The organism is Mycobacterium sp. NGS54 (assembly GCF_059812465.1).
This window is the reverse complement of the sequence record NZ_JCALCS010000003.1, coordinates 394436-505689: the sequence shown is the minus strand read 5'-3', so window position 1 is coordinate 505689 and position 111254 is coordinate 394436. Positions and strand designations below refer to the sequence as shown.

The window sequence follows — 111254 nt, the reverse complement described above, 5'->3', positions numbered from 1 at the left end:
AAAGGCGTTGACGAGCTTATAGGTCTCGCTGTGGCAAACGATCGGGCTGCTGGGATCGTCGGAGTCGTAGGACACCATCTTGGCGACCGGGATGAAAGTCCCTTTCAGCGATTCGCTGTAGACCGACTTCCAGTAGTCCTCGATGTCGTTGATGGAGAGCAGGGACAGCTTGTCGATCGGCCCGTTGTCGGTGTTGACCACCGTGCCGGTGGGCGCGGGTGCGTTCGCGCGGATCCCGCTGGGGCCGCTGGTCGCGGGCAGGCCGCCCACCCGGAAGGGGTCGTTGAGCATGGACAGGGCGCGCCCGTCGACGAACGTGGAGCAGCCCGCCACCACGAGTACCGCCCCCGCGCAGGCGATTGCCGCCCTCAGACGTCGACTCGGCCCGCGCACATTCATGACAAACCTCATCCCGACCGGGCTGCAAGGCAGCATCAAAGGGATCCCATTCTAGATGGCCCGGCTAACTATGACAGCCCAAATTTCAACGGGCGGGCTGCCATTCACAAGGCAAACAGGCGGTGCCGGAATGCGTCGGAGGTGTGCCCGGCGAATGGCGGCTGTTCACCGTCGCCGCTTCCTAGAACGGCGGAGGGTCGTCGTCGTCACGATCGGGTGGGGCGGGCCCAAAATAACTGGGCCACTCGGCTTTTCGGGCTAGACGGGCTTGGCGGTTGTGGCGGCGTTCGGTGGCCACGCGGTAGGCGCGGTCCTGGGCGCGGGTGCGGCGGCGTTTGGGCATCATCGCGGTGCGCTCGGCGCAGTACTCGACGGGCGGGTCGGCCTCGGCGGCCGGGAAGACACCGTCGACCCCACGACACAGACTTGGGAATAGCAGCGCACTGCCCGGGGTGGTCACATAGGTGTGTCCGGACGGGGAGGTCAAGATCAGCGTCCCGTCAGCCAGTTGTTGTTCGGCCCAGCCCATAAACGTCTTGATCAAATGATGAGTTCGGCAGTAACACTTCAGGTTGGACGCATGGGTGGGTCCACCCTGGGCGTAGGGGACGGTGTGGTCGATGTCGCAGCCGATCGCCGGGGCGTCGCAGCCGGGCCAGCGGCACGTCAAATCCCGGCAGCGCACGAAATCGGCCAACGCCTTCGACGGCACATAACCGTCCTCCGGCGGCGCGTCGCCGGGGTGGATCAGCGGCGTCAACTTGGCCGACTTAGCGAGTTCGGCCAGCAGTTCGGGGGTGATCAGCCCATCGGCGCCCACCTCCGAGGCCGGCACCGAGCCGCGACCGTCCAGGGTGGCCTGCTCGGCGATCACATGAATCAGCACCGGACCCGCGGGCGGGCGTTTCCCGGCCGCACAATCAGGGCGCCCGCACCGACACCCCAGCCGGTCCGCGCCCGCGGCCAAAGCGCCCAAGGCGTCGGCGCGGCGCTGCTCCCGGGTGCGCGGATCGTGCGCACACACGGTGCCCGCCAACGCATTCAGGCGCTTGTCCAACGCATGCGCATCCGGGCTCAGCATGACCCCGCCGAACTCCGCGCGCCCATCCAAGTCCGGGCCGATCCACACCTCCCGATCCCGCTGGGCCTTGGCGCGCCGGCGCACCGCATCCACATCAGCGCGGGCCACGATCCGATCCACCTGCGCGCCCAGCCGGCCCTGGCTCATCGACGGCCAACGCGCCACATTGGCCGCCAGCTGCGCATCCACGCTCGCCAACACCTGCGCGTCCTCAATCAGATCGGTGCGATACACGATCGTCTGAAACACTCGGTAATCGATATCGCCGGCCTTAAAGACCTCCCCCACCTGCGGGAGGCGTTCGCGCATCGCCCGGGCATAGCGCACCCGGCTGGCCGCCAGCCCCTGACTGATCCGCAACGCCGCCCCCACCTCCGCGGCGACGGCCTCCATCGTGTCGATCGCCCAATCCTCGGTCTCCGAGCAGCGCGAGAGCCGATAGCCGAACAACCGCCCGATCCGGTCGAGCTGGGTAGCGGCGGCTCGGTTTTCCTCGCGCGCCGCGGCCTCAATCTCGGTGAGCAGTCCGGCCGACGTGCTGGTCTTGGACGGATAGCGCCGCTCAATCATCTCGTCGAACCGGGCAATCACCTCGGCACATGCGGCTTCGTCGAACATGTTTTCGAGTGTACCGACGGCCGCCGACAAGTCGGTCCCGACAAGTCCGAACGGCTACGGCACCCGCGTGCGATGACGCTTGTCGTGCGGCGGGACGCCGTTGACGCCGCCGATCGACTGGGCGTAGGTGCCCACCGCGAAGGCCGCGCCAGAACCCATGACCGCCAACGCGTCCCGGTTGACGGCGTCGACGGTGTCGCGCGGGCTCTGGAAGTTGGGGTCGAACGGGGCGCCGGCTTGACCGCCCCACAGCCGCGCCTGCACCGTGGTCTTGAGCTGCGTGGCGCCGGCGGTCAGTCCCCCGACCGGCACGCCCGCGACCATGAAGGGGTGGTAGTCCGTCATGGTGCCCAGCGGCATGTCGGCGGGCCGCTTGCCGGCCAGGTTGAGGTAGCCGCCCAGGGTGCGCTCGATGCCCGCCGAGCCCTCGGGCACGTCGCCGAATGCGATGCCGGGCGTGGGCGGTCCGGACTGGTCGCCGTCGTCGGTGAAGAAGCCGGCGTTCGGGGAACCGAGCATGGTGAAGTCGAGGTACATCGCGATGTCGTTGAGCTGATCGCGGTCCATCCCGAAGACGTAGTCCATCACGCCATTCAGGCCGTCCTCGTCGGCGCCCCAGAACACGAACCGCACCGCGTTGTTCACCGCCGCCAGCGGCCCCAGCTGCAGCGCCGTTTCCAGCACCGCGGCCACGCCGGTCCCGTCGTCGTTGATCCCCGGACCGTCGCGCGGCCCGTCCAGGTGCGCGCCGACCACGATCGCCTCATGCGGGGAGCCGGTTTCGGTCTGCGCCAACACGTTTCGCGACGAGATGGCGCGGTTCTCGGCGTCCAGCACCAGGCGTATCGGCGCGGTGTCGTGGGCGAGCGCAGCGGCGCCGTTGGGGCCGACGACGGCGACCGGCACGGTCAGCTGCTTGAAATAGCCGGGGCCGAACAGCGTCGGCGGGGCGCCCTGCCCATTGGGCGCGCTGAGCACGATCAGCCCCGCCGCGCCCTTGGCCACGGCGCTGTTCTGCTTGTCGACCACCGAGCAGCCGGCGTCGTCGACGACGGCGATCGCGCCGGCGGGCAGGCCGGCGGGGTAATCGCCGACGACGCAGCCCGACGGCCGCGCCGGGTGAACCGGCGGCCCGGTCAGGCCGCCAGGCGGCGTTCGGACCAGCATCGACGCCTGGTCGACCTGATAGGTGCGGCCGGCCACCGTCAGCGCGGGCTTACCCGGTGAGACGTTGTAGAGCCGGTCGAACTGCGGGGTCGCGACCTTAAAGCCCCTGTCCCGCAACGCCTTCGCCACGTAGTCGACGCTGGCGTCGAAGCCCGGGGTGCCGTCGGCGCGGCTTCCGCGGTTGGCGTTGGCGACGGCCTGCAGCGCGCGCAGGTGCGCGAACATCCGGTCCGCGGTCACCTTTACCGCCAGTCCCCGGGCCAGATCCGGGGCCGCCGCCTGCGGCGCGGGCCGCGACGGCGAGCACCCCGCCACCAAGCAGATCAGCGTCAGCGCCGCGGACAGTCGGCGGATCATGGCTTGTTGAGCGTGTGGCGGGTGCGATCGGCCAGCACCGGCACGCCATTCCGGCCGCCGAGGTCCTGCGCGTAGAAGGCCACCGCGTAGGCGACGCCGCCGCCGTTGACGCCCAGCGAGGTGCGGTCGATGTGGTCGAGGGTGTCGGTCTTCTGGTGGTAGTTGGGATCGAAGGGCTGGTCGGCGGCTCCGCCCCAGAGCTTGGCCTGATCGGCGGACATCTTGGTCTCGGCGCCCGAGAACAGGCCGCCCGACGGGATGCCCGCCAGCGTGAATCCGTCGTAGTCCGAACGCCCGTCGAACGACGTGTCCTGCGCGGTCTTGCCCGCCGACTTCAGGTAGGCGACCAGGGTGCGCTCGATTCCGGCCGAGCCTTCCGGCACCACCGGCTGGCCGCGGGCGTCCGCCGGCAGCGACTGGTCCCCGTCATAGGTGAAGTAGCCGGGATTCGGCGATGCGAGCATGTCGAAGTTCAGGTACAGGGCAATGTCTTTGAGCCCGTCGAGATTCAGCGACTCGACGTAGTTGCGCGACCCGATCAGCCCGAGTTCCTCGGCCCCCCAGAAACCGAACCGCACCGCGTTGTGCACCGGCGGTGAGTTCCCGAGCTGCACCGCGGTTTCCAGGACGGCGGCGACCCCGGACCCGTTGTCGTTGATGCCCGGGCCCTCGGGCACGCTGTCCAGGTGCGCGCCCGCCATCACCACGTCGGTGGGCGACCCGGTCTTGGTCTGGGCGATGACGTTGCGCGCCTTGAAGGTTTGGACGCTGGCGTTGAGCTTGATGGTCGTCGGCCCGGGCTGACCGCGCAGCTGCAATCCGGTGGACTTGGTGACGCTCACCACCGGGATCTTCACGTCGGTGTCCGGTCCCAGGGTGCCGCCCATCTGCTGCTCGTCGATGTTGTCGGCGACGATCATCGCGACGGCGCCGCGCTGCGCGGCGGCGTCCTCCTTCTGCGCGAACGGGCAGGTGCCGCGGTCCACCAGCACCACCGCGCCCTGCACCCGAAGCCCGTCGAAGTCGGCGGGGTTGCAGGCCGCGCTGTTCGCCGGGGGCACCGCCACCAGCGGCCCGCTCACCCCGTCGGGCGGGGTGCCGCGGCTGAAGTCCAAGGGGCGCGCCTCGACGACCACCCCGCCGACCGTCACCGTCGGCTTGTCACCGTGAAACACCCGCGCCGAGAACTCGGGCGTCTGGACGTCAAAGCCGCTCTTGCGCAACGTGTCCACCACGTAGTCGACGCTGGCTTCGTAGCCGGAAGTGCCAACCGCGCGGGTGCCGTTGTTGGCGTTGGCGATGTCCTGGAGCTTGGTCAGGTGCGCCATCATCGCGTCGGCGGTGACCTTTTTGTGCAGGGCGTCGGCGAAATCGGCCGCGGCGGGGTCGCCGGTGGCCTGCTGCGAGCTGTCGCGGTGATGATGGCAGCCGGTCAGAGAGGCGGTCAGGGCGACGAGGGCGAGCACCACCCTGAGGCTAGACATACAGCGCGGTGAATGGCGCAAACGGCAGATTGCGCACCACAAACCAGGCCGTGACCAGCGCCAGCGTCACCGCTGCCGCCCAGCGCTGGTGCTGCCAGCCCCGTGCCGGCCGGCCCGTCACCCGGCCATAGGTCCAGGCCGCATACGCCCACACCAGCAACACCAGCGCGACCAGGCCCAGCGCGTTGAACCTGGCGGCCGCCGACAAGTTGCCGTGCATAAGGGAATACAACATCCGCGCGCTGCCGCAGCCCGGGCAGTCGATGCCCAACAGGGCCTTGGTGGGGCACACCGGCAGCGGCCCGCCCGGGGTCGTCGGATCACCCACCCAGGTGGCGGCGCAGACCAGCGTGGTGGACGCCGCCACCAGGAGCGGCGCACCCAGACTGAGGCGCGCCGACCCGGGGCGGGTCACCATGATCGCAACGCCGGCTTAGAACATCGCGGCAAGCGCCGCATTGGTGTTGGTGTTCAGCGCACCAACCGCCATCAGGATGGCGTAGATGACACCGACAACCACACCGACGACCACCGACCAGATCACCCATTTCTTGGCGCTGTCGGCGGACGCCTGAGCCTCGGCGTAACGCCCCTGCGCCCACAAACCATTGACCTGGCTGGATTTGACGATCGCCACAATCCCGAAGGGCAGACAGCAGAACAGCGTCACCAGAATCGACCACACCAAGTAGTTGTTCGGCGCTTGCCCGGCAGGTTGCTGTGGCGGGTATCCGGGCGGAGGGGGCGGCTGTGTCATGGATTCTCCAGTCGGGGCGAGTTAGCTGGCGTCGAGCGGTGCTTACCATACCGGAGCGGCGCCGCGAGGGCACTATCTCCGCGAAATTCGCTATTTCCGGCGGCGCCCTGACGGATCCGCCGGCCGCGTCGGCGTTGCCACCCGCCCCGTCGATCGGCCCCGGGGGTTCGAAAGTCACGCGCTGCCAAGCATTTTCCCGATCGCATACCTTTGGCCGCCGGTGCCGACAATGATGACCAGACAGATAATTTCCAGCGGAATGTATTGCATGGACAGGACATAGCCCTACGATCCCTTTAGCGGAAGCACTATTTCCGGTGACGACGCACCGTTAGGAGCCAAAGATGTCTCATCTCAGCAAGGCGCTGCGCGCCGCGGCGGCCACCCTGGCCGCGGGCGGTTGCGCGATCGCCGGTGCCGCCACGGCGGCCGGGGACCCGACCAATACCGGTAGCTCCTCGGACATCAACACGCTGGCCGCCGTGCTGTCGAAGGGCTACGGCCTCAACAACTGCACCGCGGGAAACCTCGACGCCGGTGAACTCGCCGTGCTCACGTGCGGGCAGAGCCCCGACCCCGGCGGCCCGGTCCAGGCCAGGTACATCCTGTTCAACAACTCCGACAACCTGGCCGGCTCGTTCAAGACCAGCATCAAGGACGACGTGCTGACCGCCTGCGGGGACGCCGGCCAGTCGCCCACGACCTGGCATCAGGGCAGCAACAACGCCAACTCCGGATCGGTGGCCTGCGGGACCTATCAGAATGCCGCAGAGATCATCTGGACCACGGACGCGAAAAACGTCCTGAGCCTCATTCGTGGGTCGAACAACGATGTCCCGGCGCTTTACCAGTGGTGGCGCGCGAACGGCTGACGCCCGAAAGATGCTCGGTTGCTTGGTTTTCCAACTCAACGAAGGAGTTCAGAATGTCCCCTCTCACCAAGGCGCTGCGGGCGGCGTCGGCCGCGGCGATCATGGGCGCCTCGGTCATCGTCGGCACCGCCACCGCGACCGCGGACCCCGGCACGGGTAGCTCGGCGGACATCAACACGCTGGCCGCCAATCTGTCGAAGGGCTACGGCCTCAACAATTGCCAGCCGGCCCCGCTGTCCGGCCCGATCCTGGCCGAGCTCGACTGCGGGCAAAGCCCCGACCCCGACGGCCCGGCCGCCGGCGTCTACCAGCTTTACAGCAACGGCAGCGACCTGGCCGCCGCGTTCACCGGCGGCATCAACGGCGTGTCGCTGAGCCCGTGCGGGGACAACGGCCAATCGCCGGGCACCTGGCACACGGGCAGCACAGGCGCGACGGCGGGACAGGTGGCGTGCGGAACCTACAAGAGCGCCGCGGTCATCACCTGGACCACCGACGCCAAGAACGTGTTGAGCCACATCCGCGCGTCCAACACCGACGTCAACGCGCTCTACCAGTGGTGGCGCACCAACGGCTGACCTTTTACAGTTGCGCGGCAAGTAATTCCGCGACGGCGCGCATCCCGGCGCCGTTGGGGTGCAGCGGGGCCGGCCGGCCCGGCAGCGACACGACGTAGCGCGCCGGGGTGGTCGTCCACGGCTCGGCCGACCAGGCGTGGTGCTCACGGCTGGCCGCGGCGGCGCCGACGACCTCGCAGCCGGTCGCCGCACCCGCGTCGGCGGTGAGGCGTTCGAGGGTCGCGGCCACGTGCCGCCCGAGGTCGGCGTCCGCCTGCGACAGTGGCGGGGCCGGCGTACCGGCGGGGGGCAGGATGGTCAGGTAGTCGACGAAAACGATCCGGGCCTTCGGCGCGCGCTGCCGCAACGCCGTCCCCACGGCACACAACGAGTCGAACGCACCGGCCAGCGCCCGATCGCGCGTGTCGCGGTCCAGGAGTTCGGATATCAGCCCGCCGAGCAGCGGCAGGCGCCGCGCGGCGGGCGGCAGGGAGGCGGCCATCAACAGCGGCACGTAGCCGACGTCGTTACCGCCTATGGTCACCGTGACCAGGGCCTCGGAGCCGTCCAGCGCGGTGATCTGCGGGGGCCGGCCGTGCTGGCGCTCGGCGAGCACGTGGGCGGTGGTGGCGCCGGAAAAGGTGACGTCAACCAGTTCCAGGCTCAACCGTTCGGCGACCAGGTGCGCATAGTTGCGGGCCGATCGGCCCGAGAACCGCGGGGCGTCGGCGGCCCGGGGCCGGATGCCGGGGCCGGCGGCCATCGAACTGCCCAGCGCGACATAACGTTTCATCGTTCCGGCGAGGACGCCTGCGCCCAGAATCGCTTGGGGATCCGCCCGGCCCGCCGCGCCAGGTATCCGGCGGTGACGGCCGCGGCCATGGCGGCGGCCATCGCGGGCGGGTCGGCGGCCCGGGTCACCGCGGTGGCCAACAGCACGGCGTCGCAACCCAATTCCATCGCCACCGCGGCGTCGCTCGCCGTTCCGATACCGGCGTCCAGCACCACCGGGACGCCGGCGCGCGCGACGATCATCTCGATGTTGTGCGGGTTGGTGATGCCCAGGCCGGTGCCGATGGGGGCGCCCAGCGGCATCACGGCCGCGCAACCGGCGTCTTCGAGCCGGCGCGCCAGCGCCGGGTCGTCGTTGGTGTAGGGCAGCACGACGAACCCGTCGTCAACCAATTGTTCTGCCGCGCGGACCAATTCGACGGCGTCGGGCAGCAGCGTGCGTTCGTCGGCGATCACCTCGAGCTTGACCCAGTTGGTGTCCAGCGCCTCGCGGGCCAGCTGCGCGGTGAGCACCGCCTCGGCCGCGCCGCGGCAGCCCGCGGTGTTGGGCAGCGGCGTGATGCCCAGCCGGTTGAGCAGGTCCAGCAGTCCGGTGCCGCCCTCGGCGTCGACCCGGCGGATCGCGACGGTGGTCAGCTCGGTGCCCGACGCGATCAGCGCCTCTTGGAGCACCGCCAGGTTGGTCGCCCCGCCGGTGCCCATGATGAGCCGCGAGGCAAAGCTGCGATCCGCGATCGTGAGTTTCGAATCAGCCACCTTGCACCGCCGTCACCACCTCGAGTCTGGCACCATCGAAAAGCGTTGCGGTCCAGTTGGATCGCGGGAGCACCGCATCGTCCATCGCCACCGCGATGCCGCGGCCGGGAAAGCCCAGCGATTCCAGCAGCGCGGCGACGGTGGTCCGCTCGTCGACCTCGACCGGTTTCTCGTTGACCGTGACGATCATGACCGGGCTCCGACCGGGAGCAGCTCGGCCACAACCTGTTCGGCGGTCCACGGTGCCAGCAGGAACCCGGACCGGCCGTGGCCCGCCGCCACCAGGGTTCGCTCGTCCACGCGCGCCACGATGGGCAGGTTATCGGGTGTCATCGGGCGCAGCCCGGCCGCGCACTCGGCCAGCTCGTACTCGCCGAGTGCCGGCAATACCGCGCACGCGTCGTCGAGCAGGTCACGCACCCCCGACACCGCCGGCGCCGTGTCGCGCCCGTGCTCGTATTGGGTGGCGCCGACGACCACCCCGTCCGGACGCGGCACCAGGTACACCTGCCGGCCGTGCACGCGGGCGCGAATCACCCGCTGCGGCAACGGCATACATCCCTTTCGCCAGCGCAGCCGCAGCACCTCGCCCTTCACCGGCCGCACCGGCAGGCCCGGCAACAGCGTGGGCGCGTCGATGCCGTTGGCGACCACCACCGCGTCGGCCTCGACCCGGGCGAGGTCGCTCACCGGCCCCGCCCACCGCACCCCGAGGCGTTCGCAGTCGCGGCCCAGCGCGTCGAGGACGGCGCGGTTGTCCACCGCCAGCTCGGTGGGCGCCCGAAAGCCATGCCGGATGCCTTGGGCCAGCAGCGGTTCCACGTCGCGGGCGGCCGGCTCCCACACCACCGGATGGCCTTGCCCGGACAACCAGTCGGCGACGGTGCGCAGGTCCGCGACGTCGGCGCGGTCGACGGCCACCACCAGCGACTCGCGGGCGGTGATCACCCCCGGCGGCCAGCCGTCGGTGAAGCCGCCGTCGCGCCACAGCCGCAGCGAGTCCAGGCCCAGCCGCAGCAGCCGCTCCTCGCCGGGCCAGCCCTCGCTGTGCGGGGCGAGCATGCCGCCCGCCACCCAGGACGCGCCCGGCTCGCCGGTGTGGTGCACCACCACCGACCATCCGGCCCGCGCCGCGCGGCGCGCCACGGACAGCCCGATGACGCCGCCGCCGACAACGGCCAGTGAGTCCGGCATCCTTTGCTCCCTTCGCCGGCATGACCCGGATCAGGTGTGACGGTAAGGGCGCGCGCGCCCACTCTCAGCCCCCGGTCGCTGGGACTCCCGTGCTCTTCGGGTTCCACGCTAGCGCGCTAGCGTCGCGGTGTGCACCAACCGTCCGCTCGTCTCGCGTCGGCGAGGCTGTACCTGTGTACCGACGCGCGCCGGGAGCGCGGCGACCTGGCCGAGTTCGTCGACGCCGCCCTGGCCGGTGGGGTCGACATCGTCCAGCTGCGCGACAAGGGGTCGGCGGGTGAGCAGCGGTTCGGTCCGCTGGAGGCCCGCGACGAGCTGGCCGCGTGCGAGATCCTCGCCGAGGCGGCCCGCCGGCACGGCGCCCTGTTCGCGGTCAACGACCGCGCCGACATCGCCCGCGCGGCCGGCGCCGACGTGCTGCACCTGGGCCAGGGTGACCTGCCGCCGGCCGTGGCGCGCGACATCGTCGGGCCGGAAATGCTGATCGGCCTGTCCAGCCACGACCGGGACGAGGCCGCCGCTGCCGCCGCCGAGGGCGATTACTTCTGCGTCGGGCCCTGCTGGCCCACCCCGACCAAGCCGGGCCGACCGGCGCCCGGCCTGGACCTGGTGCGTGCCGCGGCCGAACTGCCGGGAGACACGCCGTGGTTCGCGATCGGCGGCATCGACGCGCAGCGGCTGCCCGAGGTGCTCGGCGCCGGCGCGCGCCGCGTCGTCGTGGTGCGGGCGATCACGGCCGCGCAGGATCCGCGGGCGGCGGCCGCGGCGCTCAGGTCGGCGCTTGCAGCAGCGAGCTGATCAGCCGGCTCAGCTGCGACGGCTCCTCGTCGGCCGCAGAAGGATCGCCCGGCATGCACCACACGAAGACCCCGGCCTCGACCTCGAGGGTGCGCGGCAGGTGATGGCGCCGTTCGTCGCCGTGGTCCAGCGGCAACAGCGCCGGCTCCGTGCGCAGCCGCTGCCAGCTGGCGGCGAAGCCCGGGTGCAGCGGCAGGTCGGCCACCTCGCTCTCGGCGACCCAGCGCATCTCGGCACTTTCCCGGTTGGGCACGGTGTCCAGCAGCTCGGCCGCGTCGGCGACGACGGTGGTGTAGGTCCAGGCGGAGCCGCCGAGCCCGGCCACCTCGGCGGTGACGACCGTGGCGCGCACGGCGAGCCGCTCGGCCGGCAGGCCGGCCTCCTCGTGCGCCTCGCGGACGGCGGTTTGCTCCGGCGTCTCGTGGCTGTCCCGGGCCCCGCCCGGCAGACCCCACGTCCCGCCCTGATGGCTCCACACGGCCCGGTGCTGCAGCAGCACCGCGGGCGTGCCGTCGGGCCGCGGCGCGCGCAACAGCAGGCCGGCCGCACCGAAGCGGCCCCAGTAGTGGGCGCCGCTGTCGGAGACCACCCATCCGTCACCGTCGCCGTGCACGTGATCAGGATATGCAGGCGAACCCGGCGGTCAATTGACTCGCCTCCCCCCATCCGCCGGAACATTCTCTTAGAATTCCTTTATCCGGGTTCGTGGGCCGAAAGTTATGAGGGCTGATCAGACGTGACGGTTGAGCTGGCGCATCCGTCGACCGAACCGAAGGGGTCGCGGTCGCCGGCCGAACCGGCCCATCCCCGCTGGTGGTTCATCTCCACGACGCCGGGGCGCATCCTGACGATCGGGATCGTGCTGGCGGCCCTCGGCGTCTCCAGCGCCTTCGCCACGTCGACGACGATCAACCACCGCCAGCAGGTGCTCTCGACGGTGCTCAACCACACCGAGCCGCTGTCTTTCGCCGCGGGACGGCTCTACACCACGCTGTCGGTGGCCGACGCCGCGGCGGCCACCGCGTTCATCGCGCAGGCCGAGCCGCGCCCGGTCCGGCAGCGCTACGAGCAGGCGATCACCGACGCCGCGGTGGCCGTGACGAGGGCGTCGAGCGGGCTGACCGACGAACCGCTGGTGCAGTTACTCGGCCGGATCAACGCAGAGTTGGCCGTCTATACCGGGCTGATCGAGATCGCGCGGACCAACAACCGGGAGGGCAATCCGGTCGGGTCGTCGTACCTGTCGGAGGCCTCCGGGTTGATGCAGTCGCGGATCCTGCCCGACGCGGCGCAGCTGTACCAGGCGACCACCGATCGGGTGGACAGCGAAACCACCGCGTCCACTCACTTCCCCGCCCCGGTGATCCTCGTCGTCGCCAGCACGGTGGTCTTCGGCGCGTTCTCGCATCGCTGGCTGGCGCGCCGCACCCGGCGCCGAATCAACCCGGGGCTGGTCGTCGGCGCCCTCGGTATCCTCGTCATGGTGGTATGGGTGGGAACCGCGCTGACCATCTCGACGGCCGCGAGTCGCAGCGCCAAGGACACCGCCGCGGAGTCCCTGCGGACCGTCACCAACGTCGCCATCACCGCGCAGCAGGCGCGGGCCGACGAGACGCTGTCGCTGATCCGCCGTGGCGACGAGGAGATGCGCAAGCAGTCGTTCTACCAGCGCATCGACTCCATGCACGAGCAGCTCGACCAGTACATGTCGCGCAGCGACGCCGTCGACAAGCCCGACCTGCAGGGCGCCGATCAGCTGCTGCTGCGCTGGCGGCAGGCCAATGACCGGATCAACTCCTACATCTCGGTCGGCAACTACCGCGCCGCCACCCAGGTCGCGCTGGGCAGCGGCGAGGACGACTCCACCCCGGCGTTCGACAAGCTCGAGGACCAACTCGGCAAGGCGATGGACCAGAGCCGCACCCACCTGCGCAACGACGTGCTCAACGCGCGCAGCGGGCTGTCCGGCGCCCAGGTCGGTGGCGTGGTGCTGTCCCTCGGCGCCGCCATCGCCGTGGCGCTGGGCCTGTGGCCGCGGCTCAAGGAGTACCGGTGATCCGGCGCTGCCTCGGGGCGCTCGCCGCGGTCGGCCTGCTCGCGGGCTGCGGCCACACCGAGTCGCTGACCGTGGCCTCCGCGCCGACCCTGCCGCCGCCCACGCCGGTCGGCATGCAGCAGCTGCCCCCGGAGCCGCCGCTGCCGGCGGACGACCCGAGTCAGGGCTGCGACCTGACGGCGAGCCTGCGCCCCTTCCCCAACAAGGCCGAGGCGGACGCCGCCGTCGCCGACATCCGCGCCCGCGGGAGGCTGATCGTCGGGCTCGACATCGGCAGCAACCTGTTCAGCTTCCGCGACCCGATCACCGGCGAGATCACCGGCTTCGACGTCGACATCGCCGGCGAGATCGCGCGTGACATCTTCGGCGCCCCGTCGCACGTCGAGTACCGCATCCTGTCGTCGGACGAAAGGGTCACCGCGCTGCAGCGCTCGGAGGTCGACGTCGTCGTCAAGACCATGACCATCACCTGCGAGCGACGCAAGCTGGTGAACTTCTCCACCGTCTACCTCGACGCCAACCAGCGCATCCTGGCCCCGCGCGACTCGCCGATCGTCAGGGCGGCCGACCTTTCCGGCAAGCGGGTCTGCGTGGCCCGGGGCACCACGTCGCTGCACCGGATCCAGCAGATCGACCCGGCGCCGGTCATCGTGTCGGTGGTGAACTGGGCCGACTGCCTGGTGGCCATGCAGCAGCGTGAGATCGACGCCGTCAGCACCGACGACTCGATCCTGGCCGGGCTGGTGGAGGAAGACCCGTACCTGCACATCGTCGGGCCGAACATGGCGACCCAGCCCTACGGCATCGGCGTCAACCTGAACAACCCGGGGTTGGTGCGGTTCGTCAACGGCACGCTGGAACGCATCCGCCGCGACGGGACGTGGAACACGTTGTACCGCAAGTGGTTGACGGTCTTGGGGCCAGCACCGGCCCCGCCCACGCCGAGGTACGTGGACTGATGGCCGAGCCGATGGATGCCGAAGAATCCCGGGCGCCGGACGTGCAGACGGGCGCGGCCGCGGAGTCGCGGCCGCAGGCCACCCAGGCGCTGTTCCGTCCCGACTTCGACGACGATGACGATGACGACTTCCTCATCCCCGGCATAGACACCGAGGCGCCGGAGCGGGTGACGGTGGCCACGCGGGTGCTGCCGCCGACCCGGCAGCTGGGCGGCGGGCTGGTCGAGATCCCGCGCGTGCGCGACATCGATCCGCTCGAGGCGCTGATGACCAATCCGGTGGTGCCGGAGGCCAAGCGCTTCTGCTGGAACTGCGGAAAGCCCGTCGGCCGCTCCGGCTCCGAGGGCAAAGGCGCGTCCGAGGGCTGGTGCCCCGCCTGCGGGAGCCCGTATTCGTTTCTGCCGCAGCTGAATCCGGGCGACATCGTCGCGGGCCAGTACGAGGTGAAGGGCTGCATCGCGCACGGCGGGCTGGGCTGGGTCTATCTGGCCGTCGACCACAACGTCAACGACCGCCCGGTGGTGCTCAAGGGCCTGGTGCATTCCGGCGACGCCGAGGCGCAGGCGATCGCGATGGCCGAGCGGCAGTTCCTCGCCGAGGTGGTGCACCCGCAGATCGTGCAGATCTTCAACTTCGTCGAGCACACCGACCGGCAAGGGGAGCCGGTCGGATACATCGTCATGGAGTACATCGGCGGTCAGTCGCTGCGGCGCAATCTCAAAGACGGGAAATCCGAGAAGCTTCCGGTCTCCGAGGCCATCGCCTACCTGCTCGAGATCATGCCCGCGCTGAGCTACCTGCATTCCATCGGCCTGGTCTACAACGACCTCAAGCCGGAGAACATCATGCTCACCGAGGAGCAGCTCAAGCTGATCGACCTGGGCGCGGTGTCGCGGATCAATTCGTTCGGATACCTTTACGGCACACCGGGTTTCCAGGCGCCTGAGATCGTGCGGACCGGCCCGACGGTGGCCACCGACATCTACACGGTCGGGCGCACGCTGGCGGCGCTGACGCTGAACCTGCGCACCCGCAACGGCCGCTACGTGGACGGGCTGCCGGACGACGATCCCGTGCTGAAGAACTACGACTCGTTCGGCCGGCTGCTGCGGCGCGCCACCGACCCGGATCCGCGGCGCCGGTTCTCCACCGCCGAGGAGATGTCCGCCCAGTTGATGGGCGTGCTGCGCGAGGTGGTCGCCCAGGACACCCGGATCCCGCGGCCCGGCCTGTCGACGATCTTTTCGCCCAGCCGCTCGACGTTCGGGGTCGACCTGCTGGTGGCGCACACCGACGTGTACCTGGACGGCCAGGTCCATTCGGAGAAGCTGACCGCCCGGGAGATCGTCACCGCGCTGCCGGTCCCGCTGGTGGATCCGGCCGACGTCGCCGCCCCGGTGCTGCAGGCGACGGTGCTCTCCCAGCCGGTGCAGACATTGGACTCGTTGCGCGCGGCGCGGCACGGCTCGCTGGACGCCGACGGCATCGAGGTGGCCGAGTCGATCGAGCTGCCGCTGATGGAGGTCCGCGCGCTGCTGGACCTGGGCGACGTGGCCAAGGCCACCCGCAAGCTCGACGACCTCGCCGAGCGGGTCGGCTGGCGCTGGCGGTTGGTGTGGTACCGGGCCGTCTCCGAGCTGCTGACCGGCGACTACGATTCGGCCACAAAGCATTTCACCGAGGTGCTGGACACCTTCCCCGGCGAGCTCGCGCCCAAGCTGGCACTGGCCGCCACCGCCGAGCTGGCCGGTAGCACCGATGTGCACAAGTTTTACGAGACGGTGTGGAAAACCAACGACGGCGTGATCTCGGCCGCCTTCGGGCTGGCCAGATCCCTTTCGGCCGAAGGCAATCGCGAGGACGCGGTGAACACGTTGGACGAGGTGCCGCCCACCTCAAGGCATTTCACCACCGCGCGGCTGACCAGCGCGGTGACGCTGATGTCGGGCCGCTCCGCCGCCGAGATCACCGAGGCGCAGATCCGCGACGCGGCCCGGCGCGTCGAGGCGCTACCGCCCACCGAGCCGCGGGTGCTGCAGATCCGCGCCCTGGTGCTGGGCGGAGCGATGGACTGGCTGCAGGACAACGAGGCCAGCACCAATCACATCCTCGGCTTCCCGTTCACCGAACACGGCCTGCGGCTGGGCGTCGAGGCGTCACTGCGCAGCCTGGCCCGCGTCGCCCCCACGCAGCGGCACCGCTACACGCTGGTCGACATGGCGAACAAGGTGCGTCCCACGAGCACGTTCTAGTGCTGCGTCCCGTGTGAATCCTGGGAGGCGACACGCCGGCGAACTTCGCCGTGAGCGCACGCTGAAAAGCCATGCGTTCACACCCGTTTCGCCAGCGCGGCGCGGACGCGGTGCAAGATGCTCGCGGGATGGTCCTCTGCGACGACCCGGACGATGATCCAGCCCATCCGCTCCAGCGCCTCGTGGCGCCGGATGTCTTTGACGTATTGCCTTCGGCCGCTTCGGCGTTGATCGCCGTCGTATTCGACCGCGACCAGCTGCTCCTCCCAGCCCATGTCGAGGTAGGCGAAGGGAATGCCGTCGTCGGCCAGCACCGGGATCTGCGTCTGAGGCCGGGGCAGGCCCCCGTCGATGAGCAGCAGCCGCAGGTAGCTTTCGCGCGGCGACTGCGACCCGGCATCGACGAGTGCCAGCGCCGTCTCCAGGCGCCGCAGCCCCGCCGCGTGCGGATGGCATTTCGCGATGCGCAGCACGTCGTCGGTCTTGAAACCCGTTGCCCGCGCGAGCGCGTCCAGCCGGACGACCGCCGAGCGGATGGCGCCGCGGCGGCCGATGTCGAAGGCCGTCCGCTCGGGCGTGGTCACGGCGCGCCCGTCCAGGGTTTGCGTCTCGCCGTCGAGCAGCGCGTCGCGCCGCGTCAGAACACCGCGCGGCGGACGGGTGTTGGCGTGATTGAGCTCGACCGGGACGCCGTCGGGAATCCACTTGGAGCCGTGCAGGGCCGCAGCGGCCGCGCCCACGATCGTGCCCTCGCGCCGCGACCACAGCCAGGCGGCGAAGATGCGCAGCTCGAGCGAGGGCTCGACGTCCTTGGCGAGGTAGACGTTCGGAAAGACCGCGCGGTAGCCGGTCCGCAGCTGGTACCGGCTCAGCGCCCCGGATGCCAACGCCTCGCTGCCGATGAATGGTTCGCTCATGCGCCGCAGAGTTGCACAGCGGCCGCGGATCGCGTCGACATCCATCCACAGGCGTGCCCATAGCGAAAACCCAGGTCCGTGCCGCAGAATTAACCCATGCCGGGGGAGTCGACACGGTGGATCAGCACCGCCCGCGGGCTGCGACGGGCCGGGTTCGGGGTGACCGGGCCCGAGGTCGACGCGGCCCTGGTCAGGGACTGGCCGAGCCACGTCGACGCCATGCTGGGCGCCAACCCCGCAGCGGACCCGGGCGCGATCGCCACCCCTCTGCCCGCCCTGGTGACCCCGCGCGCGCCCGGCAAGGGCGCGACACCGGCGGCCCTTAAGCGATACAGCGGTCAGGTTTTCGAGCAGCAGCGCGTGCTGTCGGACTGGTGGCTGAGCCGCATGTTCAGCGTCGTTCAGCCGATCCACGAGAAGCTGACGTTGTTGTGGCACAACCACTTCGCCACCTCGGTGGACAAGGTGGGGGTGGCCGCGTATATGGCCGCGCAAAATCAGAAGCTGCGCACCGGGGCGCTGGGCGATTTCCGCTCGCTGGCCTACGCGATGCTGACCGACGCCGCGATGTTGCGCTGGCTCGACGGGCAGGCCAGCACGGCCAAGGCGCCCAACGAAAACCTGGCCCGCGAATTCATGGAGCTGTTCGCGCTGGGCCACGGCAACGGCTACACCGAGGACGACGTGCGGGCCGGCGCGCGGGCGCTGACGGGGTGGGTGATCGGCGCCGGCGGCCAAACCGCGGTGGTGCCCAAACGCCATGACCCGACGGCCAAGACGCTGTTCGGGTCCTCCGGCAACTTCGACGCCGCCGCGTTCTGCGACGCGGTGCTGGCGCAGCCCAAGTCGGCGGAGTACGTCGCGGGGCGCCTGTGGCAGCAGCTGGCCTCTGACGACCCGCCGTCGCGCGGGGCGCTCGACCGCCTCGTCGGCGCATACGGCCCACGGCGCGACCTGCGGGCGCTGACGCGGGCGATCCTCACCGACGACGAATTCACCTCGGGGCCAGGCGCCCTGAACAGCAGAGTCAACACCCCGGTGGAATGGCTCGTCGGTGTGATGCGGGCGCTGCGCGTGCCGCCGGCGACCCCGGCGCTCCGCACGCTGGCCGATGCGACGTTGCGCGGGCTGGGGCAGCGGCCGTTCCACCCGCCGAGCGTCGGCGGGTGGCCGCGCGGCCAGGTGTGGCTGTCCACCGCCAGCGCCGCGACCAGGCTTCGCGCCGCTGGCCGGCTGGCGCAGGTGGGCGATCTGTCGGACATCGAGAGCGCCGCCCCAGGCGATCGCATCGACGCGGTCGGCTACCTTATCGGGGTGGGGTCCTGGTCGGACCGGACCGCCGACGCGCTGCAGCCGCTGGTGTGCAGACCGCCGCAGTTGGTCGCCGCCGCCGTCAATACTCCCGAGTACCTGACCTCCTGAGTGGACCGCCGATGCCCGAGATCAACCGCCGCAGATTCCTGATCGCCAGCGCGGGCATCGGCGCGGCCGGCCTGCTGTCGAAGGTGGCGGTCGAATGGCCCGACCTGATGCGCGCGGCCCGCGACCGGCCGCTGCCCGAGGGCGCCGGGGTACTGGTGCTCGTCACGATGTACGGCGGCAACGACGGCATCAACACGCTGATCCCCTACGGCGACGACGCGTATCACGACGCGCGGCCCGAGCTCGCCTACGCGCCGGGCCAGGTGATTCACCTCGACGAGCGGCTCGGGCTGAACCCGGCGATGAAGGGCCTGGCGGGGCTGTGGAACCAGCGCCGGCTCGCCATCGTGCGCGGCGTCGGCTACCCCAAGCCCGACCACAGCCACTTCCGTTCCATGGACATCTGGCAGACGGCGTCGCCCGCCGAGCCGGTCGCGACCGGCTGGATCGGCCGCTGGCTCGACGCCACCGGCGACGACCCGCTGCGCGCCGTCAACGTCGGGCCCGTCCTGCCGCCGCTGGCGGTCGGCGAAAAGTCCACCGCGGCGGCGCTTTCCCCCACGCAGGCCCCGGCCGGCGACGGCCTCGACGACACCATGGGAGCGCTCGGTGTCGACGATCCCGACGACACCCCGGCGATGGCCGCGGTGTGCAAGGCCTATCGCGCCGCACAGACCGTGAGCAAGACGTTCGATTCGGTCAAACCCGCCGGTCGCCAGGCCAATTCGCTGGCCGCGCAGCTGGGCGTGGTCGCCGGCGCGGTCAAGGCCCGCGTCCCGACGCGGGTATACACCGTGCAGCTGGGCGGTTTCGACACCCACGCCGGCGAACGCAACACGCAACAACGCCTGCTGCAGACGTTCGACCAGGCGGTCAGCGGGTTCCTGCGGCAGGTGGGTGATCCGCACGTGGTCGTGATGGCGTACTCGGAGTTCGGCCGCCGCGTCCACGCCAACGCGTCCCAGGGCACCGACCACGGCACCGCCGGCCCCGTCTTCGTCGCGGGGGCGCCCGGCGGGCCTGTTAAAGGCGGCTTCTACGGCGAGGAACCCAGCCTCACCGATCTGGACAACGGGGACCTGAAGTACACCACCGACTTTCGCGACGTCTACCACGAACTGCTGACCCGAACCGTCGGGGCCGACCCCACGCCGTCGGTCGGCCCGGGCCGCCGGGCCCTGGGCTTCCTAACCGCTTAGCGCGCGCACGCAGTCGCGGGCGATGGCCAGCTCCTCGTTGGTCGGTATCACCAGCACGGCGATCGGCGACGATTCCGCCGAGATCTGCCGCGCCCCCCGGCCGCCGCTGAGGTTGCGGCGCTCGTCGAGCACGACGCCCAGCTCCTCCAGGCCCGCCACGGCGTCGCGGCGCACCGCGGGGTCGTTCTCGCCGATCCCGGCGGTGAAGCTGATGACGTCGGTGTGCCCCAGCACCGCCAGGTAGGCGCCGATGTACTTGCGCAGCCGGTGAATGAACACGCTGTAGGCCAATTGCGCGGCGCCGTCGCCGGATTCGATCATGGCCCGCAGCCGCCGGAAGTCGCGCTCGCCGGCCAGGCCGAGCACCCCGGACCGCTCGTTGAGCATGGCCTCGACGTCGTCGACGCCCATGTTCGCCCGGTGCCACAGGTAGCTGACGATGCTGGGGTCGATGTCGCCGCTGCGGGTGCCCATCACCAGGCCCTCCAGCGGCGTCAGGCCCATCGAGGTGTCGATCGGCCGGGTGCCGGCGATCGCGGACGCCGAGGACCCGTTACCCAGATGCAGCACAATCTGTTTCAGGCCGCCGAGCGGCCGGCCCAGGAAGGCGGCGGCCTGTTCGCTGACATAGCGGTGCGACGTGCCGTGGAACCCGTAGCGGCGGATCTGCCACCGTTCGGCCACCTCGCGGTCGATCGCGTAGGTCGCCGCCGCGGGCGGCATGTCGTGGAAGAACGCCGTGTCGAACACGGCCACGTGGGGGAAGTCGGGCAGCAGCTTGCGCGCCACCTCGATTCCCTTGAGCGCGGGCGGATTGTGCAGAGGGGCCAATTCGGACAGCTTCTCCAGTGCGGCCAGCCGCGCGTCGTCCATCAGCGTCGGCCGATAGAACTCGTTGCCGCCGTGCACAACCCGGTGCCCCACCGCCATCAGCCCGCAGGTCCTCAGGTCGATGCCGTCGGATGCCAGGGTGTCGAAGGCACGCTGCAGCGCGGCCTCGTGGTCGGGAACGCCGGATCCGTCCTCACCGATCCGCTCGATGTGGCCCGACGACCGCGCCGCGCCCGAGTCCGGCTCCACCAGTTGGTACTTCAACGACGACGAGCCGGAGTTGATCACCAGCACCAGCCGGCTGCCGCTAGCCATGGGTGGCCTGCGCCTGGATCGCGGTGATCGCCACGGTGTTCACGATGTCTTCGACCAGCGCGCCGCGGGACAGGTCGTTGACCGGCTTGCGCAGCCCCTGCAGCACCGGGCCGATCGCGATGGCCCCGGCGCTGCGCTGCACCGCCTTGTAGGTGTTGTTGCCGGTGTTGAGGTCCGGAAAGATCAGCACGGTGGCGTGCCCGGCCACCGGCGAATCGCGCAGCTTGGTCGCCGCCACCGACGGCTCTATCGCGGCGTCGTATTGGATGGGCCCCTCGACCAGCAACTCGGGATCGCGCCGTCGCACCAGATCCGTTGCCGTCCTGACCTTGTCGACGTCCGCGCCGGTGCCGGAGTCGCCGGTCGAGTAGGACAGCATGGCCACCCTCGGCTCGATGCCGAACTGGGCGGCCGTGCGCGCGGAGCTGATCGCGATGTCGGCGAGCTGCTCGGACGTCGGGTTCGGGATGATCGCGCAGTCGCCGTACACCAGCACCCGGTCGGGCAGGCACATGAAGAAGACGCTGGACACGGTGGAGACGTCGGGAACGGTCTTGATGATCTCGAACGCCGGCCGGACGGTGTGCGCGGTGGTGTGGGCGGCGCCCGACACCATGCCGTCGACGGCGCCGTTATACACCAGCATGGTGCCGAAATACGTTGCGTCGCGCATGATCTCACGGGCGTGCTCGACGGTGACGCCCTTCGACTTGCGCAGCTCCGCGTACTGGTCGGCGAACTGGTCAAGCAACTCGCTCGCCAGCGGGTCGATGACGTGCGCCCCGTCGAGGTCCACACCGAGTTCGGCCGACCGCAGCCGGATTCGCGCCTCGTCGCCCAGGATGGTCAGGTCGGCGACGCCGCGCTGCAGCAGGCGGCCGGCCGAGCGCAGGATGCGGTCGTCGTCGCCCTCGGGCAGGACGATGTGCCTGCGATCCGCCCTGGCCCGCAGCCGCAGCTGGTAGGTGAACATCTGCGGGGTCACCACGGTCGGTACCGAAATGGCAAGCTGGGTAAGCAGATCCGCGATGTCGACGTGTCGGTCCATCAGCTCGAGCGCGGTGTCGATCTTGCGCTGCGACATCGCGGTGACCCGGCCGCGGGCCGAGGCGGCCGCGCTGGCGGTGTCGTAGGTGCCCAGCGCGGTGGCGATGATGGGCAAGCGCAGCCGCAGGCCGCTCACCAGCGCGGCGATCGACGGATGCAGTTCGAATCCACCGTTGAGCACCAAGCACGACAGCGACGGAAACCCTTCCGCCGCATGGGCGCTGGCGACGGCGAGCACCACGTCGGAACGGTCGCCGGGGGTGATGACCGCCATGCCGTCGCGCAACCGTTCCAGCACATGATCGGCGGTCATCCCGGCGACCAGCACGTCGGTGACCTCGCGCTCCCGCAGCGAGGCCTCGCCGCTGACCGGAGTCCCGCCCACGGCCCTTTCCAGCTCGGCCACCGTCGGCGCGCACAGCAGCGGCGCCTCGGGCAGCACATAGCTGCGCTGGGCGAAGGTCTCCAGCGCCTCGGCGACCTCGCTCAATCGCGCCGGGTCGCACCGGTTGGCCACCACCGCCGCGGTGTGGGCGTGCTGGGCGATGAGCTCGGCCAGGCACACCTCGACGACGCCGGCGACCTCCTTCGGGGTCCGGCCCTTGCCGCTGACCGTCAGCAGCACCGGCGCGCCGAGGTTGGCCGCGATGCGCGCGTTGACCGAGAGCTCGGCCGGCCGGGTGACGTCGGTGTAGTCGCTGCCGACGATCACCACCACGTCACAGGATTGCGCCATCGCGTGAAAGGCGTCGACGACGGCGGCGATCGCGGCGTCGCCGTCGGCGTGCAACTGCTGGTAGGTCACCCCGACGCACTGCTCGTAGGACAGGCCGGCGGTGGTGTGCTCCAGCAGCAGCTCGAGGATGTAGTCGCGGTCCTCGCCGAGGCGCGTGATGGGCCGGAACACGCCCACCCGGGCGACGGTCGCGGTCAGCCGGTGCAGCAGCCCCAGCGCGATCGTCGACTTGCCGGTCTCCGGCTCGGGTGCGGCGATGTATATCGCCGAACTTTCAGCCAAGTCGGCGCAGCCTGGGCGCCAGGTCCTTTTCGAAGAGCTCCAGGAACCGGCGCTGGTCGTGACCCGGCGCGTGGAACACCAGGTGGTTGAGGCCCCATTCGACGTATTGGCCGACCTTTTCGACGGCCTCGTCGGGATCCGACGCGACGATCCAGCGCTTGGTGATCTGCTCGATCGGCAGCGCGTCGGCGGCCTTCTCCATCTCGATCGGGTCGTCGATGCTGTGCTTCTGCTCGGCGGTCAGCGAGAGCGGCGCCCAGAACCGGGTGTTCTCCCGGGCCAGTTCCGGGTCGGTGTCGTAGGAGATCTTGATCTCGATCATCCGGTCGATGTCGTCGGCGTTCTTGCCCGCCGCCTCGGCGCCCTCTCGCATCGCGGGGATCAGCTTGTCCTTGTAGAGCTCTTCGCCCTTGCCGGAGGTGCAGATGAACCCGTCGCCGGCGCGCCCGGCGTACTTGGCCACCTGCGGTCCGCCCGCGGCGATGTAGATCGGGATACCGCCCTCGGGCACGTCGTAGATCGAGGCGCCCTTGGTCTTGTAGTACTCGCCCTGGAAGTCGACGCGGTCGCCGAGCCACAGTTCGCGCATCAGCCGCACCGACTCGCGCAGTCGCGCGTAGCGCTCCTTGAACTCCGGCCACTCGCCCTCGTATCCGGTCGCGATCTCGTTGAGGGCCTCGCCGGTGCCGACGCCGAGGAAGATCCGGTTCGGGTACAGGCAGCCCATGGTGGCGAAGGCCTGGGCGATGACGGCGGGGTTGTACCGGAAGGTCGGGGTGAGCACCGAGGTGCCCAGCACGATCCGCTCGGTGCGTTCGCCGACGGCGGTCATCCAGGCCAGCGAGAACGGCGCGTGCCCGCCCTTGTGCCGCCACGGTTGGAAGTGGTCACTGACGGTTGCGCTGTCCATGCCGTGCGCTTCGGCGGCGACGGCCAGTTCGACCAGCTCGCGGGGTGCGAATTGTTCGGCGGACGCCTTGTATCCGAGTTTGAGTTCAGCCACGGGTTATTTCTACTCCTACCGCGGCTCCTACACTCGCGGGCATGGCGCAGCTAGTTCAGGTCACCGACACCGTCTACCTCGCCCGGGGCCACGCCGTGAACTGGACCCTGGTCGTCGACGGCACCGGCGTGCTGCTGATCGACGCGGGTTACCCCGGGGACCGCGAGGACGTGCTGGCCTCGCTGCGCGAGCTGGGTTACGCGCCGGGCGACGTGCGCGCCATCCTGTTGACCCACGCGCACATCGACCACCTGGGCTCGGCGATCTGGTTCGCCCGCGAGCACGCCACCCCGGTGTACTGCCACGCCGACGAGGTCGGGCACGCCAAGCGGGAGTACCTGGAGCAGGTGTCCATTTTCGATGTGGCACTGCGCATTTGGCGGCCGCGGTGGGCGGTGTGGGGAGTTCATGTGGTGCGCAACGGCGGGCTGATCCGCGACGGCATCCCGTCGACGCGGCCGCTGACCGCCGAGGTGGCGGCGGGCCTGCCCGGCAACCCGACGGCCGTCGCGACGCCGGGGCACACCGGCGGGCACTGCTCGTACGTCGTCGACGGCGTGCTGGCCAGCGGCGACGCCCTGATCACCGGCCACCCGCTGCTGCGTCGCGGCGGCCCGCAGCTGCTGCCGGCGGTGTTCAGCCATGACCAGCAGAACTCCCTGCGCAGCCTGGAGGCGCTGGCCGCGCTGGACACCGAGGTGCTGCTGCCCGGTCATGGCGACGTGTGGCGCGGCCCGATCCGCGAGGCGACGGAGGCGGCGCTCAAGCGGGCGCAATGACGAACTGGTCGGCGAGCTAGCGCGCAGCGACGTACTCGGGCAAGGCGATGTCGTCGCGGAATTCACTCCTGATGAGCCGGTCGGCGACCCACGGGATGTCCAGCAATTTGGATGCCTGATTCCGGGTCCACAATCCGAGCGCCGTCTTCGGCGCGAACATCGAGGCGAACGCGCGCGCCGACCGCTGCCTGGCCTCGACGATCGGACGCAGCCGGCGTTCATAGCGCAGAAACGCCTCGCGGTGATCGGCATCGGCGCGGCTGAGTTCACCGGCCAGCACGTAGCCCTGCACCATCGCCAGACCCGTCCCCTCCCCCGCCAACAGCGAGACCGCGGCCGCGGCGTCGCCGACGAGCACCACCCGCCCCTGCGACCAGCGGTCCATGACGATTTGGCTCACACGGTCGAAGTACACGTCGGGGGCGCCGTCTAGTTCGCGCAGGATCTCGGGGCATTCCCACCCGGCATCGCCGAAGACTTGACGCAGCGTGGTCCTGACCTCCGGCAAGTCCCGCGGGTCGGGGCCGCGCATGTGCTCGGCGGTGAAAACGAAAAGAAACAAGGTCTTCTCGCCGCGCATCGCGAACCGGGCGACCATGCGCCCGGGTGTGGTGTAGGCGAGGTAGACGAGTTCGTCACGCGGCTGGTAGCCCTCGACCTCGAACGCGGCCACGCGGTAGCCGAGGTCGGTCTCGAACCGAGATTGCGGCCCGAACACCAAGCCACGCACCGGCGAATGGATGCCACCGGCGCCGACGACCAGGTCGAACCGTCGCGACTCGCCGCCCGCGAACGTGACCCGGACCCCTTCGTCGTCTTGCGCGATGGCGGAAACGCTTTCGCCGAACAGGGTTTCGACATGCGGATCCATCGAGCGGTGGATCATGGCGGCCAGATCACCGCGCGGGACGGTGGCGAAGCGGCCATCGAGGTTGCGCTGGAAAGACTCTGCCGAAAAGCCCCCCACCTTCCGCGAAGTCCGGTCCACCAGGCGTAGCTCCCGGACCACGTAACCGGCGGCGTGCAAGTCCGGGGTAAGCCCCATCCGTTCGGCGACGGAATATCCGCCACCCCAGAAATCCACCACGTAGCCGCCCGTGCGCAGCCGCGGCGCCTTTTCTATCAAGGTCGGCTCGTGGCCGTAACGCCAAAGCCAGTACGCAAGCGTCGGGCCGGCGATGCCGGCTCCGACGATGGCCACCTTCATGCGCGAACCTCCTTTGAATGCAGCCCAAAATGATTATATCATTAAGCAATAGTTGCATTAGGCAATCACGCAGGTTTCGAGCGAGGCGCCACAATGCTGAACGAACTAACGGGCATGCCCGACGGGATCCACGCCCTGGAAGCGGTCGGCACCGTGACGACTGCAGATTACGACCAGGTCTTTGCGCCGCTGGTCGCTCGGGCGCGACGAACGGGTAGTCGGCTACGGCTGCTGTACCAGTTCGGCCCGGGCTTCCGGCGCATCACACCGGCTGCGCTGTGGGCCGACGCCCGACTCGGGGCGAGTTACACGCGGCTGCTCGATGGTTGCGCGGTTGTGAGCGACATCGACTGGATTCGGGCGCCGGCCCGCAGCATCGGCGCGTGGATGCCTTGTCCCGTGCGGGTGTATGAGGACAACGAACGCGACGACGCAGTCGCGTGGCTGGCTTCGTTGCAGGCCGGCGCCGGCGCGTCCACGCGTGACATGGCCAAGGCATACGTCGGTGGAGTGGGCGCCGCGATCGTCAGCCTCGTCAAACTCGCCGGGACCAAGCTTTCCGCCCAGGTCCAACCGCGATGACACCCGGGCCAACCGGGTACCCGTGGGCATGCCAGACAACGAGAGTTTCCAGCAGGCGGCCGAACGCATTTACCACGACTGGACATGGTCCGACGCCGTGCTGGAGAGCCCGGCGGTTCCGCTGACGTTGGGCACCGAAACCGGAATAGTCCACGGGCACAGCGAATTGCGGCCGCTGCTCGAGCGGGTCGCGGCCCGCAAACCGCCGTTGCGGACCTACCACCGGACCGGCTACCTGACCGACGGCGCGCGGGAGCAGATGGATTTCGTCGAGGTCATGGAGATCGCCGACGGGCTCATCCAGCGCCATTGCGTCTACTGGGGCTGGCGCGGGGTGAAGGTCATCCAGGACGACGCGTACCACAAGTAGGGCGCGTTACAGCCCCAGGTGCTCCCGGAGCGTCTCGCCGGCGTACTCGGTGCGGAACGCGCCGCGCTCCTGCAGCACCGGCACCACCCGGTCGACGAACTCGTCCAGGCCGTGCGGCGTCAGGTGGGGCACCAGGATGAAACCGTCGCAGGCGTCGGCCTGGATGTAGGTGTCGATGGCATCGGCAATGCGGCTCGGCGTCCCGACGAACTGCTCGCGGCTGGTGACGGCGATGACTAGCTCGCGGATCGACAGGTTCTCGGCCTCGGCCCGTTCGCGGTACCGGCGCGCGACAGCGACCGGGTCGCCGTGCCGGACCCGGCCCTGGGTGATGGCGCTGTCGACGACCGGATCGAAATCGGGCAGTGGGCCGTCCGGGTCGTGGTCGGACAGCTCGCGGCCCCACACCTGTTCGAGCATCGCGATCGCCGTCGCGCCGCTGACCTGTTGGTAGCGGATGTGCCGCGCCCGGTCCTGCGCCTCGGCATCCGTGTCGCCGATGACGAACGTCGCCGCGGGAAAGACCTTGAGTTGGTTGGGATCCCGGCCGTAGGACGCGGCGCGTCCCTTGACGTCGGCGTAGTAGCGCTGACCGTCCTGAAGCGACCCGTGCAGCGTGAACAGGGCGTCGGCGTTGCGGGCGCCGAACGCGCGACCGTCGTCGGAATCGCCCGCCTGCAGCAGTATCGTGTGGCCCTGCGGCCCCGCGGGCAGCGTGGCGAACCCGCGCACGTCGAACTGGGGGCCACGGTGCGCGACGCTTCGGACCCGGTCGGGATCGACATAGACCCCGGCCCCGACGTCGGCCAGCACGGCATCGGGCGACCAGCTGTCCCAGAACTGGCGGGCCACCGACAGGAACTCCTCGGCCCTCTGGTAGCGGTCGGCGTGGTCGAGGAAGCCGCCGCGGCGGAAGTTGGCGCCGGTGAAGGCGTCCGACGAGGTCACCATGTTCCAGCCGGCCCGACCACCGGACAGATGGTCCAGCGACGCGAATTGCCTTGCCACCTCGAAGGGTTCGTTGAAGGTGGTGTTGATGGTTCCGGTCAGCCCGATCCGGTCGGTGACGCCCGCGAGCGCGGCCAGCACGGTGAAGGTGTCCGGGCGGCCCACCACGTCGAGGTCGTAGATGCGGCCGCGGTGCTCCCGCAGGCGCAGCCCCTCGGCCAGGAAGAAGAAATCGAACAATCCCCGTTCGGCGGTGCGGGCCAGGTGCACGAACGACTCGAACTCGATCTGGCTGCCCGAGCTCGGGTCGGTCCACACCGTGGTGTTGTTGACACCCGGGAAGTGGGCGGCCAGGTGAATCGGCTTGCGCTGCTTGCCCTCCCGCACGCTCATCCGGTGAGCCCCCAGCGCTTGGCGATCAGTTCGTGCGAGCGCAGCCGGTCCTCGTTCCGGTGGGTGACGGAGGTGATGACGAGCTCGTCGGCGCCGGTGGCGCGTTGCAGCGTTTCCAGCGGCTCGGCGACCTCGTCCGGGCTGCCGACGAACTGCGTTGCCGTGCGGTCGATCACGACCTCCAGCTGCTCGTCGGTCAGGGGCTCGCACTGGTCGGGGTCGGGATAGGGGATGGCGCCGCCGCCGGCGCGGATCGAATACACCCAGTGGCCGTAGCTGGACGCCAAATGCTTTGCGGTGGCGGTGTCGTCGGCGACCACGATGTCGGCCGACACCACGACGTAGGGCCGGGGCAGCCATTTCGACGGGACGAACGCGTCGCGGTAGGCGTCGATGGCCTCCAGCGCGGTCGCCGGGGTGAGGTGGTAGCTGGCCACGAACGGCAACCCCCGCGCGCCGGCGGCCTGAGCGCTGCGTCCCTTGCTGCTGCCGAAAATCCACGGCGTCAGGGCCGACCCCTCGCCGGGCACGGCGTGCACGTCGAACCCGTCGACCTCGTAGGTGCCGGCCAGCATCGCGATGATGTCCCCGAGCTGTTCTTCGAAGTCGGGCGCGACGGCGTCGGGCTGCTGCAGGATCGCCTGGGTCGCCTGCACCCGTCCGCTGCCCAGCAGCTTGCGCAGGTCGAACGGTGGCGGGATGACGACGCCGTCGACCTCGCGCCACTCCCGGGACGGTTCGGGTCGGGGTGGCTTCGGGGTTCGCGGCTTGGTGATCCGCCGCTGCGCCGAGCGGCCCAGGCCCAGGTCGATGCGCCCGGGATGGAACGCGTCGAGCATGCCGAAGCTCTCCACCACCGCGGCGGCCGTGGTGTGGCTGAGCTGCACGGCCGCCGAACCGACACGAATCGTGTTGGTGGCGGCCGCGATCTGGCCGATCAGCACGGCCGGTGCCGCGCTGGCGACGGCGACGAAGTGGTGTTCGGCGATCCAGAACCGGCGAAAGCCCCACCGCTCGGCATGCTGGGCCAGCTCGACGGTGTTGCGCAGGGCGGTCGCGGCATCGCCGCCCGAGCTGATCGGCGACAGGTCCAGGATCGACAGCGGAACCGGGGTCATCGGTGCACCGCCGCATACCGATTGGGCGCCACGGGCAGGCCCAGGCGCGCGCGCAGGGTCTCGCCCTCGCGATAGCCGGTGCGGAAGAGCCCGGCCCGTTGCAGCAGCGGTACCACCTGGTCGACGATCACCGGCAGGTCGGTGGCGTTGACGGCCGGGCGCAGGCGCGCCCCGTCGATGCCCAGCCGCCGCCAGTCCAGCAGCAAATCCACCAATTCCGTCGCGGTGCCGTCGAAGACGAGCGCATCGGAACGGAAGTCGCCCGCGCCGTCGAACGAAACCACCACGTCGGCAAGGGCTTTGAGGTGGGCGCCGCCCGCCGCGCGCACCTCGGCGAGGATGCTTTGCACCGAGTCGCCATCGGTGGGGGTGATGAAGACGACGTCGGCGCCGGCAGCGGCGAATTCGTAGGCGGGGCCGACGTGCGCCAGCGCGGCCACCACGGGCTGACCCTGGGGCGGCCGCGGCGTGATCGAGGGCCCTTTCACCGAGAAGTATTTCCCGGTGAAGTCGACGTAGTGCAGCTTGTTCACGTCGACGTAGCGCCCCGTGCTCGCGTCGCGGATGATGGCGTCGTCCTCCCAGCTGTCCCATAACCGGCGCACCACGTCGACGAACTCGACGGCCTCGTCGAACAGGGGAACCCCGGAGACGTCGCGGCGGCCGAACAGGGCCGCCTCGTGCGTGGTGGCGCTCACCCGCGGCTGCCAACCGGCCCGGCCGTGCGACACGAAGTCAAGGGTTGCAATGGATTTGGAGACGTGGAAGGGCTCGGTGTGGGTGACCGTGGCCACCGGGATCAGCCCGATGTGCCGCGTGACGGGGGCGATCCGCGCCGCGACCAGCACGGCGTCAGCGCGGCCGGTCAGCCGATCCCGATGAAGCCGCGCGCTTCGCCCGATCTGCGGCATCAGGGTGTCGTCGATGGTCAGGAAGTCCAGCAGCCCGCGTTCGGCCGTGGCCGCCAGCCCGGCCCAATACCGACCGTCCAGCACCGACCGCGCTCCGGCGGCCAGGGCCGCCCGCCACGCCTGGGGGTGCCACCCGTATCCGTCTAGCGCGACGCCCAGATGGAACTGGCCGCTCATCGAAGCCACTTTTCGAAGGCGATCGGGAGGAACGGCCCCCAGTCCGGCAGCGGATCGGGGGCGATGCGGGTATAGCCCGTCGCGTCGTAGAGCGCCGCGGCCTCGGGTTGCCGGTTGCCGGTGATCAGGTACAGCCGCCGGTACCCGCGCGCGGCGGCCTCGGCTTCCAGCGCCGCCAGCAGCGCCCGGGCATAACCGCGGCGCCGATGCGCGCTGTCGGTCCAGATCCGCTTGAGTTCGGCCGTGTCGGCGTCGTAGCGCCGAAACGCCCCGCCGGTGACGGGCGCGCCGTTCACCACCCCGATGAGCAGGCCGCCGTCGGGCGCCGCCAGCTCGTCCGCCGGCACGGGCAGCCAGGCCAGGTGCACGTCGGGTGTGCCGCCGTATCGCTGCGCGTACTCGACGGCCAGCTCGGCCAGCAGCGGCCGCGCCAACGGGTCGTCGTGCGTGGCCGCGACGAACCGGAGCTGGGCGGTGGGCGTCACGTAATCATCTAACGTTTCCGACGCCCACCCATTCCACCCAGCCCGGACGGATCCGCCTTACTGGCCGGGGGGCATCAGCACCGTGTCGATCATGTACACCGTCGCGTTGGACGTGTGCACGCCGCCGCAGACCACGCCCGCGTTGTTGACCCGCAGGTCGTTGCCCTGACCGGCCACGGTCAGCGGCGCACCCTGCAGCGTCGGGTGCACACCGCCGACCGTCCCCGGGCTCAACTGACCCTGCACCACGTGGTAGGTCAGGATGCCGGTCAGCAGCTGCGAGTCCGTCTTCAGCTTGTCGATGGTGCCCGCCGGCAGCTTGTCGAACGCCGCGTTGGTGGGCGCGAACACCGTGTACTGGCCGTTGTTGAGGGTCGAGACGAGGTTCACGTTCGGATTCAACTTCCCCGACAGCGCCGAGGTCAGCGTGGTCAACATCGGGTTGTTCGACGCCGCCGTCGCCACCGGGTCGCGCGACATTCCCAGCACGGACCCCGGACCGCTCGGATTCTGCTTGGCATAGTCCGCGCAACCCGTTCCGATCAGATCATTCGGGTTGTCGGCGGACGCCGTAACCGTCGGCATCATTGCAACGGCGATGGCCGCGAGACCCACCGCGGCAAGTGTTTTCGCACCCCTGCTCATCATTCCTCTCGACTCCTTCGTCACAGGCGGCCCTGCGCCGCCGTCTTCTGATGGAACACAGGTCATTCGGAGCGGCGGCGCCGGCGGATGGGGCGCAACGGAAAATTTCAGGAAATGAACCGTTAAGTTGGTTAACGAGTCGCGGTGACGTATCCCGGCATGAGATTCACGTCCCGGGGGCGGCCGCGCCAGGAATCGCTCAAACCGAGGCCGGCGAACAACTCGACGACGTTGCGCTGGGATGTCTCCCAGCCGTGCGCCGCCAGATACTCGGGGACGTAACGGTATTCGCCCGGGTACGTCAGGCTGGCCAGGTCGACGTCGAGGCCGTGCAGTCGCCAGCCCTCGACGAAGGCCTGCCGCGCCGCCTGCCGTTCCGGCGTCCAGGAGGCCATGTGATCGGCGGAGAAGCGGCTGCCGGGCGCGCTCGCCCCGCTGACGCCCAGCAGCAACCGGTGCTGCCCGTCCGGCGGCAGGTAGCCGACGAGCAGTTGCTCGGCGATCCAGGCCGTCGGCGTCGCGGCGTCAAAACCGGCCCGCCGCAGGGCCGCCAGCCAATCCCGACGAAGGTCGACGCCGATCCCGCGCCGGTGCGCGGCCGGCCGCGCCTGCAGTCCCCGCAGCACCTCGGCCTTGAAATCGAGGACCTCCGGCCGATCGATCTCGTACACCGTCGTCCCCGGTGGCCACCACAGCCGATAGGGCCGGGTGTCGAGGCCGGACCCCAGGATCACCACCTGGCGAATGCCGGAGCGGCCCGCGTCGGCGAGAAACTCGTCCAGGAACCTGCCATAGGCCGCCTGGACGTTGATGAGCCCCGTCGTGATCGGGTGGCCGCCGTCGTCGGCGGCGTACCGCTCGTCGTCGATCACCTGGGTGAAATACGGCACTCCCGCGGCGCGCACCAGCGGCTCGGCGAACGGGTCATCGAGCAGGCCCTTGTTCGTGGCCACGGCCCTGACCACCGCGTCGAACGTGGTGGTCAGGCCATCCCCGGAGGCCGGGTTCCAGCTGGCGAACGCCATGGTCTGCTCAGGCGTCGGAGCGGCGCCGCAGGGCCAGGCCCACGGCGGCCCGCCAGCCGAGCAACAGGACCGCGGTGACCGACGCGGCGACCACCACGAAGCTCGCCGCCACCCCCGCCGAGCTGGCTTTGCGCAGCAGCATGCCGACGGCCACGGTGGACAGCCAGACGATCACCCCCGTCGGGGCGACGGCGGTGGGTCGCCGCCAGCCGCGGGACAGCAGCCACCCGAGGACGGTCCCGGTCAGAAACGGCCAGGCGGTGGTGGCGAGGCCGCCGATGGTCAGCCCTTCGGCGTGGCTGCGGCGGCCGGCGGCGCAGAACACCAGCACGGCGACGACGTCGACCAGCAGGTAGGCCATCCGTCGCATGCCGCGAGACTACCGGGGTGGCAGGCTGGCAGCTATGAGCACCGATGCACCGCCCGCCTTCGACCGGGACGACCCGCTGGGCCTGGACGCCTCCCTGTCCGGCGACGAGCTCGCCGTGCGCGACACCGTGCGAAAGTTTTGCGCCGAGCACGTCATCCCCTACGTCGGCGAGTGGTTCGAGATCGGGGACCTTCCGGTCCGCCAGCTGGCCAAGCAGTTCGGTCAGCTCGGACTGCTCGGGATGCATCTGCACGGCTACGGCTGTGGCGGCGCGTCGGCCGTGCACTACGGCCTGGCCTGCACCGAGCTGGAGGCGGCCGACTCCGGCATCCGGTCGATGGTCTCCGTGCAGGGGTCGCTGGCGATGTTCGCGATCTGGAAGTTCGGGTCGGAGGAGCAGAAGCAGCAGTGGCTGCCCGGCATGGCCGCCGGCGAACTGCTGGGCTGCTTCGGGCTGACCGAACCCGACGTCGGAAGCGATCCTGCGGCGATGAAAACCCGTGCGCGCCAAGATGGTTCGGACTGGGTGATCAACGGCCGCAAATTGTGGATCACCAACGGCTCGGTCGCCGACGTGGCGATCGTGTGGGCGGCGACCGACCAGGGGATCCGCGGCTTCGTCGTACCGACCAAGACCGCGGGCTTCACCGCCAACACCATCCACCACAAACTGTCGCTGCGGGCCTCGATCACCAGCGAGCTGGTGCTCGACGACGTGCGCGTGCCCGCCGACGCGATGCTGCCCGGGGCGACGGGTTTGCGCGGCCCGCTGTCGTGCCTGTCGGAGGCGCGCTACGGGATCATCTGGGGATCGATGGGCGCCGCGCGGTCGGCCTGGCAGGCCGCGCTCGACTACGCCACGCAGCGCACCCAGTTCGGCCGCCCCATCGCCGGGTTCCAGCTGACCCAGGCCAAACTCGTCGACATGGCGGTCGAACTGCACAAGGGACAGCTGCTGTCGCTGCACCTCGGTCGCCTCAAGGACGGCGTCGGACTGCGCCCCGAGCAGGTCAGCTTCGGCAAGCTCAACAACACCCGCGAGGCCATCAAGATCTGCCGGACCGCCCGAACCATATTGGGCGGCAACGGAATATCGCTGGAGTACCCCGTCATTCGGCACATGGTCAACCTGGAATCGGTGCTGACCTACGAGGGCACCCCGGAGATGCACCAGCTCGTCCTCGGCCAGGCCTTCACCGGCAGCGACGCGTTCCGCTGATAGGAGAACCGCTCATGAGATCTGTCGTAAATCGGATCGGCGTGGTGTTCGCCGCGTGCGGGCTGGCGCTGTCGGCTCCCGTCGCGACCGCCGATCCCGTCACCCTGCCGCCGCTGACGTCCGGCGGCGGCGGGTCGATCATCGGCGGGGGCAACAACTCCGGGATCGCGCAGCAGCTGACCGGGCTCGGCAACCCGAACGTGCAGGAGGTTGACGGCTCGGACGCGGCCCAGTTCATCACGGCCGCCGCCGCGGTCAGCAATCCGCAGCTCGCCGCTCCCTTCGGGCTGCTCAAGCGGGCGCTGGCGTGCCAGACCAACAACGCCGGATTCGGGGCCCGCGCCTACCGGCGCAACGATGGGCTGTGGGGCGGCGCGATGCTCGTCGCCTCAAAGAGCACCACACCAAACGTCGACGCCCTGAACGCCTGCGCCAAGACCAATTGGCGCAAGCCCACCACGGGTTCGGACACCGCGGCGTGCAACAGCGGCTGGACCACGCCCAACTCCTTCGACAGCCGCCGCAGCAATGCGGAGGCCTATTACATCTTCCTGGCCGGCACCAACGACGACTTCTGCAACCAGCTCAACGGGAAGTACAAGACCAACGCAGCGGCCTGGCCGTTCTAGGCGTTGCGCTAGCAGGGATCTGCTGATGGACCAGGACGACCCCGAGAAGCGGAGCGGCAAGCCGGCGCGCATCGGGGCGTGGGTCGCCGTGGTGCTCGGCGGCATTTGCATCTTCGGGGGACTGGCCTTTGGTATCGAATTGGGTGTGTTGCACGCCGTTGCCTATCGGCTCGGCACGCCTACCACGGCGACGATCGATCATTGTGAGGCGCACACCTCGCTGGATGGGGACCGCGAAAGGTGCTACGGCAGGTGGGGCGCCGGCGGAAAGTCGAACACGGGCCCGATCATCGGAGACTACGACCGACGTGGAGTCGGATCACAGGTGGATGTTCATCTATTTCACAGTCGCGGCGGCACCGACGTGGCCTATACGGCGAGCGAGGGAAGGCCGAACTACCTGTGGACGTCCGGGGGCGTCCTGGCGATCGCGGCGGGCTCGGTTCTCGTGTGGTCCGCGCGGCGGAAAATCAAGACTGGCAGTTGGCCGTGGTCCAGTCCTCCGACTTCGACATAGTGTTGTGATGGGCTGCGGGGACCACGACACGAAGGGGTAGGCATGTCGCGCCATCACGTCGTCATCGTCGGAAGCGGATTCGGGGGCCTGAACGCGGCGCGGTCGCTCAAACGGGCCGACGTCGACGTCACCCTGATCTCGAGGACGACCACCCACCTTTTCCAGCCGCTGCTCTACCAGGTGGCCACCGGGATCCTGTCCGAAGGCGACATCGCGCCCACCACCAGGCTGATCCTGCGCAAGCAGAAGAACGTCCGGGTGTTGTGGGGCGACGTGGAGGCGATCGACTTGACGGCGCAGACGGTCACGTCGCACCTGATGGGGATGCAGACCGTCACGCATTACGACAGCCTCATCGTGGCGTCCGGCGCCCAGCAGTCCTATTTCGGCAACGACGACTACGCCGCGTTCGCGCCCGGCATGAAGTCCATCGACGACGCCCTCGAGCTGCGGGGTCGCATCCTGGGCGCGTTCGAGGCCGCGGAGGTCGCCACCGACCCGGCCGAGCGGGAGCGGCGCCTGACGTTCGTGGTCGTCGGCGCCGGCCCGACGGGCGTCGAGCTGGCCGGCGAGATCGTCCAACTCGCCGAGCGCACCCTGGCCGGCGCCTTTCGGACCATCACCCCCAGCGATTGCCGGGTCATCCTGCTCGACGCGGCGCCCGCGGTGTTGCCGCCGATGGGTGCGAACCTGGGACTCAAGGCGCAGCGCCGGCTGGAGAAGATGGACGTCGAGGTCCAGCTCAACGCGAAGGTGACCGCGGTCGACTACATGGGCATCACGATCGAGGAAAAGGACGGCGGCCACCGCCGCATCGAATGCGCGTGCAAGGTATGGGCGGCCGGCGTGCAGGCCAGCCCGCTCGGCAAGATGATCGCCGACCAATCCGACGGCACCGAAACCGACCGCGCCGGAAGGGTTGTCGTCGAACCCGACCTCTCCGTCAAGGGTCACCCGTACGTCTTCGTCGTCGGCGACCTGATGTCGGTGCCCGGCGTGCCGGGCATGGCCCAGGGCGCGATCCAGGGCGCGCACTATGCGACGGGGCTCATCAAGCAGTCCCTGAAGGGACACGACGACCCCGCCACCCGGAAACCGTTCAAGTACTTCGACAAGGGCAGCATGGCCCTCATCTCCCGCTACAGCGCCGTCGCGAAGGTCGGCAAGCTGGAGTTCGGGGGCTTCATCGCGTGGTTGGCGTGGCTGGGACTGCACCTGTACTACCTGGTCGGCCACCGCAACCGGATTGCGGCCATGTTCTCCTGGGGCATTTCCTTCCTGGGTCGCACGCGCGGCCAGATGGCCATCACCAGTCAGATGATGTACGCGCGGCCGGTGGTGGACTGGGTGGAAAAGCAGGCGCAGGAGGGGACGCTGGCGGCGGTCGAACGCATCGAGGCGGCCGAAAAGGCGGCGGGTTAGTCGAACAAGCCCTGCGATCCCGCGTCCAGCTCATTAAGATTTCGTTCAATCGCTTCGCGAGCCATTTTCCACCGACTTCGCCGAACTCGATCTCCGATCGAGCTTTAGGAGTTTGACATGTCCTTTCTCAGCGCAGCCACCGAAGAACTGGCGGCAGCCGCCGCCAGCCTCTCGAATATTGGCTCCGGCATCAACACGGCTACCGCCGCGGCGGAGGCGCCCACCGCGAGTGTGTTGGCCGCGGGCGCTGACGAAGTATCCGCTGCGGTCGCCCAGCTGTTCACTGGTCACTCGGCGGCCTATCAGGCCATGGCCGCGCAGGCGTCGAACTTCCACAATCAGTTCGTACAACTGCTCTCCGGCAGCGGCGCGCAGTACGCGAGCGCCGAGTCCACCAACGCGCAGGCCGCCGCCCTGAACGCGATCAACGCCCCCGCGGAATCGGTTTTCGGCCGCCCGCTGATCGGCAACGGCGCCAACGGCGCCACACCGGGCGCCGACGGACAGGACGGCGGCATCCTGTGGGGCAACGGCGGTAACGGCGCGGCCGGCAACGCCGCCCAGAATGGCGGCAGAGGCGGATCCGGCGGGATCCTGTTCGGCAACGGCGGCATCGGCGGCGCGGGCGGCGCGGGAGCCCTCGGTGGCAACGGCGGGTCCGGCGGGCTCTTGTTCGGCAACGGCGGCAACGGCGGCGGCGGTGGGGGTGCCGGTGGCGGGATCGGCGGGACCGCCGGCCTGCTCGTCGGCAACGGGGGTAGCGGAGGCAACGACTTCACCACCACTGGCAGCCACGGTGGCACGGCCGGGAGGGCCGGATTCCTCATCGGCAACGGAGGTAACGGGGGCGGGGGCGGGGCCAGCGGGCAGGCAGCCGGCGCCAACGGTGGGTTCCTTTACGGCAACGGCGGTGATGGCGGAGCCAGCGCTACTGGAGACGGGGGTGCTGGCGGATCCGCCTGGTTGATCGGCGACGGTGGGGCCGGAGCACTGGGCGAAGGCGGCCTCGGCGGTGTCGGTGGTAACGGCGGACTGCTGTACGGCAACGGAGGCGACGGAGGTCGCGGGGTCCACGGCGGCGCGGGCGGATCGGCGTTCCTGCTGGGCAACGGCGGGGACGGCGGCAATCCGGACGGCGCCGCCGGCCGTGCCGGGCTGCTGTACGGAACCCCTGGGCAACCAGGCTAACTCAACGCCTGATCGATATCGGCGATCAGGTCGTCGGTGCCCTCCAGCCCGACGGAGATGCGAACCACGTTGTCGCCCAGCCCGATCGCGGCGCGACCCTCCGGGCCCATGGCGCGGTGCGTCGTGGTCGCCGGATGGGTGATCAGGGATTTCGCGTCGCCCAGGTTGTTGGAGATGTCGATCAGCCGCAGCTTGTCCAGCACCTCGAAAGCCCTTTGTTTGGCTGTGTTTTCGGCGCAGTCGAGCGCGAAGGTGATCACCGTTCCGCCGCCGGTCATCTGGCGCTTGGCCAGGTCGTATTGCGGGTGCGACGTCAGGTAGGGGTAGCGCACCCAGCTCACCGCGGGGTGGGTCTCGAGGAACTCCGCGATGCGGTGCGCGGACGCGTTGCAATGTTCGACCCGAACCGCCAGCGTCTCAAGGCCTTTCAGCAACACCCAGGCGTTGAAGGCGCTCATGGCGGGGCCGGTGTGCCGCATCAGCTTCTGCACCGGGCCGTCGATGTACTCCTTGTCGCCGAGGATGGCGCCGCCGAGCACCCGGCCCTGCCCGTCGATGTGCTTGGTCCCGGAGTACACCACCACGTCCACGCCGAGCGGGAAGCCCTGCTGCAGCAGCGGTGTGGCAAAGACGTTGTCCAGCACCACTTTCGCACCCGCGGCGTGGGAAAGCTCGGTCACCGCGGCGATGTCGACCAGCGACTGCATGGGATTGGACGGGGTCTCGAAGAACACCGCCTGCGTGGGCACCGACAGGGCCCGCTCCCACTGCGCGAGGTCGTCGCCGTCGACGAAGACGGTCTCGACCCCCCACCGCGGCAGGATCTCGTTGCACACCACGAAGCACGACCCGAACAGGCTGCGCGCCGCGACCAGCCGGTCACCGGCGCCCAGCAGCGCGCCCAGCGAGGTGAACACCGCGGCCATCCCGCTCGCGGTGGCGAACGCCGCGGGCGCCCCCTCGATCAGGCGCAACCGCTCCTCGAACATCGTCACGGTCGGGTTGCCGTAGCGCGAGTAGACGAAATGGTCCAGCTCGCCCGTGAACGACCGCTCCGCCACCGCCGCCGACTCGTAGACGTAGCCGGACGTCAGGAACATCGCCTCGGCGGTCTCTTCGAAACCGGATCGCAGCAGGCCGCCGCGCACGCCGATGGTGGCCTGGCTGACGCCGTCGGGCAGCGCCTTGGGCGTGCGGACAGTGTCGCCTTCGGTCACCCTTGTCTCCAGGGCAATCCGACTGCGCGCCAACCATTCTCACCGCGATGCCCGCTGGCCGAAAGCTGGCCCTCAAAACCGTCCAGGACGTTGTAGGCCGGGGTGAGGCCCAGCTGGGTGGCGACCTCCGCCGCGCCGATGGACCGGTTGCCCGAGCGGCACAGGAAGATCACGGGCCGCTCTTCGTCGGCCGGCGGGACGCGACCCTTCAGCTCGTCGGCGAAGTTCGCGTTGGGCATGCCGTTGCCGGTGACCCACTCGATGTACACGACGTCGCGGTCCAGGCTGGACAGGTCGGGCACGCCGACGAACCGCCATTCGGCGTCGGTGCGCACGTCGACAAGCACCGCGTTGGGGTTGTCGCTCAGTAGCTTCCACGCCTGTTCCGGGGTGATGTCTCCTGCGTAGCTCATCCGCGTGAGTCTCGCATATTCAGGGCGTTCGCCACCTGTCGGGCACGGTCGCGCGCGGCCGAGACGTCCGGTGCGGTGGCCAACGCCACGCCGCGTCCGGTGGCGAAGACGCGCAGGTCGCTTTCCGGCACCCGCAGCGCGCGGGTCAGCGCGTCGGTGGTCGACGGCCCGCCGTCGGGGCCGGGGTCGATCGCGTGGGCGGCGGCCGGCGACATCATCATGGTGTCCACCGGCAGGCCCAGGATGGCGCGGGCCTGCAGTTCGAACGCCGAAAGACGCTGGCTGCGCAGGGTCACCCAGACGCTCGGATGCGGGCGGGCGGTGACGTCGGCGAAGTACACCTCGTCGCCCTTGATCATCAACTCGACGGCGAAGACGCCGCGCCCGCCGAGCGCCTTGACGATTCGCGCGGCGATCGACTTGGCCGCATCCACGGCGGCCTCGCCCATCTGCTGCGGCTGCCAGGATTCCAGCACGGCGCCGTCGACGTCGCGGTGGCCGATGGGCGAGCAGAACTCGATCAGCGGACCGTTCGGACCCTCGGCGCGCACGACGAGCAGGGTGACGTCGAAGTCGACCTCGACCACGGTCTCGGCCAGCACCCGCCCGGTCGAATTCCCCTGCGCCCGCTGCCAGGCCGGCTCGATGTCGTCGGGCCCGGAGACCACCGAATGTCCCCGCCCCGACACCGGCTTCACCAGCAACGGATACCCGGCGTGGCCGGCCACCGCCCGCAGCTCGCCGACCGAGCCGACGAACCAGAACGGTGCGGTGGGCAACCCCAACTCGTCGGCGGCCAGCCGGCGCAGCGCCTCCCGGTCGGAGGTGAGCCGGACGGTCCGGGCGTTGGGCACCAGTTCGGTGCGCTCGCCGTCGGGACCAGCGGCCAGCGCATCGAGGGCTTGCGTGGCGACCTCGTCGGTCGCGGTCACCACGAAGTCGGGCTGCTGCTGTCGAATCGCCTTCGCCAGTTCGCCGGCGTCGGTCAAGCGCTCTTCGGCCTCGATCACCCGCGCGCCCAGGTTGCGCAGCGCGACCGCCAGCTCCCGGCCGAGCTCGCCGGAGCCGAGCAGCAGCACCGTCGTCCTGCCGTCGTCGGGCGGTCGAGGGGCAGCCTGCGGCGACACGGCGAGCGCCGTCGTCTTGTCGTCCTGTCCTTGGCTCAAGCCGTCAGTCACCGCTCAAGGATAGGTCGGTTCGCCAATCCCTAGGGCTGGCCCGGAAGCAAGCGCACCATCAGGCCGTTGGCCTCGGCCAGCACGGCGTCGTCACCGTCGAGGAGCTCCGCGGAGACGAACGCCTTGCGGCCCTCGGCGCGGGTGACGCGGCCGCGCACCAGCAACGGCGTGTCGATCGGCGTGACCTTGCGGTAGTCGACGTGCAGGAAGGCCGTGCGGCTGATGGGCCGGCCGGCGGCGTGCGACACCATCCCGAACATGTGGTCGAACAGCAGCGGCAGCACGCCGCCGTGCACGGCGTGGTTGCCGCCGACGTGAAACCGGCTGAAATACCCGGTCATTTCGACGCCGTCGGGGGCGTACCGGGTCAACGTCCAGGGCGGCAGCAGCAGGCTGCCCATGCCGGGCACGTCGGGCGTCCGCCCGGCCGGCGCCTTGCCCTCCTCGGCCTGGAACGGGCCCAGCACCTCCACCAGCGCGGCGGCGCGGTCGGCCGCGTCCTCCCAGACGTCGTCACCCGGATCGGCGGACACCGCGAGGTCCTGCAGCCGGCGCATGGCCGCGACGAACCGGCCGAATCCGGGGCCGGGGCTGGCCGGGCCGTATTCGGGGAAACCGCCGTGGTGTTCGTACTCCGGGTCGAGTTCTTTGGGGTCGAGTTCCGTCACGGGCGGGCCGCCAGGACGTCGCGGCGCACGATCGTCTGATCGCGTCCGGGACCGACGCCGATGCACGAAACATGTGCTCCCGCAAGCTCTTCCAGACGCAACACGTAATCACGAGCCTTGGCGGGCAGGTCGTCGAACTCCCGCGCGTCCGAGATGTCCTCCCACCAGCCCGGTAGCTCCTCGTAGATCGGTTCGGCGCGGGCCAGGTCGCTCTGGGTCATCGGCATGTCGCTGATGCTCGCCCCGTCGATCCGGTAGCCGACGCACACCGGCACCGTTTCCAGGCTGGACAGCACGTCGAGCTTGGTCAGGAAGAAGTCGGTGATGCCGTTGACCCGGGTGGCGTAGCGGGCGATCACGGCGTCGAACCAGCCGCAGCGCCGGCGCCGCCCCGTGGTGACACCGAATTCGCCGCCGGTCTTGGACAGGTATTCGCCGTTCTCGTCGAAGAGCTCGGTGGGGAACGGGCCCGAGCCGACGCGGGTGGTGTAGGCCTTGAGGATCCCCAGCACGGCGGTGATCCGGGTCGGCCCGATCCCGGAGCCGACGGCAGCGCCGCCCGCGGTCGGGTTCGACGACGTGACGTAGGGGTAGGTGCCGTGGTCTACGTCGAGCAGGGTGCCCTGCGAGCCCTCCAGCAGGACCGTTTCGCCGTCTTCGAGCGCGGTGTTGAGCAGCCGCCGGGTGTCGGCGATGCGGTGCCGGAACCCCTCGGCCTGCTCCAGCAGCGCGTCGACCACCTGGTGCGGGTCGAGCGCCTTGCGGTTGTAGATCTTGACCAGGATCTGGTTCTTGAGTTCCAGCGCGCCCTCGATCTTGTGGGTGAGCGCGTCGGGGTCGAGCACGTCGGCGACCCGGATCCCCTGCCGGGCGATCTTGTCCTGGTAGCACGGGCCGATGCCGCGGCCGGTGGTGCCGATCTTCTTGTTGCCCATGTAGCGCTCGGTGACCTTGTCGATGGCCACGTGGTAGGGCAATAGCAGGTGGGCGTCGGCGGAGATCAGCAGCCGGGAGGTGTCGACGCCGCGGTCCTCGAGGCCCTTCAGCTCGTCGAGCAGCACGCCGGGATCCACCACCACGCCGTTGCCGATGACGTTGGTGACCCCGGGCGTCAGCACCCCCGACGGGATCAGGTGCAGGGCGAAGTGTTCGCCGGTGGGCAGGACGACGGTGTGCCCGGCATTGTTGCCCCCCTGATAGCGCACCACCCACTGCACGCGCTCGCCGAGCAGGTCAGTGGCCTTACCTTTGCCCTCGTCGCCCCATTGGGCGCCGATGAGGACGATTGCCGGCATGACGTTGCTCCAACCTGATCTCGCCTGCTTATTGTGGTCCAGCCGGTGACACACCCTATCCCAGGAGCTCGCAAGCAACGCATGAATAACGTGGGGGTGTTGGTCTTCGGCGAGCGACGGGTGCCGCGCGCGCTGACCGGCCTGCAGGTCCATGCGTCCGATGTCGACGCCGCGATCGGGCCATACCGCCGGCTGGTGGTCGTCGGCGCCGACGCCGACCTGGCCGCGGTGCTGACCCGGCTGTTGCGCGCCGAGCGGCTCGACGTCGAGGTGGCCTACGTGCCGCGCCGCCGCACCCCGGCCACCCGGGCCTACCGCGTCCCGGCCGGGCGTCGCGCGGCGCGGCGCGCGCGGCGCGGCTCGGCCCGGCGGGTGACCCTGATCCGCGACGAGACCGGGTCGGTGGTCGTGGGTCGGGCGCGCTGGCAGCCGGCCGATGGCAGGCGAGTCATCACCGGGGAGGCCGTCGTCGACGACACCACGCTGTTCGACGGCGAGGTCGCCGCCGTGCGGATCGAGCCGACGCTGGCCATGCCGGGCCTGCGGGCCCGGGTGAAGCGCCGGTGGGTGGCCGGCCGCGCGGCCCAGCTGGGCAGCACCGGCGCCACCGTCGTACGGGACGGCGTCGCGGCGCCGCGCGCGGCGCGCCGGTCGACGTTCTACCGCAACGTCGAAGGCTGGCTGCTGGTCCGCTAGTTCGTGCAGGTCAGAATGGTTTGGCCGGGTCTAATCAGTGGCTGAGGGCGGAAGGATTCCAATATCCGCTGGCACAGAGCCGACGCAATGTGCGCTCGATGAGCTACATGCCCAGTGACCAAAGCCACTAGTGCAACGGCGGGGGCCGATTGATTCTTTTCGCATGCGTAATTCATGGTTTGCGACCAAATAGTTCGTTGCCGACCTGATTCACCAACCTTTAGCGAGAGGAAAAGCGATGTCGTTTGGGATGGCGGTTCCAGAGTTCTGGTCTTATGGCGGAATCTCTACGTTCGCGGGGGCCGGCGAAGCTGGTAGCGGTGGCGCCGACGGGAATTGCGGGTCCACCACGCTAGGGATGGGTGGCATTGGTGGCAACGGTGGGCCGATTTTCGGCAGCGGCGGCCATGGTGGCAATGGTGCTCCGGGTGGGCTCTTCGACGGGTCAGGCTTGTGGGGCGGCACCGCAGGCGTGATCGGTAACGGCGGCGACGGTGGCAACGCCGGCATCGGTGCCATCAAGAATGGGCTTTCCGGCCAAGGCGCCCCAGGCCTGTTCGGCACTGGAGCCAACTGCGGATTGGGATAGTCGGCCCGGCGCTATCGACAGCGCCAGAGCAGAGAGCCTGCGTCCACCTTCAACGCTCGCGAATCGTCACGGTGTGATCGGCGCCCAAAAGCGCGCGTCGACGTTCTACCGCAACGTCGAAGGCTGGCTGCTGGTCCGCTAGCCGCCGTCAGCGCTACGGCAACACCTCGCCGGCGCCGGCCTCGAGCGTGTCATACGCGTCGACCGCCAGCTCGACGTTCGGGTCCGATCCCTGGTGATCCGCCGGCCGGAACCGGCGCGCCGTCTCGGCGGGGCCGTCGGCGCCGTCAACCTCGACCTGCCACTCGCCCGCCGGCTCGTAGCCTTCGTCGATGAAGTAGCCGGTCATCTCGCGTTGCGCGCCGCGCATTGACAGCGAGTCCACGTCCAGCTCGTAGGTGCTCTCGTCGTCGCGGACGACCGTGCACACGATCTCCCCGTCGTCCTGGCGCAGCCATACCTCGAGCGAACCGCTTGCATTCGTCATGGTCTTGGGACGGTAGCGGCCGGCTGCCGCCACCCGACGCAAACGCGGGTTTTCGCGGATCAAGGTAACTTCGAGCGGTGAGCTTCCCCGCGCGGCAACACGAATCGGTGCGGCCCAGCCCGTTCTTCCTCGCCCTGGTCGCGGTGACGGCGGCCGGCGGCGTCATGGCCTGGCTGGCCGGGTCGAGCGTGCGGCCGCTGTCGTACGCCGGGGTGTTCGTCTTCGTGCTCGCCGGCTGGCTGGTATCACTTTGCCTGCACGAATTCGGGCACGCGGTGACCGCCTGGCGATTCGGCGATCACGACGTCGCGGTGCGCGGATATCTGACCCTGGACCCGCGCCACTACAGCCACCCCGCGCTCTCGCTCCTGCTTCCGGTGGTGGTCATCCTGCTCGGCGGGATCGGCCTGCCGGGTGCCGCGGTGTACGTGCGGACGTGGTTCATGACGCCGGCCCGGCGGACCATGGTCAGCCTGGCCGGTCCGGCGGCCAACCTCGTGCTGGCGGTGCTGCTGCTGGCGCTGACCCGGTTCTTTTACGACCCGGACCACGCGGTGCTGTGGTCGGGCGTGGCCTTCCTGGGGTTCCTCCAGGTCACGGCGCTTTTGCTGAACCTGCTGCCGATCCCGGGCCTGGACGGCTACGACGCGCTCGAGCCGCACCTGAGCCCCGAGACGCAGCGCGCGCTGGCGCCCGCCAAGCAGTGGGGCTTCTTCATCCTGCTGTTCCTGATCCTGGCGGCCAGCCGGTGGTTCTTCGGGCTGGTGCTCTATTTGTTCGATTTCTCCGGGGTGCCACACGTGCTGGTGGCCTGGGGCAACTCGCTGACCCGGTTCTGGAGCGCCTGGTTCTAACCCTTGCAATATATGCGTCATTACGCATATATTGCTGGCCATGGGCGCCGGCCACAACCACACCCCCGCCGAGGGCGACTCGTCGCGGATGATCCCCCGCATGATCGCCGCGGCGGCGATCCTGGCGGTGTTCTTCGTCGTGGAGCTGACCACCTCGCTGCTGATCAACTCGATCGCGCTGCTGGCCGACGCCGGACACATGCTGACCGACGTCGTCGCGGTGTTCATGGGGCTGGCCGCCGTGACGCTGGCCCGGCGCGGCAGTTCGTCGCCCGCGCGCACCTACGGCTGGCACCGCGCCGAGGTTTTCACCGCCGTCGCCAACGCCGGGCTGCTGCTGGGGGTGGCCCTGTTCATCCTGTGGGAGGCGATCCAGCGCCTCAAGGAAACCCCGTCGATCCCCGGCGTGCCGATGATCGTCGTCGCGCTGGCCGGGCTGCTGGCCAACCTGGTGGTCGCGCTGATGCTGCGGTCGCACTCGGCGTCAAGCCTGGCGGTCAAGGGCGCCTACATGGAGGTGGTCGCCGACAGCGTCGGCAGCCTGGGCGTGCTGATCGCCGGCATCGTCACCGTGACGACGCGCTGGCCGTACGCCGACGTGGTGGTCGCGGTGCTGGTCGCGCTGTGGGTGTTGCCGCGGGCCATCTCGCTGGCCCGCGACGCGCTGCGCATCCTGTCCGAGTCGTCGCCGACCCACATCGACGTGGAGGAGCTGCGCGGCGCGCTGGGCGCCGTCGACGGCGTGACCGAGGTGCACGACCTGCACGTCTGGACGCTTTCGCCCGGCAAGGACATGTGCACCGCGCACCTCACCAGCGACGGCGACTCCGCCCGGGTGCTGGCCGACGCGCGCGCGGTGTTGTCCGCGCGGGGGCTGGACCACGCCACCGTCCAGATCGAGCCGCCGGAGGTGCACGGCGACTGCACGGACGGCTTTTAGAGGCCGAGCGCCTGGCGCGCCGCGGGGTCGCAATCGTCGAGCAGGTCCAGGCAGCGCAGGTATTCGTCGGTCTCGCCGATGGTGTCGGCCGCCTTCGCCAGCGCCGCCACGCAACGCAGGAAGCCGCGGTTGGGCTCGTGCGCGTACGGCACCGGGCCGAAGCCCTTCCAGCCGTTTCGCCGCAGCTGGTCCAGGCCGCGGTGGTAACCGGTGCGCGCGTACGCGTAGGCGGTGACGGCCTTGTCCTCCGCCAGCGCTCCTTCGGCGAGCGCGGCCCAGGCCACCGACGCCGACGGGTGTGCGGCCGCGACCGCTGTCGGGTTCTCGTTGGCCAGCAGCTCCGCCTCGGCGTCGGTATCGCCAGGCAGCAGAATCGGATCGGGTCCGAGGAGATCTCCCATCGACGTCATGGCGTCTATTTTGCCGTTCCCCCGCGGCGGGTCGCTAAGCTCCCTCTATGCCCAATCCACCCGAACCCGAAGGGGCAGCCGAGGACCAGCCGCTGGTGCCCGTCGACCCCGAGACCGAGACCGTGGTGATCAACAAGGGCGATCAGGACAGCGACGCCGGGGCCGCGGACGGCCAGCAGCGCGAGCGTCGTTTCACCGCACCCGGCTTCGATGCGAAGGAAACCCAGGTCATCGCGACTTCCCCGGAGCCGGCCACGGAGGTCTTCGCGTCGCCGCCGCCCGCCGAAGGCGCAACGACGCAGCTGGGCGTTCCCCCGAAAGCCGCTGTGCCGCAATCGATTCCGCCCCGACTGGGGGCGAAGCTGCGCACCACGCGGCAGTTCAACTGGGGTTGGGTGCTGGCGCTGGTGCTGATCGTGCTGGCGCTGGCGGCGATCGCGATCCTGGGCACCGTGCTGTTGACCCGCGGCAAACACACGAAAGTGTCTGAGGAAGACCAGGTTCGGCACACCATCCAGCAGTACGACATCGCGGTGCAGCGGGGCGACCTGACCGCGCTGCGCACCGTCACGTGCGGGACCGTCCGCGACGGATACGTGGACTACGACGAACACGCGTGGCAGGAAACCTATCAGCGGGTCTCGGCGGCCAAGCAGTATCCGGTGATCGCCAGCATCGACCAGGTCGTCGTCAACGGCCAGCACGCCGAGGCGAACATCACCACGTTCATGGCGTACGACCCGTCGCTGCGATCCACGCGCAGCCTCGACCTGCAGTACCGCGACGAGCAGTGGAAGATCTGCCAGTCCCCCAGCGGTTAGCTCAGCTCAGGGACTTGCCGGCGCAGTGCAGGTCGTTGCAGGCCTCCACGACCCGCTCGCTCATGCCGGCCTCGGCCTTCTTGAGGTAGCTGCGCGGGTCGTAGACCTTCTTGACGCCGACCTCGCCGTCGACCTTGAGCACGCCGTCGTAGTTGGCGAACATGTGGCCGGCGATCGGGCGGGTGAACGCGTACTGGGTGTCGGTGTCGACGTTCATCTTCACCACGCCGTAGCGCAGCGCCTCCTCGATCTCCGACTTCAGCGACCCCGAGCCGCCGTGGAACACGAAGTCGAACGGCTTGGCGTCGGCGGCCAGGCCCAGCTTGGCCGCCGCGACCTGCTGGCCCAGCGCCAGCACGTCGGGGCGCAGCTTGACGTTGCCGGGCTTGTAGACGCCGTGCACGTTGCCGAACGTCGCGGCCAGCAGGTACTTGCCGTGCTCGCCGTGGCCGAGTGCCTCGACCGTCCGCTCGAAGTCCTCGGGGGTGGAGTAGAGCTTGTCGTTGATCTCGTGGGCGACGCCGTCCTCCTCGCCGCCCACCACGCCGATCTCGACCTCGAGGATGATCTTGGCGGCCGCGGCCTCCTTGAGCAGTTCCTGCGCGATGGCCAGGTTCTCCTCGACCGGCACCGCCGAGCCGTCCCACATGTGCGACTGGAATAGCGGGTCCTGGCCGGACGCCACCCGCTCGGCCGAGATCGCCAGCAGCGGGCGCACGTAGCTGTCCAGCTTGTCCTTGGGGCAGTGGTCGGTATGCAGCGCGACGTTGATCGGGTATCGGGCCGCGATGCTGCGGGTGAACTCGGCCAGCGCGACGGCGCCGGCCACCATGTCCTTGACCCCGAGGCCGGACGCGAACTCCGCACCCCCCGTGGAGAACTGGATGATGCCGTCGCTGCCGGCGTCGGCGAAGCCCTTGATCGCGGCGTTGACCGTCTCCGACGAGGTGCAGTTGATGGCCGGGAAGGCGTACGCGTTCTCCTTGGCGCGTGCCAGCATCTCGGCGTAGACCTCGGGCGTGGCGATGGGCATGGGTTCCTCCTGGCGGCTGGGTCCGTCAAGTATCGCAAGACCGGTATGTTGAAGCATCGTGAGCACCGTGGTGACGGCCCTGCCGAACATCCTCGACCCGATGTACTGGCTGGGCTCGGGCGGCGTCTTCGGCAAAGCGGTGCTGCCCGGGATCCTGGTCATCGTCTTCATCGAGACCGGGCTGCTGTTTCCGCTGCTGCCGGGCGAATCGCTGCTGTTCACCGGCGGCCTGCTGACCGCGCACCCGAACCCACCGACGAGCATCTGGGTGCTGGCGCCGTCCGTCGCGGTGGTCGCGGTGCTGGGCGATCAATGCGGATACTTCATCGGGCGGCGGATCGGGCCGGCGCTGTTCAAGAAGGAAGATTCCCGGTTCTTCAAGAAGCACTACGTCACGGAGTCGCACGCGTTCTTCGAGAAGTACGGGCCGTGGGCGGTCATCCTCGCCCGCTTCGCGCCGTTCGTGCGCACGTTCGTCCCGGTGATCGCCGGGGTGTCGTACATGCGCTACCCGGTGTTCCTGGGATTCGACATCGTCGGCGGCATCACCTGGGGCGGCGGCGTCACGCTGGCGGGCTACTTCCTGGGCACCGTGCCGTTCGTGCACCAGAACCTGGAAAAAATCATCCTGGGCATCCTGTTCGTGTCGCTGATCCCCGCGTTCATCGCCGCCTGGCGCGGCTACCGGGGGCGGCGCCGCACGACGGCCGAGGAGCCGGAGTCAGGACACCCGACTTCTGCGGTAAGCAACGAAAGCCTCTAGCAGGTCCGGCCGGTCGATCGAACTCTGCTGCACGGCCTGGTCCGGCGCGGCCCCGAGCAGGATCCGCTTGATCGGGATCTCCAGCCGCTTGCCGGTTAGGGTCCGCGGAATGCCCGGCACGTCCAGGATGTCGTCGGGCACGTGCCGCGGCGAGGCGTGCTGACGGATCTCCGCGGCGATCCTCGACCGCAGCCCCTCGTCGAGCTCGACGCCGTCGGCCAGGGCCACGAACAACGGCATCCAGTAGCCGCCGTCGTCCTGTTCGACACCGACCACCAGGCAATCCTGGACCTCGGGCATGCGCTCGACCGCCGTGTAGATCTCGGCGCTGCCCATCCGCACCCCCATCCGGTTCAGGGTCGCGTCCGAACGGCCGTGCACCACAACGGATCCCCGCTCGGTGATGGTGATCCAGTCACCGTGGCACCACACCCCGGGGTACTTGTCGAAGTAGGCGGCGCGGTAGCGGCTGCCGTCGTCGTCGTTCCAGAAGAACACCGGCATGGACGGCATCGGCTTGGTCACCACCAGCTCGCCCTCCTCGCCAATGACGGGGCGCCCCTGGCCATTCCACGCCTCGATGGCCACGCCGAGGCAGACGCACGACAGCTCGCCGGCCACCACGGGCACGATCGAGCAGCCGCCGATGAAGGCGGTGCACACGTCGGTGCCGCCGCTCATGGAGATCACCGGAAGGGGGCGGCCGAGCCCCTCCTGCACCCAGCGGAATCCGGACGCCGGCAGTGGGGAACCGGTGGATCCCACGGCGCGCACCCCGTCCAGCGGGTACACCTCGCCCGGCCTCAATTCCTGCTTGGCGCAAGCCAACAGGTAGCCCGCGCCGGCGCCCAGGAACGTGACGCCGGCGTCGGCGGCGACCCGCCAGAGGCCATCGGTTCCGGGATGCGTCGGGCTGCCGTCGTAGAGCACGATGGTCGTGTCGACCAGCAGCCCGGACACCAGGAAGTTCCACATCATCCAGCTGGTCGACGAGTACCACAGGAAACGGTCGTCCGGGCGCAAATCCAGTTGCAGGGTCAGGTATTTCAGGTGCTCCAGCAGCACGCCGCCATGCCCGTGCACGATGCCCTTCGGCTTGCCCGTCGTTCCCGACGAGAACATCACCCACAGGGGGTGCGCGAACGGGACCGGCGTGATCTCCAGGGGCGCGTCCGCTGCGACCGCCGTGGCCCACGGCACGGCGTCGTCGTCGATCTCGAGCCCGAGCCGCGGCACCACGACGGTGGCCTTCAGCGTCGGCATGGCGGCGCGGATGGTGGCCAGCTCCGCGCCCCGATCGATGCGCTTGCCGCCGTACACCGACCCGTCGGTGGCCACCAGCACGGCCGGCTGCACCTGACCGAGACGGGCGATCACACCGTCGACGGCCACGTCCTGGTTGCACACCGCCCAGATCGCGCCGACGCTGGCCGCGGCCAGGGCCGCGACGACGGCCTCGCCGACGTTCGGGAGGTACCCGACGACGGCGTCGCCGGGCTTGACGCCAAGGTTGCGCAGGTAGGCCGCGAACGCCGCCGTCTCGCGCTGCAGCCGCGCCCACGACCATTCGGTCGAGCCGTCCTCGCCGACGGCGATGAGGGCCGGGCGCGCGTCGGTGGCGTGCCGGAACACCTCGGTGGCGTAGTTGAGCGTGGCGCCGGGAAACCACTCGGCGCCCGGCATGGAACGGTTGCCCAGCACGGCGGTCGGGGGGCTGTCCGCCTGGATGTCGAAGAAATTCCAGACGGCGTCCCAGAACCATTCGATGTCGTCGACCGAGTTGCGCAGGAGCTCGTGGTAGTCGCCGTACTCGCCGCGACCGGTCTCGGCGAGCCAGGCCATGAAGCGGGTGAGGTTGGCGTCGGCAAGCGTTGCCTCGTCGGGGATCCAGTCGCCGCTGAGTTTGCTCATGACTCGCTCACGGCGGTGACGTTACCTGCGGCCTCCATCAGCATCCAGCCGGATAGCTGAACGGACAGATCCCGCTCGGCGATCTCGGAGGCGTTGACCGCGCCCTCGACGAATTGCGCCTCCTCGCCGCCCGCCTCGGGCAGCTCGGCGTCGCGGTCCCAGAACGCGCCGAACAGCGGCAGCCCCTCGACCGTTTGCCGGTAGTCCCAGGCCGATTTCGCCGACGACAGCACGATGGTGCGCGCGGCGTCGCGGGCCATCGCGTCGTCCGCAGAGTCGCCGGGGAGCGTGGTGGCGACCAGCGCGAGGTATCGGGCGGTGATGCCGGCGAACAGGCCGCCATCGCCGCCGCCGGCGCCCCGCAGCACACCCGAGGGCGCCATGTGTTCGCCGACCGCCGTGACCAGCCGATGCACCCGCGCCTGGTGCCGGGCCCTGGCTTCCGCGCCGGTCCGCGCGGCCAGCTCGGTCTCCAGGCCCAGCACCACGCCCTGGCAATAGGAGTACTGGGCGCGGACCAGCGAGCCGTCCTTGATGCCGTCGAACACCAGGTGCGTCTCGGGGTCGATCAGCGTGCCGTCGATCCAGTCGCCCATCTGCTCGGCCCGCTTCAGGTGGTCGCCGTAGCGGGCGAGGAAGATGCCCGCCGGGCCGTTGGCCGGGGCGTTGAAGAACTTGTCCTGCTTGCGCCACGGGATGCCGCCGCCGTCCTCGGGCGCCCACGCCCTGAGGAACTGGTCGGCCAGCTTGGGCAGCGCGCGATGGCGCTCGACGCCGGCGTTCCGGGCTGCGCGTTCCAGCGCCAGCGCCAGCCAGGCCATGTCGTCGTAATAGCTGTTGACCCACCTCAGGTTGTTGCGCAGCCGGTGCGAGCGGACCTGCCGGTTGATCATCGTGCGCCGGTGCGGTTGCGGGTCGCGCAGCTGCGCGTCGATGAGGCAGTCCAGCAGGTGCGCCTGCCACCAGTAGTGCCAGGTGCCGAACAGCCGGTCCCGCCGGGCCGCCGGCCAGGCCACCACTCCCAGCTGGGTTCCCGGCAGCGCCCATAACCGTTTCAGGTGGCGTTGCGCGACAGCGGCTTCGGAGCTGGCAGCCCGGTTGGCCCATAGCTGATCCATACCTGTCGATCCTGCCCTAGCGCCGCGGCGGAGGATGCTGGAGTCCATGCGAATTCTTACGGTCAATGGGCGGCGCCACGAGGTCGACGCCGAGGACGACACACCGCTGCTGTACGTGTTGCGCAACCACCTGGGCTTGAAGGGAACGCGGTTCGGTTGCGGGGTGGGGTTGTGCGGCGCCTGTTTTGTCCTGGCCGACGGCCGTCCCATCTACTCGTGCGACACCCCGCTGTGGTCGGTGGGCGACCGGTCGATCCGCACGGTCGAGGGGCTCGGCGACGACGGCGAGCCCCACCCGGTTTCGCGCGCTCTGATCGCGCGGCAGGCGGCGCAGTGCGGGTATTGCATGTCGGGCATCGTGGTGGCGGCCGCGGCGCTGCTGGCCGACAACCCCGACCCCACTGCGGCCGAGGTGCGCGCGGCGCTGGACCCCAACCTGTGCCGCTGCGGCTCGCACAACCGGGTGGTGGCGGCGGTGCTGAGCGCCGGAGCCGAGCTGCGGGGGTCTTTGGATGGGTGACCTGCCGGAGTCCCTGGCGGCCAATCCCGTTCTCGGCGAATGGGTTCGGATCGACCCGGGCGGCGTCGTGGAGGTGCGCTCCGGCAAGGTCGAGCTGGGTCAGGGCGTGCTGACCGCGCTGGCGCAGATCGCCGCCGAGGAACTCGGCGTCGACATCGCCCGCGTGCGGATGACCGCCGCGGCCACCGATCGCAGCCCCGACGAGGGCTTCACCGCCGGCAGCCGCTCGATCCAGCAGTCGGGCGCGGCGCTGCGCCAGGCTTGCGCCGAGGCGCGGGCGGTTTACGTGGAGGCCGCGGCGGCCAAGCTGGCCGTGGCGCCCGACGAGCTGGACGTCGACGACGGCGAGATCACCGGCCCGCACGGGGTGGCGACGAGTTACTGGGAGCTCGCCGACGACGCGCTGCTGGATCGGGAGGCCACCGGCGTGGCGGCGCCCAAGCCGGAGTCGGCCTACGCGGTGGTCGGCACCGACGTCGCGCGGCTGGACCTGCCGGACAAGCTGACCGGGCGGCCGCGCTACCTGCACGACCTGGTTTTGGACGGGCAGTTGTACGGCCGGGTGGTTCGCCCGCCGTCGCGCGGGGCGACGCTGCGTGACGTCGACACCGGCCCGGCCCTGGCGATGCCGGGCGTGCTCACCGTCGTGCGCGACGGCGAGTTCCTGGGGGTGATCGCGGAACGGGAGGAGGTCGCGGTGCGCGCCGCCGAGCGGCTGCGCGGCGGCGCCGCGTGGGATCGGCGGGCGACGCTGCCCGACGAGCACGACCTGCCGTCGTTCCTGGTGTCGGCGGCGGCCGAGACGTCGGTGCTGGCGTCGAAAGAGGCTGGGGTGCAGGTTAGTTCAGCGAGTTCGCATTCGGCGCGCTACCACCGCCCGTACCTGGCGCACGGCTCGATCGGCCCGTCGGCGGCGGCGGCGCTGTCCCACCCGGACGGCCGGCTGGAGGTCTGGTCGCACAGCCAGGGCGTGCACGTGCTGCGGCGCGAACTGGCGTCCGCGCTCGGCCTTGCGGTCGACCGGGTGGTGGTGCGCCACGTCGAGGGGGCCGGGTGCTACGGGCACAACGGCGCCGACGACGCCGCCATGGACGCCGCGCTGCTGGCCCGGGCGGTGCCCGGGCGTCCGGTGCACGTGGTCTGGTCGCGCGCCGACGAATTGGCCTGGGCGCCTTTCGGTCCCGCGGCCGTGGTCGAGATCGCCGCCGAGTGCGGCAACGACGGCGGCGTGGTGGACTGGCGCCACGAGATCTGGAGCGGCAGCTACATGGGGCGCCCGGGGACGACGCCGACGTCGGCGTTGCTGGCGGCGAGCGAGCGCGCCGGTGGCGAGCCGATCCGCGCGGGCGGCGAGCCGCCGGTCGAGTGGGGAGGCGGCACCGGGCGTAACTCGGTGCCGGGCTACGACTTTGCGTCCTACCGGGTGATCAACCACCTGCTGACCGAGATGCCGCTGCGCACCTCGGCGCTGCGTTCGCTGGGCGCCTTCGTCAATGTCTTTGCCGCGGAGTCGTTCATGGACGAGTTGGCCGTGGCCGCGGGCCGGGATCCCGTCAAGTTCCGGTTGGCGCACCTGTCGGATCCGCGCGGGCGGGCGGTGCTGCGGGCCGCGGCTTTGCGGGCCGCCTGGGAATCGTGGGCGCCACGGGAGGCCGTCGGTCGCGGCATCGGCTATGCGCGGTACAAGAATTCGAGCGCCTACTGCGCGGTGGTGGCCGAGGTCGAGGCGGTCGAGGAGGTCCGGGTGCGCCGGCTGGTGATTGCGGTGGATGCCGGGCTGATCATCAACCCGGACGGCGCGGTCAACCAGATCGAGGGTGGCGCGATCCAGGCCACCAGCTGGACGCTCAAGGAGCGGGTGCGGTTCGACGAGTTCAACGTCACCAGCGACACCTGGGAGACCTACCCCATCCTGCGGTTCTCCGAGGTTCCCGCGGTCGACGTCGAATTGGTTGCTGGACAAGGGAACCCCCCGCTGGGGATCGGCGAGTGCGCCCAGGGCCCGACGGCCGCCGCGATCGCCAACGCGGTGTACGACGCGCTCGGCGTGCGGGTGCGCTCGCTGCCGCTGACGGCCGAGCAGCTCATCGCCGCGATGCCGGGCTAGCCAGGGCCAGCAGGAATTCGCGCAGCCCCGTCAGCGAGTTCGCCGGCAGGAACAGGTCGCAATAGGGCAGGGCGGCGGCCATCGACCCGGCCACCGGCTGGAAGTCGCCTTGCGCCGCACGGGGATTGAGCCACACCAGCGTCGCGGCCCGGCGGCGCAGCCTGGCCATCGCGTGGGCGAGCACGTCGGGCGGATCCGCGTCCCAGCCGTCGGAGGCAATGATCACCACCGCGCCGCGCAGGGCGTTGCCGTGGGGCGGCGCCAGCAGGGCGCCCAGGCTGCGGCCGACGAACGTGCCGCCGTAGCGGTCGGTGACCTTCGCGTTGGCCTTCTGCAGCGCTACCTCGGCCGAGCGGTGCGACAGCACCGACGTGAGCCGGGTCAGCGACGTCGAGAACGCGAACACCTCGGGGCGGATGCGCGCCTGGCGCAACGCGGCCGCCCGCATCAAATGCAGATAGACCGCGGCGTAGGGCTGCATCGAGCGGCTCACGTCGCAGACGAGGACGACCCGCCTGGGCCGCCGGCGGGGCCGCGTGCGCGCCAGGATCACGGATTCCCAGCCCGTCGCGCGCGACGCGTTCATGGTGGCCCGCAGGTCGATCCGCTTGCCGCCGGCGCTGGGCTCGAAGCGCATGCTGCGGCGCCGCGGCCAACGCGCGACCGTCGCCTCCAGCCAGGAGCCGAGCAGGCGAAGGTCTTGGGCGTCGAAACGGTCGAACGGTTCGTCGGCGCGCGCGGCGATGCGGCTGGGCAGGAGATCAGGCAGGAGGACGCTCGCCGCTCCGCCGTCGTCGCCGGCCACCGTCCTTGCGGCCCAAGGCAATCCGTGGGGGCCGCCACCCGATCGGCTTGCCGCCGGACGCAGCGTGCCGGCCCCGGGCGCCTTAGGCCCAGGGAGGGGCAGGACCGATTCGGGACCCGCCGCGGCTTCGGGGCGGGCGGCGCCGAACACCTCCTCGAACACGGTGTCGAAGGCGACCAGGTCTTCCATCCGGTTGACCAGCGTCAGCCTGGCCGCCCAATACAGGGCCGACGTGGTGTCCGGCACCAACCGGCGCAGCGCCCGCACGAAGTCGGCCGGCCCGTTGGCCGACACCAGCACCCCCGCGCCGCGCAGGCGCGCCACCAGCGCGGCGGCGAACGCCGCGAGGTCGACGCCCCGCAACAGCAGTGGGGTGCTCACGAGCCCGCTAGCCCCGGCGGCGCAGCACCCAGATCAGCACCAGCACGGCCAGCACGACGGCCGCCGCGGCGCCGTACTTCTTGAGCTGGTCGCCGCCGGCGAGGTCGAGCAGGTCGATGGGCTCGGGCTCGGCGGCCGCGTGGCGCGGCCCGGGAGCGGGTTCGGCCGCGGCGTGCCCGTTGACGCTCGCCGGGGCCGGCGCGTTCTTCGCGGCCAGTTCGGCCTCCAGCGATTCCACGAACTGGCCCAGCAGCTTCTCCGAAACCTGCTGCAGCATGCCGCTGCCGAACTGGGCCAGCTTGCCGACGATCTTGAGATCGGTGTCGACGGTGACGCTGGTGCGGTCGCCGTCCTCGCGTAACTGGGCGGTGACGGTGGCGGCGGCATTGCCGGTGCCGCGCGCTTCCTTGCCCTTGCCGTCGATGACCGCGCGGTGGGCGTCGCGGTCCAGCTCGACGAAGCGCACCTTGCCGCTGAACTCGCTGGTGACCGGGCCGACCTTGACCTTGACCTTGCCCAGGTAGTCCTCGCCCTCGTGGCCGGTCAGCTGCGCGCCCGGCATCAGCGGGATCACCTGTTCCAGGTCGCACAGCACGTCCCAGGCCTGCTCGATGGGCGCGCTGACGGTGAACTGGTTGGCGATCTTCATGCGGTGGGTCCTCTCAGGTGCGGCTGTATTCGGCGAACGCGTCGCGAATCAGAGTACGGTCGTCCGGTGTCTTGGCCAGCGCCCCCAGGCTGACCGCGGCGCCCTCGTCGACCAGGTCGGCCACGCCCAGGGACACCAGGGCGGCGACCCAGTCGATCGTCTCGGCCACGCCGGGCGGCTTGTCGAGGTCGAGCTCGCGGGTGCGCCCGACGAACTGCGTCGCGTGCTCGATCAGCGGCGCGGTGGCCCCGGGCACCGTCCGCCGGACGATGGTGGCGGCCCGGGCCGGCTCCGGGTAGTCGATCCAGTGGTACAGGCAGCGCCGTCGCAGCGCGTCATGCAGGTCGCGGCTGCGGTTGGAGGTCAGCACCGCGATCGGCGGGCGCTCCGCGACGAAGGTGCCCAGCTCGGGGACGGTGACCGCGGATTCGCCGAGGAACTCCAGCAGCAGCGCCTCGAATTCGTCGTCGGCGCGGTCGATTTCGTCGATCAGCAGCACCGGCGGCGCCGCGCCGCGGTGCCGCACGCAACGCAGAATGGGCCGATCGACGAGGTAGGCCTCGGTGTAGAGGTCAGCCTCCTCGATGCCCCTGCCGCTGGCCTCGGCCAGCCGGATGGACAGCAGCTGGCGTTGGTAGTTCCAGTCGTAGAGCGCCTCGCTGGCGGTCAACCCCTCGTAGCATTGCAGCCGGACCAGCGGGGTATCCAGCACCGCCGCAAGGGTTTTGGCCGCCGTGGTCTTGCCGACGCCCGGTTCGCCCTCCAGCAGCAGCGGGCGGCCGAGCGTGGTCGCCAGGTAGATCGCCGAGGCCGTTCCCGTGTCTAGCAGGTAGTCGCGCGCGTCGAAGCGGGCGACGACGTCGTCGACATCGGTGAACGTCATGACTGCACCAGCCGGTGGTAGTCGTCCCACGTGTCGACGTCGAGCGGGATCGGACCATCTATCGCCAGTTCGCGCACCTGGTACCGGCCCGAGTCGATGAGCTTCCACACTCCCTTGTCGCCGTGCAGTTCGCGGAGTTCGCCGAACACGCTGCGGCCCAACCAGAACGGATGACCGATGCCGTTGTCGTAACGGCACACGGTGATGTCGGCTGTCGCGCCTTCGGCGGCGAGCCGCCGCAGCGTTGCCGGATCGATCCCGGGCTGATCGCCGAGCATCAGCACGATGCCGGCGGCGTGGGGGTCCACCCGCTCCAGCGCGGCGCGCAGCGAGGCCGCGCACCCGGTGCCGAAGTCGTCTACCTCCACCACGTCGGCCCCCTCGAGGGAGACCGCGTCGCGCACCTGTTGGGCGGCGCCGCCGAGCGTGACGATGAGCTGGTCGAACCCGGCGCCGCGGGCCGTCCGCAGGGTGGCGCCGAGCAGGGTGGTATCCCGGTAGGGCAGAAGCTGTTTGGGCGAGCCCAGCCTGCGCGAACCGCCGGCCGCCAGCACGACGCCGGTGACGTGCGGCGCGGTCATGCGCCGGCTGGCCGGTTGGCGAACGCGGCGCGGCATCCCGCACCGCAGAACCAGTAGTCCGCGCCGGCCACGTGCAGGTGCTCGGTGGCGGGACCGATCGTCACCGTCATGCCGCACACCGGATCGACCGCCTCGGCCGGGCGGTCCGGGACGGCCGCGCGGCGCAGCCCTCCGCGGATGCCGGCGATGAGTTCGGCCGCGATCGCGACCGCGATCTCGGCGGGGGTCTTGGCGCCGATGGCCAGCCCGACCGGGGTGTGAACCCGGGCCCGCTCCTCCGGGGAGAGGTCGAGCGAGTCCAGCACCGCGGCGCCGCGAACCTTGCTGGCCACCAGGCCGATGTATCCAACGCCGTGATCCAGTGCGGCCCTGATGGTTTCGGCTTCCGGCCCGCCGTGGCTGGCGATCACGACGGCGGTGGCTGTTTCCCCCGAGGCGAGGTCGCCGTCGCGGCGGGCGTCGTAACCGAGCACGGCGCACACCTGGGCCAGCGCGTCGGCGATCGGCGTGGCGCCGTAGACCCGGATCAGCGGGGCCGGCAGCTGCGGCGTCAGGAAGATCTCCAGCGACCCGCCGGACAGGCACGGATTGACCACGACGCAGGCGCCGGGGGCCTCGGGGAAGTGCACGTCGCCGTCGGGAAGCACCCGCAACAGCACGCTTTCGCCGGCTTGCAGCGCGCCCATCGCCGCCTTGCGGACGGAATTCTGGGCGCACTGGCCGCCGACGAAGCCCTCGATCGTGCCGTCCGCCAACAGGATTGCCTCGTCCCCGGCGTAGGAGGACGTGGGCGGCTGGGCGCGGACCACGGTCGCGTGCACGAACGGCGTCCGTGCCGCCAACAGCTGCCGCGCCCGCTCGCTGATGGTCATCAAATCGGGGGCCTCGCTCTGCCCTGCATGGCCTCCCAGACCCGGGACGGCGTCAGCGGCATGTCGGCGTGGCGAACCCCGAACGGCGCCAACGCATCCACCACCGCGTTCACCACGGCCGGGGGCGATCCGACGGTGGCCGACTCGCCGATGCCCTTGGCGCCGATCGGGTGGTGCGGCGACGGCGTCACCGTGAAACCGGTCTCCAGGTGCGGCACCTCGACCGCGGTCGGGATCAGGTAGTCCATCAGCGATCCGCCGAGGCAGTTGCCCTCCTCGTCGAACGCGATCATCTCCATCAACGCCATGCCGATGCCGTCGACGATGCCGCCGTGCACCTGGCCCTCGATGATCATCGGGTTGATGCGGGTGCCGCAGTCGTCCACCGCGAGGAAGCGGCGCACCTTGACCACCGCGGTGCCCGGATCCACGTCCACCACACAGAAATACGCGCCGTAGGGGTAGGTGAGGTTCGACGGGTTGTAGCAGACCTCGGCGTCCAGGCCGCCCTCGATGCCGTCGGGCAGGTCACCGGCCCCGTGCGCGCGCATCGCGATGTCCTGGATGGTCACCGCCGCCGACGGGTCGCCCTTGACGTGGAACGAGCCCTTCTCCCACTCCAAGTCGGCGACGGAAACCTCGAGCATGCCCGACGCGATGATCTTCGCCTTGTCGCGCACCTTGCGCGCCACCAGCGCCGCCGCGCCGCCGGACACCGGCGTCGAACGGCTGCCGTAGGTGCCGAGCCCGAACGGGGTCTGATCGGTGTCGCCGTGCACCACCTCGATGTCGTCGGGCGGGATGCCGAGCTCCTCGGCGACGATCTGCGCGAACGTCGTCTCGTGCCCCTGCCCCTGGCTCTGAACCGAAAGCCGCACAACGGCTTTGCCGGTCGGGTGGACGCGCAGCTCGCACCCGTCGGCCATGCCGAGGCCGAGGATGTCCATGTCCTTGCGCGGGCCGGCGCCGACGGCCTCGGTGAAGAAGGCCATCCCGATGCCCATCAGCTCGCCGCGCGCCCGCCGCTCCTTCTGTTCGGCGCGCAGCGCGTCGTAGCCGATCATGTCCATGGCCTTGCGCATGGTGGCCTCGTAGTCGCCCGAGTCGTACGTCCACCCGGTCTTGCTCTGGTACGGAAATTGCTCCGGCCGCAACAGGTTTCGCAACCGCAGCTCGGCCGGGTCCATTTTGAGCTCGAACGCCAGGCAGTCGACGAGCCGTTCGACGAAGTACACTGCTTCGGTGATCCGGAACGAGCACGCGTAGGCCACCCCGCCGGGCGCCTTGTTGGTGTACACCGCGGTCATGTGGCAATAGGCGGCCTCGAGGTCGTAGCTGCCGGTGAACACGCCGAAGAAGCCGGCCGGGTATTTCGTCGGCGCCGCCTGGCCGTTGAACGCGCCGTGGTCGGCCAGCACGTTGGACCGCAGCGCCAGGATCTTGCCGTCGCTGGTGGCGGCGATCTCGCCGACCATGATGTAGTCGCGGGCGAAGCTCGTGGACGTCAGGTTCTCGCTGCGGTCCTCCATCCACTTCACCGGCTTGCCCAGCAGCAGGGAGCCGACGATCGCGCACACGTAACCGGGATAGATCGGCACCTTATTGCCGAAGCCGCCGCCGATGTCGGGCGAGATCACCCGGATCTTGTGTTCGGGCAGGCCGGCGACCAACGCGTACAGCGTGCGGTGCGCGTGCGGCGCCTGCGAGGTGGTCCACAGGGTGAGCTTGCCGGTCACCGGGTCCAAATCGGCCACCGCGCCGCAGGTTTCCATCGGCGCGGGGTGCACGCGCGGGTAGACGATCTCCTGCTTCACGACGACGTCGGCGTGCGCGAACGCCGCGTCGGTGGCGGCGGCGTCGCCCGTCTCCCAGTCGAAGATGTGGTTGTCTTTTTTGTTCTCGAGGTCGGTGCGGATGACGGGTGCCGACGGGTCGAGCGCCTTTCGCACGTCGACGACGGGGTCCTGCGGGTCGTAGTCGACGTCGATCAGCTCCAGCGCGTCGCGGGCCGAGTACCGGTCCTCGGCGACGACGAACGCCACCTCCTGGCCCTGGAATCGCACCTTGTCGGTGGCGAGGACGGCCTGCACGTCGTTGGACAGCGTCGGCATCCAGGCCAGGCCCTTCTCGGCCAGGTCCGCACCCGTCACCACCGCCTTTACCTTCGGATGTGCTTGCGCCGCAGTGGTGTCGATGCCGGCGATGCGGGCGTGCGCGTACGGCGAGCGCAGGATCGCCAGGTGCAGCATGCCGGGCAGCGCGACGTCGTCGACGTAGGTGCCGCGGCCGCGGATGAAGCGCGGATCCTCCTTGCGCAGCATCCGGCCGTGGCCGCATGGCTTTTGGTCGTTGTCGGCGGTGTCTTCGGGCGAGGGCGGGCGGGACTCGATGGTGGTCATGACTCGGCCTTCACGGTGGAGTTGTTCGCAGCCCACTGGATGGAGCGCACGATCGTCGTGTATCCGGTGCAGCGGCAGATCTGCCCGGAGATCGCCTCCCGGATGGTCTTTTCGTCGGGGTTGGGATCGCGGTCCAGCAGGGCGCGGGCGGTGATCATCATTCCCGGTGTGCAGAAGCCGCACTGCAGCCCGTGGCAGCGCATGAAGCCTTCCTGGATCGGGTCGAGCTGGCCGTCGACCGCCAGACCCTCGACGGTCCGCACGCTGTGGCCGGACGCCATCACGGCCAGCATCGTGCAGGACTTCACCGGCACGCCGTCCACGTCGACCACGCACGTCCCGCAGTTGCTGGTGTCGCAGCCCCAGTGGGTTCCGGTGAGCCGCAACTGATCCCGCAGGAAGTGCACCAGCAGCGTCCGGGGTTCGACCTCGGCGGTCACCTGCTCGCCGTTGACGGTCATGTTGACTTGCATGGTCAGCTCCTCTGCCCGCGCACTCGTTCGGCCGCGGTGCGCAACGTGCGGATAGTGAGTTCCGAGGCGAGGTGGCGCTTGTAGTCGGCGGTGCCGCGAACATCGGTCACCGGCTCGCAGGCCGCGGCGGCCAGGCGACCCGCCTCGGCGAACGTCTCGTCGGTGGCCGGCCGACCGACCAGCGCCACCGAGATCTCGGCCAGCGCGGCCGGTTCGGGGTTCACCGCGGTCAGGCCCACCCGAGCGGCGGCGATCGAGCCGTCATCGAGTGTGACGGCCGCGCCCGCTGCGGTGACGGCCCAGTCACCCACGCGCCGTTCCACTTTTGCGTATGCACTGGACGTCCTGTGCCGCACGGGGATTCGCACTTCGATCAGGATCTCGTTCGGGGCGACCGCCGTCTCGTACGGGCCGACGATGAAGTGGTCCATCGCGATCTCGCGTTCCCCCGACGGTCCACGCACCAGGCACACCGCGCCCAGCACCGTGCACACCGTCGAGAGATCCTCGGCAGGATCCGCCTGGCACAGCGAGCCGCCCAGGGTGCCGCGGTTGCGGACCACCGGGTCGGCGATCACGCGTTCCGCGTCACGGAAGATCGGGCACCCGGCGGCCAGGGTGTCGGACTCCAGGATCTCGCGGTGGCGGGTCATGGCGCCGACGCGCACCAGGGTCGGATCAGTGATCACGTAGCCGAGCTCGGGCGCCAGGTCGTTGATGTCGACGAGGTATTCGGGGTTGGCGATGCGCAGCTTCATCATCGGCAGCAGGCTGTGCCCGCCGGCGATCACGCGTGCGCCCTCCCCCAACCGGTCCAGTAGTCCGACGGCGTGGTCGACGCTGGTCGCGCGTTCGTATTCGAAGGGCCCAGGTACTTGCATGGGAGCAGTGTGGGCCGCGTCACACTGGGGCGTCAATGGCGAGTTAAGTGATCGCTGAACTCGCCCGCTACCTGCGGCTCCGGGGCGTCGTGGTGGATTCGTCCGCCGGTCTCGGTCAGCGGGCGGCCCCCGCCGCCCCAGCGCTTGGCGATGATGTCGGCGGCGATCGACACCGCCGTCTCCTCCGGGGTGCGGGCGCCGAGGTCCAGCCCGATCGGGCTGGACAACCGGGCCAGCTCGGCGTCGGTCAGCCCCGCGGCCCGCAGCCGGTTCATCCGGTCGTCGTGGGTGCGGCGCGAGCCCATCGCCCCCACGTAGCCGACCTGGGGGAGCCGCAGCGCCACCTCGAGCACCGGGACGTCGAATTTCGGGTCGTGGGTGAGCACGCAGATCACCGTGCTGGCGTCGATGGCGCCCGCCTCCGCCTGGGCGGCGAGGTAGCGGTGGGGCCAATCGACGACGACCTGGTCGGCGGTCGGGAAGCGCACCGGCGTGGCGAACAGCTCGCGGGCGTCGCACACGGTGACGCGGTAGCCGAGGAACGATCCCTGTTGCGCCAGGGCCGCGGCGAAGTCGATGGCGCCGAACACCAGCATCCGCGGGCGCGGCGCGTAGCAGGCGACGAACACCTCCATGCCCTCCCCGCGGCGTTGCCCGTCGGGCCCGTACTTGAGGACGTCGCTGCGGCCCACCGCCAGCAGGCCGCGCGCGTCGTCGGCCACCGCGTCGTCGGCGCGCGGCGACCCCAGCGAACCGCCGACCGCGTCGGGCCGCACCACGACCCGCCGCCCGACCCATTGCGCGTCGGGGTGCGCGATGACGGTCGCGACCGCCACCGGGCGGTGCTCGCCGATGTCGTCGGCCACCGCGCCGAGGTCGGCGAACGTCGATCGCGACACCGGCTCCACGAAGACGTCGATGATGCCGCCGCACGTCAGCCCGACCGCGAACGCGTCGTCGTCGCTGATCCCGTAGCGCTCCAGCCGCGGGGTCCCGGAGCTGGCGACCTCGCCGGCCAGTTCGTAGACCGCGCCCTCCACGCAGCCGCCCGACACCGAGCCCGTCACCGCACCGTCCGGCGCCACCAGCATCGAGGCGCCCGGCGGGCGCGGCGCCGACCGGAAGGTGCGCACCACCGTGCCCAGCCCCGCGGTATCGCCGGCGCGCCAGATCGCCATCAGGTCGGCAAGGACGTCACGCACGCATTAAACGTAAGCTCATGGCGTGACTCCGGCTCAACTTCGGGCCTATTCGGCGGTGGTGCGGTTGGGTTCGGTGCGCGCCGCCGCCGCGGAGTTGGGCGTTTCCGACGCCGGTGTTTCGATGCTGGTGGCGGCGCTGCGCAAGGAGCTCGACGACCCGCTGTTCACCAGGACGGGCGCGGGTCTGGCGTTCACGCCCGGCGGGCTGCGGCTGGCCAGCCGCGCCGTGGAAATCCTGGGGCTGCAGCAGCAAACCGCGATCGAGGTCACCGAGGCCGCCCACGGGCGCCGGCTGCTGCGGATCGCCGCGTCCACCGCGTTCGCCGAGCACGCGGCGCCCGGGCTGATCGAGCTGTTCTCGTCGCGGGCCGACGACCTGTCGGTGGAGCTGAGCGTGCATCCGACGAGCCGGTTCCGCGATCTGATCTGCTCGCGCGCCGTCGACATCGCGATCGGGCCGGCCGGCGAGGGTTCGCCCGGTCCGGGCGACGCGCTCTTCGTGCGGCCGTTCCTGAAATACCAGATCATCACCGTCGTGCCGCCCAACAGCCCACTGGCCGTTGGCGTTCCGACTGCCGCGCTGCTGCGCCAGCAGCAGTGGATGCTGGGCCCGTCCGCGGGCGGAGCGGACGGTGAGGTCGCAAAGATGTTGCGGGACTTGGGCATTCCGGAATCGAATCAGCGGATCTTTCAGAGCGACGCCGCCGCGCTCGAGGAGGTGCAGCGGGTCGGCGGTGTGTCGCTGACGATCGGTTTCGCCGTCGCCAAGGACCTCGCGGCCGGGCGGTTGACCCGGGTGACCGGTCCCGGCCTGGACCGGTCGGGCGAGTGGTGTGCGGCGACGCTGGGGCCGTCGGTGCGGCAACCCGCCGTGTCCGAGCTCGTCCGCTTCATCACCACGCCGCGCTGCACCCAGGCGATGATCCGCGGCAGCGGCGTCGGCGTGACGAGGTTTCGGCCGAAAGTGCATGTGACGCTGTGGAGTTGAGCGTGGAGGCCGCTACCAGGCGCGCGACAGGTCCGCGTGCTGGCGAATCCAGGCATGCATCGCGATCCCGGCGGCGACGCCGGCGTTGATGCTGCGCGTCGAGCCGAACTGGGCGATCGACACCGTGACCGCCGCGCCGGCGCGGATGTCGTCGGTGATGCCCGGGCCTTCCTCGCCGAACACCATCAGGCAATCCCGCGGCAGCGACGTCTCCTCCAGGCGCCGCGCGCCCGGGACGTTGTCGACGGCGACCACGGTCAGACCGGCGCCCGCCGCGAACTCCAGCAGCCCAGCCGTGCTGTCGTGGTGGCACAGCCGCTGATACCGGTCGGTCACCATGGCGCCGCGGCGATTCCAGCGCCGCCGCCCGACGATGTGCACGGTGTCGACCGCGAAGGCATTGGCGGTGCGCACCACCGAGCCGATGTTGGCGTCGTGGCCGAAGTTCTCGATCGCCACGTGCAGCCGGTGCCGGCGCGTGTCGATGTCGGCGATGATCGCGTCGCGGGTCCAGTACCGGTAGGCGTCGACGACATTTCGGGTGTCGCCTTCTCGCAACAGGTTTGGGTCATACCGCGGGTCGGTGGGGGGGTCGCCCCGCCACGGGCCGACGCCGCCGGTCGTCGTTCCCCATTCGGTGGGCCCCGGATCGCTCACCGCTGCGTCCACACCCCGGCGTGGGTGCCGTCGACCGCCACCGTCGCGTACAGCAGCGCCTCGTTGATTTCGCCCTGGGTGCACAGCGAGGCGTTGACGCGCACCGAGTCCAACGACGCGTCGGGCAGGATCAGCACCGACGACCCGTACGCCGCGCAGGCCGGGTTCAGGCCCCGCCCCGGCAGGGTCGGCGACGCCAGCAGCATCAGCGGGCCGCCGCGCTTGGCGGAGTCGTCGCGATACCGGTCCGCGAGCCCGGTGGCCTCCAGACCCAGCAGCATGTAACCGTTGCCGTTGAATGCCGCGGGGTCGCCGAGCTGCTCCTTCGTCACCGGGGCGCCGTCGGCGCGCCAGCCCGACAAGCTGACGGTCTTGACGGTCAGGCCGGTGTCGTTGGCGTTGGTCGGCGGCAACCCCACCGGAAACGCCGCCGGGTAGGCCGCCGAGGTGTTCGGGATGCGGTCGCGCGGCGAGTAGCCGTACACGCCGCGGACCTGGCTCCGATCCTTAAGCGGCCCAAGGCAAACCGTGCCGGTGAGCCGGTTCGGCGGCGCCGACAGCGGGTGCTGGATGTCGTGCACGCTGGTGACCGCGTCGTCGCAGCCGCCCAGAGCGGCCGACTCCAACGGGTGCGCCAGCGCGCCGTAGAGCCCGAAGCGAATGTCCTCGGGTTTGGCGTGCGGCGCCTTCGGGTCGCTGGGCGACGCGTCGACATCGACCAGCACATAATCGCCGTCCCAGCGCAGGTTCGACACCGACATGTTCCAGCCCAGCAGCGCGAGCGATTCGCCGAGCCGCGCGGCCTGCGCGCCGTAGGCCCGGGCCGGATGGCCGGAACCCGAACAGCCCATTAGTGATACGGCCACGCAGGCCAGTACGGCGATGAGGCGGCGCATCCGGTTCGCGGCCTAGCCCAGCCCCAGATCGGCAAGGCCCAGCACGCTGCGGTAGGGAATTCCCTCGGCTTCGATGGCCTCGGCGGCGCCGGTGGCGCGGTCCACCACGGTGGCCACCCCGATCACGTCGCCGCCCGCGTCTTGCACGGCATGCACCGCCGTCAGCGCGGAGTTGCCGGTGGTGCTGGTGTCCTCCACCACCAGGACCCGCCGGCCGGAGACCTCGGAGCCCTCGATAAGCCGTTGCAGCCCATGGGTTTTCGCCGACTTGCGCACGACGAACGCGTCGATGGGTCGCCCGGGCGCGTGCATGATGGCGGTCGCGACCGGATCGGCGCCCAGGGTCAGGCCACCGACGACGGCGTAGTCCCAGTCGGCGGTGAGTTCGCGCATCAGCGTGCCGATCAGCGCGGCGGCGCGATGGTGCAGGGTGGCGCGGCGCAGGTCGACGTAGTAGTCGGCCTCCTTGCCCGACGACAGCGTCACCCGGCCGTGCACCACCGCCAGCCGGCGCACCAGGTCGGCCAGCTCCTCGCGGTCAGCTTCGGTCACGGCCGCCGACCCGTTTCGTCGCGGCGCGCACCAACCCGCGGGGCAGCAGCCGCCCGGCGCCGACGATCGCCTTGTACTGCAGGCCCGGAATGCTGATCACCTTGCCGGCCGCGACGTCGGCCAGGCTTCGGGCGACCACGTCGTCGACCTCGAGCCACAGGAACGGCGGCAGCTTGGCCATGTCCATCCCGGCCCTGGCGTGAAATTCGGTGTGCACGAACCCCGGGCAGACCGCGTGCACGCCGACCCCGGTTCCGTCCAGCGCGCCGGCCAGGCCCTCGCTGAACGAAATCACCCACGCCTTGGAAGCCGAATAGGTCGACGACCGCCCGTTCACCAGCCCCGCGACGCTGGCGACGTTGATGACGGTCCCGGCGCCGGCGGCGATCATGGCGGGCACCGCGGCGCGGGTGAGCTGCAGGACCGCGGTCACGTTGACGTCGAGTTGCGCCTGCAGCAGCGCGGGATCGGCCGTCCAGAATTCGCCGGACGTGCCGAAGCCGGCGTTGTTGACCAGGACCCGTACGCCCGCGGCGAGCCGCTCGGCGACCTTGTCGCGGCCGGCCGCGTCGGCCAGGTCCGCGGGCAGGATCTCGACGCGGCCGCCGTGGCCCTCCAGCTCGGCCGCCAGCTTGGCCAGCCGGTCGACGTCGCGGGCGACCAGAACCAGGTCGTAGCCGTCTCGTGCGAAGCGCCGTGCGTAACCCCCGCCGATCCCGGACGTCGGCCCGGTGATCAGGGCTACGGGTCGAGGCATGAGCGACAGTGTAGTGACGCGGGCCTAACCGGCCTCAGCGCTGGTAGTTACTGGCCCCATGGCCGTTGCGCCCCGTCGGCGGCTGCCGGCCCTCGTCGCGACGCAGCGGCTCGGTGGCGCGGCGGGTCGCCTGCACATCCGAGCCCAGCAACCCCGACACGTCCGGCTGCGACCGCCGGGACGGCAGCTCCAGGCGACCGGCGGGCGCCAGCGGGCGGCTCGGCGCCGCGTTGCGCAGCGCCGCCGGGGCCCCCGCGTCCTGCGGGGTCTCCTGGGGCACCGGCGGCAACACGCGCAGCAGGTCGTTGAACTGGCGCACGGTGCGCAGGCCCTCGTCCCATTGGGCGCGCGTGCTGGCGATCGGCATGGCGACCAACGTCCAGTTCTGCTCGTTCCACATGATCTCGGCGCAGTCGGGGGCGGTGTGTGCGAAGGTAACCATGCGCCGGTCGCAGGCCCGGCGGGCCGCGTCCAGATTGGTCGAATACACCATCCGCGGCCCGATCGCGCCCAGCAGCCAAATGTCGCTCTCCCGAGGCTCTTTGAGCCCCTTGAGGCGCAGGTCAACGACGACGTTGGTGCCGACCTTGCGGTGCAGCGCGATCACCGTCGCGACTTCCTCGACGTCGAAGATGTAGACCGCCTCGCCGCGGATCTGGCCCAGCACGACGTTGTGGGCGGGGACGTCGCCCGCCGTCGAGATCACCCCGCGCTTCCAGCGCTTCAGGATGTCGGTCGATTCGCGCTCGTAGTCGAAGCCGTGCGACCGCGCCCACGATTTACGGCGCCTGCTACGCCCCCGTTGTCGATCGATGTCGACGTACACCAGCACGCCCGCGCCGACAAAGCACAGCGCGGACAGCGTGAACCAAAGGGGGACCATCCCACACAGGGTATCCGCTGTCGCCCCGGAATAGACAATGCGACCAGGTCACAAGCAAATTAAGGTTTGCTGGTGCGCGCGCGCTGGTGCGCCGAACGTCGACTTGTCGGGCGATTTCGAATGAAATGCCAACAACAAGTCGACGTTCGAGCGAAGTTAGCCCAGGATCAGCGAGTCGCCATCCGGGCTGACGTTGACCGGAACGGTGTCGCCGTCGTGCACGTCGCCGGCCAGCAACAGCTTCGCCAGCTGGTCGCCGATGGCCTGCTGCACGAGCCGGCGCAACGGCCGGGCGCCGTACACAGGGTCGAAGCCGCGCTGCGCCAGCCACTGCTTCGCGGGCAGCGACACCTCCAGCGTGAGGCGGCGCTGCGCCAGCCGCTTCTGCAGCTGCGCCAGCTGGATGTCGACGATCGACACCAGCTCGCCGGGCTCGAGGCCGTGGAAGATGATCACGTCGTCGAGCCGGTTGATGAACTCCGGCTTGAACGCCGCGCGCACCGCGGCCATCACCTGCTCCTCGCTGCCGCCCGACCCCAGGTTGGACGTCAGGATCAGGATGGTGTTGCGGAAGTCGACCGTGCGGCCCTGGCCGTCGGTGAGCCGGCCCTCGTCGAGCACCTGCAGCAGCACGTCGAACACGTCCGGGTGCGCCTTCTCGATCTCATCGAACAGGATCACCGTGTAGGGACGCCGCCGCACCGCCTCGGTCAGCTGGCCGCCCTGGTCGTAGCCGATGTAGCCCGGAGGGGCGCCGACCAGCCGAGCCACCGAGTGCTTCTCGCCATACTCACTCATGTCGATGCGGACCATCGCGCGCTCGTCGTCGAACAGGAACTCCGCCAGCGCCTTGGCCAGCTCGGTCTTGCCGACGCCGGTGGGGCCCAGGAACATGAACGAACCCGTGGGCCGGTTGGGGTCGGCGACGCCGGCCCGGCTGCGACGCACCGCGTCGGAAACCGCCGTCACCGCCTTCTTCTGGCCGATGACGCGCTTGCCGAGCTCGTCCTCCATGCGCAGCAGCTTGGCGGTCTCGCCCTCGAGCATCCGGCCGGCGGGGATGCCGGTCCACGCCGACACCACCTCGGCGATGTCGTCGGGTCCGACCTCCTCCTTGAGCATCACGTTCTCGCGCGCCTCAGCGTGCGGCAGCGCCGCGTCGAGCTTCTTCTCCAGCTCCGGGATGCGCCCGTAGCGCAGCTCCGCGGCCTTGGCCAGGTCGCCGTCGCGCTCGGCGCGCTCGGACTCCCCGCGCAGCACGTCCAGCTGCTCCTTGAGCTCGCGGACGACGTCGATCGCGCTCTTCTCGTTCTGCCAGCGGGTGGTCAGCTCGGCCAACTTCTCCTTCTGGTCGGCCAGCTCGGAGCGCAGCTTCTCCAGCCGCTCCTTGGACGCCTCGTCCTCTTCTTTGGCCAGCGCCATCTCCTCGATCTCGAGGCGGCGCACCAGGCGCTCGACCTCGTCGATCTCGACGGGCCGGGAGTCGATCTCCATCTTCAGCCGGCTCGCCGCCTCGTCGACCAGGTCGATGGCCTTGTCTGGCAGGAAGCGGGCGGTGATGTAGCGGTCGGACAGCGTGGCTGCGGCGACCAGGGCCGAGTCGGTGATGCGCACGCCGTGGTGCACCTCGTAGCGGTCCTTGAGCCCGCGCAGGATGCCGACGGTGTCCTCCACCGACGGCTCGCCGACCAGCACCTGCTGGAACCGGCGCTCCAGCGCGGCGTCCTTCTCGATGTACTTGCGGTACTCGTCGAGCGTGGTGGCGCCGACCAGTCGCAGCTCGCCGCGGGCCAGCATCGGCTTGATCATGTTGCCGGCGTCCATCGCGCCCTCGCCGGTCGCGCCGGCGCCGACGATGGTGTGCAGCTCGTCGATGAAGGTGATGATCTGGCCGGCCGAGTTCTTGATGTCGTCGAGCACGGCCTTGAGCCGTTCCTCGAACTCGCCGCGGTACTTGGCACCGGCCACCATCGAGCCGAGGTCCAGGCTGATGACGGTCTTGTCGCGCAGGCTCTCCGGCACGTCGCCGGCGACGATGCGCTGGGCTAGGCCCTCGACGATCGCGGTCTTGCCGACGCCCGGCTCGCCGATCAGCACCGGGTTGTTCTTGGTGCGCCGGGACAGCACCTGCACGACGCGCCGGATCTCGTTGTCCCGCCCGATGACCGGGTCGAGCTTGCCCTCGCGGGCGCGGGCGGTCAGGTCGGTGGAGTACTTCTCCAGCGCCTGGTACGTCGCTTCGGGTTCGGCGCTGGTGACCCGCGCGCTGCCGCGGACCTTGACGAACGCCTCGCGCAGCGCCTGCGGCGACGCGCCGTGGCCGGTCAGCAGCTTGGCGACGTCGGAGTCGCCGGTGGCCAGGCCGACCATCAGGTGTTCGGTGGAGACGTATTCGTCGTCCATCTCGGTGGCCAGCTGCTGGGCGGTGGTGATCGCCGCCAGCGATTCGCGCGACAGCTGCGGCTGCGAGCTGGCGCCGCTGGCCTGCGGGAGCTGGTCCAGGATGCGCTGCGCCTCGGCGCGGATGGTGGCGGGCTCGACGCCCACGGCCTCCAGCAGCGGCGCGGCGATCCCGTCGTTCTGCGTCAGCAGCGCCAACAGCAGATGGGCGGGCCGGATCTCCGGATTGCCGGCGGCCGAGGCCGCCTGCAGGGCCGAGGTCAGGGCCGCCTGCGTCTTGGTGGTCGGGTTGAAAGAGTCCACGACACCTCCGTTCGAGTACTTGGGTAAAAATGCTTGTCGGGTATTTCAACGCCGTCAAGGTTGAGTCTGTTCCGCTCAACTCTAGTGGATTTTGCGCGTCTTGGAATAGAGGCTTAAGTCGCCAGCCCGTTTAAATTGGGGCCCGTGAGCCTGGAGGACCCCGACGCGTTGCGGGTGCTGCGCGACGCCTTCGCCCCGGGCTCCGACGAACTCGTCCGCCAGTTCTATACCCACTGGTTCGCCCTCGACGTCTCGGTGCGCGACCTTTTCCCGCCCGAAATGGACGCCCAGCGGACCGCTTTTGCGCACGCCCTGCACTGGGTCTACGGGGAACTGGTCGAGCAGCGCGCGGCCGAGCCGGTGGCCTTCCTGGCCCAGCTCGGACGGGATCACCGCAAGTTCGGCGTGCTGCCGAACCATTACGGCACCCTGCGTCGCGCGCTGTACGCGACGCTTCGTGACCGCCTCGGTGACGGGTGGACCGATCCCGTCGCGGCGGCCGCCGATCAGTCGCTCAACCTGATCACCGGGGTGATGAGCGGGGCCGCCGAGGCCGAGCGGGGGCCGGCCTGGTGGGACGGCACGGTCATCGAACACATGCGGGTCTCCCGCGACCTGGCCGTCGTGCGGCTGCAGCTCGACCGCCCGATGGACTACTACCCCGGCCAGTACGTCGACGCCCACATTCCGCAGTGCCCGCGCCGGTGGCGCTACCTGAGCCCGGCGATCCCCGCCGACCCGGGCGGCGGGATCGAGTTCCACGTCCGCCAGGTGCCCGGCGGCCTGGTCAGCACCGCGATCGTCAACGAGACACGGCCCGGGGACCGGTGGCGGCTGTCCAGTCCGCACGGCGGCCTGCGGGTCGACCGGGAGGGTGAGGACGTGCTGATGGTCGCCGGCAGCACCGGGCTGGCGCCGCTGCGGGCGCTGATCATGGACCTGTCCCGCTATGCGGAAAATCCGCGGGTCCACCTCTTCTTCGGCGCCCGCTACCGCTGCGAGCTCTACGACCTGCCCACCCTGTGGCAGGTCGCCCAGCACAATCCGTGGCTGTCCGTCTCCCCGGTCTCGGAGTACAGCCTGGACCCGTCGTGGGCCGCTGACTATCCCGACGTCACGCCGCCGCGCGGCCTGCATGTGCGCCAGACCGGCCGCCTGCCCGACGTGGTGACAAAATACGGTGGCTGGGGCGACCGGCAGATCCTGATCTGCGGCGGGCCGGAGATGGTCCGCGCCACCAAGGCCGCCCTGGTCGCCAAAGGTGCTCCGCCCGAACACATTCAGCACGACCCACTGTCCCGGTGAACCGAGGTAAACCATGCAGATCGTGACCCTGACCGACCCGTCGTCGCCGGTGGCGGCGCAGTTCGTGCCCGAGGCGGGAATGATCGGCACCTCGCTGACCGACGCGGGCACCGAGTTGCTCGGCCAACGACGCGGCCTGCAGGCGTACGTCGAGGCGGGCAAGACGATGGGCATCCCGATCCTGTACCCGTGGGCAAATCGGTTGGGCGACAACACCTACACGGCCGAGAACGTGACGGTGACGCTGACGCCCGGGGAGAACGGCGTGCGTCCCGATCCCAACGGGTTGCCGATCCACGGCACCCTGGCCGCCTACCCGGGCTGGCGGGTGACGACGGAGTCGGGCAACGAGCTGACCGCGGAGGTGGATTTCGGCGCCGACCCGCGGTTGCTGGCCGGCTTTCCGTTCCCGCATGTGCTCTCGGTGGCGGTGCGGCTGGCCGACCGGGCGCTGACGGTGCGTACCACGGTCACCGCGACCGGGGATACCGCGGTTCCGCTGTGCTTCGGTTTCCATCCCTACCTGCACCTGCCCGGCGTTGCCCGCGGCGACTGGATGATCGAGACACCGCCGCTGCGGCACTTGGGGCTCGACGCGCGCGGCCTGCCCACGGGAGAATCCGAACCTCAGCCGGCTAGCGAAGAACCCCTGGGCGACAAGGCTTTCGACGACGCCTACGACCAGGCCGGCGACGGCGCGGTGTTCGCGGTGTCCGGCGGCGGGCGCCGCGTCGAGGTGCACTTCGAGCGGGGCTATCCGGCGGCCCAGATCTTCGCCCCCCTCGCCGAGGATGTGGTGTGCTTCGAGCCGATGACGGCGCCGACGGACGCGTTGCGCCGCGGCGGCTACCGGTGCGCGCGCCCAGGCGCGCCGGCGGTGACGCAGTTCTCGATTCGGGTGTGAGCGAACATCTTTCACCACCGCAGCATGGGGAAGGGCCGCAGCGGGTGCCCGGCGGCGTAGCGGGTCAGGCCCTTGGCGAGGAACCCGTGGAAGCCGCAATACGGCAACTCGGCGACGACGGACCGGATGTCCGGACGCCCGACCCCGTCACGCAGCAGGCCTCTGCTCACGTCGATACGGTCGGCTATCCGGAAGGTCTCGGCCATGCGATCGTGCGACGGCCGCAGCCGGTGGTGTTCGACGATCAGCCTGCGTATTTCGTCGACGTTGTCAATGCCGAATTCTTCGGCATGCGCGGAGGCCAGGTCGGCGGAGGGCTCTAGATAGTCGAACGTACCCGCGGTCCAGATGCCGAGATCGTGCGTGGCCCAAGCCAGTACGGCGAAGTCCGGGACCGGACCGCCGAGCAGCCGTTGGTGATAATTGAGCCCGCGGTACACGTGATTGCGGTAGGCGGGCAGGTCGCCGCCTAGCTCGGGTCGATATCGGTTCAGCAGTGTCTCGACGATGGGGTGCTCGGTAACAACTTCCATGCCATGAAGTTAGCCCGGTTGGCCCGGGGCGCCGTCGGCGCCGAACAGCTTCCCGCGAGTTCCCCCGGCACCGCCCGCGCCGCCGAACGTGCCACCGTTGCCGCCGGGGCCACCGTTACCGATCCACGACGCGTCACCGCCGTTACCGCCCTGCCCGGCGAACGACGCCCCGGTACCGATGGCGCCGCCGACGCCACCGGCGCCGCCGTTGCCGATCGGCCCGGCGTTGCCGCCCGTGCCGCCGTGCCCGCCGATGCCGGCGTGCCCCGCGGCACCGCCCCCGCCACCGCTCCCGCCGTCACCGAAGAGCAGGCCGCCGTTACCGCCGCCGCCACCGGCCCCGCCGTCGTGGACGCTGGAGGCTGTGTTGCCCGCACCACCGGCGCCGCCGGCCCCGCCGGTGCCGATCAGTCCGGCGCTGCCACCGTGGCCACCCGCGCCAGCGGCGCCCGGCGTCAAAACCGTGCTGAGACCTCCGGTTCCGCCCGCGCCGCCGGCGCCGTAGATCAACCCGCCCATGCCGCCGTTGCCGCCGGCTCCGCCGGTCAGGGCCCCGTTCGGGCCGCCCCCGGCGCCGCCCGCCCCGCCGATGCCGAACAGCCCCGCGTTGCCGCCCGCACCGCCGGTTCCGCCGAATCCGCCGGCGCCGCCTGGCCCGCCGTTGCCGATCAGCCCACCGGCGCCACCATTCCCGCCGGCCACCCCGTTGTTCGTGCTTGCACCGCCGGCGCCGCCGTTGCCCCAGAGGATGCCACCCGCGCCGCCGGGTTGCCCGACACCGCCAACGGTTCCGCCGTTCGCGCCGTCACCGATCAGCGGGCGCCCCAGGAACAGTTGGGTCGGCGCGTTGATCGCGCCCAGCACGTCCTGCTCGATCGTTTGCAGCGGCGACGCGTTCGCGGCCTCGGCGCCGGCGTACATGCTCGCCCCGGAGTTCAGCAGTTGGACGAATTGCTGATGAAACCGTTGCGCCTGGACACCCAGCGCCTGATAGGCCTGCCCGTGCGCGCCGAACAGCGCGGCGATCGCCGCCGACACCTCGTCGTTGCCGGCGGCCAGCAGTTGCGACGTCGGGGCCAGGGCCGCGGCGTTGGCCGCATGCAGGGCGGAGCCAATGTTGGCCACGTCGGTGGCCGCCGCCGTGACGAATTCCGGCGCTATGAGGACGAATGACATGGCCCCGACCATAGGGCGCGCGAACTTAACCGCGAATCAGGGATTTCCCTACATTTTCGCGGCTCCGCGGTCGCCTAGCGCGGTTTTCGCGGTTGCCAGACCACCAGCGCGGTGCTCTTGGGCACCACCGCCAGGTCGCGGCGCTGGCCGGCGCGCACCTGCGCCAGCTCCTCGGTCAGCTCCTTCACGCGCGACTGCAGCGCCTCCACCTGGTTGGTCAGCTCGATGATGCGCTTGATGCCGGCCAGGTTGACGCCCTCGTCCTGCGACAGCCGCTGCACCTCGCGCAGCAGGTCCACGTCGTGCTCCGAATAACGGCGTCCCCCGCCGGAAGTGCGCCTCGGGCTCACCAGCCCGAGGCGGTCATAGGTGCGCAGGGTCTGCGCGTGCATGCCGGCCAGTTCGGCCGCCACCGAGATCAGGAAGGTCCGGGCCTCCTCCTTGGGGTTGCGAGAACCTCGGGCCATCAGCGATTACCTGCCCATCCCGCGCGCGGGTCGAAACCACTGGATCGCTCGGCGGCCGCGTAGGCCTCCAGCGCCTCCTGGGCGGCGCCCTCCAGGTTCGGCGGCACGGACACTTTCACGGTGACCAGCAGGTCGCCGTTGCCGCCGCCGCGCTTGGGCACACCGCGTCCGCGGACCCGCAGGATGCGGCCGTCGGCGGTGCCCTTGGGCACCCGCACGCCGACCTTGCCGTCCAGCGTGGGAACCGAAAGCGTTGAACCCAAAGCCAATTCGGTGAAGCTGACGGGGACGGTCACGGTGAGGTCGTCGCCGTCGCGGCCGAACACCTTGTCCGGTCGCACATGCACGGTCACGTACAGGTCGCCCGACGGCGCCCCGCGCAGCCCGGCCTCGCCCTGCCCGGGCAGCCGGATCCGCTGTCCGTCCTCGACGCCCGGCGGGATCCGCACGTTGATGGTGCGGGTGCGGGTCGTCACGCCGGTGCCTTTGCACTCGTCGCAGGGGTGCTCGATGATCGAGCCGCTGCCCCGGCAGTCGGCGCAGGGTTCGGAGAAGCCGAACGCTCCCTGGTTGCGGTTGATCACGCCCGCGCCGTTACAGCTGGGGCACACCTTCGGGCTGGTGCCCGGGCGCGCGCCGCTGCCATGGCAATTCGTGCACGGCGCCGGGCTGGTCAGCCGCAGCGGCATCGCCACGCCCTTGGCCGCCTCGACGAAATCGAGCTCGGTCTCAGTCTCCAGGTCGTTGCCGCGCCGCGGCCGGCTGGGACGCGGGCTCGCGCCGCCTCGTCCGAACAAGCCGCCGAACAGGTCGCCGATGTTTGCGCCGCCACTTCGGCCGGCGGCGTCGAACAGGTCGCTGAGGTTGAACTCCGCGCCGTCGCCACCGACGTTGAAGCTGAAGCCGCTGCCACCATCGAACCTGCGGCCGCCGAAACCGCCGCCGGCGAACAGGCGGCGGGTTTCGTCGTACTCCTTGCGCTTGGCCGGATCCGACAACACGTTGTGCGCCTCCGACACCGCCTTGAATCGTTCGCCGGCGGCCGGGTTGTCGGGGTTGGCGTCCGGATGCAGGTCGCGCGCCAGCTTGCGATACGCGCGCTTGATCTCTTCCGGACTGGCGTCAGAGGAGACGCCCAGCTCCTTATAGAAGTCCTTTTCGACCCATTCACGCTGGGCCATGCCGCGTCACCCCCTCACCTTTCTCTATCTATTTGTCGTATGTGATTGTGGTGCTTACTCACCGGAGCCGTCGGCGTTATCGACCGTGTCGGACGGATGCGTTTCGGCGACGACCGTTTCTTCGCCGTCGCCGGCGACCGTGTCGACCACGCCGACCAGCGCGTGCCGCAGCACCTGGTCTCCCAGCTTGTAGCCCTGCCGCATTACCGTGCCGATCACCGGCTTGGAGCCGTCGGCGCCGTCGCCCTCGTGCTGCACGGCCTCGTGCAGCACCGGGTCGAAGTCCTCGCCCTCCGCGCCGAACGCCGTGAGACCGAGGCCGGTCAGGGCGCCTTCCAGTTTGTCGGCGACCGACTTCAGCGGGCCGGACTCCAGGTCGCCGTGCTTGCGGGCCCGATCGAGATCGTCCAGCACGCCGAGCAATTGGCTAACCACGGCGGCCTTGGCCCGGTCCGCGGCGGCCTGCTGGTCGCGCAGCGCCCGCTTGCGGTAGTTGGTGAAGTCCGCCTGCACGCGCTGCAGATCGGCGGTCAGCTCGGCGACCTTGTCGCCCGCCTCGGCCTTACCGGCAGGCGCCCCGCCCGGCGCTGCCGCGCCGGGGGGGACGTGCCGTACTTCGCCGGTCTCGGGGTCGATGCGCCGCTTGTCGGTGACGGTCACCTGTTCCGGGTTGCCCTCGCTCACTTGGCCTCCCGGTCGTCGTCGACCACCTCCGCGTCCACGACGTCATCGGCCGAGCCTGCCGCGCCACCCTGCTCCGGGCCGCCGGACTGGGCGCCCTCGGCCTGGGTGGCCTCGTAGATGGCCTGGCCCAGCGCCTGGGACTCCTGGCCCAGCTTCTCCATCGCCGACTTGATCGCGGAGATGTCGGTGCCGCCAAGCGCCGTCTTGGCCTCGGCGATCGCCGAATCGACCTTGGACAGCGTCTCCTCGGGAACCTTCGACCCGCCCTCGGCTTCGCGCTGGTCCTTGACGAACTTCTCCGTCTGGTAGACCAGCGATTCCGCCTGGTTGCGGATGTCGGCCTCCTCGCGGCGCTGACGGTCCTCCTCGGCGTGCGCCTCGGCGTCCTTGATCATCCGGTCGATCTCCTCCTTGGACAGGCCGGAGCCCTCCTGGATCTTGATCGTGTTCTCCTTGCCGGTGCCCTTGTCCTTGGCCGTGACGTGCACGATGCCGTTGGCGTCGATGTCGAAGGTGACCTCGATCTGCGGGACGCCGCGCGGAGCCGGCGGGATGCCGGTCAGCTCGAAGGAGCCGAGCAGCTTGTTGTGCGAGGCGATTTCGCGCTCACCCTGGTAGACCTGGATCTGCACGGACGGCTGGTTGTCGTCGGCCGTGGTGAAGGTCTCCGAGCGCTTCGTCGGGATCGTGGTGTTGCGCTCGATCAGCTTGGTCATCACGCCACCCTTGGTCTCGATACCGAGGCTCAGCGGCGTAACGTCAAGCAGCAGAACGTCTTTCACCTCACCCTTGAGCACACCGGCCTGCAGCGCGGCGCCCACGGCAACCACCTCGTCGGGGTTGACGCCCTTGTTGGGCTCCTTGCCGCCGGTGAGCTCCTTGACCAGCTCGGTCACCGCGGGCATGCGGGTGGAACCGCCGACCAGCACGACGTGGTCGATGTCGGACACCGAGATGCCGGCGTCGGAGATCACCGACTTGAACGGCTGACGGGTGCGGTCCAGCAGGTCCTGGGTGATCTTCTGGAACTCGGCGCGGGTCAGCTGCTCGTCGAGGAACAGCGGGTTCTTGTCCGCGTCGACGGTGATGTAGGGCAGGTTGATCGAGGTGCTCTGCGAGCTCGAGAGCTCGATCTTGGCCTTCTCGGCGGCCTCACGCAGCCGCTGCATCGCCATCTTGTCCTTGGTGAGGTCGATGCCGCTGGTGCCCTTGAACTTGTCGACGAGCCATTCGACGACGCGGTCGTCCCAGTCGTCGCCACCGAGGTGGTTGTCACCGCTGGTGGCGCGGACCTCGACCACGCCCTCGCCGATCTCGAGCAGCGAGACGTCGAAGGTACCGCCACCGAGGTCGAAGACCAGGATGGTCTGCTCCTTCTCGCCCTTGTCCAGGCCGTAGGCCAGCGCCGCGGCGGTGGGCTCGTTGACGATGCGCAGCACGTTCAGGCCGGCGATCTGGCCGGCCTCCTTGGTCGCCTGGCGCTGGGCGTCGTTGAAGTACGCGGGCACGGTGATGACCGCGTCGGTGATGTCCTCACCGAGGTAGGCCTCCGCGTCGCGCTTCAGCTTCATCAGCACGCGGGCGCTGATCTCCTGCGCCGTGTACTTCTTGTCATCGATCTCGACAGACCAATCGGTGCCCATGTGCCGCTTCACCGAACGGATGGTGCGGTCGACGTTGGTCACCGCCTGGTTCTTGGCGGGCTGGCCGACCAGCACTTCGCCGTTGCGCGCGAACGCGACGATCGACGGAGTGGTCCGCGAGCCCTCGGAGTTTGCGACGACGACGGGGTCGCCGCCCTCGAGAACCGAGACGACTGAGTTGGTGGTCCCGAGGTCGATGCCGACCGCACGAGCCATAGTGATTCCTCCTGATTACGTAGAGCTTCTTTGGTGCCACTATGCTGAGTGAACCCCGCTCAAGCCTGCCCTTCCGGACTCCCTGGTGTCAAGCCAAGGTTGAGCCTGATTCACTCAACTTGTCGATCATGCTAACGGCGAGCGCGCGCGTCTTGTTCCCGGGGTGCCCGTCGCGTATGAATACAGGGCGCCCTGGACGCACAACCAACGCCGTTAGCTCACACTCGGGGCGGTGCCGAGATCCGGCTCGGGCCCCGGGATCATCTCCTCGATCAGCGAGAACACGGCGCGGGTGGCGGCGCCGGGCGGGCGCAGCGCCGACCTCGCGACATACAGGCGCCAACACAGGTCGTAGCCGGAGATCCGCAGCGTCGCCAGGCCGTCGTCGCCGATCTCGTCGAGGATGAACCGGCTCAAGAAGCCGACACCGAGGCCGTTGCGCACGTGGGTCGCCGTGGTGGCGATGTCGGCGACCTCGAGGGCGACCGTGCGTTGCACCCCGGCCGCGGCGAAGGCCCGGTCGACCACGGCGCGGTTGCCGTAGCCGGGCGGGCCGTCGACGAACGACATCCCGGCCAGCTCGGCCAGTGACACCGAATCCCGTCCGGCGAGCGGGTGATCCGCGGGGACGACCAACAGCAGCGGAAACTCGGCGACGAGCCGGGTGTGCAGGTCGGCCGGGGCGCCGTCCGGGAAAACGAGGAGCGCGACGTCGAGGCTGCCGTCGCGGAGCTGCTGCGCCAGGCCCGCCGAACCGGCCCGGGCGAAACGAATTTGGACCAGCACGCCGGGATGCCGAGCACGCAGCTCGGCCAGCAGCGTCGGCAGGTCGATGTTGTTGACCGACATCAACGTCCCCAGCCTGACGGTGCCGCGGACGGCCCCGACGGTGGCGGCGACGGACTCCCTGGCCGCGCGGGCGGCCTCGATGGTGGCGCGGGCGTGGGGCGCCAGCTCGCGCCCCGCCGGGGTGAGCGTCACTCCCGCCGGTCCCCGGACGAACAACTCCGCGCCGAGTTCGCGTTCGAGGGCCTTGATCGTCGCGGACACTCCGGACTGGACGACGTGCAGCCTTTTGGCGGCGCGGGTGAAGCTGAGGGTGTCCGCGACAGCGAGAAAATACTCGAACTGGCGAAGCTCCACCGAACCATTATCACCGCCGGTGATGGCTCCCATCAGGAATTTTCGTTGGCTTTTGACGGTTGGGCCAATTTACGGTTCGCAATTGGATCGCGTCGATCCCAACCCCCTCAATTGGACGGTGCGCTTTATGAGTTTGCAGGGCCCCACCCTGACCAGAACCCGGACCCGGTGGTCCTCGGCGTCCACCGACGACCAGTTCGTCGTGCAGAACCCCGCGACGGGGCAGACGGTGACGGTCGTCCAGGGTGCCGGGCCGGACGAGGTGGACCAGGCCGTCCGCCGCGCGCACGCCGCGCACCTGCGCTGGAAGCAACGCCCCGCGCGCGAGCGCGGCCGATACCTGCGCCAGGTCGCCGACGTGATCCGCGCCCACGCCGACGAGATCGCCGCGCTCGAGACGCTGGAGATGGGCAAGCCGATCACCCAGGCCCGCAACTTCGACGTGGAAGCCGCGATCGCCATCTTCGAGTACTTCGGCGCCATGGTGGAGGCGTTGCCCAGCCAGGCCCGCGACTACGGCCCCGTCCTGGACGTCACCACGCTGGAGCCGTACGGGGTGATCGCGGGCATCGTCCCGTTCAACTGGCCGCCCATCCACACCGCCGGGAAGGTCGCGCCGGCGCTGGCCGTCGGCAACGCCGTCGTGCTCAAACCGCCGGAGCAGACGCCCTCGGTGGTGTTGCGGATGGTCGAGCTGATCCAGTCCGTCCTGCCGGACGGTGTGGTGCAGGCCGTGCCGGGCCGGGGCGAGGTGGGCGCCGCGCTGGCCGGGCACCGGTTGGTCGGCAAGGTGTCGTTCACCGGGTCGCCGCGGACGGGCGCGGCGGTGCTGCGCACGGCGGCCGGCAACCTCACCCCGACGCTGATGGAGTTGGGCGGGAAGAACCCGCTGGTGGTTTTCGACGACGCCAACCTGCACGAGGCGCTGCTGGCCGCGGTCGACGGCGGCTTCTTCAATCAGGGCGAGGCGTGCACCGCGGCGTCGCGAATCCTGGTGCACGACAGCGTCTATGCGGAGTTCGAGGCGAAGTTGTGCGCCGCGGTGGGCCGGCTGCGGGTGGGCGACGGCGCCGACCCGGCGACCGATGTCGGCCCGTTGGCCACCCGCAAGCAGCAGAACCAGGTCCTCGATTACCTGCGGATCGGCGTGGCCGAAGGCGCCCACATCGCCGCTCAGGCGCCGCTGCCCGACGATCCCCGATTGGCCGAGGGCTTCTACGTCGCGCCGACTGTCCTGACCGGCGTCACCCCCGCCATGCGGGTGGCCCGCGACGAGATCTTCGGCCCGGTGGTCACCCTCATCCCGTTCACCGACGAGGACGAGGCGGTGCGCATCGCCAACGCCACGCCGTTCGGATTGGTCGCGGCGGTGTTCACCCAGGACAGCGACCGGGCGCTGCGGGTGAGCCGGCGGATCCGCGCCGGCGCCGTCTTCGTCAACAACTATCACCGCATCGCCATCGGCACCGGTTTCGGCGGCGTCGGCCACAGCGGGTTCGGGCGCGAGCATGCCCGGGAGACCCTGGCGGAGTACGGGTACACCAAGACGATCCGGCTGGCCGCCGACCGCGACGAGCTGACGTACTGGAGTGCCGCGGCCCGGGTGCTGGCGGGCTGATGCGGACGATAGCTCTCGAGGAGCATTACGCCACAACGGAATTCCTGAAGGGGCCGGGCCGCTGGCTGGCGTCGCGCAAAGGCATCGTCGAACCGATCAGCGACCTGGGCGACGGCCGGATCGCGGCGATGGACGACGCCGGCGTCGACGTGGCGGTGCTGTCGCTGGCCGCGCCGGGCGTCGAACAGCTGGACGGGCCGCACGCCGTTCGGCTGGCCCGTGAGTGCAACGACGAGCTCGCAAAGGCGGTAGGGCGGTACCCGGACCGGCTGGCGGGCTTCGCCGCCGTGCCGATCAGCGCGCCCGCGGAGGCCGCCGACGAACTCGAGCGGGCCGTACGCGAGCACGGTTTTGTCGGCGCGGTGATCAACGGGCACAGCCAGGGCGTCTACCTGGACGACCTGTTCTTCGACCCGGTCCTGTCGCGCGCGGCCGCGCTGCGGGTGCCGATCTATCTGCACCCGACCATCCCGCCGGCCGGCGTCATCGAGTCCAGCTACGCGGGATTCGCCGACGAGGTCACGTTTGCCCTCGCGACCGTCGGCTGGGGCTGGCACATCAACACCGCGACCCACGTGCTGCGGTTGATCCTCGGCGGCGTGTTCGACCGATACCCGTCGTTGCAGATCGTCATCGGGCACATGGGCGAGGCGATCCCGTTCATGCTGCCCCGGTTCGACGCGACGCTGAAACCCGAACTGACCGGCCTGCGCCATCCCGTCAGCACCTACCTGAGGCGAAACCTCAACTACACCTTCGCCAACTTCAACGACGGCCCCACCTACGCCAACCTGGTCGCGCAGGTCGGCATCGGGCGGGTGTGCTTTTCGGCCGACTACCCGTTCGGGTCGATGCGTGCCGCCCGGGACTTCCTCGACGGGCTGCCGCTGGGCGACGACGACAGGGCGCTGATCAGTCACCGCAACGCCGAGCGGTTGCTGGGCCTGTAAAACTTCGCCGATTGTTGGTGGGCACGCGGCGCGCTCATCGGTTAGCCTGAGCGTTCCCGGGGCCACCACGGCAGGAGCTCGATGTCACCGTCAGACAGTGCCGCCGAGCGGCTCGCCCGCGAGGACGAGGGCTATCACAAGAGCCTCAAAAACCGCCAGATCCAGATGATCGCCCTGGGCGGCGCCATCGGAACCGGACTCTTCCTCGGCGCCGGCGGACGGCTGGCGTCGGCGGGGCCCGGGCTGTTCCTGGTCTACGGGGTTTGCGGCATCTTCGTCTTCCTGATCCTGCGCGCGCTCGGCGAGCTCGTGCTGCACCGCCCGTCGTCGGGATCGTTCGTGTCGTACTCCCGCGAATTCTTCGGCGAGAAGCTGGCTTACGTCGCCGGCTGGATGTACGTCCTGAACTGGTCGATGACGGGGATCGTCGACACCACCGCGATCGCGCACTACTGCCACTACTGGGCGATCTTCCACGCCGTCCCGCAATGGACCATCGCGTTGGTCGCGCTGCTGGTGGTGCTGTCGATGAACCTGATCTCGGTCAAGGCCTTCGGCGAGCTGGAGTTCTGGGCGTCGTTGATCAAGGTGCTGGCGCTGGTCACGTTCCTCGTCGTCGGCACGGTCTTTCTGGTCGGACGCTTCAAGATCGACGGTCACGACACCGGCACGGGCCTGTGGGACACCCATGGCGGGCTCGTGCCCAAGGGGTTGCTGCCCCTGGTGCTGGTCACCTCGGGAGTGGTATTCGCCTACGCCGCAATCGAACTCGTCGGCATCGCGGCCGGGGAAACGGCCAACCCCGAGAAGGTGATGCCGCGCGCGATCAACTCGGTGGTATTCCGCATCGCGGTTTTCTACATCGGGTCCACGGTCCTGCTGGGCCTGCTGCTGCCCTACACCGCCTACAAGGCCAACGTCAGCCCGTTCGTCACGTTCTTCTCCAAAGCCGGCGTCAGCGGGGCGGGCAGCGTGATGAACGTGGTGGTGCTGACCGCAGCGCTGTCGAGCTTGAACGCCGGACTGTATTCCACGGGCCGCATCCTGCGGTCGATGGCGATCAACGGCAGCGGCCCGAAGTTCACCGCGCCGATGTCGAAGCGTGGCGTGCCGTACCGCGGGATCCTGCTCACCAGCGCCGTGGGTTTGTTGGGCATCGTGCTCAACGCCGTCAAGCCCAGCCAGGCGTTCGAGATCGTGCTGCACATCGCGGCCATCGGCATCGTGTTCGCCTGGGGAACGATCGTCGCGAGCCAGCTGCGGTTCCACCATCTGGCCAAGGCCGGGCTGGTGCAACGGCCCAAGTTCCGGATGCCGCTGTCGCCGTACAGCGGCTACCTCACGCTGGCGTTCCTGGTCGGCGTGGTGGTACTGATGTTCTTCGACAAGGTGCAGGGGCCCTACCTGATCGGCGCGACCGTCGTCGGCGTTCCCGCGCTCATCGGCGGTTGGTTCCTGGTTCGCCATCGGGTCACGGCCGCCGCGCAAGACACCGCCGTGCCGGCCTCACCCGCTCAGGGTTCGTCGATGTCCTGACCGCCGGCGAGGTCGCCGCAGTCGACGGCCTCGACGTCGGGCCGGCCGCGCAGGTACTCGCCCGCGCCCCGATCCCCCTTTAGCTGCTTGAGCACGCCCGGCCAGTGCCGGCGCGCGATGACCACCGGATGGCCCGGCCGGTCGCCGAACTGAGCGCGCGCCAGGCCACTGCCGGACGCCCGGGCGCGGCCGAGGACCCGCGCCACCACGTCGGGACCGACGTCGGGGGTGTCGACGACGTGCAACACCGCAAAATCCGCGCGCAGGCCGTCCGCCGCGGCCAGGCCGGCGCGCACCGACGCGCTCAGCCCGTCGCGCCAGTCGGGCGCGACGACCGCGGTCACCCCGGGCCGCCCGGCCACCTCTGCGGCGCCCAGGACCAGGACGACGTCGGCGCAGCCACCGACTTGGAGCGCGTGGACGGCGGCGTCCAGCCAGCCGTCTACCAGCACCTTCGGCCGCCCGTAGCGGCGTCCCTCGCCCGCGGCGAGCAGGACGCCGACGGCCCTCGACTGTGATAACGCCACTCTCCTATGATGGCATCGAGGTTCTCGTCAGGCGACAACCGGATGGAGCGCAATGACTCAAGAAGCGCAGGGGGCGACGGCCACGACCCCTCGATACGCCGGCACCCGAGTGCAGCGCGTCGAGGACCTCCGGCTGCTGACCGGCCGCGGCGGGTTCGTCGACGACATCTCGCGGCCCGGCATGCTGCACGCCTGCTTCGTGCGCAGCCCGTTCGCGCGCGCCACGATCAACGGCATCGACGCGTCGGCGGCGCTGGCCCTGCCCGGCGTGCGCGCGGTGTTCACCGCCGCCGACCTCAATCCCGACGTCAAAGAGGCGTGGCACGCCGTGGCGGGCAAGGACGTGCCGGACACGCCCCGCCCGCCGCTGGCCGAGAGTGAGGTGAAATTCGTCGGCGACCCGGTCGCGCTGATCGTGGCCGAAAGCCGCTACATCGCCGAGGACGCGCTGGAGCTGGTCGACGTCGACTACGAGCCGATGCCGGCGATCACGGACCTGGCCCGCGCGCAGTCCTCCGATGTGCTGGTGCACGACGCGTATGCGCACAACGTCGCGGGCGGGATGGGCGGCGCGCCGCCCGACGAAGAGGTTTTCGCGGCGGCGGCGTGCGTGGTGAAAGAGAACATCTACCAACAGATTTACGCGCCCGTGCCGATCGAGACCCGCGGGCTGGTGGTCGAGTGGGAGGCCGCGTCCGAGGAGCTCACCCTGTGGGCGTCGACGCAGACCCCGCACGAGCTGCGCGCGTTCTGCGCGCGCCTGTTGGGCATTGCGGCGCAACGGGTTCGGGTCATCATGCGCGACACCGGCGGCGGCTTCGGCCAAAAGGTGGTCCCGATGCGCGAGGACATGTGCATCATGCTGGCCGCCCGCAAGGTGCCGGCGGCGCTGAAGTGGATCGAGGACCGGCGCGAGAACCTGATGTCGGCCGGCCAGGCCCGGCACGTCGACGGCACGGGCCGCATCGCGTTCGACGGGGACGGCAGCATCGTCGCCGCCGACATCGACTTTGTCCAGGACGTCGGCGCCTATCCGACGCCGTACCCGGTGCTGACCACGGCGGCCATCGGCATGTTCTTCCCCGGGCCCTACCGGGTTCCCAAGGCCAGCTTCAACTACAAGACGGTGTTCACCAACACCAGCGGGCTGGCCGCCTACCGCGGCCCGTGGCAGTACGAGACGCTGGCGCGCGAAATCCTGCTCGACATCGCCGCGCGCAAGATGGGCATGGACCCGGTCGAACTGCGCCGGCGCAACCTGCTGCGCCGCGACGAGATGCCCTACTTCAACCCCAACGGCATGCCGTATGACCACGTCGCCCCCAGCGAGACGTTCGAGCAGGCGGTGAAACTCCTTGACCACGAAGGGTTTCGCAAGGAGCAGCGCGAGGCGCTGGCACAGGGCCGCTACCTGGGGCTGGGGTTCTCGGCCTACATCGAGCCGACCGGCGCGGCGACGGGCCACCTGGCCACCGAGGGCTGCACCATCCGGATGGAGCCGACGGGCAAGATCAACGTCTACGTGAACGGCGGCTCCAGCGGAAACAGCTTGGAGACCACCGTCATTCAGCTGACCGCCGACGCACTCGGGGCCGACATCGACGACGTCGCCACCATCCAGGGCGACACCGCGATCACCCCGTACGGGGCCGGGACGCAGGGCAGCCGCAGCGGCCCGATGACCGCCGGGGCCGTCGCGGAGGCCGGCACCATCCTGCGCGACAAGATCGTCACGCTGGCCGCACACCAGCTGAAAGTTCCTGAATCCGAAGTCGTGCTGGCGAATTCGGCCGCGTCGGTGCGCGGCGACCCGTCGAAGCAGGTGACGTTCGGCGAGCTGGCCTACCTTTCGTACTACTCGCCGCAGGCGCTGCCGCCGGGGATGTCGCCCGAGCTGGAGGCCACCGCCCGCTACGTCGCCAAGGCCCCGATCCTGTGGTCCAACGCGACCCACGCCTGCACCTGCGAGGTGGACGTGGCGACGGGCAAGGTGACGCTGCTGCGCTACATCGTCAGCGAGGACGTCGGACCGATGATCAACCCGACCATCGTGGAGGGCCAGATCGCCGGCGGGACGGTGCAGGGCATCGGCGGCGCGCTGATGGAGGACCTCGCCTACGACGACGACGGCAACCCGCTGGCAACGACATTCGTCGACTACCTGCTGCCGACGGCCACCGAGGTCCCGCCGATCGAATTCGGCCACGTCGAGATACCCGGCCCGGGGCCCGGCGGTTACAAGGGCGCCGGTGAGGGCGGGGCAATCGGCTCGGTGCCAGCGGTGATCAACGCGATCAACGACGCGCTCGCGCCGCTGGGCGTAACGATCACCCGGCTGCCCGCCAGCCCGGCGTCGATCGCGGCGCTGCTGAGCGAGGCGACCCGGTGAAGCCCGCGTCGTTCGATTACCACCGCCCCGACACCGTCGAGGACGCCGTCGCGCTGCTGTCCGAGCTGGGCGATGACGCGAAGATCATCGCCGGCGGCCAGAGCCTGGTCCCGATGCTGGCGATGCGGCTGGCCTACTTCGACCACCTCATCGACATTTCCCGGCTGGGCGAGCTGCGGGGCATCGAGCGCCGTGGCGACGAATTGTGGATCGGCGCCGGAACCACCGAGTCCACCGTCGGCTCGGATGCCCAAGTGCGCCAAGCGGTTCCGTTGCTGACCCGGGCTACCCCGTTCGTCGGGCACTTTCAGATCCGCAACCGCGGCACCCTCGGCGGGTCGATCGCCCACGCCGACGCCGCGGGCGAATACCCGGCGGCCGCGCTGGCGCTGGACGCGGTGATGGAGGTCCTCTCCCCGCGTGGACGGCGCGAGATTGTCGCCGCGGACTTCTTCGCCGGCCTGTGGGAGACCACGATGGAACCCGACGAGGTGCTGACCGGGATCCGGTTCCCGGTGTGGAACGGCAGGTCCGGGTTTTCCGTGCACGAATTCGCGCGCCGCCACGGCGATTTCGCGATCGCGGGCGCGCTGGTGGCCGTCCAGCTCGACGACGCCGACCGGGTGTCCCGCTGCGGGATCGGGCTGCTGGGCCTGGGCCCCACGGTCGGGCGCGCGACGGCGGCCGAGGCCGCGGTCCTCGGCAAGCCGGTCGGTGAGCTGGTGCCCGAGGAGATCGGCCGGGCCGCGATGACCGGCCTCGACGAGGTGCCGACCGACCTGCAAGGGTCCGCTTCGTACCGCACCCAGGTGGGCGCCACCATGGTCGGGCGCGCCTGGACCCAAGCCATCGAGGAAGCACTGGCGGGAGCAAGCAATGCGTGAACAACCGGTTCAGTTGTCGGTCAACGAGACTCCGGTCGCGGCCAGCGTCGAACCGCGCATGACGCTGGCGGACTTCCTGCGGGAGCGGTGCGGGCTCACCGGCACCCACCTCGGCTGCGAGCACGGCGCATGCGGCGCGTGCACGGTGCTGGTGGACGGCGACGCCGTGCGCTCCTGCCTGATGTTCGCGGTCCAGGCGGACGGCACGGAGGTGACGACCGTCGAGGGCATCGCGTCGCCCGACGGCACCCTGTCGCCGGTGCAGGCCGCGCTGCGGCAGTGCCACGGGCTGCAATGTGGCTTCTGCACGCCGGGTTTCGTGACCACGCTGACCGCGTTGCTGCGCGACAACCCCGACCCCACCGACGACGAGATCCGCGAGGGCCTGTCCGGGAACTTCTGCCGCTGCACGGGCTACCAGGGCATCGTCGCCGCGGCCCGACGGGCGGCCGAGATCGAGTCGGTCACGCACAGGTAAACCCGCGCCATCGGCTCTGCATCGATAACGGCCTGGTTGCAGTAACTTTCGCCGCGTCTTGCGTACTCTAAGCGCTGAAATCGAAGACTTTCGGGGAGCGGCGGGTGCAGTTATCGCAAAAGGCGCGGCGAAGGCTGGCCGGCGGCTCACTGCTGTTATCGGCCGTCCTGGCCGCACCCGCGGTGGTGTCGGGCTGCAGCACGCTCGTTGACGGCAAGCCGGTCGCCACCCCCGGGGCCGGGCCGACCGAGCCCACATTCCCCACGCCGCGGCCGACCACGACGACGCCAGCGCCGACCAGCACCAGCCCGGCCCCGTCGACCAGCCCCACCGGGCCGTCCAGCCCGACCACGCCGCCGGCCGGGGTGATCCCGCTGCCGCCGGACCACAACGGCTACGTCTTCATCGAGACCAAGTCCGGCGTGACCCGCTGCCAGATCAACAAGGAGACCGTCGGCTGCGAGGCGCCGTTCACCAACTCCCCGCTGCAGGACGGTGAACACGCCAACGGTGTGAGCATCAGCGCCGGCGGCAACGTGCAGTGGGTGCTGGGCAACCTGGGCGCCATCCCGACCGTCACCATCGACTACAAGACCTACGCCGCGCAGGGCTGGACGATCGTCGCGACCGAGCAGGGCACCCGGTTCACCAACGATCGCACTAAGCACGGCATGTTCGTCAGCGTCGAGAAGGTCAACACGTTCTGAGCGCCTGTAAGCGCTATTCCGCGATGGTGTTCAGTTCTGCTCGGGCTTGGTCGATTTGGTCGTAGGCGTGGGCGACCATCTCGGCGGTGGTCATCGTCTCGCCCGTGCGGGCAAGCGATTCGTAGGTCGCCTCGCCGAGGACATCGCGCGAGGCGGTCGAGCAGTACCGCGAGAGTTGCCAGGGGGTGTTTCGACATCCGTTGCGGTCGACTGAGCGGGTAACGCATGCCCAGCGCCAATACATTTGGGTGAGAGCTCGGCAGCGAAGCAGAAAATCCCCGGTTTCAGAGTCTCCACGCCCGGTTATCCAGTAGTAACTCTCAGCACCGCTCGCGCCAGGCCGATGCGGTCGATGCTACTGCGGGAGCGAGACGAAGCGATGACCGCCACCCAGCCGACCGCATTTGACCCGCCTACGACGAACATCCCTCGTTACTGGCCAGAACCGCGATTGCCGACCGGGGAAAAGACGCCCCTCGTCGCCGGTGCCACGATCGCGAACGGCCGGATTCGGCTACTGGTCTTCTACGGCGAGTCGCCGCATCTCCAGTTCTGGCAAGCGGTTGACACGGCGACAGGACAACATCTGGCCGTCACGGTGGTCGACTCCGAGAACGCGCTGCCGACTGCTGCGACTGTCGACGCGATTCTTTCCGACACCCTAAGCCTGCGGGGAATCGACTCCCCGGGCTTGGCGAAAGTGATCGACGCCGGCCGCGATCATTGCGGCGGAGTAGTTGTTTGCGAGTGGATACGTGGTGCCACCTTGAAAGAAGTGGCCGATACGCACCCGTCGCCTCTCGGTGTCGCCGACGCCGTGTTATCCCTGGCCGAGACCGCCGACGTGGTGCACGGGGCCGGGTTGGTGTTGTCAATCGACCATCCCGACCGAATCCGGATCAGCGTCGACCGCCGCGTCGTGTTGGCATTTCCGGCGACGATGCCGAATACCACGCCGCGAGATGACCTTCGAGGCATCGGCGCGGTGATGTACGGGTTGCTCGTCAACCGTTGGCCTTCGCAAGGCGAGGCCGCGATCAAGGATTGGGCGTGCGTCGCGGTTGATGGGCAAGGACGAATCCAAGAACCCGCCGTATTCGACTCACGAGTTCCGTTCCTGATTTCGTCCACCGCCGCAGGGCTAGTGCGCGACGGCGACGGTATCCGGAGTGCGAAGACGATTATGACGTTGCTGCGCGAGGCTAGCGACGAAGCCGCGAGCTACGGGGCGCCCTCCGCCACTCGCGAACTGTTCGTACCTCTGGAGTCGGACCGCTATGCCAGCTTCCGAAATTTCGGGCCGCCCGAGAAAGTCGCATACGCTCGCCGTCAACTTTTGAAAACTTGTCTCGGGACGGCGGCGGCAGTCGCCCTCGTTGTGTTGATGACCTTCGCCAACACGATCAGTCGAATGGTCGACACCGTCGACACCGGCGGAACGATGAAAGTGGACAGGCTGGGGCTGCGGACGACGTCGCCGACACCATCGTCGAACCCTGCTGCGCCGGCGCCGCTGGCATCACCGCCACCTGGCGCTCAAACTCGAAAAGTAAAGCCGCTCAAAGCCTCAGTCTTTTCACCCGGCGGTTCACCAGATAGCCCAGACTCGGCCGGGCTGGCCATCGACGGTAATCCGGGCACAGCGTGGTCGACCGACGCCTACGTGGACCCCCAGCCCTTCCCCAAGTTCAAGGACGGTGTCGGGCTGTTGTTGCAGCTGCCCGAGCCAACGTCGCTTAGTGGTGTCACCATCGACCTAGACAGCACCGGCACCGTGGCACAAATACGATCATCGCCGAGCGCGACACCCGCGAAGCTGACAGACACCGCCGAACTCAGCCCACCCACCCCGTTGAGACCTGGGGACAACATCATCCGCGTAAATTCCGCGGTCCCGACAACGTTCGTGCTGGTCTGGATAAGCACTCTCGGCACCGCTGGCGGGAAGAGCCGTTCCGACATTTCCGAGGTCACGCCTTATAGGGCAGTCCAGCCCAGATGATGCGCATAACCATGGCTGAGCGGGTCGACACGTTCTGAGCGCCTGAAGGCGCCGCCAAAAATCGGTGGACTGGATTCGGTCCGCCGCGGGTACCCGTTCGCCACGCTGGGCGTTCCGGCGTGTGAGCGGATTGCAGGATGTACGTTGCTGCAGTGGGTTGATCAGTGTTGATCGAGGGGAGCAGTAATGAGCTTTACGGTGTGGCCGCCCGAGGTGAATTCGATACTGCTGCTTGACGGCCCGGGTCCGGGGCCGATGCTGGAGGCGGCGGCGGCCTGGGACGGCGTCGGCTCCGAATTGAGTTCGGCGGCCACCGCGTTCAGCTCGTTAACCGCCGACCTCGCCGGCCAGGCGTGGCAGGGCCCGGCGTCGGCGTCCATGACGAGCGCGGCCGCCCGCTACGTGAACTGGCTGGGCGGGGCGGCCGCGCAAGCCGAGCAGTCGGCGGCCCAGGCCCGGGCGGCCGCCGTCGCGTACGAGTCCGCGCTGGCGACCATCGTGGACCCCGGCGTGATAACGGCCAATCGCGGTCAGCTGGTGTCGCTGGTGCTGTCGAACCTGTTCGGTCAGAACGCCCCGGCGATCGCCGCCGCCGAGGCCGAATACGAGCGGATGTGGGCCCAGGATATCGCCGCGATGGGCGGGTATCACGCCAGCGCGTCGGCGACCGTCGCGCAATTGGGCTCGTGGGAGCAGGCGCTGGAAAGCCTGCCCGGTGAATTCGTCCAGGCAGTCGAAAGCGAATTCAACCACGTGGCCAACACGGTCTTCGGCACCATCTTCGGGGCGCCGGCGAATCCGCCGTTCTCGGCCACGCAGACGGGGACCTACACCGGCGGACCGTCGCTGGCCACCAGATTCGAAGAAGCCGCGCTGTACCCGGTGAAACCCCTCCTGGGTTTCTTCCCCGGGCTCGAAGCCCAGCTTTCGGCGCCGAATTCGCCCTTCCTGCAGCTGTTCACAGGCGACAACCCGCTACTTGGGATAGGCCTGTCCAACACGCCGCCGCGGTTGCTGCCGTTGCTGCTCGGGGAAACGGTGCAGCACACCTCCTATAACGGGATGCCCGTCGTGCAGATCACCCCGGCTCATCCGAATGGCGACTACGTAGTGGCCATTCACGGGGGCGCGTTCATCTTCGCGCCGTCGATCTTCCACTGGCTCGATTACACGGTGATGGCCTACCAGACCGGCGCGACCATCGAGGTGCCGATCTACCCGCTGCTGCAGCAGGGCGGCACCGCCGGCACGGTGGTGCCCAACATGGCCGGCTTCATCAACTCGCAGGTCGCCGCACACCCCGGGCATGTCAGTGTGACCGGCGACTCCGCCGGCGGCAACCTGGCACTTGCGGCCCTCGAATACACGTTGGCCCAGAATCCGAATGCCGCCATGCCAACCTCGATGGTCCTGCTGTCGCCGTGGCTGGATGTCACGTTCAGCAACCCGAACATCGCGTTCGTCCAGGACCCGCTGCTGCCCGTTGCGCCCGGGATCCAGATCGGCAAGGAGTGGGCGGGCGGCCTTTCCACGACCGACCCCATGGTGAGCCCGCTGTACGGGAACCTCACCGGGCTCCCGCCGACGTATGTCTACACCGGCAACCTGGATTCGCTGTCCCCCGACGTGCTTGTCCTGCAGCACAACGCCACCCTGGCGAACGCCCCATTCAACTTCGTGCTGGCCAACGGCCAGATCCACGACTGGATCATCCTCACATTGGATGGCCCGCAGTACTGGGCGCAGATCGACCAGGAACTCGGTCTGACCGCTTAGCCCGTCCTGCGGCGCTTACGCCGAGCGAGGTACTCCGACCAGGAGCCCACCTCCGGGTGCTGCCTGAGCAACGCCCGCCGCTGGCGCTCGGTCATGCCGCCCCACACGCCGAACTCCATGTGGTTATCGAGCGCGTCGGCGAGGCATTCGGCGGCAACCGGGCAGTGCCGGCAAATGGCGGCCGCTTTCCGTTGCGCCGCTCCGCGAACGAAGAGTTCGTCGGGATCGGTGGTGCGGCACAGCGCCTTCGACACCCATTCGAGCCGGGCGTCGGACACCCCTGCGACAGAGGCGATGGTTACATCCCTGATGTTGGACACGCGGATCCTTCTGTCGGTTCCACCCCCGCAATGACTATCCCGGGCCGGTTCGGCGATGTCTGTCCGCCGACGGGTCGGCGCGTGGGATGAATCGCGCGTCCCCCGATTGGGGGAAACGGCGGCGACCCGTGTGTGACACTGGGCGGCATGGTCGGCCGGGCAACGACCGGGAAAGTGCGTGTGGTCGTGGGCGACGATCACCCGCTGTTCCGCGACGGCGTGGTGCGCGCGCTGACGTCGAGCGGCGAAGTGGACGTGGTGGCCGAGGCCGACGACGGTATCGCCGCCTTGGACCTGATCAAGACGCATCTGCCGGACGTCGCGCTGCTGGACTACCGGATGCCCGGGATGGACGGTGCGAAGGTCGCGGCCGCGGTGCGGGGTGACGAGCTACCCACCCGGGTGCTGCTGTTGTCGGCGCACGACGAGTCGGCGATCGTCTTCCAGGCCCTCGCGGAGGGGGCCGCGGGATTCCTGCCCAAAGAATCGACGAAAACCGAGATCGTGAACGGCGTGCTTGACTGCGCCGACGGCCGAGATGTCGTTCCCGCGGCGCTTGCCGCCGGTCTGGCCGGGGAGATCCGCCGCCGCGGCGAAGCCCAGGCCCCGGCGCTTAGCCCACGCGAGCGCGAGGTGCTGAATTTCATCGCCCAGGGCCTCAGCATTCCCGCGATCGCCGCGGAGCTGTATCTGGCGCCGTCCACGGTCAAGACCCACGTCCAGCGCCTGTACGAGAAACTCGGCGTCAGTGATCGCGCCGCGGCCGTCGCGGCGGCGATGCGGCGCGGGTTGCTGGAATAACATGGGCCGCTCACTGGCTCATCTGGTCGACTTCGTTGCGGCCGAGCCCGTCCGCTTGTCGGCGTTTCTGCGCTTGCCGCTGATCGGTTTGATCGTCCTGTTGGTCTCGGTATGGGAGGTCGAGCACTGGTTGCCGCTGGCTTACGCGGTCATCCTCGGCGCCTACAGCGTCGCCGCGCTGGTGTGGGTAGTGGTGGTGCTGCGCGGACCGGTGCCACCGTGGGCCGGCTGGGTGTCGACGGGCATCGACGTGCTCACCGTGGTGGCGCTGTGCGTGGTGTCGGGTGGAGCCACCGTGGCGTTGCTGCCGGTGTTCTTCCTGCTGCCCATTTCGGTGGCATTCCAGGATCGGCCCGCGCTGGCGGCCACGGTTGGAATATGCACCGCCGTCGGGTATCTCGGTGTGTGGATCGTCTACTCCAAGCGTGACGACAGCGTCGAACTCCCCAGCGTGGTGTACACGCATTTCGGTTTGCTGTTGTGGTTGGCGGCCGCGATGACCGCCTTGTGTTATTTCCTGACTCGCGCCGCGGCTCGGGTGGCAGCGCTGCTCGAGATGCGCCGCACACTTGTCACCGAGTCGATGCGCGCCGACGAGCGCAACGCCCGAGCACTGGCCGAGCACCTGCACGACGGACCGCTGCAAGATCTGCTGGCGGCGCGACTCGAGCTCGAGGAAGCCCGCGAACGGTACACCGATGCGGGGCTGGAGGCCGCCTACCGGGCGGTGCAGGACACGGCGACCCAGCTGCGCGGCACCGTCACCGCACTGCATCCGCAGGTGCTCACCGAAGTGGGCCTCACCGCCGCGCTGCGTGAGCTGATTCGCTCCTACGAGCACCGCGGGAACCTCGCCATCGAAGCCGATCTCGAAGAGGTCGGGCGCCCACGGTCGCAGTCCCTGCTTTACCGGGCGGCACGCGAACTGCTCGCCAACGTCAACAAGCACGCGCAGGCGAGCACCGTCAAGGTTCGCCTCGCCCGAGCGGGCGACGCCATAACGCTGAGCGTCGTGGACGACGGAATCGGCTTCGATCCGGCCATCCTGGATCGATGCGTGGCCGACGGGCACATCGGACTCGCCTCGCTCGCGGTCCGCATCGACGCGATGGGCGGATCGATGAGGCTCACGTCGACAACGGGCGACGGGACGCGGGCTTCGGTGACCGCGCCCGCCGGAGCCGACTGAACAGCGGCAAACGCCGCCTCGCCCGCGCGCCTGATCTGGCCCGAAAGCGGTGTCAGTACCATCGGTGCCGTGGCATCCAACGGCCCACCGGACGACTTCCACAACCGGCGCACGCAGTATGCGAACTACGGCGCCCTGGGCGGGCCCCCGGCGCCGGGTGAACCACCCGCCGAACCGCCGCCCGACCAGCCGGAGCAACCCGAGGCGCTGGATCCCTTCGAACAGGAGCCCGAGCCCACCCCGTGGTACCGGAAACCCGTCGGGATCATCGCCTGGATTGTCGCGGTCCTGATCCTGCTCGCGCTGATCGGCTACGGGCTCATGGAGCTGATCCAGGGTAGCCAGGGCACCAGCCCCGGCCCGAGCACGACGGGCAGCACCACCGCGACGACGACCACCACGACGACGATGACGCCGACGACCACCGAATCGTCGGCGCCGCCGCCCAGCAGCAGCGCCGGCGAGCCGCCGGCACAACAGCCGACCCAGCAGCCCACCCACCAGCCGACCCAGCAACAGCCGACGCATCGGCACCACATGCCCCAGCTGCCGTCGGTGATCACCATTCCCGACGGGCCGGTGGTCACGCTGCCACCGGGCCTCTCGCAGTGAAGTCCGCGTCGTGAGCGAGGCGCTCGGGCTGTCGATCGGCGCGGCCAACCTGGTCGCGGTCCGTTCGGGCAGCGCCCCGGTGGTGCGCAGTTCGGTCTTGACGCTGTTCGAAAACCGGCCCACCGAAATCGGCCTGCCCGAGGAAAACCCGAACCTGTCCGAATCCGGGCTGGTGCTGCGTGGCTTCGTCGAGCGGGTCGGGGACCGGGCTCCGCTGGTGGCGGCCGACGGGACGAAGTACCTCGGCGAGGTGCTGACGGTCGAGGCGATCGAAGCCATGGCGCGCACGGTCGGCTACGGCACCCCCGTCACCGTCGCGGTGCCCGCGTACTGGTCCGAGGCGCAGACCAACGCGCTGCGCGACGAGTTCTTCGCCCAGCCGGACCTGACCCGCGGCGGTGTGGCACCGGCCTTGATCCCCGACGCCACCGCCGCGCTGGCCACCCTGCGCGCCCACCCGGGGTTCCCGGCCGGCGTCGTCGCGGTGTGCGACTTTGGCGCCAGCGGCACCAGCGTCACGTTGATCAACGCGGGGTCGACCCTTGCGCAGATCGGTGCATCGGTGCGCTACACCGACTTCTCCGGCGACGGGATCGATCAGCTCATCCTCGACTACGTGCGCTCGGGCGGCTCCGACGCCACCAGCACCGACCTGGCCAGCACCGCGCGCATCGGCGCGCAGGCGCGCCAGCTCGCCGAATGCCGCCGCGCCAAGGAGCAGCTGTCGAGCACCACCACCACCGCCGGCGACGTCCGCCTTTCCCGCGCCGAACTCGAACAGCTCATCTCGCAACCGCTGGACGGTTTCGTCAGCACCGTGGAAGACACGTTGCAGCGCAACGGGATTCAACGATCCAACCTGGCGGCCGTCGCGGCCGTCGGTGGGGGCGCCGGCATCCCGCTGATCGCCGCGCGCCTGTCGGAGCGCCTGCGGGTGCCCATCCACACCGCGCCGCAGCCCGCGTTCGCCGCCGCCGTCGGTGCGTCGGTGCTGGGCCAGCAGCAGGCCGCGGCGGGCCTCGCGACCGCCGCGAGTCCCGTCGTCGAAAACCCGACCGAACTGGTCGAGACCGCCAAGGTCGTCGACGGCGGCCCCGCCCTGGCGTGGTCGGCGGACGCCGACGACTCCGCCGAGCCGGTGCCTTACGTCGGTCCCGACATGACCGGCGAATATGGCCGGGAACCAACGGAATTGGGCGACACCGACAGCCGCCGCGCGGCCGCCGCGACCGCGACGCTGCCGTGGTACAAGCGCACCGCGCTGGTGCTGAGCGTCGTCGGAGCGGCCGCGGCCGTGCTGCTCGCGGTGGTGTTGGCGCTGACCCTGGGCCACCCGAAAACCACTCCGACCAACAACACCCCGCCCACCGAACCTGCACCGGCGCAGACGTCGCAAACGGAGACGATCACGGAGCCCAACGGCACCACCACCGTGACCGTGCTCCCGCCGCCGCCCGCGCCGTCGTCGTCGACGACGACCCAGCCGCCGACGACCACGACCACGACCACGACCAGCAGCCCGCCGCCCAGCACGACGACCACGACGGCGCCGACCACCACGAGCGCCCAGCCGACCACGACATCGCAGGCGACCACCACCGCGGCCCCGACGACCACCCGGCAACGGCTGCTGCCGCTGCCCCTGCCGCAACCGCCGTTCGGGCGTTAGCCCGGGTGGGCGTTGGACGCGTCGTAACCGCGCGCGGCGAAATCCGCCACCATCGCCTCGGCGCTGCGCATACCGGCGCGGCACGCCTGCGTGGTGAACGGGTCGTTGAGGGGGTGCTCGGCGCGGCGGCGCCAGCGTTGGGCCGCGGCGAAGGCGGCTCGCGGGCCCTCCGGACCGTGCAGGTCCTCGGGGGGTAGGCCCAACCTGCTGGCCGGGTCGGTGCCCCACCCGCCGATGATGCGGCGCAGCGAAGCGAGCTCGTCGTCGGTCAATGTCGTTGGACGTGAATGCAATTGGCTCAGCAGGCGAAGTTCCTCGAAGGCGTGGGTGTCTGCCAGCAAGGGGTCGATGTCGGCGATGACGTAGGGCGTCGCCACGATCGGGAAGGCCTGGACGAATCGGCGCAGCGACACCAGGGCGGTGTGGGCCTTGAGCATGTCGGAGCGTTGCGCGAATTGTTGGTCGATGACGCGCCGCAGCGCTACCAGCCCGCTGCGCTCCAGCAGTTCGTCGGCCAGCCCCGCCGCGTCGGTGACCCCGGCGGCCAGCACGGCGATCGAGATGCGGATGCCGAACATGCCGAACCGCTCCAACAACTGAGCGCGGGTGGCCGCATCGACGGGCAACTGGCTGTCGACCCGCACGAATCGGTCCGCGCTCAGCATTGCCTTGCCGAGCGTGGCGCTATCGACTCCCGCGAGCTTGCGCAGCGCCGCGAACTCGCTCTGGCGCAACGTGCGCGCCGTCAGCGCGAGCAGGCCGGACACTGGAACCACCGCCTGGCAGATGCCGGTCTCATTCATCTCGCGGGTGAACCGTTTGGCCACGTCGGCCGCCGACAGCATCGCGTCGATGCGACCGGCGCCGATCTCGTCGGCCCGCGACGCGACGCCGATGATCCCGAGCGCCCCGGCCGAGCCGCCGACGAGCCGACCGATCTGCTTGAGCAGCGCAACGTCCGCCGCGTTGAGGGAGCGCAACAGGAACACCACCGCGTCCACCCGTGGCACCCCCTCGGGCGGTATCAACAGCTGCAGCGTTCGCTCGGAGGCCTCACGCGTCAGCGACGACGTCCCCGGGGTGTCGACGATGGTGGTGTCGATCAACTCTTCCGCGGGCCATTCGACGTCCAGGTCGACCACGTCCGCGGGGTTGATGGCCGCGAAGTCGAAGGTCAGGCCCGCGCTGCGGTTGATCGGGACGTTGGCGCGCCGTCCGCCCCAATGGTTGGCGGTGACCTTCGGCGTCGGGCCGTGCCGGAACCACGTCACGATCCGGGTAGCCTCCGTGGCGTCCGTCGGGGCGATGTCCTCTCCCACCAAAGCGTTTACCAGAGTGGACTTTCCGGCCTTGAGCGTGCCGGCCAGCGCGATGCGGATGGGCTCGTTCAGGCGCGCGCCGATGCGCTCCAATTCGTAGAAGACGTCGGGACGCTGGCGATACTCCGGTTCGGCCCGGTAGGCCTGGATTGTTCCGCCGAGGATCGCGCGGACCTGATCGCTCGTGCTCACGAACGTCCCACGGCCATCGGCGGCGTCAGCTTGCCCACGTTGTCGATCACCTGCTCGAGGATGTTCAACTGCCGCTCCAGTTCACGAATCTGGGTGTCGCGCTCGGTTTCTTCGATGTGCGCTGCGGTGATCGTGGCTTGCAACGATTCGTTGATCGAGCGGGTGACCTCGTTGGCGATGTCGCGGTAGTGGTCGCGCAGCGTGCGCTGGATCGCCATGAGTCGATCGCGAGATTCCTTGCCCACCACGAAAGATACGTCGTCGACGAAGCGGCGCACGTTCGTCTTGGCCTCGGCGCGCGCCCGCAACAGCCGGTGTTCCTTGTCCTCCTTGTACGCCATGCGGCCAAGCAGCAGCCCTGCTCCCACGGACAGCGGGTTGAACAGGCCCAGCCCGGCAACCGACGACAGCATGCCGATCATCACCACACCGCCGTAGGAGCCCCGCAATCCGGTGACGACCTTCTGTCCCTTCCCGGCCGGCTTGGATTCCAGCTCCGCCAGCGACTTGAGCCGGCCGAAGTCGCCGCCCATCAGGCGTCCCGTCAGCTCCGGCGACATGACCGAGTCCAGGCCCGCATCGGCGAACGAGCGCGCCACGTTCTCGGCCAACGCCTCGGCCCGCCGATATGCCCACACGAAGTTGTCCCCGACGGCGGTGGCGACCGCCTCCTCCACGTCGCTGCCGATTTCGGCCCAATGCCGCGTCGGGTCGCACGAATCGATCTGGCGCTCAATGTCTTCGGTGATCGCGCGGAAGCGCGCCCGCATGTCGTGATCGGCATCGGCGAACAGGTCGGTAAATCCGTCGTTGAGCACCTGCTGCCACAGCGCCGACTGGTTGAGGGCGTTCTGGGCCTCCCACTTGCGCCGCTCGAGGTCGTCGGCGAGGCGGTCGCGCAGGTCCGGGTCGTCGATGACGGTCAGCTCCGACCCGACCGACATCGCCAGATGCTGAGCGGCCGAACGAATCTCGGACAAGATCTGATCTCGGACGCGATCGGTCTGGCGGGAGAGCACTTTTTCGCCGAGGAACTTGACGATCAACGGGAAGTTGGACTCGTCGTTGAGTTCCTTGTCGTTGAGCGTGACGGCGTGGCTGCGCAACAGCGACGAGACCGGCAGGATCGGAATCGGCACCCCCGCCCGCTGCAGGTGCGCCGCGTTGGCGTTGACGATGTCGCGCCAGTGCGGGTAGAGGTCCGTCTTGGTCGCCACCAGCACCGCGACCGGGCAGATCTGATACGCCTGGCGGACGAACCTCATTTCCGGTTCGGTCAATTCCTGACTGGTGTCGCTGACCATGAACAGGGCGTCGGCGTCCGGAAGCAACCCGAGCGTCGCCGACAGGTGCGGCTGCCCGTGGCCGCCCACGCCGGGGGTGTCGACGAAGGCAAGCCCGCCCTGCAGCAGCGGGCTGGGCGCCCCGATCTCGACGCGCAGCACTTCGCGGCCGCCGGCCTGCGGCGCGCGGCGCAGGTCGGTGTTGAGGTCGTCGACCGGAATCTCGATGCGTGCGGGCTCGCCGTTGGGACCCGCGACGACAACCAGCCGCGCCGACGGCGGCTCGCCATAGCCGACGACGGTGATCACCACGGTGGCCTCGTCGTCGCCGACGCGGGCCACCGGCAGGTTCAGCAGCGAGTTGAGCAGTTGACTCTTGCCCTGTTTGAGCTGACCCGCGATCACCACACGGATCTGCGGATCGAGGATGCGCTCGCGGGCCCGGGTCAGCCGCTGCACGAGGTCACCGCGATTGTTGAGCTCGGCGATGGCGACGGTGTGGTCGATCAATTCGACGATGACGCCGACCCGCCGAGGGTCATCCGGTTGGGTCACCCGTGCTGCCCCACTTTCTCGCTGCGATGCACTGAGATCACGGTATGCGTGAAACGGCGGCGGGGACCAAACAAGGTCCCCGCCGTCGCTCTTTGTCCCGCAGTGTTACCCGTGTGGCCCGACCGGATGCGCCAACGGCGCCGGGTGCGGGACCGGCGCCGGAGCGTGCACCGGTGCCGGGTCGTGCGGCGTGCCCTGGAACACCGACGGGCTGTGCGGCGCCGGGGCCGGCGAGTGCTCGACGGGTGCCGGCGCGTGCTGGACCGGCGCCGGTGCGTGCTGGACCGGGGCCGGTGCGTGCTGGACCGGCGCGGGCGCATGGTCGACCGCGGCCGGCGAGTGGGCCGGCTGCTGGATGACGGGCGTGTGAGCCGGCTGCTGGATAACCGGTGTGTGAGCCGGCGCCTGTGCCGGCTGCTGGATGACCGGGGAGCCGGTGCCGCCGTGGTTTACCGGATCACCGGCGCCCGGGCTCTGGATCACCGAGCCGGGGTTCGAGGGAGGCGTCGCATGGCCGCCGACGGTGCCACCGCCCTGGATGGCCGGGCCTTGCGCGGTAGGGGCGACCGGGGCGTGCTGGGCCGGGACGCCACCGGCATTGACGGGACCGCCACCGCCGAGCGTCGCACCTTCCTGGCCGAGGATCTGACCGTGGCCGGCGCCGCCGGGGCCACCGGCCAAGACGCCACCACCAGTCACCGTGCCGCCGGCAGCGGCGGCGGGCCCGTCGGCGATTCCGGGCGCCACGGCGCCGGCGCCGGCGTGTCCGCCCGAGCCCGCCCCACCGGCGATGGCGGGAGCCGCCGCCTGGGGAGTCGGGTGGCTGCCCAGAGCGGCGCTGTCGCCGCTCATGATGGCGCTGCTGCGCTCACCGCCGATGCCCAATCCAGCGCCGCCCGCCGCGTTGGCGCCGGCCTGACCGCCGACCCCGACGCCGGCCAGCGGACCCGAAACATGCGGCGTCGCAGCACCATTCAGCGCGGCACCTTCGCTGGCGATCAATCCCGCTTGACCGGTCGCGCCGCCGACGAGCGCGGCGTTGGCGCCAACGTTGCCGGCACCGGCCAGCCCCCCGCCGGCTGCAAGACCGGCCTGGCTCGCGAGACCCGCTTGCCCCGCAAGACCCGCCTGGCTCGCGAGACCGGCTTGGCTGGCGAGACCCGCCTGGCCCGCAAGACCCGCATGCCCCGCAAGACCCGCCTGGCCCGCAAGACCCGCCTGGCCGCCGAGCCCGCCCGCGGCAGCACCGCCAAAGCCGCCACCCGCCTGGCCACCCGCGCCGAACGCGCCGCCGGCACCAAGGCCACCTTGGCCGGCGAGTGCGGCCTGGCCACCGAGCCCGGCATCCGCGCCCAAACCAGCCTGGCCTCCGGCGCCCACACCGAAGCCACCGCCCGCTTGTCCGCCGAGGCCAACACCTGCTTGGCCACCGGCGCCACCGGCGAAGCCGCCACCCGCCTGGCCGCTAGCACCGAATCCTGCGGCGGCCCGGCCGCCGATCCCACCTGCTGCCTGGCCACCGACCCCCGCTTGTGCGCCGAGACCGGCGCCACCAGCCAAACCAGCGTTGCCAGCCAAACCAGCGTTCCCAGCAAGACCGGCGCCGCCAGCCAAACCAGCGTTACCAGCAAGACCGGCACCGCCAGCCAACCCAGCGTTCCCAGCCAACCCGGCACCACCACTGAGCCCGGCACCGCCAGCCAAACCAGCGTTCCCAGCAAGACCGGCACCGCCAGCCAAACCAGCGTTACCAGCAAGACCAGCACCACCACCGAAGCCGGCTTCGCTGGCGAGACCTACACCGCCACGCAGGCCAGCGGTAGCGCCTAACCCGACGCCGCCACCAACGCCGGCTTCACCACCAAGTCCAGCCTGGCCCGCAAGTCCGATACCGCCGCCGAGACCGGCGCGAGCGCCGAGTCCCGCCTCAGCCCCGAGGCCCGCGACACCGCCAAGGCCAAAACCGCCCCCGGCGCCAACACCGGCCCCAGCGCCGAGTCCCAAGCCGCCCCCGAAGCCCGCCTGGCCGCCCAAACCGATACCGGTCTGAGCACCCAGACCAGCCCCGAGCCCAAGACCCAAACCTGCACCGATCTGAGCACCCACACTCGCCTGGCCACCCAGCGCGAACCCGGTCTGACCGCCCACACCGGCCCCAAAGCCAAGGCCCAAGCCAGCACCGATCTCGGCGCCCAAGCCCGCTCCACCGCCAACACCGAAACCAAGATTCAGGCCGGCGCTGACCTCGGCGCCGATCCCCGCACAAAACCCGCCGCCGAGCTGCTCGCCGACGAGGCCACCGGGTCCGAATCCACCCCAACCCGGTTCGCCTCCGGTCCCCCAGCCCGGTCCGGGCTCACCCCAACCAGGATGGGGACCGCCCCAACCGGGCCCCGGCTCACCCCAACCGGAGTGGGGGCCGCCCCAACCGGCGTGGGGGCCGCCCCAACCGTGCCGGAACTCACCCCAACGAGGCCCGAAGTCACCCCAACCGGGTTGGAAGGCACCCCAGCCGGGTCCGAAGCCGCCACCGAGCTCACCGGTGCCGGGTCCGAATCCGCCCCAGCCGGGCTGCCAACCGAACCCGCCCCCGGAGCCGACGAACCCGGCGTCGGCGGCGTTCCACAGTCCGGCGTCGAAGGCGTTGACCAGCCCTGCGCCCAAGCCGCCCACGACGGAGCCGCCGTCGACCAGGGCGGCGTCGGCACCGTACACGGCGGGGGCAACGGCGTCGCCCACGAGTGCGGCGCCGTCGTCGGCAACCGCAGAAACCAAGCTCGGCGCATAGCCGCTGTAGGGCTCATATCCCCCGTAGGCCGGCGCGTACGCGCTCTGGTCGGTCAGGACTTGCTGCAAGCCACCGATCGGGTCGCCGCCGAGGTCCACACCGGGCATCGCGCTGGCCGCGGCCATCGCGAACTGCTGAGGTGTCGCGTTGATGCCCGCCAGGGTCATGGCCTGTTGTGGGCCGTCAAGAAAGGCTTGGGCCGCGTCGGGATTGGTGAACAGCCCCAGGATGTACCGGATCAGCGCGTCCATGTCGATTCCCCTCGATCTCGAAGACTTCGCCGGCCGACCGGCGTTTCGATATACACGCTATGGATTTCCGATCGGCGCGGAATCGGGGCCCGATCCCCCAGCCGAGCGAGCACCCATAGGGATCGAGACGGTCCCCCCATTAGGGGATTAGGGGGATCCGCGGCTCACGGGACGGCCCACGCCCAAGGCGTGTGTTGCGCCGCATTTGTGCACGTCAATGGATTGCATCGGCTGATTCTCGGCCCGCCGACAACGAGGCGTGAATCAGCCGTGGATCCCGAAGCCGTGATGGTCGGCGTCGCCGGGATGCGGGTGGGCGGCGGGGTGGTCCCAGGCGCTCACGTCGTCGGCCGGGAACAGCCCGTGATCGACAGTATTGCCAGGCGTTTCCAGGCCGGTGAGCAGCACCGATGGCTCATGCGGGTCGAGACCGACCGGACGTGGATCGGTGGGGGCCTCGGGCGCTGCGGGCGTCGCGGGTTGGCTGATCACGCCGCCCGCAGGACTTTGCGGCTGGACGACCGCGGCGGGGGCGTGCGGCGTGAACGCATCGAGCGCGGCCGCGGCGGCGCCGCTTGCCCAAACGTTGCCGTGCTCGGCGACCGGCGCTCCCGAAAGGGAACCGGCGGGCTGGGCCATCGACACCGAGTCGGACACCACCGGGATCAGATTGTTGACATCCACACTGGTCACACCGGAAAGATGCGCGTCTGCGATCGCCTGCGCGGGGTTGGCGCTGTAGCGCGCCGCGGCGTCGGGATCGCGCACGAGCGAGATCACGAAGTCGAGCAACGAGTTTGCCATGGCGCACCTCCCTGCCGCGGTGAGTCCTTTTGCCGGGCCTTCCGGCCGGATACCAAGAGCGTATCGGCTGCGCCCCATGCGGTGATCGGTGCGAAACCCGCCTCCCGTAGGGCAGTATTAGGGGGTGCGTCGTTAGGGGAAATGCGGGATTGGATGGAAGGGGGCCGGCGCGATGAGCGATTCCCCCGTGGACGTCCCGCCGGAGGTGCGCGACGCGCTTCGGGTCCTCGCCGATGCCGCGACGACGCCGGTGAAGCTCCTGATCAGCGGCGGAATCGGAGCGGGCAAGAGCACTGCTCTCGCCGCCGTCCGCCAAGAACTGCGGGGCACCGGACTCACCCTGCTGGCGCGCCCACCGCGCGCCGGCGACCCGTCGGACGCGGCGCTGGTTGTCGACGATGCCCACTTGCTGACCGACGCCGAGCGGCAGACCCTCCTGGAGCGGTTGGCCGACGACGTGACGGTTGTGGTGGCCGCCGAGCCGTGGGACCGGCTGCGGGACGTGGCGCTGGCCATCGAACGGGACGGACGACACATATCCCTCGGTCCACTGCCCGTCGCCGAGCACCTGCTGGAGTGCACCGCCGGAATCCCCTTCCTGGTGCGCGCGGTCACCGACGGGGGGCGGGCCCCGGCGCAGGCGGTCACGTATGCGCTGATCGACCGGTTGCGCCGACTCGACGAGCTCACCCTGGACACCCTCCTCGTCACGTCGCTGACCCTCGGCTTCGGGGCTGCGGATGTGGCCGCAGCACTGGGGATTTCGATGACACAGGCAAGCCAACTCGTCGATCGGGCGCGGGCGAGCGGGCTCGTCGAACCCTCGCACGACCCGGGATTCCGGCAGCTGGTTCACGGCGCGGTCGCCCAGCTCGTCGGCAACACCCACCACCGTGAGGTCGAAACCTCGCTCTTGCGTTCGCAATTGGACATGTCGACGGTGTCGGCGGCCCTCGCACTCCAACTCGCCGAACACGGCCTCACCGACGACCGGTTGGCGGCCATGCTCGTTCGGCAGGCCGAAGCCGCGCCGGCGGATCCCGTCGGCGCCGCAAGGCTGTACCGCGCGGCGGCGGCCGCCGGCGCCGACGGCGTCGCGCCGCGAATCGCGGACGCGCTGGCCCGCACCGGAGACTGCGCGTCGGCGGCGGCGCTGACCGACGGCCTGCTCGCCTCGCCGGATCCCGCCGAACGCGCGGCGGCGGTGCGCATCGCCGCCAGCATCGCCGTCGATGACGGCAAGGCGAGCCAGGCGGCCGAACTGTTCGCCTGGCTTGGCCCGCAGTCCGATGCCGTCGTCGGCGGCGCCGCGGCGCTCGTGCACATCGCGACGGGTGATCTCGCCGCGGCGCGCGCCGCCCTGCGCCCCAACGACACCGGCCCGCCGACGATGGCCGCACGCTGCGCGCGCGGTCTCGCCGAAGGGTTGCTGGCGACCGTGGATCGCCCGTATCCGGTGGCGATCGCGCAGCTCGGCCAGGCCTTTCCCGCCGGACAACCACCGACCGAGGTGATGCCCGAGAGCCCCGCCGCGCTCGTCGCGCTGGCCGCCATCCACGGCGGCGATCCGGTCCGCGCCCGCAGCGTCATCGCCCGCGCCGAGGGCGACGCGCTGTTCGGGCATCGGCACGCGTTGCTGTCGGGCTGGCTCAAGATGCAGGACGGGCAGCTGCCGGCGGCGGGCGGGGACGCGGCCGGGCTGCACCGGCGCGACGCATTGTGGGCGGCGGCATTGCAGACCGCGATCGCGCGGCGCAGCGGCGACGCGGGTGCGCTGCAAAAACATTGGTATGAGGCCACGGAGGTGCTCGCGGAGTACTCGGTCGACCTGTTCGCGCTGCTGCCGCTGGGGGAATTGTGGGTGGCAGCAGCCCGGATGCGACAGGTCGAACGGCTGCGTCATCCCCTGGATCAGGCGTTCGGGCTGCTGGACTCCCTGGGCAACCCGACGTTGTGGTCCGCGCCCCTGCATTGGGCCGGTGTGCACGCGGGAATCCTCGCCAACTCACCGGAGCTGGTCGCGCCGCACGGGCAGGCCCTCGGCGCCGCCGCCGGCGAGAGCACCATGGCGCGCGCGCTGTCCACGGCCGGCCGCACCTGGCTGCGGGTGCTCGCCGATCAGGTCGACGTCGACGAGGTCACCGCCGCGGCTCGGGCGTTGTCGAGCGTCGGGCTGACCTCCGACGCCACCCGGCTCGCCGGTCAGGCCGCCCTGCAGGCACCCGACGGGCGGGTGTCCGGGGCCATGCTGCAACTGGCCCGAGACCTCAAGGTGGGCAGCGGGATCGGGGAGGCTCCCGTCGTCGCGGAACCGGAGGACGCTGGCCGTTCGGCGGCACACCACCCGCCGTCGGGCTCGGCCCTGTCTCAGCGCGAACGCGAAGTCGCCGAACTTCTCCTGTTGGGCATGCCGTATCGCGACATCGGCGGCCGACTGTTCATCTCGGCAAAGACGGTCGAGCATCACGTGGCGCGGATCCGGCGTCGCCTCGGCGCCGACTCGCGCTCGGAGATGCTGTCCATGCTGCGAACGATGCTGGCCCCCGAGGGCTGAACCGCAGGCCACAGGCGCCGCGAAGCGCTGACTTAGGGCAGCCTATCTCGCATCGAAAGCCACCCAGATGTCACTATGGGCAAGCCTCAGTAGGCAAACAAACTAGGAATTGGGGAGACCTTCTGTGACCACGCAAACGCTCATCAGACTGATCATCGGACTGGGCATGACCGTGGTGGTGGGCGCTTTCGCCGCGCGACGGGTGCTGTGGCTGAACAAGCTGATCATGTCCGGGCAGCCGGCCAGCGGGCGCGCCGACCATGTCGGCGACCGCATCTGGACGGAACTCTCCGAGGTGTTCGGCCAGCGCAAGCTGCTGAAGTGGTCGCTGCCGGGTCTGGCGCACTTCTTCACGATGTGGGGATTCTTCATCCTGCTGACGGTCTACATCGAGGCCTACGGCGTGCTGTTCCAGCCGAACTTCCACATTCCGATCATCGGCCGCTGGGACGCACTCGGCGCCCTGCAGGACTTCTTCGCGCTGGCCGTGCTGACCGGCATCGTCACCTTCGCGATCATCCGGCTGCGCACCGAGCCGAAGGAATACGGCCGCCAGTCCCGCTTCTACGGCTCGCACACCGGCGGCGCGTGGCTGATCCTGTTCATGATCTTCAACGTCATCTGGACGTACGCCATCTTCCGCGGGGCGTCGGTGAACGCCCTCGGCGACGAATTCCCGTACGGCCGCGGCGCTTTCTTCAGCCACTTGATGGGCTCGCTGCTGCAGCCGCTGGGTCACAACACCAACGAGATCGTCGAGACCGTCGCCCTGATGCTGCACATCGGCGTCATGCTGGCCTTCCTGCTGATCGTGTTGCACTCCAAGCACTTACACATCTTCCTGGCGCCCATCAACGTCATCTTCAAGCGCCTGCCCGACGGGCTCGGCCCGCTGCTGCCGATCGAGTCCGACGGCAAGCCGATCGACTTCGAAAACCCGCCCGACGACGCCCAATTCGGCCGCGGCAAGATCGAAGACTTCACCTGGAAGGGCATGCTCGACTTCGCCACCTGCACCGAGTGTGGGCGCTGCCAGTCGCAGTGCCCGGCCTGGAACACCGCAAAGCCGCTGTCGCCCAAGCTCGTCATCATGGACCTGCGCGACCACTGGATGGCCAAGGCGCCATACATCCTGGGCGACAAGGAGACTCCGCTCGAGAACACCCCGGAAGGCGGGGTCGCCGAGAACCTGAGCGGCGAGAAGCACGCCGAGGAACACCACGTCCCCGAGTCGGGCTTCGGCCGCGTGATGGGCTCCGGCCCGGAACAGGCGACGCGCCCGCTGGTCGGCACCGCCGAGCAGGGCGGCGTCATCGACCCCGACGTGCTGTGGTCCTGCGTGACGTGCGGCGCCTGCGTCGAGCAGTGCCCGGTGGACATCGAGCACGTCGACCACATCGTCGACATGCGCCGCTACCAGGTGATGATGGAGTCGGAGTTCCCCTCCGAGCTGTCGGTGCTGTTCAAAAACCTTGAGACCAAAGCCAATCCGTGGGGCCAGAACGCCTCGGACCGGACCAACTGGATCGACGAGGTCGACTTCGACGTCCCGGTCTACGGCGAGGACGTCGACAGCTTCGACGGCTACGAGTACCTGTTCTGGGTGGGCTGCGCCGGCGCCTACGACGACAAGGCGAAGAAGACCACCAAGGCCGTCGCCGAGCTGCTGGCCGTCGCCGGCGTCAAGTACCTGGTGCTGGGGACGGGCGAAACCTGCAACGGCGACTCCGCCCGCCGCTCCGGCAACGAGTTCCTATTCCAGCAGCTGGCCGCCCAGGCAGTCGAGACCCTGGACGGGCTGTTCGAGGGCGTGGAGACCGTCGACCGCAAGATCGTCGTGACGTGCCCGCACTGCTTCAACACCCTGGGCAAGGAGTACCGGCAGCTGGGCTCCAACTACACCGTGTTGCACCATACCCAGCTGCTCAACCGGCTGATCCGCGACAAGAAGCTGGTGCCCGTTACCTCTGTCTCCCAGGAGATCACCTACCACGACCCCTGCTACCTGGGCCGGCACAACAAGGTGTACGAGGCGCCGCGCGAGCTGATCGGCGCCGCCGGGGCCACCCTTACCGAAATGCCGCGCCACGCCGAGCGCAGCTTCTGCTGCGGCGCGGGCGGTGCGCGCATGTGGATGGAAGAACACATCGGCAAGCGGATCAACCACGAACGCGTCGACGAGGCCCTGGCGACAGGCGCCGCCACCATCGCCACCGGTTGCCCGTTCTGCCGGGTGATGGTCACCGACGGCGTCAACGACCGGCAGGAAGAAGCCGGCCGCAGCGGCGTCGAGGTGCTCGACGTCGCCCAGGTGCTGCTCGGGTCGATCGAGTACGACAAGGCCACGCTGCCCGAAAAGGGCACGGCCGCCAAGGAGGCCGAGAAGCGGGCCGCCGCGGCGCCCAAGGCGTCCGCCCCGGCCGCGCCCGCCAAGGCCGAGGAGCCCGCGCCCGCCAAGGCCGCCGAGCCGGAGCCCGCCAAGGCCGCGACCCCGGCTCCCGCCGCGCCCGCCAAGGGGTTGGGCATCGCCGGCGGCGCCAAGCGGCCAGGCGCCAAGAAAGCCGCGCCCGCGGCGAAAGCAACCGAGGCGCCCGCCGAGGAGGCGGCCGCTCCGGCGGCGCCCGCCGCGCCCGCCGCGCCCGCGAAGGGGCTTGGCCTGGCCGCCGGCGCCAAGCGACCCGGCGCCAAAAAGGCCGCTCCGGCAGCGCCCGCCAAGGCGGCAGCGCCGGCGGCCGAGGCGCCCGCCGCACCGGCCGCCGAAACCGAGGCGCCCGCGGCGCCCGCCGCACCGGTGAAGGGGCTCGGCATCGCTGCCGGTGCAAAGCGACCCGGGGCCAAGAAGGCCGCGCCCGCCGCCACGGCCGCCGAAGCCCCGGCCGAGCAACCGGAGGCCAAGGCCGAGCCGGAGCAACAGCCGGAGCCCTCGGCGCAGCCCGACGGCGACGCGGCACCGCCGGCGGCACCCGTAAAGGGCCTGGGTATCGCGCGCGGCGCCCGCCCACCCGGGAAGCGCTGACCGCTCGGATCTCGCGACCGACTGCAGAGACGGTCGGTGTTCCGTCAGTGTCCGGTATTTACTTGTGCCGTTAGGGGATCAGACCGATCAACGTTCGTTAGGAGACCTGGCAGAGCGCTTTTGTACCCGGTGAATAACCGTGGTCGGCTTATGACGGCATTCGAACGCCCTGCCTCCGTGGCGGCGCCGACCTTTCCTTAATGGGCGCACGGTGCGCAACTCAGGTCTCCAGCGCTGCCGTTAAAAGTTCGCCGACCAGACCAATGTCATCGGCAGTCGTTGACCGTCCTTCCGGTATCGATCTGATACGGCCCAACGACCGCGTGGCGTTCGCGACAAACCACAACCTGACATGCATAAGCGA

Annotated in this window: 105 protein-coding genes, 3 pseudogenes and 1 riboswitch (2 of these 109 running past the window's edge); of the genes and pseudogenes, 43 read left to right on the top strand and 65 right to left on the bottom strand. The window is 69.9% G+C overall.

Going from position 1 to position 111254, the window contains the following annotated elements:
• The 6 genes from AC5Y5E_RS11315 to AC5Y5E_RS11290 all read right to left on the bottom strand — a co-directional run.
• Positions 1-399, bottom strand: the beginning of a protein-coding gene (locus tag AC5Y5E_RS11315) for a neutral zinc metallopeptidase (RefSeq protein ID WP_499903071.1). 1059 nt of this gene lie to the left of the window's left edge; 399 of the gene's 1458 nt are visible here — the first part of the coding sequence; it begins with the start codon at positions 397-399; its stop codon lies beyond the left edge, outside the window.
• Between the two features lie 181 nt (positions 400-580).
• The gene (locus AC5Y5E_RS11310) at positions 581-2098 is read right to left on the bottom strand and encodes an HNH endonuclease signature motif containing protein (RefSeq protein ID WP_499903070.1); all 1518 of its coding nucleotides are present in this window, start codon (positions 2096-2098) and stop codon (positions 581-583) included.
• A gap of 54 nt (positions 2099-2152) precedes the next feature.
• Positions 2153-3622, bottom strand: a complete 1470-nt coding sequence (locus tag AC5Y5E_RS11305) for a M28 family peptidase (RefSeq protein ID WP_499903069.1) — start codon at positions 3620-3622, stop codon at positions 2153-2155.
• Positions 3619-5106: a M28 family metallopeptidase gene (locus AC5Y5E_RS11300; protein WP_499903068.1), complete on the bottom strand. Its 1488-nt coding sequence runs from the start codon at positions 5104-5106 to the stop codon at positions 3619-3621. Before AC5Y5E_RS11300 ends, AC5Y5E_RS11305 begins: the two co-directional genes overlap by 4 nt.
• Complete coding sequence (locus AC5Y5E_RS11295; RefSeq protein WP_499903067.1) at positions 5099-5524, bottom strand: DUF2752 domain-containing protein; 426 nt, start codon at positions 5522-5524, stop codon at positions 5099-5101. The genes AC5Y5E_RS11300 and AC5Y5E_RS11295 overlap by 8 nt, the downstream gene beginning before the upstream one ends.
• A gap of 15 nt (positions 5525-5539) precedes the next feature.
• Positions 5540-5863: a CD225/dispanin family protein gene (locus AC5Y5E_RS11290; RefSeq protein WP_499903066.1), complete on the bottom strand. Its 324-nt coding sequence runs from the start codon at positions 5861-5863 to the stop codon at positions 5540-5542.
• 344 nt (positions 5864-6207) lie between these two features.
• Between AC5Y5E_RS11290 and AC5Y5E_RS11285 the strand changes: the two genes are divergently transcribed.
• Positions 6208-6735 (top strand): serine/threonine protein kinase, encoded by a 528-nt coding sequence (locus AC5Y5E_RS11285; protein WP_499903065.1) that lies wholly within the window; start codon positions 6208-6210, stop codon positions 6733-6735.
• A 53-nt stretch (positions 6736-6788) separates the two neighbouring features.
• A complete protein-coding gene (locus AC5Y5E_RS11280; RefSeq protein WP_499903064.1) occupies positions 6789-7313 on the top strand; it encodes a serine/threonine protein kinase in 525 nt (174 codons plus the stop codon).
• A gap of 4 nt (positions 7314-7317) precedes the next feature.
• On the opposite strand, the gene AC5Y5E_RS11275 is transcribed toward AC5Y5E_RS11280, so the two are convergent.
• The 4 genes from AC5Y5E_RS11275 to thiO all read right to left on the bottom strand — a co-directional run bounded on the left by AC5Y5E_RS11275 (position 7318) and on the right by thiO (position 10034).
• Positions 7318-8085 carry an SGNH/GDSL hydrolase family protein gene (locus tag AC5Y5E_RS11275; RefSeq protein ID WP_499903063.1) on the bottom strand — a complete coding sequence of 256 codons (768 nt, stop codon included), beginning with the start codon at positions 8083-8085 and terminating at the stop codon, positions 7318-7320.
• A complete protein-coding gene (locus AC5Y5E_RS11270) occupies positions 8082-8840 on the bottom strand; it encodes a thiazole synthase (RefSeq protein WP_499903062.1) in 759 nt (252 codons plus the stop codon). The genes AC5Y5E_RS11275 and AC5Y5E_RS11270 overlap by 4 nt, the downstream gene beginning before the upstream one ends.
• On the bottom strand, positions 8833-9030 hold the full coding sequence (gene thiS / locus AC5Y5E_RS11265) for a sulfur carrier protein ThiS (protein WP_499903061.1): 198 nt from the start codon (positions 9028-9030) through the stop codon (positions 8833-8835). The genes AC5Y5E_RS11270 and thiS overlap by 8 nt, the downstream gene beginning before the upstream one ends.
• Positions 9027-10034, bottom strand: coding sequence for a glycine oxidase ThiO (gene thiO / locus AC5Y5E_RS11260; RefSeq protein ID WP_499903060.1), 1008 nt, complete (start codon positions 10032-10034; stop codon positions 9027-9029). Before thiO ends, thiS begins: the two co-directional genes overlap by 4 nt.
• A riboswitch (TPP riboswitch) is annotated at positions 10025-10135 on the bottom strand. Its footprint overlaps the gene before it by 10 nt.
• Positions 10136-10163: 28 nt before the next feature.
• On the opposite strand from thiO, the gene thiE reads away from it, so the two are divergent.
• A complete protein-coding gene (gene thiE / locus AC5Y5E_RS11255; RefSeq protein ID WP_499903059.1) occupies positions 10164-10832 on the top strand; it encodes a thiamine phosphate synthase in 669 nt (222 codons plus the stop codon).
• Here the strand turns inward: thiE and AC5Y5E_RS11250 are convergent.
• The gene (locus AC5Y5E_RS11250) at positions 10804-11445 is read right to left on the bottom strand and encodes an NUDIX hydrolase (RefSeq protein WP_499903058.1); all 642 of its coding nucleotides are present in this window, start codon (positions 11443-11445) and stop codon (positions 10804-10806) included. The genes thiE and AC5Y5E_RS11250 overlap by 29 nt on opposite strands.
• A gap of 123 nt (positions 11446-11568) precedes the next feature.
• On the opposite strand from AC5Y5E_RS11250, the gene glnX reads away from it, so the two are divergent.
• From glnX to AC5Y5E_RS11235, 3 genes are read left to right on the top strand one after another with little or no spacing between them, the layout of a single operon-like run.
• Positions 11569-12888, top strand: coding sequence for a protein kinase G-activating protein GlnX (gene glnX, locus AC5Y5E_RS11245; RefSeq protein WP_499903057.1), 1320 nt, complete (start codon positions 11569-11571; stop codon positions 12886-12888).
• Positions 12885-13847 carry a glutamate ABC transporter substrate-binding protein gene (locus tag AC5Y5E_RS11240; protein ID WP_499903056.1) on the top strand — a complete coding sequence of 321 codons (963 nt, stop codon included), beginning with the start codon at positions 12885-12887 and terminating at the stop codon, positions 13845-13847. Before glnX ends, AC5Y5E_RS11240 begins: the two co-directional genes overlap by 4 nt.
• Positions 13847-16099, top strand: a complete 2253-nt coding sequence (locus AC5Y5E_RS11235; protein ID WP_499903054.1) for a serine/threonine-protein kinase PknG — start codon at positions 13847-13849, stop codon at positions 16097-16099. Before AC5Y5E_RS11240 ends, AC5Y5E_RS11235 begins: the two co-directional genes overlap by 1 nt.
• Positions 16100-16176: 77 nt before the next feature.
• Here AC5Y5E_RS11235 and AC5Y5E_RS11230 read toward each other — a convergent pair whose 3' ends face one another.
• A complete protein-coding gene (locus AC5Y5E_RS11230) occupies positions 16177-17016 on the bottom strand; it encodes a hypothetical protein (protein ID WP_499903053.1) in 840 nt (279 codons plus the stop codon).
• Positions 17017-17112: 96 nt separating this feature from the next.
• On the opposite strand from AC5Y5E_RS11230, the gene AC5Y5E_RS11225 reads away from it, so the two are divergent.
• Both AC5Y5E_RS11225 and AC5Y5E_RS11220 read left to right on the top strand, forming a co-directional pair.
• The gene (locus tag AC5Y5E_RS11225; protein WP_499903051.1) at positions 17113-18438 is read left to right on the top strand and encodes a DUF1800 domain-containing protein; all 1326 of its coding nucleotides are present in this window, start codon (positions 17113-17115) and stop codon (positions 18436-18438) included.
• A gap of 11 nt (positions 18439-18449) precedes the next feature.
• A complete protein-coding gene (locus tag AC5Y5E_RS11220; protein ID WP_499903050.1) occupies positions 18450-19637 on the top strand; it encodes a DUF1501 domain-containing protein in 1188 nt (395 codons plus the stop codon).
• Here the strand turns inward: AC5Y5E_RS11220 and AC5Y5E_RS11215 are convergent.
• The 3 genes from AC5Y5E_RS11215 to fgd are packed head-to-tail and all read right to left on the bottom strand — an operon-like array spanning position 19626 to position 23851.
• Positions 19626-20783 carry an acetate kinase gene (locus AC5Y5E_RS11215; protein ID WP_499903049.1) on the bottom strand — a complete coding sequence of 386 codons (1158 nt, stop codon included), beginning with the start codon at positions 20781-20783 and terminating at the stop codon, positions 19626-19628. The two genes, AC5Y5E_RS11220 and AC5Y5E_RS11215, sit on opposite strands and share 12 nt — an antisense overlap.
• Positions 20776-22848, bottom strand: coding sequence for a phosphate acetyltransferase (gene pta / locus AC5Y5E_RS11210; protein ID WP_499903048.1), 2073 nt, complete (start codon positions 22846-22848; stop codon positions 20776-20778). The genes AC5Y5E_RS11215 and pta overlap by 8 nt, the downstream gene beginning before the upstream one ends.
• Complete coding sequence (gene fgd / locus AC5Y5E_RS11205) at positions 22841-23851, bottom strand: glucose-6-phosphate dehydrogenase (coenzyme-F420) (protein WP_499903047.1); 1011 nt, start codon at positions 23849-23851, stop codon at positions 22841-22843. The genes pta and fgd overlap by 8 nt, the downstream gene beginning before the upstream one ends.
• Before the next feature lie 41 nt (positions 23852-23892).
• Here fgd and AC5Y5E_RS11200 point away from each other — a divergent pair, with 41 nt between their 5' ends.
• Positions 23893-24630 (top strand): MBL fold metallo-hydrolase, encoded by a 738-nt coding sequence (locus AC5Y5E_RS11200; RefSeq protein WP_499903046.1) that lies wholly within the window; start codon positions 23893-23895, stop codon positions 24628-24630.
• 16 nt (positions 24631-24646) lie between these two features.
• Here AC5Y5E_RS11200 and AC5Y5E_RS11195 read toward each other — a convergent pair whose 3' ends face one another.
• Positions 24647-25837, bottom strand: a complete 1191-nt coding sequence (locus AC5Y5E_RS11195; protein ID WP_499903045.1) for an FAD-binding domain — start codon at positions 25835-25837, stop codon at positions 24647-24649.
• Positions 25838-25930: 93 nt separating this feature from the next.
• Between AC5Y5E_RS11195 and AC5Y5E_RS11190 the strand changes: the two genes are divergently transcribed.
• Together AC5Y5E_RS11190 and AC5Y5E_RS11185 are read left to right on the top strand one after the other, a co-directional pair.
• Positions 25931-26419 carry a SpoIIAA family protein gene (locus tag AC5Y5E_RS11190; protein ID WP_499903044.1) on the top strand — a complete coding sequence of 163 codons (489 nt, stop codon included), beginning with the start codon at positions 25931-25933 and terminating at the stop codon, positions 26417-26419.
• A 28-nt stretch (positions 26420-26447) separates the two neighbouring features.
• Positions 26448-26789, top strand: coding sequence for a nuclear transport factor 2-like protein (locus AC5Y5E_RS11185; protein WP_499903043.1), 342 nt, complete (start codon positions 26448-26450; stop codon positions 26787-26789).
• A gap of 6 nt (positions 26790-26795) precedes the next feature.
• Here the strand turns inward: AC5Y5E_RS11185 and AC5Y5E_RS11180 are convergent, their stop codons facing one another.
• The 7 genes from AC5Y5E_RS11180 to AC5Y5E_RS11150 form a co-directional block, all read right to left on the bottom strand.
• Complete coding sequence (locus tag AC5Y5E_RS11180) at positions 26796-28130, bottom strand: NtaA/DmoA family FMN-dependent monooxygenase (RefSeq protein WP_499903042.1); 1335 nt, start codon at positions 28128-28130, stop codon at positions 26796-26798.
• Positions 28127-29248, bottom strand: coding sequence for an LLM class flavin-dependent oxidoreductase (locus AC5Y5E_RS11175; protein ID WP_499903041.1), 1122 nt, complete (start codon positions 29246-29248; stop codon positions 28127-28129). Before AC5Y5E_RS11175 ends, AC5Y5E_RS11180 begins: the two co-directional genes overlap by 4 nt.
• Positions 29245-30336 (bottom strand): LLM class flavin-dependent oxidoreductase, encoded by a 1092-nt coding sequence (locus AC5Y5E_RS11170; RefSeq protein WP_499903040.1) that lies wholly within the window; start codon positions 30334-30336, stop codon positions 29245-29247. The genes AC5Y5E_RS11175 and AC5Y5E_RS11170 overlap by 4 nt, the downstream gene beginning before the upstream one ends.
• The gene (locus AC5Y5E_RS11165) at positions 30333-30821 is read right to left on the bottom strand and encodes a GNAT family N-acetyltransferase (protein WP_499903039.1); all 489 of its coding nucleotides are present in this window, start codon (positions 30819-30821) and stop codon (positions 30333-30335) included. The genes AC5Y5E_RS11170 and AC5Y5E_RS11165 overlap by 4 nt, the downstream gene beginning before the upstream one ends.
• Before the next feature lie 57 nt (positions 30822-30878).
• On the bottom strand, positions 30879-31469 hold the full coding sequence (locus tag AC5Y5E_RS11160) for a fasciclin domain-containing protein (RefSeq protein ID WP_499903038.1): 591 nt from the start codon (positions 31467-31469) through the stop codon (positions 30879-30881).
• Between the two features lie 128 nt (positions 31470-31597).
• Positions 31598-32491 (bottom strand): SAM-dependent methyltransferase, encoded by an 894-nt coding sequence (locus tag AC5Y5E_RS11155; RefSeq protein ID WP_499903037.1) that lies wholly within the window; start codon positions 32489-32491, stop codon positions 31598-31600.
• Between the two features lie 7 nt (positions 32492-32498).
• Positions 32499-32861 (bottom strand): DUF3054 domain-containing protein, encoded by a 363-nt coding sequence (locus AC5Y5E_RS11150; protein ID WP_499903036.1) that lies wholly within the window; start codon positions 32859-32861, stop codon positions 32499-32501.
• 34 nt (positions 32862-32895) lie between these two features.
• Here AC5Y5E_RS11150 and AC5Y5E_RS11145 point away from each other — a divergent pair, with 34 nt between their 5' ends.
• From AC5Y5E_RS11145 to AC5Y5E_RS11125, 5 genes and pseudogenes are all read left to right on the top strand, one after another.
• Positions 32896-34080, top strand: coding sequence for an acyl-CoA dehydrogenase (locus AC5Y5E_RS11145; RefSeq protein WP_499903035.1), 1185 nt, complete (start codon positions 32896-32898; stop codon positions 34078-34080).
• A 14-nt stretch (positions 34081-34094) separates the two neighbouring features.
• Positions 34095-34709 (top strand): hypothetical protein, encoded by a 615-nt coding sequence (locus AC5Y5E_RS11140; RefSeq protein WP_499903034.1) that lies wholly within the window; start codon positions 34095-34097, stop codon positions 34707-34709.
• A 25-nt stretch (positions 34710-34734) separates the two neighbouring features.
• A complete protein-coding gene (locus tag AC5Y5E_RS11135) occupies positions 34735-35226 on the top strand; it encodes a hypothetical protein (RefSeq protein WP_499903033.1) in 492 nt (163 codons plus the stop codon).
• 42 nt (positions 35227-35268) lie between these two features.
• Entirely contained in the window at positions 35269-36648 is a 1380-nt protein-coding gene (locus AC5Y5E_RS11130; RefSeq protein WP_499903032.1) for an NAD(P)/FAD-dependent oxidoreductase, read from the top strand.
• Positions 36649-36765: 117 nt separating this feature from the next.
• Positions 36766-37833: pseudogene (locus AC5Y5E_RS11125) on the top strand (PE family protein); the annotation flags it as partial.
• Here the strand turns inward: AC5Y5E_RS11125 and AC5Y5E_RS11120 are convergent.
• The 5 genes from AC5Y5E_RS11120 to AC5Y5E_RS11100 are packed head-to-tail and all read right to left on the bottom strand — an operon-like array spanning position 37833 to position 42607.
• On the bottom strand, positions 37833-39053 hold the full coding sequence (locus AC5Y5E_RS11120) for an O-succinylhomoserine sulfhydrylase (protein ID WP_499903031.1): 1221 nt from the start codon (positions 39051-39053) through the stop codon (positions 37833-37835). The pseudogene AC5Y5E_RS11125 and the gene AC5Y5E_RS11120 sit on opposite strands and share 1 nt — an antisense overlap.
• Complete coding sequence (locus AC5Y5E_RS11115) at positions 39050-39466, bottom strand: rhodanese-like domain-containing protein (protein ID WP_499903030.1); 417 nt, start codon at positions 39464-39466, stop codon at positions 39050-39052. The genes AC5Y5E_RS11120 and AC5Y5E_RS11115 overlap by 4 nt, the downstream gene beginning before the upstream one ends.
• The gene (purT, locus tag AC5Y5E_RS11110; protein ID WP_499903029.1) at positions 39463-40644 is read right to left on the bottom strand and encodes a formate-dependent phosphoribosylglycinamide formyltransferase; all 1182 of its coding nucleotides are present in this window, start codon (positions 40642-40644) and stop codon (positions 39463-39465) included. Before purT ends, AC5Y5E_RS11115 begins: the two co-directional genes overlap by 4 nt.
• 29 nt (positions 40645-40673) lie before the next feature.
• Positions 40674-41312 (bottom strand): PaaI family thioesterase, encoded by a 639-nt coding sequence (locus AC5Y5E_RS11105; RefSeq protein ID WP_499903028.1) that lies wholly within the window; start codon positions 41310-41312, stop codon positions 40674-40676.
• Positions 41309-42607: an adenylosuccinate synthase gene (locus AC5Y5E_RS11100; RefSeq protein WP_499903027.1), complete on the bottom strand. Its 1299-nt coding sequence runs from the start codon at positions 42605-42607 to the stop codon at positions 41309-41311. Before AC5Y5E_RS11100 ends, AC5Y5E_RS11105 begins: the two co-directional genes overlap by 4 nt.
• An 81-nt stretch (positions 42608-42688) precedes the next feature.
• Between AC5Y5E_RS11100 and AC5Y5E_RS11095 the strand changes: the two genes are divergently transcribed.
• Both AC5Y5E_RS11095 and AC5Y5E_RS11090 read left to right on the top strand, forming a co-directional pair.
• Positions 42689-43303: a peptidase M50 gene (locus AC5Y5E_RS11095; protein WP_499903026.1), complete on the top strand. Its 615-nt coding sequence runs from the start codon at positions 42689-42691 to the stop codon at positions 43301-43303.
• 238 nt (positions 43304-43541) lie between these two features.
• Positions 43542-43892, top strand: a complete 351-nt coding sequence (locus AC5Y5E_RS11090; protein ID WP_499903025.1) for a hypothetical protein — start codon at positions 43542-43544, stop codon at positions 43890-43892.
• Positions 43893-44046: 154 nt separating this feature from the next.
• Here the strand turns inward: AC5Y5E_RS11090 and AC5Y5E_RS11085 are convergent, their stop codons facing one another.
• Complete coding sequence (locus AC5Y5E_RS11085; protein ID WP_499903024.1) at positions 44047-44379, bottom strand: hypothetical protein; 333 nt, start codon at positions 44377-44379, stop codon at positions 44047-44049.
• A gap of 77 nt (positions 44380-44456) precedes the next feature.
• On the opposite strand from AC5Y5E_RS11085, the gene AC5Y5E_RS11080 reads away from it, so the two are divergent.
• Positions 44457-45233, top strand: a complete 777-nt coding sequence (locus tag AC5Y5E_RS11080; protein ID WP_499903023.1) for a site-2 protease family protein — start codon at positions 44457-44459, stop codon at positions 45231-45233.
• A gap of 40 nt (positions 45234-45273) precedes the next feature.
• Positions 45274-46173, top strand: a complete 900-nt coding sequence (locus AC5Y5E_RS11075) for a cation diffusion facilitator family transporter (RefSeq protein ID WP_499903022.1) — start codon at positions 45274-45276, stop codon at positions 46171-46173.
• On the opposite strand, the gene AC5Y5E_RS11070 is transcribed toward AC5Y5E_RS11075, so the two are convergent.
• Positions 46170-46583 (bottom strand): DUF3151 domain-containing protein, encoded by a 414-nt coding sequence (locus AC5Y5E_RS11070; protein WP_499903021.1) that lies wholly within the window; start codon positions 46581-46583, stop codon positions 46170-46172. The genes AC5Y5E_RS11075 and AC5Y5E_RS11070 overlap by 4 nt on opposite strands.
• 47 nt (positions 46584-46630) lie before the next feature.
• On the opposite strand from AC5Y5E_RS11070, the gene AC5Y5E_RS11065 reads away from it, so the two are divergent.
• A complete protein-coding gene (locus AC5Y5E_RS11065; protein ID WP_499903020.1) occupies positions 46631-47404 on the top strand; it encodes an Rv0361 family membrane protein in 774 nt (257 codons plus the stop codon).
• Position 47405: 1 nt separating this feature from the next.
• On the opposite strand, the gene fbaA is transcribed toward AC5Y5E_RS11065, so the two are convergent.
• A complete protein-coding gene (fbaA, locus tag AC5Y5E_RS11060) occupies positions 47406-48437 on the bottom strand; it encodes a class II fructose-bisphosphate aldolase (RefSeq protein ID WP_499903019.1) in 1032 nt (343 codons plus the stop codon).
• 58 nt (positions 48438-48495) lie between these two features.
• Here fbaA and AC5Y5E_RS11055 point away from each other — a divergent pair, with 58 nt between their 5' ends.
• Positions 48496-49200, top strand: coding sequence for a DedA family protein (locus AC5Y5E_RS11055; RefSeq protein ID WP_499903018.1), 705 nt, complete (start codon positions 48496-48498; stop codon positions 49198-49200).
• Here the strand turns inward: AC5Y5E_RS11055 and AC5Y5E_RS11050 are convergent.
• Entirely contained in the window at positions 49159-51111 is a 1953-nt protein-coding gene (locus AC5Y5E_RS11050) for an acetoacetate--CoA ligase (protein ID WP_499903017.1), read from the bottom strand. The genes AC5Y5E_RS11055 and AC5Y5E_RS11050 overlap by 42 nt on opposite strands.
• Positions 51108-52229 (bottom strand): glycoside hydrolase family 76 protein, encoded by a 1122-nt coding sequence (locus tag AC5Y5E_RS11045; RefSeq protein ID WP_499903016.1) that lies wholly within the window; start codon positions 52227-52229, stop codon positions 51108-51110. The genes AC5Y5E_RS11050 and AC5Y5E_RS11045 overlap by 4 nt, the downstream gene beginning before the upstream one ends.
• A 46-nt stretch (positions 52230-52275) precedes the next feature.
• Here AC5Y5E_RS11045 and AC5Y5E_RS11040 point away from each other — a divergent pair, with 46 nt between their 5' ends.
• Both AC5Y5E_RS11040 and AC5Y5E_RS11035 read left to right on the top strand, forming a co-directional pair.
• Positions 52276-52749, top strand: coding sequence for a (2Fe-2S)-binding protein (locus tag AC5Y5E_RS11040; protein ID WP_499903015.1), 474 nt, complete (start codon positions 52276-52278; stop codon positions 52747-52749).
• Positions 52742-54856 (top strand): xanthine dehydrogenase family protein molybdopterin-binding subunit, encoded by a 2115-nt coding sequence (locus tag AC5Y5E_RS11035; RefSeq protein ID WP_499903014.1) that lies wholly within the window; start codon positions 52742-52744, stop codon positions 54854-54856. Before AC5Y5E_RS11040 ends, AC5Y5E_RS11035 begins: the two co-directional genes overlap by 8 nt.
• Here AC5Y5E_RS11035 and AC5Y5E_RS11030 read toward each other — a convergent pair.
• From AC5Y5E_RS11030 to AC5Y5E_RS10990, 9 genes and pseudogenes are all read right to left on the bottom strand, one after another.
• Positions 54834-56042 (bottom strand): vWA domain-containing protein, encoded by a 1209-nt coding sequence (locus tag AC5Y5E_RS11030; RefSeq protein ID WP_499903013.1) that lies wholly within the window; start codon positions 56040-56042, stop codon positions 54834-54836. The two genes, AC5Y5E_RS11035 and AC5Y5E_RS11030, sit on opposite strands and share 23 nt — an antisense overlap.
• Positions 56043-56049: 7 nt before the next feature.
• Positions 56050-56691 carry an SRPBCC family protein gene (locus AC5Y5E_RS11025; protein ID WP_499903012.1) on the bottom strand — a complete coding sequence of 214 codons (642 nt, stop codon included), beginning with the start codon at positions 56689-56691 and terminating at the stop codon, positions 56050-56052.
• A gap of 13 nt (positions 56692-56704) precedes the next feature.
• Positions 56705-57574, bottom strand: coding sequence for an AAA family ATPase (locus AC5Y5E_RS11020; RefSeq protein WP_499903011.1), 870 nt, complete (start codon positions 57572-57574; stop codon positions 56705-56707).
• On the bottom strand, positions 57571-58155 hold the full coding sequence (locus AC5Y5E_RS11015; protein ID WP_499903289.1) for a nucleotidyltransferase family protein: 585 nt from the start codon (positions 58153-58155) through the stop codon (positions 57571-57573). Before AC5Y5E_RS11015 ends, AC5Y5E_RS11020 begins: the two co-directional genes overlap by 4 nt.
• Positions 58156-58275: 120 nt before the next feature.
• A pseudogene (locus AC5Y5E_RS11010) lies at positions 58276-59027 on the bottom strand (XdhC family protein); the annotation flags it as partial.
• On the bottom strand, positions 59027-61426 hold the full coding sequence (locus AC5Y5E_RS11005) for an aerobic carbon-monoxide dehydrogenase large subunit (RefSeq protein ID WP_499903010.1): 2400 nt from the start codon (positions 61424-61426) through the stop codon (positions 59027-59029). The pseudogene AC5Y5E_RS11010 and the gene AC5Y5E_RS11005, both read right to left, overlap by 1 nt.
• Positions 61423-61899 (bottom strand): (2Fe-2S)-binding protein, encoded by a 477-nt coding sequence (locus AC5Y5E_RS11000; RefSeq protein WP_499903009.1) that lies wholly within the window; start codon positions 61897-61899, stop codon positions 61423-61425. Before AC5Y5E_RS11000 ends, AC5Y5E_RS11005 begins: the two co-directional genes overlap by 4 nt.
• Positions 61900-61901: 2 nt before the next feature.
• On the bottom strand, positions 61902-62780 hold the full coding sequence (locus tag AC5Y5E_RS10995; protein WP_499903008.1) for an FAD binding domain-containing protein: 879 nt from the start codon (positions 62778-62780) through the stop codon (positions 61902-61904).
• Positions 62781-62812: 32 nt separating this feature from the next.
• Positions 62813-63982: an XdhC family protein gene (locus AC5Y5E_RS10990; protein WP_499903007.1), complete on the bottom strand. Its 1170-nt coding sequence runs from the start codon at positions 63980-63982 to the stop codon at positions 62813-62815.
• Positions 63983-64004: 22 nt separating this feature from the next.
• Here AC5Y5E_RS10990 and AC5Y5E_RS10985 point away from each other — a divergent pair, with 22 nt between their 5' ends.
• A complete protein-coding gene (locus AC5Y5E_RS10985) occupies positions 64005-64970 on the top strand; it encodes a LysR family transcriptional regulator (RefSeq protein WP_499903006.1) in 966 nt (321 codons plus the stop codon).
• 12 nt (positions 64971-64982) lie between these two features.
• Here AC5Y5E_RS10985 and AC5Y5E_RS10980 read toward each other — a convergent pair whose 3' ends face one another.
• From AC5Y5E_RS10980 to clpB, 6 genes are all read right to left on the bottom strand, one after another.
• A complete protein-coding gene (locus AC5Y5E_RS10980; RefSeq protein ID WP_499903005.1) occupies positions 64983-65639 on the bottom strand; it encodes a TrmH family RNA methyltransferase in 657 nt (218 codons plus the stop codon).
• A complete protein-coding gene (locus AC5Y5E_RS10975; RefSeq protein ID WP_499903004.1) occupies positions 65624-66523 on the bottom strand; it encodes a hypothetical protein in 900 nt (299 codons plus the stop codon). The genes AC5Y5E_RS10980 and AC5Y5E_RS10975 overlap by 16 nt, the downstream gene beginning before the upstream one ends.
• A gap of 12 nt (positions 66524-66535) precedes the next feature.
• The gene (gene pyrE, locus AC5Y5E_RS10970; protein WP_499903003.1) at positions 66536-67075 is read right to left on the bottom strand and encodes an orotate phosphoribosyltransferase; all 540 of its coding nucleotides are present in this window, start codon (positions 67073-67075) and stop codon (positions 66536-66538) included.
• Positions 67062-67832, bottom strand: a complete 771-nt coding sequence (locus tag AC5Y5E_RS10965) for an SDR family NAD(P)-dependent oxidoreductase (protein WP_499903002.1) — start codon at positions 67830-67832, stop codon at positions 67062-67064. Before AC5Y5E_RS10965 ends, pyrE begins: the two co-directional genes overlap by 14 nt.
• A 34-nt stretch (positions 67833-67866) precedes the next feature.
• On the bottom strand, positions 67867-68715 hold the full coding sequence (gene ttfA / locus AC5Y5E_RS10960; protein ID WP_499903001.1) for a trehalose monomycolate transport factor TtfA: 849 nt from the start codon (positions 68713-68715) through the stop codon (positions 67867-67869).
• 156 nt (positions 68716-68871) lie between these two features.
• Entirely contained in the window at positions 68872-71418 is a 2547-nt protein-coding gene (clpB, locus tag AC5Y5E_RS10955) for an ATP-dependent chaperone ClpB (RefSeq protein ID WP_499903000.1), read from the bottom strand.
• Between the two features lie 144 nt (positions 71419-71562).
• Between clpB and AC5Y5E_RS10950 the strand changes: the two genes are divergently transcribed.
• Both AC5Y5E_RS10950 and AC5Y5E_RS10945 read left to right on the top strand, forming a co-directional pair.
• Complete coding sequence (locus AC5Y5E_RS10950; protein ID WP_499902999.1) at positions 71563-72723, top strand: FAD-binding oxidoreductase; 1161 nt, start codon at positions 71563-71565, stop codon at positions 72721-72723.
• Positions 72724-72736: 13 nt separating this feature from the next.
• Positions 72737-73627 (top strand): aldose 1-epimerase, encoded by an 891-nt coding sequence (locus tag AC5Y5E_RS10945; protein WP_499902998.1) that lies wholly within the window; start codon positions 72737-72739, stop codon positions 73625-73627.
• 11 nt (positions 73628-73638) lie between these two features.
• Here the strand turns inward: AC5Y5E_RS10945 and AC5Y5E_RS10940 are convergent, their stop codons facing one another.
• From AC5Y5E_RS10940 to AC5Y5E_RS10910, 7 genes are all read right to left on the bottom strand, one after another.
• Positions 73639-74160, bottom strand: a complete 522-nt coding sequence (locus AC5Y5E_RS10940) for a hypothetical protein (RefSeq protein ID WP_499902997.1) — start codon at positions 74158-74160, stop codon at positions 73639-73641.
• A gap of 9 nt (positions 74161-74169) precedes the next feature.
• A complete protein-coding gene (locus AC5Y5E_RS10935) occupies positions 74170-75336 on the bottom strand; it encodes a PE family protein (RefSeq protein WP_499902996.1) in 1167 nt (388 codons plus the stop codon).
• Positions 75337-75410: 74 nt separating this feature from the next.
• Positions 75411-75803: a heat shock protein transcriptional repressor HspR gene (locus AC5Y5E_RS10930; protein WP_499902995.1), complete on the bottom strand. Its 393-nt coding sequence runs from the start codon at positions 75801-75803 to the stop codon at positions 75411-75413.
• Positions 75803-76984 (bottom strand): molecular chaperone DnaJ, encoded by a 1182-nt coding sequence (dnaJ, locus tag AC5Y5E_RS10925; protein ID WP_499902994.1) that lies wholly within the window; start codon positions 76982-76984, stop codon positions 75803-75805. Before dnaJ ends, AC5Y5E_RS10930 begins: the two co-directional genes overlap by 1 nt.
• Positions 76985-77038: 54 nt before the next feature.
• Positions 77039-77668 (bottom strand): nucleotide exchange factor GrpE, encoded by a 630-nt coding sequence (gene grpE, locus AC5Y5E_RS10920; protein ID WP_499902993.1) that lies wholly within the window; start codon positions 77666-77668, stop codon positions 77039-77041.
• Positions 77665-79527 (bottom strand): molecular chaperone DnaK, encoded by a 1863-nt coding sequence (dnaK, locus tag AC5Y5E_RS10915; RefSeq protein ID WP_499902992.1) that lies wholly within the window; start codon positions 79525-79527, stop codon positions 77665-77667. The genes grpE and dnaK overlap by 4 nt, the downstream gene beginning before the upstream one ends.
• 213 nt (positions 79528-79740) lie before the next feature.
• The gene (locus AC5Y5E_RS10910) at positions 79741-80670 is read right to left on the bottom strand and encodes a LysR family transcriptional regulator (RefSeq protein ID WP_499902991.1); all 930 of its coding nucleotides are present in this window, start codon (positions 80668-80670) and stop codon (positions 79741-79743) included.
• Positions 80671-80797: 127 nt separating this feature from the next.
• On the opposite strand from AC5Y5E_RS10910, the gene AC5Y5E_RS10905 reads away from it, so the two are divergent.
• The 3 genes from AC5Y5E_RS10905 to AC5Y5E_RS10895 all read left to right on the top strand — a co-directional run bounded on the left by AC5Y5E_RS10905 (position 80798) and on the right by AC5Y5E_RS10895 (position 84774).
• A complete protein-coding gene (locus AC5Y5E_RS10905) occupies positions 80798-82288 on the top strand; it encodes an aldehyde dehydrogenase family protein (protein WP_499902990.1) in 1491 nt (496 codons plus the stop codon).
• On the top strand, positions 82288-83238 hold the full coding sequence (locus AC5Y5E_RS10900) for an amidohydrolase family protein (protein WP_499902989.1): 951 nt from the start codon (positions 82288-82290) through the stop codon (positions 83236-83238). The genes AC5Y5E_RS10905 and AC5Y5E_RS10900 overlap by 1 nt, the downstream gene beginning before the upstream one ends.
• A gap of 81 nt (positions 83239-83319) precedes the next feature.
• On the top strand, positions 83320-84774 hold the full coding sequence (locus tag AC5Y5E_RS10895; protein WP_499902988.1) for an amino acid permease: 1455 nt from the start codon (positions 83320-83322) through the stop codon (positions 84772-84774).
• Here AC5Y5E_RS10895 and AC5Y5E_RS10890 read toward each other — a convergent pair.
• Entirely contained in the window at positions 84753-85301 is a 549-nt protein-coding gene (locus AC5Y5E_RS10890) for a nucleotidyltransferase family protein (protein ID WP_499902987.1), read from the bottom strand. The genes AC5Y5E_RS10895 and AC5Y5E_RS10890 overlap by 22 nt on opposite strands.
• Positions 85302-85353: 52 nt before the next feature.
• Between AC5Y5E_RS10890 and AC5Y5E_RS10885 the strand changes: the two genes are divergently transcribed.
• From AC5Y5E_RS10885 to AC5Y5E_RS10870, 4 genes are all read left to right on the top strand, one after another.
• Positions 85354-87690: a xanthine dehydrogenase family protein molybdopterin-binding subunit gene (locus tag AC5Y5E_RS10885; RefSeq protein WP_499902986.1), complete on the top strand. Its 2337-nt coding sequence runs from the start codon at positions 85354-85356 to the stop codon at positions 87688-87690.
• Positions 87687-88574 carry an FAD binding domain-containing protein gene (locus AC5Y5E_RS10880; RefSeq protein WP_499902985.1) on the top strand — a complete coding sequence of 296 codons (888 nt, stop codon included), beginning with the start codon at positions 87687-87689 and terminating at the stop codon, positions 88572-88574. Before AC5Y5E_RS10885 ends, AC5Y5E_RS10880 begins: the two co-directional genes overlap by 4 nt.
• Complete coding sequence (locus tag AC5Y5E_RS10875) at positions 88567-89052, top strand: (2Fe-2S)-binding protein (RefSeq protein WP_499902984.1); 486 nt, start codon at positions 88567-88569, stop codon at positions 89050-89052. Before AC5Y5E_RS10880 ends, AC5Y5E_RS10875 begins: the two co-directional genes overlap by 8 nt.
• A 134-nt stretch (positions 89053-89186) precedes the next feature.
• A complete protein-coding gene (locus AC5Y5E_RS10870) occupies positions 89187-89759 on the top strand; it encodes a hypothetical protein (RefSeq protein WP_499903288.1) in 573 nt (190 codons plus the stop codon).
• A 13-nt stretch (positions 89760-89772) separates the two neighbouring features.
• On the opposite strand, the gene AC5Y5E_RS10865 is transcribed toward AC5Y5E_RS10870, so the two are convergent.
• Positions 89773-90003, bottom strand: a complete 231-nt coding sequence (locus AC5Y5E_RS10865; RefSeq protein ID WP_499902983.1) for a hypothetical protein — start codon at positions 90001-90003, stop codon at positions 89773-89775.
• A gap of 135 nt (positions 90004-90138) precedes the next feature.
• Between AC5Y5E_RS10865 and AC5Y5E_RS10860 the strand changes: the two genes are divergently transcribed.
• Both AC5Y5E_RS10860 and lipY read left to right on the top strand, forming a co-directional pair.
• The gene (locus AC5Y5E_RS10860; RefSeq protein ID WP_499902982.1) at positions 90139-91761 is read left to right on the top strand and encodes a hypothetical protein; all 1623 of its coding nucleotides are present in this window, start codon (positions 90139-90141) and stop codon (positions 91759-91761) included.
• Between the two features lie 186 nt (positions 91762-91947).
• Entirely contained in the window at positions 91948-93537 is a 1590-nt protein-coding gene (gene lipY / locus AC5Y5E_RS10855; RefSeq protein ID WP_499902981.1) for a triacylglycerol lipase LipY, read from the top strand.
• On the opposite strand, the gene AC5Y5E_RS10850 is transcribed toward lipY, so the two are convergent.
• The gene (locus AC5Y5E_RS10850) at positions 93534-93857 is read right to left on the bottom strand and encodes a WhiB family transcriptional regulator (RefSeq protein WP_499902980.1); all 324 of its coding nucleotides are present in this window, start codon (positions 93855-93857) and stop codon (positions 93534-93536) included. The genes lipY and AC5Y5E_RS10850 overlap by 4 nt on opposite strands.
• A 147-nt stretch (positions 93858-94004) precedes the next feature.
• Between AC5Y5E_RS10850 and AC5Y5E_RS10845 the strand changes: the two genes are divergently transcribed.
• The 4 genes from AC5Y5E_RS10845 to AC5Y5E_RS10830 all read left to right on the top strand — a co-directional run bounded on the left by AC5Y5E_RS10845 (position 94005) and on the right by AC5Y5E_RS10830 (position 98128).
• Positions 94005-94658, top strand: coding sequence for a response regulator (locus tag AC5Y5E_RS10845; RefSeq protein ID WP_499902979.1), 654 nt, complete (start codon positions 94005-94007; stop codon positions 94656-94658).
• A gap of 1 nt (position 94659) precedes the next feature.
• Positions 94660-95847 (top strand): sensor histidine kinase, encoded by a 1188-nt coding sequence (locus AC5Y5E_RS10840; protein WP_499902978.1) that lies wholly within the window; start codon positions 94660-94662, stop codon positions 95845-95847.
• Positions 95848-95916: 69 nt separating this feature from the next.
• Positions 95917-96459, top strand: coding sequence for a hypothetical protein (locus AC5Y5E_RS10835; RefSeq protein WP_499902977.1), 543 nt, complete (start codon positions 95917-95919; stop codon positions 96457-96459).
• A gap of 10 nt (positions 96460-96469) precedes the next feature.
• On the top strand, positions 96470-98128 hold the full coding sequence (locus AC5Y5E_RS10830; RefSeq protein ID WP_499902976.1) for an Hsp70 family protein: 1659 nt from the start codon (positions 96470-96472) through the stop codon (positions 98126-98128).
• Here the strand turns inward: AC5Y5E_RS10830 and iniC are convergent.
• The 3 genes from iniC to AC5Y5E_RS10815 all read right to left on the bottom strand — a co-directional run bounded on the left by iniC (position 98125) and on the right by AC5Y5E_RS10815 (position 102479).
• Positions 98125-99639, bottom strand: coding sequence for an isoniazid-induced dynamin-like GTPase IniC (gene iniC / locus AC5Y5E_RS10825; RefSeq protein ID WP_499902975.1), 1515 nt, complete (start codon positions 99637-99639; stop codon positions 98125-98127). The two genes, AC5Y5E_RS10830 and iniC, sit on opposite strands and share 4 nt — an antisense overlap.
• Entirely contained in the window at positions 99636-101477 is a 1842-nt protein-coding gene (locus AC5Y5E_RS10820) for a dynamin family protein (RefSeq protein ID WP_499902974.1), read from the bottom strand. The genes iniC and AC5Y5E_RS10820 overlap by 4 nt, the downstream gene beginning before the upstream one ends.
• Before the next feature lie 105 nt (positions 101478-101582).
• Positions 101583-102479, bottom strand: a complete 897-nt coding sequence (locus tag AC5Y5E_RS10815; RefSeq protein WP_499903308.1) for a hypothetical protein — start codon at positions 102477-102479, stop codon at positions 101583-101585.
• Between the two features lie 6 nt (positions 102480-102485).
• Here AC5Y5E_RS10815 and AC5Y5E_RS10810 point away from each other — a divergent pair, with 6 nt between their 5' ends.
• On the top strand, positions 102486-103307 hold the full coding sequence (locus tag AC5Y5E_RS10810; RefSeq protein WP_499903307.1) for a hypothetical protein: 822 nt from the start codon (positions 102486-102488) through the stop codon (positions 103305-103307).
• Here the strand turns inward: AC5Y5E_RS10810 and AC5Y5E_RS10805 are convergent.
• The 3 genes and pseudogenes from AC5Y5E_RS10805 to AC5Y5E_RS10795 form a co-directional block, all read right to left on the bottom strand.
• A complete protein-coding gene (locus AC5Y5E_RS10805) occupies positions 103304-103579 on the bottom strand; it encodes a hypothetical protein (protein ID WP_499903306.1) in 276 nt (91 codons plus the stop codon). The genes AC5Y5E_RS10810 and AC5Y5E_RS10805 overlap by 4 nt on opposite strands.
• Positions 103580-104306: 727 nt before the next feature.
• Positions 104307-104516 (bottom strand): annotated as a pseudogene (locus tag AC5Y5E_RS10800) (IniB N-terminal domain-containing protein); the annotation flags it as partial.
• Between the two features lie 264 nt (positions 104517-104780).
• Positions 104781-105320 (bottom strand): Rv0340 family IniB-related protein, encoded by a 540-nt coding sequence (locus tag AC5Y5E_RS10795; protein WP_499902973.1) that lies wholly within the window; start codon positions 105318-105320, stop codon positions 104781-104783.
• A gap of 172 nt (positions 105321-105492) precedes the next feature.
• Here AC5Y5E_RS10795 and iniR point away from each other — a divergent pair, with 172 nt between their 5' ends.
• Positions 105493-107874, top strand: a complete 2382-nt coding sequence (gene iniR / locus AC5Y5E_RS10790; protein WP_499902972.1) for an isoniazid response ATPase/transcriptional regulator IniR — start codon at positions 105493-105495, stop codon at positions 107872-107874.
• Between the two features lie 124 nt (positions 107875-107998).
• A complete protein-coding gene (locus AC5Y5E_RS10785; protein ID WP_499902971.1) occupies positions 107999-110890 on the top strand; it encodes a heterodisulfide reductase-related iron-sulfur binding cluster in 2892 nt (963 codons plus the stop codon).
• 220 nt (positions 110891-111110) lie between these two features.
• On the opposite strand, the gene AC5Y5E_RS10780 is transcribed toward AC5Y5E_RS10785, so the two are convergent.
• Positions 111111-111254, bottom strand: partial view of a prevent-host-death protein gene (locus AC5Y5E_RS10780; protein WP_499902970.1) — the final stretch only. It continues 444 nt past the right edge of the window; 144 of the gene's 588 nt are visible here — the last part of the coding sequence; its start codon lies beyond the right edge, outside the window — the gene reads right to left on this strand; its stop codon occupies positions 111111-111113.

What these genes read in the sequence shown, in the direction of transcription:
- AC5Y5E_RS11310 (WP_499903070.1), bottom strand. Translation starts at nt 2,098, where the DNA reads ATGTTCGACGAAGCCGCATGTGCCGAGGTGATTGCCCGGTTCGACGAG.
- AC5Y5E_RS11305 (WP_499903069.1), bottom strand. Translation starts at nt 3,622, where the DNA reads ATGATCCGCCGACTGTCCGCGGCGCTGACGCTGATCTGCTTGGTGGCG.
- AC5Y5E_RS11300 (WP_499903068.1), bottom strand. Translation starts at nt 5,106, where the DNA reads ATGTCTAGCCTCAGGGTGGTGCTCGCCCTCGTCGCCCTGACCGCCTCT.
- AC5Y5E_RS11295 (WP_499903067.1), bottom strand. Translation starts at nt 5,524, where the DNA reads ATGGTGACCCGCCCCGGGTCGGCGCGCCTCAGTCTGGGTGCGCCGCTC.
- AC5Y5E_RS11290 (WP_499903066.1), bottom strand. Translation starts at nt 5,863, where the DNA reads ATGACACAGCCGCCCCCTCCGCCCGGATACCCGCCACAGCAACCTGCC.
- AC5Y5E_RS11285 (WP_499903065.1), top strand. Translation starts at nt 6,208, where the DNA reads ATGTCTCATCTCAGCAAGGCGCTGCGCGCCGCGGCGGCCACCCTGGCC.
- AC5Y5E_RS11280 (WP_499903064.1), top strand. Translation starts at nt 6,789, where the DNA reads ATGTCCCCTCTCACCAAGGCGCTGCGGGCGGCGTCGGCCGCGGCGATC.
- AC5Y5E_RS11275 (WP_499903063.1), bottom strand. Translation starts at nt 8,085, where the DNA reads ATGAAACGTTATGTCGCGCTGGGCAGTTCGATGGCCGCCGGCCCCGGC.
- thiS (WP_499903061.1), bottom strand. Translation starts at nt 9,030, where the DNA reads ATGATCGTCACGGTCAACGAGAAACCGGTCGAGGTCGACGAGCGGACC.
- thiO (WP_499903060.1), bottom strand. Translation starts at nt 10,034, where the DNA reads ATGCCGGACTCACTGGCCGTTGTCGGCGGCGGCGTCATCGGGCTGTCC.
- AC5Y5E_RS11235 (WP_499903054.1), top strand. Translation starts at nt 13,847, where the DNA reads ATGGCCGAGCCGATGGATGCCGAAGAATCCCGGGCGCCGGACGTGCAG.
- AC5Y5E_RS11230 (WP_499903053.1), bottom strand. Translation starts at nt 17,016, where the DNA reads ATGAGCGAACCATTCATCGGCAGCGAGGCGTTGGCATCCGGGGCGCTG.
- AC5Y5E_RS11225 (WP_499903051.1), top strand. Translation starts at nt 17,113, where the DNA reads ATGCCGGGGGAGTCGACACGGTGGATCAGCACCGCCCGCGGGCTGCGA.
- AC5Y5E_RS11220 (WP_499903050.1), top strand. Translation starts at nt 18,450, where the DNA reads ATGCCCGAGATCAACCGCCGCAGATTCCTGATCGCCAGCGCGGGCATC.
- AC5Y5E_RS11215 (WP_499903049.1), bottom strand. Translation starts at nt 20,783, where the DNA reads ATGGCTAGCGGCAGCCGGCTGGTGCTGGTGATCAACTCCGGCTCGTCG.
- AC5Y5E_RS11200 (WP_499903046.1), top strand. Translation starts at nt 23,893, where the DNA reads ATGGCGCAGCTAGTTCAGGTCACCGACACCGTCTACCTCGCCCGGGGC.
- AC5Y5E_RS11195 (WP_499903045.1), bottom strand. Translation starts at nt 25,837, where the DNA reads ATGAAGGTGGCCATCGTCGGAGCCGGCATCGCCGGCCCGACGCTTGCG.
- AC5Y5E_RS11190 (WP_499903044.1), top strand. Translation starts at nt 25,931, where the DNA reads ATGCTGAACGAACTAACGGGCATGCCCGACGGGATCCACGCCCTGGAA.
- AC5Y5E_RS11185 (WP_499903043.1), top strand. Translation starts at nt 26,448, where the DNA reads ATGCCAGACAACGAGAGTTTCCAGCAGGCGGCCGAACGCATTTACCAC.
- AC5Y5E_RS11180 (WP_499903042.1), bottom strand. Translation starts at nt 28,130, where the DNA reads ATGAGCGTGCGGGAGGGCAAGCAGCGCAAGCCGATTCACCTGGCCGCC.
- AC5Y5E_RS11175 (WP_499903041.1), bottom strand. Translation starts at nt 29,248, where the DNA reads ATGACCCCGGTTCCGCTGTCGATCCTGGACCTGTCGCCGATCAGCTCG.
- AC5Y5E_RS11170 (WP_499903040.1), bottom strand. Translation starts at nt 30,336, where the DNA reads ATGAGCGGCCAGTTCCATCTGGGCGTCGCGCTAGACGGATACGGGTGG.
- AC5Y5E_RS11160 (WP_499903038.1), bottom strand. Translation starts at nt 31,469, where the DNA reads ATGATGAGCAGGGGTGCGAAAACACTTGCCGCGGTGGGTCTCGCGGCC.
- AC5Y5E_RS11155 (WP_499903037.1), bottom strand. Translation starts at nt 32,491, where the DNA reads ATGGCGTTCGCCAGCTGGAACCCGGCCTCCGGGGATGGCCTGACCACC.
- AC5Y5E_RS11150 (WP_499903036.1), bottom strand. Translation starts at nt 32,861, where the DNA reads ATGCGACGGATGGCCTACCTGCTGGTCGACGTCGTCGCCGTGCTGGTG.
- AC5Y5E_RS11145 (WP_499903035.1), top strand. Translation starts at nt 32,896, where the DNA reads ATGAGCACCGATGCACCGCCCGCCTTCGACCGGGACGACCCGCTGGGC.
- AC5Y5E_RS11140 (WP_499903034.1), top strand. Translation starts at nt 34,095, where the DNA reads ATGAGATCTGTCGTAAATCGGATCGGCGTGGTGTTCGCCGCGTGCGGG.
- AC5Y5E_RS11135 (WP_499903033.1), top strand. Translation starts at nt 34,735, where the DNA reads ATGGACCAGGACGACCCCGAGAAGCGGAGCGGCAAGCCGGCGCGCATC.
- AC5Y5E_RS11130 (WP_499903032.1), top strand. Translation starts at nt 35,269, where the DNA reads ATGTCGCGCCATCACGTCGTCATCGTCGGAAGCGGATTCGGGGGCCTG.
- AC5Y5E_RS11115 (WP_499903030.1), bottom strand. Translation starts at nt 39,466, where the DNA reads ATGAGCTACGCAGGAGACATCACCCCGGAACAGGCGTGGAAGCTACTG.
- AC5Y5E_RS11100 (WP_499903027.1), bottom strand. Translation starts at nt 42,607, where the DNA reads ATGCCGGCAATCGTCCTCATCGGCGCCCAATGGGGCGACGAGGGCAAA.
- AC5Y5E_RS11095 (WP_499903026.1), top strand. Translation starts at nt 42,689, where the DNA reads ATGAATAACGTGGGGGTGTTGGTCTTCGGCGAGCGACGGGTGCCGCGC.
- AC5Y5E_RS11090 (WP_499903025.1), top strand. Translation starts at nt 43,542, where the DNA reads ATGTCGTTTGGGATGGCGGTTCCAGAGTTCTGGTCTTATGGCGGAATC.
- AC5Y5E_RS11085 (WP_499903024.1), bottom strand. Translation starts at nt 44,379, where the DNA reads ATGACGAATGCAAGCGGTTCGCTCGAGGTATGGCTGCGCCAGGACGAC.
- AC5Y5E_RS11075 (WP_499903022.1), top strand. Translation starts at nt 45,274, where the DNA reads ATGGGCGCCGGCCACAACCACACCCCCGCCGAGGGCGACTCGTCGCGG.
- AC5Y5E_RS11070 (WP_499903021.1), bottom strand. Translation starts at nt 46,583, where the DNA reads ATGACGTCGATGGGAGATCTCCTCGGACCCGATCCGATTCTGCTGCCT.
- AC5Y5E_RS11065 (WP_499903020.1), top strand. Translation starts at nt 46,631, where the DNA reads ATGCCCAATCCACCCGAACCCGAAGGGGCAGCCGAGGACCAGCCGCTG.
- fbaA (WP_499903019.1), bottom strand. Translation starts at nt 48,437, where the DNA reads ATGCCCATCGCCACGCCCGAGGTCTACGCCGAGATGCTGGCACGCGCC.
- AC5Y5E_RS11050 (WP_499903017.1), bottom strand. Translation starts at nt 51,111, where the DNA reads ATGAGCAAACTCAGCGGCGACTGGATCCCCGACGAGGCAACGCTTGCC.
- AC5Y5E_RS11045 (WP_499903016.1), bottom strand. Translation starts at nt 52,229, where the DNA reads ATGGATCAGCTATGGGCCAACCGGGCTGCCAGCTCCGAAGCCGCTGTC.
- AC5Y5E_RS11040 (WP_499903015.1), top strand. Translation starts at nt 52,276, where the DNA reads ATGCGAATTCTTACGGTCAATGGGCGGCGCCACGAGGTCGACGCCGAG.
- AC5Y5E_RS11035 (WP_499903014.1), top strand. Translation starts at nt 52,742, where the DNA reads ATGGGTGACCTGCCGGAGTCCCTGGCGGCCAATCCCGTTCTCGGCGAA.
- AC5Y5E_RS11025 (WP_499903012.1), bottom strand. Translation starts at nt 56,691, where the DNA reads ATGAAGATCGCCAACCAGTTCACCGTCAGCGCGCCCATCGAGCAGGCC.
- AC5Y5E_RS11020 (WP_499903011.1), bottom strand. Translation starts at nt 57,574, where the DNA reads ATGACGTTCACCGATGTCGACGACGTCGTCGCCCGCTTCGACGCGCGC.
- AC5Y5E_RS11015 (WP_499903289.1), bottom strand. Translation starts at nt 58,155, where the DNA reads ATGACCGCGCCGCACGTCACCGGCGTCGTGCTGGCGGCCGGCGGTTCG.
- AC5Y5E_RS11005 (WP_499903010.1), bottom strand. Translation starts at nt 61,426, where the DNA reads ATGACCACCATCGAGTCCCGCCCGCCCTCGCCCGAAGACACCGCCGAC.
- AC5Y5E_RS11000 (WP_499903009.1), bottom strand. Translation starts at nt 61,899, where the DNA reads ATGCAAGTCAACATGACCGTCAACGGCGAGCAGGTGACCGCCGAGGTC.
- AC5Y5E_RS10995 (WP_499903008.1), bottom strand. Translation starts at nt 62,780, where the DNA reads ATGCAAGTACCTGGGCCCTTCGAATACGAACGCGCGACCAGCGTCGAC.
- AC5Y5E_RS10975 (WP_499903004.1), bottom strand. Translation starts at nt 66,523, where the DNA reads ATGCGCCGCCTCATCGCCGTACTGGCCTGCGTGGCCGTATCACTAATG.
- AC5Y5E_RS10965 (WP_499903002.1), bottom strand. Translation starts at nt 67,832, where the DNA reads ATGCCTCGACCCGTAGCCCTGATCACCGGGCCGACGTCCGGGATCGGC.
- ttfA (WP_499903001.1), bottom strand. Translation starts at nt 68,715, where the DNA reads ATGGTCCCCCTTTGGTTCACGCTGTCCGCGCTGTGCTTTGTCGGCGCG.
- AC5Y5E_RS10945 (WP_499902998.1), top strand. Translation starts at nt 72,737, where the DNA reads ATGCAGATCGTGACCCTGACCGACCCGTCGTCGCCGGTGGCGGCGCAG.
- AC5Y5E_RS10940 (WP_499902997.1), bottom strand. Translation starts at nt 74,160, where the DNA reads ATGGAAGTTGTTACCGAGCACCCCATCGTCGAGACACTGCTGAACCGA.
- AC5Y5E_RS10935 (WP_499902996.1), bottom strand. Translation starts at nt 75,336, where the DNA reads ATGTCATTCGTCCTCATAGCGCCGGAATTCGTCACGGCGGCGGCCACC.
- AC5Y5E_RS10930 (WP_499902995.1), bottom strand. Translation starts at nt 75,803, where the DNA reads ATGGCCCGAGGTTCTCGCAACCCCAAGGAGGAGGCCCGGACCTTCCTG.
- dnaJ (WP_499902994.1), bottom strand. Translation starts at nt 76,984, where the DNA reads ATGGCCCAGCGTGAATGGGTCGAAAAGGACTTCTATAAGGAGCTGGGC.
- dnaK (WP_499902992.1), bottom strand. Translation starts at nt 79,527, where the DNA reads ATGGCTCGTGCGGTCGGCATCGACCTCGGGACCACCAACTCAGTCGTC.
- AC5Y5E_RS10905 (WP_499902990.1), top strand. Translation starts at nt 80,798, where the DNA reads ATGAGTTTGCAGGGCCCCACCCTGACCAGAACCCGGACCCGGTGGTCC.
- AC5Y5E_RS10900 (WP_499902989.1), top strand. Translation starts at nt 82,288, where the DNA reads ATGCGGACGATAGCTCTCGAGGAGCATTACGCCACAACGGAATTCCTG.
- AC5Y5E_RS10895 (WP_499902988.1), top strand. Translation starts at nt 83,320, where the DNA reads ATGTCACCGTCAGACAGTGCCGCCGAGCGGCTCGCCCGCGAGGACGAG.
- AC5Y5E_RS10885 (WP_499902986.1), top strand. Translation starts at nt 85,354, where the DNA reads ATGACTCAAGAAGCGCAGGGGGCGACGGCCACGACCCCTCGATACGCC.
- AC5Y5E_RS10875 (WP_499902984.1), top strand. Translation starts at nt 88,567, where the DNA reads ATGCGTGAACAACCGGTTCAGTTGTCGGTCAACGAGACTCCGGTCGCG.
- AC5Y5E_RS10865 (WP_499902983.1), bottom strand. Translation starts at nt 90,003, where the DNA reads ATGTATTGGCGCTGGGCATGCGTTACCCGCTCAGTCGACCGCAACGGA.
- AC5Y5E_RS10860 (WP_499902982.1), top strand. Translation starts at nt 90,139, where the DNA reads ATGACCGCCACCCAGCCGACCGCATTTGACCCGCCTACGACGAACATC.
- lipY (WP_499902981.1), top strand. Translation starts at nt 91,948, where the DNA reads ATGAGCTTTACGGTGTGGCCGCCCGAGGTGAATTCGATACTGCTGCTT.
- AC5Y5E_RS10845 (WP_499902979.1), top strand. Translation starts at nt 94,005, where the DNA reads ATGGTCGGCCGGGCAACGACCGGGAAAGTGCGTGTGGTCGTGGGCGAC.
- AC5Y5E_RS10840 (WP_499902978.1), top strand. Translation starts at nt 94,660, where the DNA reads ATGGGCCGCTCACTGGCTCATCTGGTCGACTTCGTTGCGGCCGAGCCC.
- AC5Y5E_RS10795 (WP_499902973.1), bottom strand. Translation starts at nt 105,320, where the DNA reads ATGGCAAACTCGTTGCTCGACTTCGTGATCTCGCTCGTGCGCGATCCC.
- iniR (WP_499902972.1), top strand. Translation starts at nt 105,493, where the DNA reads ATGAGCGATTCCCCCGTGGACGTCCCGCCGGAGGTGCGCGACGCGCTT.